The 107,871-nt window shown below is 70.3% G+C and carries 119 protein-coding genes and 2 tRNA genes (2 of these 121 only partly in view); 51 read left to right on the forward strand and 70 right to left on the reverse strand.

Annotated features, from left to right (window positions below):
• Positions 1-460, reverse strand: the 5' portion of a protein-coding gene (locus PGN23_RS02205; protein ID WP_335301214.1) for a response regulator transcription factor. It extends 251 nt beyond the left edge of the window; only the first 460 of its 711 coding nucleotides appear in the window; it begins with the start codon at positions 458-460; the stop codon falls past the left edge of the window.
• A gap of 165 nt (positions 461-625) precedes the next feature.
• On the opposite strand from PGN23_RS02205, the gene PGN23_RS02210 reads away from it, so the two are divergent.
• From PGN23_RS02210 to PGN23_RS02220, 3 genes are all read left to right on the forward strand, one after another.
• Positions 626-700, forward strand: a tRNA-Gly gene (locus tag PGN23_RS02210).
• Between the two features lie 274 nt (positions 701-974).
• Complete coding sequence (locus tag PGN23_RS02215) at positions 975-1,769, forward strand: DUF72 domain-containing protein (RefSeq protein WP_335301215.1); 795 nt, start codon at positions 975-977, stop codon at positions 1,767-1,769.
• Between the two features lie 56 nt (positions 1,770-1,825).
• Positions 1,826-2,599, forward strand: a complete 774-nt coding sequence (locus PGN23_RS02220) for a helix-turn-helix domain-containing protein (RefSeq protein WP_335302057.1) — start codon at positions 1,826-1,828, stop codon at positions 2,597-2,599.
• Positions 2,600-2,673: 74 nt separating this feature from the next.
• Here PGN23_RS02220 and ribH read toward each other — a convergent pair whose 3' ends face one another.
• The 6 genes from ribH to PGN23_RS02250 form a co-directional block, all read right to left on the reverse strand.
• Positions 2,674-3,093: a 6,7-dimethyl-8-ribityllumazine synthase gene (gene ribH / locus PGN23_RS02225; protein ID WP_335301216.1), complete on the reverse strand. Its 420-nt coding sequence runs from the start codon at positions 3,091-3,093 to the stop codon at positions 2,674-2,676.
• Complete coding sequence (gene ribB / locus PGN23_RS02230) at positions 3,093-4,226, reverse strand: 3,4-dihydroxy-2-butanone-4-phosphate synthase (RefSeq protein WP_335301217.1); 1,134 nt, start codon at positions 4,224-4,226, stop codon at positions 3,093-3,095. The genes ribH and ribB overlap by 1 nt, the downstream gene beginning before the upstream one ends.
• Positions 4,216-4,821: a riboflavin synthase gene (locus PGN23_RS02235; protein WP_335301218.1), complete on the reverse strand. Its 606-nt coding sequence runs from the start codon at positions 4,819-4,821 to the stop codon at positions 4,216-4,218. Before PGN23_RS02235 ends, ribB begins: the two co-directional genes overlap by 11 nt.
• A 10-nt stretch (positions 4,822-4,831) precedes the next feature.
• The gene (gene ribD, locus PGN23_RS02240) at positions 4,832-5,827 is read right to left on the reverse strand and encodes a bifunctional diaminohydroxyphosphoribosylaminopyrimidine deaminase/5-amino-6-(5-phosphoribosylamino)uracil reductase RibD (protein WP_335301219.1); all 996 of its coding nucleotides are present in this window, start codon (positions 5,825-5,827) and stop codon (positions 4,832-4,834) included.
• 17 nt (positions 5,828-5,844) lie between these two features.
• The gene (locus PGN23_RS02245) at positions 5,845-6,192 is read right to left on the reverse strand and encodes a hypothetical protein (RefSeq protein WP_335301220.1); all 348 of its coding nucleotides are present in this window, start codon (positions 6,190-6,192) and stop codon (positions 5,845-5,847) included.
• A 91-nt stretch (positions 6,193-6,283) separates the two neighbouring features.
• On the reverse strand, positions 6,284-7,624 hold the full coding sequence (locus PGN23_RS02250; protein ID WP_335301221.1) for a glutamate--tRNA ligase: 1,341 nt from the start codon (positions 7,622-7,624) through the stop codon (positions 6,284-6,286).
• A 75-nt stretch (positions 7,625-7,699) separates the two neighbouring features.
• Here PGN23_RS02250 and PGN23_RS02255 point away from each other — a divergent pair, with 75 nt between their 5' ends.
• Entirely contained in the window at positions 7,700-8,635 is a 936-nt protein-coding gene (locus PGN23_RS02255) for a ribose-phosphate pyrophosphokinase (protein WP_335301222.1), read from the forward strand.
• A gap of 362 nt (positions 8,636-8,997) precedes the next feature.
• Here PGN23_RS02255 and PGN23_RS02260 read toward each other — a convergent pair whose 3' ends face one another.
• On the reverse strand, positions 8,998-9,333 hold the full coding sequence (locus PGN23_RS02260; protein ID WP_335301223.1) for a PilZ domain-containing protein: 336 nt from the start codon (positions 9,331-9,333) through the stop codon (positions 8,998-9,000).
• Between the two features lie 25 nt (positions 9,334-9,358).
• Positions 9,359-9,883, reverse strand: coding sequence for a sterol desaturase family protein (locus PGN23_RS02265; RefSeq protein ID WP_335302058.1), 525 nt, complete (start codon positions 9,881-9,883; stop codon positions 9,359-9,361).
• Between the two features lie 49 nt (positions 9,884-9,932).
• On the opposite strand from PGN23_RS02265, the gene PGN23_RS02270 reads away from it, so the two are divergent.
• Positions 9,933-11,510: a lysine--tRNA ligase gene (locus PGN23_RS02270; RefSeq protein ID WP_335301224.1), complete on the forward strand. Its 1,578-nt coding sequence runs from the start codon at positions 9,933-9,935 to the stop codon at positions 11,508-11,510.
• Positions 11,511-11,627: 117 nt separating this feature from the next.
• Here the strand turns inward: PGN23_RS02270 and msrA are convergent, their stop codons facing one another.
• The 4 genes from msrA to pabB form a co-directional block, all read right to left on the reverse strand.
• Positions 11,628-12,272, reverse strand: coding sequence for a peptide-methionine (S)-S-oxide reductase MsrA (gene msrA, locus PGN23_RS02275; protein ID WP_335301225.1), 645 nt, complete (start codon positions 12,270-12,272; stop codon positions 11,628-11,630).
• 123 nt (positions 12,273-12,395) lie between these two features.
• Entirely contained in the window at positions 12,396-12,539 is a 144-nt protein-coding gene (locus tag PGN23_RS02280) for a hypothetical protein (protein ID WP_335301226.1), read from the reverse strand.
• Positions 12,540-12,739: 200 nt separating this feature from the next.
• Positions 12,740-13,939, reverse strand: a complete 1,200-nt coding sequence (locus tag PGN23_RS02285; protein ID WP_335301227.1) for a pyridoxal phosphate-dependent aminotransferase — start codon at positions 13,937-13,939, stop codon at positions 12,740-12,742.
• Positions 13,940-13,993: 54 nt separating this feature from the next.
• Positions 13,994-15,745: an aminodeoxychorismate synthase component I gene (pabB, locus tag PGN23_RS02290; RefSeq protein ID WP_335301228.1), complete on the reverse strand. Its 1,752-nt coding sequence runs from the start codon at positions 15,743-15,745 to the stop codon at positions 13,994-13,996.
• 140 nt (positions 15,746-15,885) lie between these two features.
• Between pabB and PGN23_RS02295 the strand changes: the two genes are divergently transcribed.
• A complete protein-coding gene (locus tag PGN23_RS02295; RefSeq protein ID WP_335302059.1) occupies positions 15,886-16,521 on the forward strand; it encodes an MBL fold metallo-hydrolase in 636 nt (211 codons plus the stop codon).
• Between the two features lie 111 nt (positions 16,522-16,632).
• Here the strand turns inward: PGN23_RS02295 and PGN23_RS02300 are convergent, their stop codons facing one another.
• Positions 16,633-17,070: an MAPEG family protein gene (locus tag PGN23_RS02300; protein WP_335301229.1), complete on the reverse strand. Its 438-nt coding sequence runs from the start codon at positions 17,068-17,070 to the stop codon at positions 16,633-16,635.
• A 203-nt stretch (positions 17,071-17,273) separates the two neighbouring features.
• Between PGN23_RS02300 and rpmF the strand changes: the two genes are divergently transcribed.
• The 5 genes from rpmF to PGN23_RS02325 all read left to right on the forward strand — a co-directional run bounded on the left by rpmF (position 17,274) and on the right by PGN23_RS02325 (position 20,233).
• On the forward strand, positions 17,274-17,453 hold the full coding sequence (gene rpmF / locus PGN23_RS02305; protein ID WP_335301230.1) for a 50S ribosomal protein L32: 180 nt from the start codon (positions 17,274-17,276) through the stop codon (positions 17,451-17,453).
• Positions 17,454-17,493: 40 nt separating this feature from the next.
• Complete coding sequence (gene plsX / locus PGN23_RS02310) at positions 17,494-18,531, forward strand: phosphate acyltransferase PlsX (RefSeq protein WP_335301231.1); 1,038 nt, start codon at positions 17,494-17,496, stop codon at positions 18,529-18,531.
• Positions 18,528-19,508, forward strand: a complete 981-nt coding sequence (locus tag PGN23_RS02315) for a beta-ketoacyl-ACP synthase III (protein WP_335301232.1) — start codon at positions 18,528-18,530, stop codon at positions 19,506-19,508. The genes plsX and PGN23_RS02315 overlap by 4 nt, the downstream gene beginning before the upstream one ends.
• Positions 19,509-19,595: 87 nt before the next feature.
• Positions 19,596-19,895 (forward strand): integration host factor subunit alpha, encoded by a 300-nt coding sequence (locus tag PGN23_RS02320; RefSeq protein ID WP_335301233.1) that lies wholly within the window; start codon positions 19,596-19,598, stop codon positions 19,893-19,895.
• 5 nt (positions 19,896-19,900) lie between these two features.
• Positions 19,901-20,233 (forward strand): MerR family transcriptional regulator, encoded by a 333-nt coding sequence (locus PGN23_RS02325; protein ID WP_335301234.1) that lies wholly within the window; start codon positions 19,901-19,903, stop codon positions 20,231-20,233.
• Between the two features lie 99 nt (positions 20,234-20,332).
• Here the strand turns inward: PGN23_RS02325 and PGN23_RS02330 are convergent, their stop codons facing one another.
• Positions 20,333-21,952: an alkaline phosphatase D family protein gene (locus PGN23_RS02330; protein WP_335301235.1), complete on the reverse strand. Its 1,620-nt coding sequence runs from the start codon at positions 21,950-21,952 to the stop codon at positions 20,333-20,335.
• 205 nt (positions 21,953-22,157) lie between these two features.
• Between PGN23_RS02330 and PGN23_RS02335 the strand changes: the two genes are divergently transcribed.
• Positions 22,158-22,904, forward strand: coding sequence for a polysaccharide deacetylase family protein (locus PGN23_RS02335; RefSeq protein ID WP_335301236.1), 747 nt, complete (start codon positions 22,158-22,160; stop codon positions 22,902-22,904).
• On the opposite strand, the gene PGN23_RS02340 is transcribed toward PGN23_RS02335, so the two are convergent.
• The 8 genes from PGN23_RS02340 to pyrE form a co-directional block, all read right to left on the reverse strand.
• Positions 22,856-24,043, reverse strand: a complete 1,188-nt coding sequence (locus PGN23_RS02340; RefSeq protein WP_335301237.1) for a glycosyltransferase — start codon at positions 24,041-24,043, stop codon at positions 22,856-22,858. The genes PGN23_RS02335 and PGN23_RS02340 overlap by 49 nt on opposite strands.
• Positions 24,044-24,053: 10 nt before the next feature.
• Positions 24,054-24,617, reverse strand: coding sequence for a DUF2141 domain-containing protein (locus PGN23_RS02345; RefSeq protein WP_335301238.1), 564 nt, complete (start codon positions 24,615-24,617; stop codon positions 24,054-24,056).
• Positions 24,563-25,570, reverse strand: coding sequence for a hypothetical protein (locus PGN23_RS02350; RefSeq protein ID WP_335301239.1), 1,008 nt, complete (start codon positions 25,568-25,570; stop codon positions 24,563-24,565). Before PGN23_RS02350 ends, PGN23_RS02345 begins: the two co-directional genes overlap by 55 nt.
• A gap of 89 nt (positions 25,571-25,659) precedes the next feature.
• Entirely contained in the window at positions 25,660-26,733 is a 1,074-nt protein-coding gene (locus PGN23_RS02355; protein ID WP_335302060.1) for an AI-2E family transporter, read from the reverse strand.
• Positions 26,734-26,753: 20 nt separating this feature from the next.
• Entirely contained in the window at positions 26,754-27,695 is a 942-nt protein-coding gene (gene lepB, locus PGN23_RS02360; protein ID WP_335301240.1) for a signal peptidase I, read from the reverse strand.
• 6 nt (positions 27,696-27,701) lie between these two features.
• Positions 27,702-28,121: a holo-ACP synthase gene (acpS, locus tag PGN23_RS02365; protein WP_335301241.1), complete on the reverse strand. Its 420-nt coding sequence runs from the start codon at positions 28,119-28,121 to the stop codon at positions 27,702-27,704.
• 6 nt (positions 28,122-28,127) lie between these two features.
• Entirely contained in the window at positions 28,128-28,865 is a 738-nt protein-coding gene (locus tag PGN23_RS02370) for a pyridoxine 5'-phosphate synthase (RefSeq protein WP_335301242.1), read from the reverse strand.
• Complete coding sequence (gene pyrE / locus PGN23_RS02375) at positions 28,865-29,449, reverse strand: orotate phosphoribosyltransferase (protein WP_335301243.1); 585 nt, start codon at positions 29,447-29,449, stop codon at positions 28,865-28,867. The genes PGN23_RS02370 and pyrE overlap by 1 nt, the downstream gene beginning before the upstream one ends.
• A 182-nt stretch (positions 29,450-29,631) precedes the next feature.
• Here pyrE and coxB point away from each other — a divergent pair, with 182 nt between their 5' ends.
• Both coxB and ctaD read left to right on the forward strand, forming a co-directional pair.
• Complete coding sequence (coxB, locus tag PGN23_RS02380) at positions 29,632-30,831, forward strand: cytochrome c oxidase subunit II (protein WP_335301244.1); 1,200 nt, start codon at positions 29,632-29,634, stop codon at positions 30,829-30,831.
• Between the two features lie 4 nt (positions 30,832-30,835).
• The gene (ctaD, locus tag PGN23_RS02385) at positions 30,836-32,503 is read left to right on the forward strand and encodes a cytochrome c oxidase subunit I (RefSeq protein ID WP_335301245.1); all 1,668 of its coding nucleotides are present in this window, start codon (positions 30,836-30,838) and stop codon (positions 32,501-32,503) included.
• An 899-nt stretch (positions 32,504-33,402) separates the two neighbouring features.
• Here ctaD and dnaN read toward each other — a convergent pair.
• Both dnaN and PGN23_RS02395 read right to left on the reverse strand, forming a co-directional pair.
• On the reverse strand, positions 33,403-34,506 hold the full coding sequence (gene dnaN, locus PGN23_RS02390; protein WP_335301246.1) for a DNA polymerase III subunit beta: 1,104 nt from the start codon (positions 34,504-34,506) through the stop codon (positions 33,403-33,405).
• Positions 34,507-34,642: 136 nt separating this feature from the next.
• The gene (locus tag PGN23_RS02395) at positions 34,643-35,269 is read right to left on the reverse strand and encodes an outer membrane protein (RefSeq protein WP_335301247.1); all 627 of its coding nucleotides are present in this window, start codon (positions 35,267-35,269) and stop codon (positions 34,643-34,645) included.
• Between the two features lie 134 nt (positions 35,270-35,403).
• Here PGN23_RS02395 and PGN23_RS02400 point away from each other — a divergent pair, with 134 nt between their 5' ends.
• From PGN23_RS02400 to PGN23_RS02420, 5 genes are all read left to right on the forward strand, one after another.
• Positions 35,404-36,036 (forward strand): histidine phosphatase family protein, encoded by a 633-nt coding sequence (locus PGN23_RS02400; RefSeq protein ID WP_335301248.1) that lies wholly within the window; start codon positions 35,404-35,406, stop codon positions 36,034-36,036.
• A complete protein-coding gene (locus PGN23_RS02405; RefSeq protein ID WP_335301249.1) occupies positions 36,033-36,506 on the forward strand; it encodes a hypothetical protein in 474 nt (157 codons plus the stop codon). The genes PGN23_RS02400 and PGN23_RS02405 overlap by 4 nt, the downstream gene beginning before the upstream one ends.
• A gap of 133 nt (positions 36,507-36,639) precedes the next feature.
• Positions 36,640-37,365, forward strand: coding sequence for an NYN domain-containing protein (locus PGN23_RS02410; protein WP_335301250.1), 726 nt, complete (start codon positions 36,640-36,642; stop codon positions 37,363-37,365).
• Positions 37,366-37,376: 11 nt separating this feature from the next.
• The gene (rlmN, locus tag PGN23_RS02415; protein WP_335302061.1) at positions 37,377-38,561 is read left to right on the forward strand and encodes a 23S rRNA (adenine(2503)-C(2))-methyltransferase RlmN; all 1,185 of its coding nucleotides are present in this window, start codon (positions 37,377-37,379) and stop codon (positions 38,559-38,561) included.
• Positions 38,562-38,667: 106 nt separating this feature from the next.
• On the forward strand, positions 38,668-39,426 hold the full coding sequence (locus tag PGN23_RS02420; RefSeq protein WP_335301251.1) for a sulfite exporter TauE/SafE family protein: 759 nt from the start codon (positions 38,668-38,670) through the stop codon (positions 39,424-39,426).
• A 6-nt stretch (positions 39,427-39,432) separates the two neighbouring features.
• Here PGN23_RS02420 and PGN23_RS02425 read toward each other — a convergent pair whose 3' ends face one another.
• Positions 39,433-40,050, reverse strand: a complete 618-nt coding sequence (locus PGN23_RS02425; RefSeq protein WP_335301252.1) for a flavin reductase family protein — start codon at positions 40,048-40,050, stop codon at positions 39,433-39,435.
• A 26-nt stretch (positions 40,051-40,076) separates the two neighbouring features.
• On the opposite strand from PGN23_RS02425, the gene PGN23_RS02430 reads away from it, so the two are divergent.
• Both PGN23_RS02430 and PGN23_RS02435 read left to right on the forward strand, forming a co-directional pair.
• Positions 40,077-40,769 carry a cytochrome b/b6 domain-containing protein gene (locus PGN23_RS02430; RefSeq protein WP_335301253.1) on the forward strand — a complete coding sequence of 231 codons (693 nt, stop codon included), beginning with the start codon at positions 40,077-40,079 and terminating at the stop codon, positions 40,767-40,769.
• A complete protein-coding gene (locus PGN23_RS02435; RefSeq protein ID WP_335301254.1) occupies positions 40,766-41,509 on the forward strand; it encodes a molybdopterin-dependent oxidoreductase in 744 nt (247 codons plus the stop codon). Before PGN23_RS02430 ends, PGN23_RS02435 begins: the two co-directional genes overlap by 4 nt.
• Positions 41,510-41,760: 251 nt before the next feature.
• On the opposite strand, the gene PGN23_RS02440 is transcribed toward PGN23_RS02435, so the two are convergent.
• The 11 genes from PGN23_RS02440 to PGN23_RS02490 form a co-directional block, all read right to left on the reverse strand.
• On the reverse strand, positions 41,761-42,381 hold the full coding sequence (locus tag PGN23_RS02440) for an SURF1 family cytochrome oxidase biogenesis protein (RefSeq protein ID WP_335301255.1): 621 nt from the start codon (positions 42,379-42,381) through the stop codon (positions 41,761-41,763).
• Entirely contained in the window at positions 42,378-42,755 is a 378-nt protein-coding gene (locus tag PGN23_RS02445) for a DUF983 domain-containing protein (RefSeq protein ID WP_335301256.1), read from the reverse strand. The genes PGN23_RS02440 and PGN23_RS02445 overlap by 4 nt, the downstream gene beginning before the upstream one ends.
• The gene (locus PGN23_RS02450) at positions 42,752-43,663 is read right to left on the reverse strand and encodes a cytochrome c oxidase subunit 3 (protein ID WP_335301257.1); all 912 of its coding nucleotides are present in this window, start codon (positions 43,661-43,663) and stop codon (positions 42,752-42,754) included. The genes PGN23_RS02445 and PGN23_RS02450 overlap by 4 nt, the downstream gene beginning before the upstream one ends.
• A gap of 34 nt (positions 43,664-43,697) precedes the next feature.
• A complete protein-coding gene (locus PGN23_RS02455) occupies positions 43,698-44,255 on the reverse strand; it encodes a cytochrome c oxidase assembly protein (RefSeq protein ID WP_335301258.1) in 558 nt (185 codons plus the stop codon).
• Entirely contained in the window at positions 44,255-44,407 is a 153-nt protein-coding gene (locus PGN23_RS02460; protein ID WP_335301259.1) for a hypothetical protein, read from the reverse strand. The genes PGN23_RS02455 and PGN23_RS02460 overlap by 1 nt, the downstream gene beginning before the upstream one ends.
• Complete coding sequence (locus tag PGN23_RS02465) at positions 44,404-45,303, reverse strand: heme o synthase (RefSeq protein WP_335301260.1); 900 nt, start codon at positions 45,301-45,303, stop codon at positions 44,404-44,406. Before PGN23_RS02465 ends, PGN23_RS02460 begins: the two co-directional genes overlap by 4 nt.
• Before the next feature lie 156 nt (positions 45,304-45,459).
• Positions 45,460-46,836: a DUF1501 domain-containing protein gene (locus tag PGN23_RS02470; protein ID WP_335301261.1), complete on the reverse strand. Its 1,377-nt coding sequence runs from the start codon at positions 46,834-46,836 to the stop codon at positions 45,460-45,462.
• 5 nt (positions 46,837-46,841) lie between these two features.
• Positions 46,842-48,824: a DUF1800 domain-containing protein gene (locus tag PGN23_RS02475; RefSeq protein ID WP_335301262.1), complete on the reverse strand. Its 1,983-nt coding sequence runs from the start codon at positions 48,822-48,824 to the stop codon at positions 46,842-46,844.
• Between the two features lie 92 nt (positions 48,825-48,916).
• A complete protein-coding gene (locus PGN23_RS02480; protein ID WP_335301263.1) occupies positions 48,917-49,885 on the reverse strand; it encodes an alpha/beta fold hydrolase in 969 nt (322 codons plus the stop codon).
• Positions 49,882-50,634 carry a GNAT family N-acetyltransferase gene (locus PGN23_RS02485; protein WP_335301264.1) on the reverse strand — a complete coding sequence of 251 codons (753 nt, stop codon included), beginning with the start codon at positions 50,632-50,634 and terminating at the stop codon, positions 49,882-49,884. Before PGN23_RS02485 ends, PGN23_RS02480 begins: the two co-directional genes overlap by 4 nt.
• Positions 50,635-50,674: 40 nt before the next feature.
• A complete protein-coding gene (locus tag PGN23_RS02490; protein ID WP_335301265.1) occupies positions 50,675-51,193 on the reverse strand; it encodes a L,D-transpeptidase family protein in 519 nt (172 codons plus the stop codon).
• A gap of 167 nt (positions 51,194-51,360) precedes the next feature.
• Here PGN23_RS02490 and gntA point away from each other — a divergent pair, with 167 nt between their 5' ends.
• Both gntA and PGN23_RS02500 read left to right on the forward strand, forming a co-directional pair.
• The gene (gene gntA / locus PGN23_RS02495; RefSeq protein WP_335301266.1) at positions 51,361-52,071 is read left to right on the forward strand and encodes a guanitoxin biosynthesis heme-dependent pre-guanitoxin N-hydroxylase GntA; all 711 of its coding nucleotides are present in this window, start codon (positions 51,361-51,363) and stop codon (positions 52,069-52,071) included.
• The gene (locus PGN23_RS02500) at positions 52,068-52,655 is read left to right on the forward strand and encodes an urea carboxylase-associated family protein (protein ID WP_335301267.1); all 588 of its coding nucleotides are present in this window, start codon (positions 52,068-52,070) and stop codon (positions 52,653-52,655) included. Before gntA ends, PGN23_RS02500 begins: the two co-directional genes overlap by 4 nt.
• 330 nt (positions 52,656-52,985) lie before the next feature.
• Here the strand turns inward: PGN23_RS02500 and PGN23_RS02505 are convergent, their stop codons facing one another.
• From PGN23_RS02505 to PGN23_RS02515, 3 genes are all read right to left on the reverse strand, one after another.
• Entirely contained in the window at positions 52,986-53,156 is a 171-nt protein-coding gene (locus PGN23_RS02505) for a hypothetical protein (protein WP_335301268.1), read from the reverse strand.
• Positions 53,157-53,232: 76 nt separating this feature from the next.
• Complete coding sequence (locus PGN23_RS02510; RefSeq protein ID WP_335301269.1) at positions 53,233-53,991, reverse strand: SDR family NAD(P)-dependent oxidoreductase; 759 nt, start codon at positions 53,989-53,991, stop codon at positions 53,233-53,235.
• Positions 53,988-54,794 (reverse strand): enoyl-CoA hydratase/isomerase family protein, encoded by an 807-nt coding sequence (locus PGN23_RS02515; RefSeq protein ID WP_335301270.1) that lies wholly within the window; start codon positions 54,792-54,794, stop codon positions 53,988-53,990. The genes PGN23_RS02510 and PGN23_RS02515 overlap by 4 nt, the downstream gene beginning before the upstream one ends.
• A 94-nt stretch (positions 54,795-54,888) precedes the next feature.
• On the opposite strand from PGN23_RS02515, the gene fdhD reads away from it, so the two are divergent.
• The 11 genes from fdhD to pal all read left to right on the forward strand — a co-directional run bounded on the left by fdhD (position 54,889) and on the right by pal (position 66,276).
• Complete coding sequence (gene fdhD, locus PGN23_RS02520; RefSeq protein WP_335301271.1) at positions 54,889-55,659, forward strand: formate dehydrogenase accessory sulfurtransferase FdhD; 771 nt, start codon at positions 54,889-54,891, stop codon at positions 55,657-55,659.
• Between the two features lie 7 nt (positions 55,660-55,666).
• Positions 55,667-57,931: an FdhF/YdeP family oxidoreductase gene (locus PGN23_RS02525; protein ID WP_335301272.1), complete on the forward strand. Its 2,265-nt coding sequence runs from the start codon at positions 55,667-55,669 to the stop codon at positions 57,929-57,931.
• A 482-nt stretch (positions 57,932-58,413) separates the two neighbouring features.
• Complete coding sequence (locus PGN23_RS02530; protein ID WP_335301273.1) at positions 58,414-59,202, forward strand: SDR family NAD(P)-dependent oxidoreductase; 789 nt, start codon at positions 58,414-58,416, stop codon at positions 59,200-59,202.
• A gap of 10 nt (positions 59,203-59,212) precedes the next feature.
• The gene (locus PGN23_RS02535; protein ID WP_335301274.1) at positions 59,213-60,304 is read left to right on the forward strand and encodes an acyl-CoA dehydrogenase family protein; all 1,092 of its coding nucleotides are present in this window, start codon (positions 59,213-59,215) and stop codon (positions 60,302-60,304) included.
• Positions 60,305-60,399: 95 nt separating this feature from the next.
• Positions 60,400-61,599 (forward strand): acyl-CoA dehydrogenase family protein, encoded by a 1,200-nt coding sequence (locus tag PGN23_RS02540; RefSeq protein WP_335301275.1) that lies wholly within the window; start codon positions 60,400-60,402, stop codon positions 61,597-61,599.
• Between the two features lie 171 nt (positions 61,600-61,770).
• Positions 61,771-62,238: a YbgC/FadM family acyl-CoA thioesterase gene (locus PGN23_RS02545; RefSeq protein WP_335301276.1), complete on the forward strand. Its 468-nt coding sequence runs from the start codon at positions 61,771-61,773 to the stop codon at positions 62,236-62,238.
• A complete protein-coding gene (tolQ, locus tag PGN23_RS02550; RefSeq protein ID WP_335301277.1) occupies positions 62,235-62,927 on the forward strand; it encodes a protein TolQ in 693 nt (230 codons plus the stop codon). The genes PGN23_RS02545 and tolQ overlap by 4 nt, the downstream gene beginning before the upstream one ends.
• Positions 62,927-63,358, forward strand: coding sequence for a protein TolR (gene tolR, locus PGN23_RS02555; protein ID WP_335301278.1), 432 nt, complete (start codon positions 62,927-62,929; stop codon positions 63,356-63,358). Before tolQ ends, tolR begins: the two co-directional genes overlap by 1 nt.
• Positions 63,359-63,362: 4 nt before the next feature.
• Positions 63,363-64,334 (forward strand): cell envelope biogenesis protein TolA, encoded by a 972-nt coding sequence (locus tag PGN23_RS02560; RefSeq protein ID WP_335301279.1) that lies wholly within the window; start codon positions 63,363-63,365, stop codon positions 64,332-64,334.
• The gene (gene tolB, locus PGN23_RS02565; protein WP_335301280.1) at positions 64,334-65,722 is read left to right on the forward strand and encodes a Tol-Pal system beta propeller repeat protein TolB; all 1,389 of its coding nucleotides are present in this window, start codon (positions 64,334-64,336) and stop codon (positions 65,720-65,722) included. The genes PGN23_RS02560 and tolB overlap by 1 nt, the downstream gene beginning before the upstream one ends.
• A gap of 29 nt (positions 65,723-65,751) precedes the next feature.
• Positions 65,752-66,276 carry a peptidoglycan-associated lipoprotein Pal gene (gene pal, locus PGN23_RS02570; protein WP_335301281.1) on the forward strand — a complete coding sequence of 175 codons (525 nt, stop codon included), beginning with the start codon at positions 65,752-65,754 and terminating at the stop codon, positions 66,274-66,276.
• A 39-nt stretch (positions 66,277-66,315) separates the two neighbouring features.
• Here the strand turns inward: pal and PGN23_RS02575 are convergent, their stop codons facing one another.
• Together PGN23_RS02575 and PGN23_RS02580 are read right to left on the reverse strand one after the other, a co-directional pair.
• Positions 66,316-67,152 carry an alpha/beta fold hydrolase gene (locus PGN23_RS02575; protein ID WP_335301282.1) on the reverse strand — a complete coding sequence of 279 codons (837 nt, stop codon included), beginning with the start codon at positions 67,150-67,152 and terminating at the stop codon, positions 66,316-66,318.
• Between the two features lie 143 nt (positions 67,153-67,295).
• A tRNA-Gln gene (locus PGN23_RS02580) sits at positions 67,296-67,369 on the reverse strand.
• Positions 67,370-67,552: 183 nt separating this feature from the next.
• Here PGN23_RS02580 and PGN23_RS02585 point away from each other — a divergent pair.
• From PGN23_RS02585 to PGN23_RS02600, 4 genes are all read left to right on the forward strand, one after another.
• Positions 67,553-68,590 carry a Ppx/GppA phosphatase family protein gene (locus PGN23_RS02585; protein WP_335301283.1) on the forward strand — a complete coding sequence of 346 codons (1,038 nt, stop codon included), beginning with the start codon at positions 67,553-67,555 and terminating at the stop codon, positions 68,588-68,590.
• Positions 68,587-69,279 carry an RlmE family RNA methyltransferase gene (locus tag PGN23_RS02590; RefSeq protein ID WP_335301284.1) on the forward strand — a complete coding sequence of 231 codons (693 nt, stop codon included), beginning with the start codon at positions 68,587-68,589 and terminating at the stop codon, positions 69,277-69,279. The genes PGN23_RS02585 and PGN23_RS02590 overlap by 4 nt, the downstream gene beginning before the upstream one ends.
• Positions 69,280-69,352: 73 nt before the next feature.
• Positions 69,353-70,879 (forward strand): peptide chain release factor 3, encoded by a 1,527-nt coding sequence (locus PGN23_RS02595; protein WP_335301285.1) that lies wholly within the window; start codon positions 69,353-69,355, stop codon positions 70,877-70,879.
• A 154-nt stretch (positions 70,880-71,033) separates the two neighbouring features.
• Positions 71,034-71,420 carry a hypothetical protein gene (locus PGN23_RS02600; RefSeq protein WP_335301286.1) on the forward strand — a complete coding sequence of 129 codons (387 nt, stop codon included), beginning with the start codon at positions 71,034-71,036 and terminating at the stop codon, positions 71,418-71,420.
• A 156-nt stretch (positions 71,421-71,576) separates the two neighbouring features.
• Here the strand turns inward: PGN23_RS02600 and PGN23_RS02605 are convergent, their stop codons facing one another.
• Positions 71,577-72,164 (reverse strand): TlpA family protein disulfide reductase, encoded by a 588-nt coding sequence (locus PGN23_RS02605; RefSeq protein ID WP_335301287.1) that lies wholly within the window; start codon positions 72,162-72,164, stop codon positions 71,577-71,579.
• Positions 72,165-72,180: 16 nt separating this feature from the next.
• On the opposite strand from PGN23_RS02605, the gene argH reads away from it, so the two are divergent.
• The 5 genes from argH to PGN23_RS02630 are packed head-to-tail and all read left to right on the forward strand — an operon-like array spanning position 72,181 to position 76,828.
• On the forward strand, positions 72,181-73,548 hold the full coding sequence (gene argH, locus PGN23_RS02610; protein WP_335302062.1) for an argininosuccinate lyase: 1,368 nt from the start codon (positions 72,181-72,183) through the stop codon (positions 73,546-73,548).
• Positions 73,545-73,781 (forward strand): hypothetical protein, encoded by a 237-nt coding sequence (locus PGN23_RS02615; protein ID WP_335301288.1) that lies wholly within the window; start codon positions 73,545-73,547, stop codon positions 73,779-73,781. Before argH ends, PGN23_RS02615 begins: the two co-directional genes overlap by 4 nt.
• Positions 73,782-73,798: 17 nt before the next feature.
• Positions 73,799-75,055, forward strand: a complete 1,257-nt coding sequence (gene lysA / locus PGN23_RS02620) for a diaminopimelate decarboxylase (RefSeq protein ID WP_335301289.1) — start codon at positions 73,799-73,801, stop codon at positions 75,053-75,055.
• Positions 75,056-75,107: 52 nt separating this feature from the next.
• Positions 75,108-75,875 carry a precorrin-2 dehydrogenase/sirohydrochlorin ferrochelatase family protein gene (locus tag PGN23_RS02625; RefSeq protein WP_335301290.1) on the forward strand — a complete coding sequence of 256 codons (768 nt, stop codon included), beginning with the start codon at positions 75,108-75,110 and terminating at the stop codon, positions 75,873-75,875.
• Positions 75,872-76,828 (forward strand): CorA family divalent cation transporter, encoded by a 957-nt coding sequence (locus tag PGN23_RS02630; protein WP_335301291.1) that lies wholly within the window; start codon positions 75,872-75,874, stop codon positions 76,826-76,828. Before PGN23_RS02625 ends, PGN23_RS02630 begins: the two co-directional genes overlap by 4 nt.
• A 46-nt stretch (positions 76,829-76,874) precedes the next feature.
• Here the strand turns inward: PGN23_RS02630 and PGN23_RS02635 are convergent, their stop codons facing one another.
• The 18 genes from PGN23_RS02635 to PGN23_RS02720 form a co-directional block, all read right to left on the reverse strand.
• Positions 76,875-77,273 (reverse strand): flagellar export chaperone FliS, encoded by a 399-nt coding sequence (locus PGN23_RS02635; RefSeq protein WP_335301292.1) that lies wholly within the window; start codon positions 77,271-77,273, stop codon positions 76,875-76,877.
• 16 nt (positions 77,274-77,289) lie between these two features.
• Positions 77,290-78,837: a flagellar filament capping protein FliD gene (gene fliD, locus PGN23_RS02640; protein ID WP_335301293.1), complete on the reverse strand. Its 1,548-nt coding sequence runs from the start codon at positions 78,835-78,837 to the stop codon at positions 77,290-77,292.
• Positions 78,838-78,871: 34 nt separating this feature from the next.
• On the reverse strand, positions 78,872-79,999 hold the full coding sequence (locus PGN23_RS02645; RefSeq protein WP_335301294.1) for an EscU/YscU/HrcU family type III secretion system export apparatus switch protein: 1,128 nt from the start codon (positions 79,997-79,999) through the stop codon (positions 78,872-78,874).
• Between the two features lie 12 nt (positions 80,000-80,011).
• Positions 80,012-80,785, reverse strand: a complete 774-nt coding sequence (fliR, locus tag PGN23_RS02650) for a flagellar biosynthetic protein FliR (protein ID WP_335301295.1) — start codon at positions 80,783-80,785, stop codon at positions 80,012-80,014.
• Between the two features lie 214 nt (positions 80,786-80,999).
• Positions 81,000-81,281 carry a flagellar biosynthesis protein FliQ gene (fliQ, locus tag PGN23_RS02655; RefSeq protein WP_335301296.1) on the reverse strand — a complete coding sequence of 94 codons (282 nt, stop codon included), beginning with the start codon at positions 81,279-81,281 and terminating at the stop codon, positions 81,000-81,002.
• 111 nt (positions 81,282-81,392) lie between these two features.
• Positions 81,393-82,247 (reverse strand): flagellar type III secretion system pore protein FliP, encoded by an 855-nt coding sequence (fliP, locus tag PGN23_RS02660; protein ID WP_335302063.1) that lies wholly within the window; start codon positions 82,245-82,247, stop codon positions 81,393-81,395.
• Positions 82,248-82,294: 47 nt separating this feature from the next.
• Positions 82,295-82,573, reverse strand: a complete 279-nt coding sequence (locus PGN23_RS02665) for a flagellar biosynthetic protein FliO (RefSeq protein ID WP_335301297.1) — start codon at positions 82,571-82,573, stop codon at positions 82,295-82,297.
• A gap of 19 nt (positions 82,574-82,592) precedes the next feature.
• Positions 82,593-82,883 (reverse strand): flagellar motor switch protein FliN, encoded by a 291-nt coding sequence (gene fliN / locus PGN23_RS02670; protein ID WP_335297658.1) that lies wholly within the window; start codon positions 82,881-82,883, stop codon positions 82,593-82,595.
• Positions 82,880-83,851, reverse strand: coding sequence for a flagellar motor switch protein FliM (locus PGN23_RS02675; RefSeq protein WP_335301298.1), 972 nt, complete (start codon positions 83,849-83,851; stop codon positions 82,880-82,882). The genes fliN and PGN23_RS02675 overlap by 4 nt, the downstream gene beginning before the upstream one ends.
• A 6-nt stretch (positions 83,852-83,857) precedes the next feature.
• Positions 83,858-84,526 (reverse strand): flagellar basal body-associated FliL family protein, encoded by a 669-nt coding sequence (locus PGN23_RS02680; RefSeq protein WP_335301299.1) that lies wholly within the window; start codon positions 84,524-84,526, stop codon positions 83,858-83,860.
• A 17-nt stretch (positions 84,527-84,543) separates the two neighbouring features.
• Complete coding sequence (locus PGN23_RS02685) at positions 84,544-86,997, reverse strand: flagellar hook-length control protein FliK (RefSeq protein WP_335301300.1); 2,454 nt, start codon at positions 86,995-86,997, stop codon at positions 84,544-84,546.
• A 65-nt stretch (positions 86,998-87,062) separates the two neighbouring features.
• A complete protein-coding gene (locus PGN23_RS02690) occupies positions 87,063-87,473 on the reverse strand; it encodes a hypothetical protein (RefSeq protein ID WP_335301301.1) in 411 nt (136 codons plus the stop codon).
• A gap of 26 nt (positions 87,474-87,499) precedes the next feature.
• Positions 87,500-88,831, reverse strand: a complete 1,332-nt coding sequence (locus PGN23_RS02695; RefSeq protein ID WP_335301302.1) for a FliI/YscN family ATPase — start codon at positions 88,829-88,831, stop codon at positions 87,500-87,502.
• A complete protein-coding gene (locus tag PGN23_RS02700; protein WP_335301303.1) occupies positions 88,825-89,631 on the reverse strand; it encodes a FliH/SctL family protein in 807 nt (268 codons plus the stop codon). The genes PGN23_RS02695 and PGN23_RS02700 overlap by 7 nt, the downstream gene beginning before the upstream one ends.
• On the reverse strand, positions 89,624-90,655 hold the full coding sequence (gene fliG, locus PGN23_RS02705; protein WP_443019710.1) for a flagellar motor switch protein FliG: 1,032 nt from the start codon (positions 90,653-90,655) through the stop codon (positions 89,624-89,626). Before fliG ends, PGN23_RS02700 begins: the two co-directional genes overlap by 8 nt.
• A complete protein-coding gene (gene fliF / locus PGN23_RS02710) occupies positions 90,652-92,445 on the reverse strand; it encodes a flagellar basal-body MS-ring/collar protein FliF (protein ID WP_335301304.1) in 1,794 nt (597 codons plus the stop codon). Before fliF ends, fliG begins: the two co-directional genes overlap by 4 nt.
• A 3-nt stretch (positions 92,446-92,448) precedes the next feature.
• Entirely contained in the window at positions 92,449-92,811 is a 363-nt protein-coding gene (fliE, locus tag PGN23_RS02715) for a flagellar hook-basal body complex protein FliE (RefSeq protein ID WP_335301305.1), read from the reverse strand.
• A complete protein-coding gene (locus PGN23_RS02720; protein WP_335301306.1) occupies positions 92,808-94,100 on the reverse strand; it encodes a sigma-54 interaction domain-containing protein in 1,293 nt (430 codons plus the stop codon). Before PGN23_RS02720 ends, fliE begins: the two co-directional genes overlap by 4 nt.
• A gap of 294 nt (positions 94,101-94,394) precedes the next feature.
• On the opposite strand from PGN23_RS02720, the gene PGN23_RS02725 reads away from it, so the two are divergent.
• The 3 genes from PGN23_RS02725 (at position 94,395) to PGN23_RS02735 (ending at position 97,384) form a co-directional block, all read left to right on the forward strand.
• A complete protein-coding gene (locus PGN23_RS02725; protein WP_335301307.1) occupies positions 94,395-95,243 on the forward strand; it encodes a flagellin N-terminal helical domain-containing protein in 849 nt (282 codons plus the stop codon).
• Between the two features lie 269 nt (positions 95,244-95,512).
• The gene (locus PGN23_RS02730) at positions 95,513-96,385 is read left to right on the forward strand and encodes a flagellin N-terminal helical domain-containing protein (protein WP_335301308.1); all 873 of its coding nucleotides are present in this window, start codon (positions 95,513-95,515) and stop codon (positions 96,383-96,385) included.
• Between the two features lie 147 nt (positions 96,386-96,532).
• Positions 96,533-97,384 (forward strand): flagellin N-terminal helical domain-containing protein, encoded by an 852-nt coding sequence (locus tag PGN23_RS02735; RefSeq protein ID WP_335301309.1) that lies wholly within the window; start codon positions 96,533-96,535, stop codon positions 97,382-97,384.
• Positions 97,385-97,727: 343 nt separating this feature from the next.
• Here the strand turns inward: PGN23_RS02735 and PGN23_RS02740 are convergent, their stop codons facing one another.
• The 9 genes from PGN23_RS02740 to PGN23_RS02780 form a co-directional block, all read right to left on the reverse strand.
• Positions 97,728-97,922 (reverse strand): hypothetical protein, encoded by a 195-nt coding sequence (locus PGN23_RS02740; RefSeq protein ID WP_335301310.1) that lies wholly within the window; start codon positions 97,920-97,922, stop codon positions 97,728-97,730.
• 40 nt (positions 97,923-97,962) lie between these two features.
• Positions 97,963-98,709, reverse strand: coding sequence for a sigma-70 family RNA polymerase sigma factor (locus PGN23_RS02745; protein WP_335301311.1), 747 nt, complete (start codon positions 98,707-98,709; stop codon positions 97,963-97,965).
• Positions 98,706-100,766: a flagellar biosynthesis protein FlhA gene (gene flhA, locus PGN23_RS02750; protein ID WP_335301312.1), complete on the reverse strand. Its 2,061-nt coding sequence runs from the start codon at positions 100,764-100,766 to the stop codon at positions 98,706-98,708. The genes PGN23_RS02745 and flhA overlap by 4 nt, the downstream gene beginning before the upstream one ends.
• A gap of 4 nt (positions 100,767-100,770) precedes the next feature.
• Positions 100,771-101,613: a lytic transglycosylase domain-containing protein gene (locus PGN23_RS02755; protein WP_335301313.1), complete on the reverse strand. Its 843-nt coding sequence runs from the start codon at positions 101,611-101,613 to the stop codon at positions 100,771-100,773.
• Between the two features lie 160 nt (positions 101,614-101,773).
• Positions 101,774-102,085 carry a flagellar protein FlgN gene (locus PGN23_RS02760; RefSeq protein WP_335301314.1) on the reverse strand — a complete coding sequence of 104 codons (312 nt, stop codon included), beginning with the start codon at positions 102,083-102,085 and terminating at the stop codon, positions 101,774-101,776.
• Positions 102,078-102,377: a flagellar biosynthesis anti-sigma factor FlgM gene (gene flgM / locus PGN23_RS02765; RefSeq protein WP_335301315.1), complete on the reverse strand. Its 300-nt coding sequence runs from the start codon at positions 102,375-102,377 to the stop codon at positions 102,078-102,080. Before flgM ends, PGN23_RS02760 begins: the two co-directional genes overlap by 8 nt.
• Before the next feature lie 66 nt (positions 102,378-102,443).
• Positions 102,444-102,953 (reverse strand): flagella basal body P-ring formation protein FlgA, encoded by a 510-nt coding sequence (locus tag PGN23_RS02770; protein WP_335301316.1) that lies wholly within the window; start codon positions 102,951-102,953, stop codon positions 102,444-102,446.
• A complete protein-coding gene (locus PGN23_RS02775) occupies positions 102,950-103,492 on the reverse strand; it encodes a flagellar motor protein MotB (protein WP_335301317.1) in 543 nt (180 codons plus the stop codon). The genes PGN23_RS02770 and PGN23_RS02775 overlap by 4 nt, the downstream gene beginning before the upstream one ends.
• On the reverse strand, positions 103,489-104,187 hold the full coding sequence (locus PGN23_RS02780; RefSeq protein WP_335301318.1) for a motility protein A: 699 nt from the start codon (positions 104,185-104,187) through the stop codon (positions 103,489-103,491). Before PGN23_RS02780 ends, PGN23_RS02775 begins: the two co-directional genes overlap by 4 nt.
• Positions 104,188-104,395: 208 nt before the next feature.
• On the opposite strand from PGN23_RS02780, the gene PGN23_RS02785 reads away from it, so the two are divergent.
• The 5 genes in view from PGN23_RS02785 to PGN23_RS02805 are tightly spaced (at most 36 nt apart) and all read left to right on the forward strand, a layout consistent with a single transcriptional unit that may run on beyond the window.
• Positions 104,396-104,737: a flagellar basal body rod protein FlgB gene (locus tag PGN23_RS02785; protein ID WP_335301319.1), complete on the forward strand. Its 342-nt coding sequence runs from the start codon at positions 104,396-104,398 to the stop codon at positions 104,735-104,737.
• A 4-nt stretch (positions 104,738-104,741) separates the two neighbouring features.
• On the forward strand, positions 104,742-105,155 hold the full coding sequence (gene flgC, locus PGN23_RS02790; protein ID WP_335301320.1) for a flagellar basal body rod protein FlgC: 414 nt from the start codon (positions 104,742-104,744) through the stop codon (positions 105,153-105,155).
• Positions 105,156-105,157: 2 nt separating this feature from the next.
• Positions 105,158-105,907: a flagellar hook assembly protein FlgD gene (locus tag PGN23_RS02795; RefSeq protein WP_335301321.1), complete on the forward strand. Its 750-nt coding sequence runs from the start codon at positions 105,158-105,160 to the stop codon at positions 105,905-105,907.
• 36 nt (positions 105,908-105,943) lie between these two features.
• The gene (locus tag PGN23_RS02800; protein ID WP_335301322.1) at positions 105,944-107,224 is read left to right on the forward strand and encodes a flagellar hook protein FlgE; all 1,281 of its coding nucleotides are present in this window, start codon (positions 105,944-105,946) and stop codon (positions 107,222-107,224) included.
• Between the two features lie 26 nt (positions 107,225-107,250).
• Positions 107,251-107,871 carry the 5' portion of a flagellar basal body rod protein FlgF gene (locus PGN23_RS02805; protein WP_335301323.1) on the forward strand. Its footprint extends 132 nt past the window's final position, so only the first 621 of its 753 coding nucleotides appear in the window; its start codon is at positions 107,251-107,253; its stop codon lies off the right edge, out of view.

Genomic DNA, 107,871 nt, shown 5'->3' on the forward strand with positions numbered 1-107,871 from the left:
CGGTGGGCGACGCCAGCTCGCGCCGCGGCAGGTTCACGGTCCAGCCGTCGAAGGTGAGCATCCCCTGGTCGCCCGCGCCCGCGCGGCGATCGAGCGCGGGGCGGCGCAGCACCGCGCGCACCCGCGCCACCAGCTCGCGCGTGCCGAACGGCTTGGCGATATAATCGTCCGCGCCCAGCTCCAGCCCGACGACGCGGTCGGTCTCGCTGGCGCGCGCCGACATGAAGATGATCGGCACGTCGCTCTTCTGCCGCAGCGACCGGCACAGGTCGATCCCGCTGGTGCCGGGCAGCATGATGTCGAGCAGGACGAGATCGACCGGCCCCGAATCGAGCGCCAGCCACATTTCCGGCGCGGCGGAGGCGGGGCGGACGGTGAAGCCGTTCTCCTGCAGCGCGCGCGCGGTCAACATGCGGAGCGAGGGATCGTCCTCGACGAGCAGGATCGTAGGGGCGGTCATGGCGATGGAGGTAGAGTCGCCGTTGATCCGGGTCAACGTGGGGCGGCGCGCCAGAAAAAACGTGTCACACGGGGCAAAGGGGGGTTGCGGGGGTCCGGACACGCTGCTAGTGGCCGCGCCTCACCCAGCCGGTCCCTCGAAAGAGGCACCGACTTCGGCGCCAGAGCGGGCGTAGCTCAGGGGTAGAGCACAACCTTGCCAAGGTTGGGGTCGAGGGTTCGAATCCCTTCGCCCGCTCCAGCGGTCTCGCTGAAATAGCGAGGCTATTTCAGCTTCCCGGAGACAGCACGGCCGGCGGTGCGCAAGCACCGTCCGACGACGCGGCTTTGCCGCGGCGGGCACCTGCCCGCCGAGCGCCCGCGCTTCCCGACTGAACCCGGCCTCCGCGGGACCTTTGCAAAAGGCTTCCCCGTGCTCGTGGGCTCGGTGCTGTTGCGCCCTTCGGCAAAGGTCCCGCCTCAGCCGGGGAACAAGCGCGTGACAGGCGCGGTGGGTGCGTCCACCATCCGCTCCCATGACACCCCCCATCCGAATCGGCATCGGCGGCTGGACCTACGAGCCGTGGCGCGGCACCTTCTATCCGGACAAGCTGCCCGCCAGGCGCGAGCTGGAGCATGCCAGCCGCGCCGTTACCGCGATCGAGGTGAACGGCACCTTCTACTCCTCGTTCAAGCCGGCGACCTTCGCCACCTGGCGCGACACCGCGCCGGACGGCTTCGTCTTTGCGTTGAAGGCGTCGCGCTATTGCGTGTCGCGCAAGGTGCTGGGCGAGGCGGGGGAGTCGGTGCAGCGCTTCGTCGGGCAGGGGATCGTCGAGCTGGGCGACAAGCTGGGCCCGATCCTGTGGCAGCTGCCCGCGACGAAGAAGTTCGACGCCGGGGAGATCGCGGCGTTCCTCGCCCTGTTGCCGGCGACGCAGGACGGCGTCGCGCTGCGCCACGCGATCCAGGTGCGGCACGAAACCTTTGCGGTGCCCGGGTTCGTTGCGCTGTGCCGCGCGGCGGGGGTGGCGATCGTCCATGGCGATGCGGCGGACTATCCCGCGCTGGCGGATGTGTCGGGCGACCTGGTCTATGCGCGGCTGGAGAAGGCGCGCGAGGACGTGGAGACCGGCTACGACGCGGGCGAGCTGGACCGCTGGGCCGACGTCGCGCGTGGCTGGGCGGCGGGGAAGTCGCCCGCGGGGCTGCCCTATGCCGCCGAGCCGGCGCCGGTGCGCCCGCGCGATGTGTTCGTCTTCTTCATCAACGGCGCGAAGGTGCGCGCACCGCACGGCGCGATGGCGCTGATCGAGCGGGTGGGGCGGTAGCGGCACCCAAATTTTTGAGGGTAGCTGATCGGGCGGGCGCGACGTAGCGCGTGGTGATGCGTACCGATGCGAACGATGAAGCGTGGGGCCTGTCCGACAAGGAAAAGGACACGTTGCGCCTGATCGTCCGCGGGCATGATGCCAAATCGATCGCGCGCACGCTCGACCTGTCGGTCCATACGGTCAACGAGCGGTTGCGCATGGCGCGCAGGAAGATGTCCGTCTCCAGCAGCAGGGAAGCGGCGCGACTGCTGCACGACAGCGAGGGCGGCCGGGCGCTCGTCCCCCAATCCCTTGGGGACGAGCGAATCGGGGAGGCACGCATGCCCCGGTCGACGGACGATGATGGCGCGCCGGTCGACGGCGCCGGACGGGGGGATCGCCGCCGTCCGTTCCTCATCGGAGTGACCCTCATGACGATCTTCCTCGCTGCCCTGGCGCTGGTGGCGCTGCCCCCCGCCGCACCCGACCCGGCCGTCCGGACCGCGGCCGTCGCGACCGATCCTGCGGCGGAGCAGGCGGCGCGCGCGTGGCTGGAGACGAACGATCAGGGTCGCTGGGCGGACAGCTATGCCGCGACCGGCAGCGCGTTTCGCAAGCTCAACACGGTCCGGCAATGGACCATTGTGTCGCAGCGCGTGCGACAGCCGCTGGGCGCGACGATCTCGCGTCGTCTGGTCAATGCGCAGGATTTGCCGGCGCCACCCGACGGCTATCGCGTCCTGACCTTCCGCACGCGCTTCGCGAACAAAGAGAAGGACATGGTCGAAACCGTCACGCTGGAGCGCGAGGGCGGCGCGTGGCGCCCGGTCGGCGTCACGGTCGAATGACGGTGGCGGTCGTCCGCGGGCGACGGACGCGGGGGGGGGGGGGGGGCGGGGAGCCATCGGCCCGCCGCCCCCTCTCACCCCAGCCGCTCGCGCAGGTCCAGCATCGCCAGCGCGGCGCGTGCCGCGCCGCCGCCCTTGTCGAGCTGCGCGGGGTCGGCGCGCGCGATCGCCTGCGCCTCGTTCTCGGTCGTCAGGATGCCGTTGCCGATGGCGAGGCCGTCGAGCGTCAGCGCCATGATGCCGCGCGCGCTTTCGTTCGCCACGATCTCGAAATGATAGGTTTCGCCGCGGATGACGACGCCGAGTGCCACGAAGGCGTCGTAGCGCTCGCTGTCCGCCGCCAGCGCGATCGCGCCGGGCACCTCCAGCGCGCCGGGGACGGTCAGCACCTCGCAGCTGTGGCTCGCGCCCTCGATCGCGGCCCTGGCGCCTGCGACCAGCATGTCGTTGAGGTGGTCGTAGAAGCGCGCTTCCACGATCAGGACGTTCGCCATCAGTCGATCTTCCTCTCGCCCACGATCGTCAGCCCGTATCCCTCGAGCCCGACGAGCGTGTGGTGGGTGTTGGTGAGCAGCACCATGTCGTGGACGCCCAGCTCGGCCAGGATCATCGCGCCGACGCCGTAATCGCGCAATTCCTCCATATCGACCTTCACCGGCTCGCCCGCCTTGCGGCGCACCGCGGTGGTGAAGGCATCCTCGCGCTGGCGGTTGACGACGACGATCACCCCGGCGCCTTCGCCCGCGATGATCTCCATCGAGCGCGACAGGATGTCGGAGCGCTCGCTGTCCTCGCCGAACATGTCGGCGAAGGGGGACAGCGCGTGCATCCGCACCAGCGTCGGGCGGGTGGGGTCGATGCGGCCCTTCACCAGCGCGATCTGCTCGGTCCCCGTCGCCTTGTTGCGATAGGCGCGCACGGTCCAGTCGCCGCCCCAGCGGCTGGTGAACGGCGCCTCCGACGCCAGCTCGACCAGATGGTCGTGGCGGCGGCGATAGGCGATCAGGTCGCGGATCGTGCCGATCTTGAGCGAATGGAGCTGCGCGAAGCCGACGAGGTCGTCGAGCCGCGACATCGTCCCGTCCTCGTTCATGATCTCGCAGATCACGCCCGAGGGGTTGAGCCCGGCGAGGCGCGAGACGTCGACCGCGGCCTCGGTATGGCCGGCGCGCACCAGCACGCCGCCGTCGCGCGCGACGAGCGGGAAGACGTGGCCGGGCGTGACGATGTCCGCCGCGCCCTTCGTCATGTCGATCGCGGTGGCGACGGTGCGCGCGCGATCGGCGGCGGAGATGCCGGTGGTCACCCCCTCCTTCGCCTCGATCGAGACGGTGAAGGCGGTTTCGTGCCGCGTGCCGTTGTGGCGGCTCATCAGCGGCAGCCCGAGCGCGTCGATGCGCTCCTTGGTCATCGCCAGGCAGATGAGGCCGCGGCCGTAGCGTGCCATGAAGTTGATCTTTTCGGGCGTCGCCATCTGCGCCGGGATGACGAGGTCGCCCTCGTTCTCGCGATCCTCGTCGTCGACCAGGATGAACATCCGGCCGTTGCGTGCCTCCTCGATGATCTCTTCGGGGGAAGACAGGTATCCGTGGCGCAGCCGCGCCAGTTCCGCAGGCTTAGCGACCACGATAATGCTCCATCCGTTGCAGGTAACGCGCCAGCACGTCGATCTCGATATTCACCGCGACGCCCGGCTCCAGCGCGCCCAGCGTCGTGACCGACCGGGTGTGCGGGATCAGGTTGATCGCGAAACGGGTTCCGCCATCCTCGTCGCGCACGTCGTTGACGGTCAGCGAGACGCCGTCGACCGTCACCGATCCCTTGGGCGCGAGGAACGGCGCCAGGTCCGGGGTGACGCGAAAGCCGATCCGCTTCGAATCGCCCTCCGCGCACGTGCCGATCACCTCGGCGATGCCGTCGACATGGCCGGTGACGATATGCCCGCCGAGTTCGTCGCCCAGCTTCATCGCGCGTTCGAGGTTGAGGCGGCGCCCCTCGACCCACTGGCCCTGTGCGGTGCGGCTGATGGTTTCGCCCGAGACGTCGACCGCGAACCAGTTCGGACCCTTATCCACCACCGTCAGGCAGACGCCCGAGCAGGCGATCGACGCGCCCAGGTCGACCGTCTCGGTATCATAGGCGGTGTCGACCACCACGCGCAGGTCGCCGCGCTGCTCGATCTGGCGGATGGTGCCGATGTCGGTGACGATGCCGGTGAACATGAACCCTCTCTCAGCGCGCCTCGTAGACTTCCAGGCGATCGATGCCAAGCTGGCGCTCGTCGGTCAGCGTCCAGCGCCCGTGCGCGTCGGGCAGGTCGCCCAGCGCGATGTCGCCCAGCGTGCGCCCGCCGCCGATCAGGATCGGGGCGCGGTAGAGCACAAGCCGGTCGACGAGGTTCGCGCGCAGGAAGGCGGCGGCGGCGGCGGCACCGCCCTCGATCAGGAGATGGTCGGCTGGGAGGGTGGCGATGTCGGCGGGGTTCTCGATCCAGATGGAGTTACCCTCATCCTTCCCTCTCCCGGCGGGAGAGGGAGGGAGGCGCGTAGCGCCGGAAGGGTGAGGGTGACCAGACGACAGCACCACCCGCAGCGGCGCGCGCGCCTCCAGCCCCGGCAACCGCACGTCGAGCCGCGGGCGATCCGCCTCCCATGTCCCGCGTCCGACCAGGATCGCCTCGTGTCGCGCACGTTCGAGATGCGCGTGCGCGCGCGCGGGCGCGCCGGTGATCCACTGGCTGCGCCCGTCCGCCATCGACACCGCGCCGTCGAGCGACAGCGCCAGCTTGAGCGTGACATGCGGTCGCCCCAGCCGTCGCCGCGTCAGGAACCCCGCCATCGCGCGCCGCGCCGCGTCGGCCTCGACCCCGGTGACGACCTCCACCCCGGCGCCGCGCAGCCTTGCGATCCCCTGCCCGTCGGTGCGCGGATCGGGATCGCGCAGCGCCACCACCACGCGCGCCACCCCGCTGGCCGCCAGCAGGTCCGCGCAGGCGGGGCCGCGCGGGGAGACGTGCGCGCATGGTTCCAGCGTGACATAGGCGGTGCCGCCGCGCGCCGCCTCCCCCGCCTGCGCGAGCGCCATCGCCTCGGCATGCGGGCGCCCGCCGGGCTGGGTCCAGCCGCGCCCGACGACGCGACCCTCGCCTGCGACGATCACGCATCCGACATTCGGGTTGGGCGCGGTCCGCCCGCGCGTCCGCTCGCCGATCGCGAGCGCGGCGCGCATCCAGCGCGGATCGTGGGTCAGATGCCCATCTTCGTCAGCTTGTCGTCGAGCCGCTTGAACGAGGCGCGCGTCGCGTCCTGCCTCTTCTTCAGCTCGGCCAGCTCGGCGTCCTTCTTCACCTGATCGATCTTCTGCTGCGCGACGATCTGCGCATCGGTGCGGTCCAGCCGCCATTGCTGGACGTAGACGATCTGCGGCTTGTACTCCTTTTCCATGTAGGAGTCCTTGGCGAAGGCGTAGATCAGGAACAGCGTCACCGCGATCGCGGCGACGAGGAACCACCATTCGTGACGCTCGCGCGTGGTCAGGAAATAGCGCAGGTCCGACCAGGCGCGGACGGGCGACATGCGGGACAGGAAGGTCATACGGGCGAATATAGGAACCTCGCGTCCCGACGTCATCCCGGACGTGATCCGGGATCCCGCTGCTCTCCGACCGAAAAAGCGGGACCCCGGGTCAAGCCCGGGGTGACGACATATCCAGCCGCGCCAGCGCGCGCTCCCGGCCGATCAGCGGCAGGAGCGCGGCCATGTCGGGGCCGTGGTCGCGCCCGGTCAGCGCGCGGCGCAGCGGCAGGAACAGCGGCTTGCCCTTGCGCCCCGTCGCCTCCTTCAGCGCCGCAGTCAGCACGTGCCACGGGTCGCCGGCCCAGTCGATCGTCGCGGCCAATCCCGCCGCCTGCGCCAGATAGGCGGCGTCCTCGCCCGGTGGCGGGGGGGCGATCGGACCCTCGATCACCTGCCACCAGTCGCGGGCCTCCGCGACGGTGGACAGATTGGGGCGCACCGCTTCCCACACCGCGCGGTCCATCCCCGCGGGCAGGCGATCGGCGACGGCGTCGAACGGCAGCTGGTGGACGATGCGGGCATTGACCTGCGCCAGCTCGTGCTCGTCGAAGCGCGCGGGCGCGCGGCCGAAGTGCGCGAAGTCGAACGCGGCGACCAGCGGGGCGGGATCGACCACCGCGTCGACCGGCTGGCTGGTGCCCAGCCGCGCCAGCAGCGAGCGGAGCGCGGCGGGCTCGATGCCGTCGTCGCGCAGCGCGTCCATCCCCAGGCTGCCGAGCCGCTTCGACAATTTGCCCTCCGCCCCCGTCAGCAGCGCCTCGTGCGCGAAGGCGGGCGGCGTGGCCCCCATCGCGGCGAACATCTGCAGCTGGAGCGCGGTGTTGGTGACGTGATCCTCGCCGCGCACGACATGGGTGATGCCGAGGTTCGCGTCGTCGATGACCGAGGGGAGCAGGTACAGCCACGATCCGTCGGCGCGGCGGATCACGGGGTCGCTCTGCGTCCGCGGATCGAACGACTGGGGGCCCCGGATCAGATCGTCCCATGCCATCGGTACGGCGTGATCGAGGCGGAAGCGCCAGTGCGGGCGCACGCCATCGGCCTCCAGCGCCGCGCGGTCCGCGTCGCTCAGCGCCAGCGCGGCGCGGTCGTAGATCGGCGGCAGCCCGCGCCCGCGCAGGATCTTGCGCTTGAGGTCGAGCTCCTGCGCGGTCTCGTAGGCGGGATAGACATGGCCCGCCGCGCGCAGCCGTTCGAACACCGCCTCGTAGCGGTCGAAGCGGGCCGACTGGCGCACCTCCGCGTCCGGATGCAGCCCCAGCCAGGCGAGGTCGGCGCGGATCGCCTCGACGAACCGTTCCTCGCTGCGCTCCGCATCGGTATCGTCGATCCGCAGCACGAAGCGCCCGCCGTGGCGGCGCGCCTGCATCCAGTTGTGGAGCGCGGCGCGGATGTTGCCGACGTGCAGGTGGCCGGTGGGGGAGGGGGCGAAGCGGGTCGTGACGGTCATGCCGGGGGCTTAGGCCTTGGGTCTTCCCCTATCCACCCCCTCGAATTAAGGCGGGCCGCGAAAGGGTGCTCTGCCATGAAACTGATGACCGGCAATTCCAACCTGCCGCTGGCGCGCGCGATCTCCGCCTATCTGGAGGTGCCGCTGACCGAGGCGCTGGTGCGCCGGTTCGCCGACGAGGAGATCTTCGTCGAGATCATGGAGAACGTCCGCGGCGAGGATGCGTTCGTGGTCCAGTCGACCAGCTATCCCGCCAACGACAATCTGATGGAGCTGCTCATCATGATCGACGCGCTGAAGCGCGCGTCGGCGAAGCGGATCACCGCGGTGGTGCCCTATTTCGGCTACGCGCGGCAGGACCGGAAGCCCGGGCCGCGCACGCCCATTTCTGCCAAGCTGGTCGCCAACCTCATCACTACCGCGGGGGCGGACCGGGTGCTGTCGGTCGACCTTCACGCCGGGCAGATCCAGGGCTTCTTCGACATCCCGACCGACAATCTCTTCGCCGCGCCGGTGATGAGCGCGGACATCCGCTCGCGCTTCGGCGAGAAGAACCTGATGGTCGTCTCCCCCGACGTCGGCGGCGTGGTGCGCGCGCGCGCTCTCTCCAAGCGGCTCGACAACGCGCCGCTGGCGATCGTCGACAAGCGGCGCGAGCGGGCGGGCGAGTCGGAGGTGATGAACATCATCGGCGACGTCGAGGGGCGCTTCTGCATCCTGATCGACGATATCGTCGATTCGGCGGGGACGCTGTGCAATGCCGCCGCGGCGCTGAAGGAAGCGGGCGCGGAGGATGTCGTCGCCTATGTCACCCACGGCGTGCTGTCGGGCGGCGCGGTGGCGCGGGTCGAGGGGTCGGCGCTGCACGAGCTGGTCATCACCGATTCGATCGGCAATCAGGACGCGATCAAGGGCGCGGCGAAGATTCGCCATCTGACGATCGCGCCACTGCTGGCGGAAGCGATCCGGCGGATCGCGGACGAATCGAGCGTGTCTTCGCTCTTCGATTAAGGCATCGGACGCGAGGGCGCGCGAGCGTCAAACGCAACACAAAGCGATCCGCCCGGCCGGCGCGCCGCAGGCGAGTCCGACAAGCCTGTCCTGAGTTTCCGGCGCGTCGCCCCAGCCACACCGGCATCCCCGCGCAGGCGGGGATCCAGACGCGCAGGCCTCCGCGAAGGCCGCGACGTCAGCGGTTCTGGATTCCCGCCTTCGCGGGAATGACAAGGTGTGTGGTGCAAAACCCGCCGCGGCAAAGCCGCCCTTCGACTGCCTGCCAAGGCAGGCGCTCAGGACAGGCTATGTCGGACGGGTTCGGGGATGCCGACCCGCCGGCCGGTCGATCGGTTCGCTGTGCGATCGGCGCTACGCGCCTACCGATTCGACAGCGCGACGATATGATCGAACACCGCCGGGTGCAGCGGCTTCGAGAAGGCGCAGCCGTAGCGCGTCTTGTCGCGCCATGCGACCACCGCCTCCAGCGCGGCGAGCCCCGGCAGCGTCAGCCACACGGTCGTGCCCGGCCACAGGGTGAAGCTGGTCTGCGCACGAAAGCCGGTGACCGACAGGTCGATCACGTCGATCTCGAACCGCGTCGTCCCGCGATCGCGCAGGTGCGCACGCATCGTCACCGCCCGGCGCAGCGCGTGGCGGCTTTCCTCCGATTCCGAATCGGCGGACGTGGTGGGGAACGGGATCGCCTTTTCCATGACCCCGGACCCTGCCAGCGGACGGTTAATCTTCTGCAAACGCGGGTGTGGCGGTGCCCGTCGAGCGTCTCACCCCGGCACGCCCGCGCCGCTTCAGCTCGGCCTTCAGATCCTCCGGGCGCGGCGCGACCAGGAAGCCGAAGCTGACGTTGCCCTCGCGGGTCTCGACGACATGGTGCAGCCGGTGCGCCTGGACGATCCGCTTCATGTAGCGCGACGTCGGCAGATAGCGCGTCGGCAGGCGGCGGTGGACGATCACGTCGTGGAACCCGAAATAGATCGCGCCATACGCCGCGATCCCCGCGCCGATCCAGGTGAACCCCGGCCACCAGCCCAGCTGCACGCCGCCGAGCAGCAGCACGATCGACGGCACCGCGAAGATGACCGCGTAGAGGTCGTTCAGCTCCCAGTTGCCGGTGCGCGGGCGATGGTGGCTTTCGTGCAGGAACCAGCCGGGCCCGTGCATGACCCAGCGGTGCATGACATAGGCGAAACCCTCCATCAGCGCGACGGTGAGGAGGAAAAGGAGTGTGGCGGCCCACCAGGACATGCGCGCGATATAGCCATCCTGCGGACCAATCGCTACGTCGCAGCGCATCATGACCGACGATATCCGCACCGCCGCCCTCGAATCCAAGGCCTGGCCGTATGAGGAGGCGCGCAAGCTCCTCAAGCGCTATCCCGACGGCAAGATGGATGGTGCGCCGATCCTGTTCGAGACCGGCTACGGCCCGTCGGGGCTGCCGCATATCGGCACCTTCAACGAGGTGCTGCGCACCACGATGGTGCGCAACGCCTTCCACGCCCTGTCGGACCAGCCGACGCGGCTGATCGCGTTCAGCGACGATATGGACGGGCTGCGCAAGGTGCCCGACAACGTCCCCAACGGCGACATGCTGCGCGAATTCCTGGGCAAGCCGCTGACGAAGATCCCCGATCCGTTCGGGAAGTTCGACAGCTTCGCTGCGCACAACAATGCGATGCTGCGCGATTTCCTCGACCGCTACGGCTTCGATTACGAATTCGCGTCCTCGACCGACTATTACACCTCCGGCCGGTTCGACGACGCGATCCGCGGCGTGCTGCGGCATTGGCGGGGGGTGATGGACGTCATGCTGCCGACGCTGCGCGCGGAGCGGCGCGCGACCTATTCGCCGGTGCTGCCGATCAGCCCGACGACGGGCGTCGTGCTGCAGGTGCCGGTCGAGGTGGTGGATGCCGACGCGGGCACGATCGCCTTCGTCGACGAGGACGGCGAGCGGGTCGTCCAGTCTGCGCTGGGGGGATTGAGCAAGCTCCAGTGGAAGGTCGACTGGGCGATGCGCTGGGTGGCACTCGGCGTCGATTACGAGATGGCGGGCAAGGACCTGATCGATTCGGTGGTCCAGTCGTCGAAGATCGCGCGCGTGCTGGGCGGGCGCCCGCCGGAGGGCTTCAATTACGAGATGTTCCTCGACGAAAAGGGCGAGAAGATCTCCAAGTCGAAAGGCAACGGCCTGTCGATCGAGCAATGGCTGACCTATGGCCCGGAGGAAAGCCTCGCCTTCTACATCTACCGCGAGCCCAAGAAGGCCAAGCAGCTCCACATGGGCGTGATCCCGCGTGCGGTGGACGATTACTGGCAGTTCCGCGGCAATTATGCGGGGCAGGCGGTGAAGGAGCGGCTCGGCAACCCGGTACACCACGTCCACGACGGCACGCTGCCGGCGGGCACGCTGCCGGTGACGTTCGGGCTGCTGCTCAACCTGGTCGGGGTGATGGGCGAGGGCGCGACCCGCGAACAGGTGTGGGCGTATCTGGCGAACTATGTCGCGGATGCGACGCCCGCGGCCTATCCCGAGCTGGACCGGCTGATAGGCCATGCGCTGGCCTATCACCGCGACGTGATCGCCCCGACGCTGTCGCGGCGCGCGCCCGAAGGAGTCGAGGTCGCGGCGCTGGAGCGGCTCGACGCCGATTTGGCCACTCTGGGCGAGGAGGCGAGCGCGGAGGACATCCAGAACGCGGTCTATGAGATCGGCAAGACGGGCGGGTTCGCGGAACTGCGCGACTGGTTCAAGGCGCTGTACGAGACGCTGCTGGGCTCGAGCCAGGGGCCGCGGATGGGGAGCTTCATCCGGCTGTACGGGGTCGCGAACACGAGGAAGCTGATCGCCGAGGCGCTGGGGAAGGCGTAACGCGCGCCGTCACCCCGGACTTGATCCGGGGTCCCGCTTCTTCTGCACCGTGGGCGATCAAGCGGGACCCCGGGTCAAGCCCGGGGTGACGAGAGTTTCAATGACGATGGGGGGATGTCACCGCGCCAGTTGCGGAAATCCGGCGCGAAAGCCTGCGACCTTCGGCTTGTCCCAGCGCACGATATACGGATGCGTCGGGTTCCGGCGGTAGAAGTCCTGATGGTACGCCTCCGCCGGATAGAAGGCGCCGCTCTCCAGCTTCGTCGCGATCGGCTTTGCGAAGGCGTGGGCGCGGGTCAGCTGCGCGATATAGGCGGCCGCCACCGCGCGCTGCTGCGGCGACTGCGGGAAGATCGCGGAGCGGTAGCTGGGCCCCGTGTCCGGCCCCTGGCGATTCACCTGCGTCGGGTCGTGCGCGATCGCGAAATAGACGCGCAGCAGCGTGGCGTAGCTGACGGCGCGCGGGTCGTAGGTGATGCGCACCGCCTCGGCATGGCCGGTCGTCTCGCTGCTGACCGCGTCGTAATTGGCGGTGGCGCGGGTGCCGCCGGCATAACCGGCGGTGACGTCGCTGACGCCCTTCACCTGGCTGAACACCGCCTCCATCCCCCAGAAGCAACCGCCCGCGAAGACCGCGGTGGCGCGGGTGCCCGCGGCGGGCACGTCCTGCGTCGCTGGCGGGAGGGGAAGCGCCCGCTCGGCCGCGGCGGGGGCGCAGGCGGAGAGCAGGAGCGGGACGAGGGCGAGGTGGCGGCGGTGCATGGGGAGGATATGGGAAGGCCCGACCTTCTTTCCAGCATCACCCTCACCCTTCCCACGGCGTCCGGCGGCGGGCCCCTTCGCTCTCCCGCCGGAAGGGTGAGGGCGCTCCTCAGTGCTTCGACGTTACCGCACCACCGCGGCCGTCGCCGCATAGGGGTTCGCCGGCATTTCCGGCTGTGCGGCGTGCACCGCGACCATACCCATCGCACCCAGCAGGAATCCGCCGGTGAACTGCCAGGCGAAGCGGGACTTGAACAGGCGGGTCATCGTGTCGTCTTTCTTCTTGCGGCCGTCTGTGCGGCGTGATCGATTCCGGGCGATCCGGCCGATCGGCGGGATCGCGGAACCGTCATTGCCCCATGTCGGCTGAACCGACGATGGCGGCATCGTTCATCGCAGCGATATAGAAGCGCGCGACGATCGCGGAAACGACGCTATTCGAAAGACATCGTTTCCCCGATCGTGCCTCAGCGCAGCGCCGCGCAGGCCGCCTGGATGCGCCGGCAGGCCTCGGTCAGGATCGCCTCGGAGGTCGCATAGCTGATCCGCATCGCGGGCGACAGGCCGAACGCGACGCCCTGCACCGCGGCGACCTTCGCATCGTCGAGCAGGTAGCCGACGAAGTCGCTGTCGCTCTCGATCGTCTTGCCGCCCGGGGTCGTCCTGCCGATCACGCCCGCGACGCCCGGATAGACGTAGAAGGCGCCCTCCGGCATCGGGCAGTCGATCCCCTCGGCATCGTTCAGCATCCGCACCACAAGGTCGCGGCGCTTCTGGAAGGCGGCGGCGCGCTCTTTCAGGAACGACTGGTCGCCGTTCAGCGCGGCCACCGCCGCGGCCTGCGCGATCGAGCACGGGTTGCTGGTCGATTGCGACTGGAGCTTCGCCATCGCCTTGATGAGCCACGGTGCGCCCGCGGCGAAACCGATCCGCCACCCGGTCATCGCATAGGCCTTAGAGCAGCCGTTGACCGTCAGCGTGCGCTCGTACAGCGACGGGCAGACCTCCGCGATCGTCGCGAAGCGGAAGTCGTCGTAGACGATATGCTCGTACATATCGTCGGCGAAGATCCACACATGGGGGTGCCGCTCCAGCACCTCGCCCAGCGCGCGCAGCTCGTCCACGGTATAGGCCGCACCCGTCGGGTTGGACGGCGAATTGAGGATCAGCCACTTGGTGCGCGGCGTGATCGCCGCCTCCAGCATCGCCGGGGTCAGCTTGTAGCCGAATTCCGCGCCCGCGGGCACGATCACCGGGGTGGCGCCCGCGAACTGCACCACGTCGGGGTAGCTGACCCAGTACGGCGCGGGCACGATCACCTCGTCCCCCGCGTCGAGCGAGGCGACCAGCGCGTTGAACAGCGTGTGCTTGCCACCGACGTTCACGCTGATCTGCTGCGGGGTGTAGGTCAGGTTGTTGTCGCGGGCGAACTTGGCGACGATCGCCTCCTTCAGCTCGGGCGTGCCGTCGACGTTCGTATATTTCGTCCTGCCGTCGCGGATCGCCTGGATCGCGGCGTCCTTCACGAAATCGGGCGTGTCGAAGTCGGGCTCGCCCGCGCCCAGCCCGATCACGTCGACGCCGGCGCGCTTCAGCTCCATCACGCGCGTGGTGATCGCCAGCGTGGGAGAGGGGTTGATGCGGTCGAGCGCGGCGGAGGGCTTCATGGAACGGGCGCCTTCAACGAGGAGGAAACGCGCGCGCCTATGCGACGCGCCGCCTCATTGTGCAACCGCCAGAACCGCCGGCATCAACCCCCGAAGCGCGTTTCCGAGCAAGAATCCGTCGCTCAGGTCGCGCGGTACGACCGTTCCTTCCATCGCGCGGGCGGTGGCGAGCAATTCCGCCCGCAGCACGCCCGGCAGCGCGGCGACCCCGCGCGGCGTGAGCAGCCGGGTGTCCTGCGGCACGAACACGCTGGTGAAGCTGCCTTCGGTCACGTGACCGTTGGCGTCGACGAAGACCACCTCGTCCGTGCCCGCCGCGCGCCGTGCGGCATCGTAGAAGGCGCGGTCGGTGGTCTTGTGATGCAGCCGCAGGTCGAGCGGGCCGACCGGCAGCGGCGCCAGCGCCACGCGCAGCGGCTGCGTCACCGGCGGCGGCGCGGGGCCGACCTCGATCGCGACCGCGCCCGACCGCGCCAGCACCAGCCGGATGCGCGCGGCGCTGCGCACGCGGAAGGTTGCCGCCTGCAGCTCGTTGCGCGCCGCATGGCGATCGAACGCGAAGCCGAGCGCCTGTGCGCTGCTCTTCATCCGCTCCAGATGGCGCTCGACCAGCACGATGCCCTCGATCGGATCGAACGCCATCGTCTCGATCAGGTCGAACGGCGGCGTGCCGCGGGTGACGAACGCCGCCTTGGCCAGCGCCTCGTCCCATTCCGCCTCGGCCTGCGAATCGGCGACCACGCCGCCGCCGATGCCGATCGTCGCCCGCCCGCCCGCCAGCTGGAGCGTGCGGATCGCGACGTTGAACATCGCGTCGCCGTCGCGGTCGATGCGGCCGATCGCGCCGGTATAGACGCCGCGCGGGCTACCCCGCTCGATCTCGGCGATGGCCTGCATCGCGCGGACCTTGGGCGCGCCGGTGATCGATCCGCACGGAAACAGCGCGTTCAGCACGTCGCGCACGTCCCGGCCCGCCGCCAGCGTCGCCGTGACGGTCGAGGTCATCTGGTGCACGGTCGGATAACGCTCGACCGCGAACAGCTCGGGCACCGCGACGCTGCCCGCGACCGCGACGCGCGCCAGGTCGTTGCGCATCAGGTCGACGATCATCAGATTCTCGGCGCGCTGCTTGGCGTCGGTCGCCAGGGCGCGGGCCGCGGCGTCGTCCGCGGCGGCATCGTCGCTGCGCCGCGCGGTGCCCTTCATCGGACGGCAGGTGAGGCGATCGCCCGCGATCCCGACGAACAGTTCGGGCGAGAAGGACAGCAAAGTCTGCGCCCCCGTCGCCACGATCGCGCCCCAGCCGGCGGCGGCATGCGGGCGCAGCTGCGCGTAGAGCGCCAGCGGATCGCCCGCGACCGGCGCGTGCGCGCGCAGCGTCAGGTTCAGCTGGTACAGGTCGCCCGCCGCGATCAGCGCCTGGACGCGGTCGAACATCGCGCGATATTCCTCCGGCGCGACCTCAGGCACCGGCGCACCGATCCAGGCGCCGCCCGCGTCGGGCAGCGACGCGGGGACGTCGGCGACCTCCTGCCAGCCGTCGAACAGCCCGAACCACGCCAGCGGCGTGCGCGCCGCGCCGGCGCGCTCGGGCGGCGGCGGCGCCGCGGGCTCGAACGCGGCGGCGGCATCGTAGGAAAGGTATCCCGCGGCATCGAGACCGGAGGCGCGCACGGTATCGAGCAGGCCGGCGACCTCCTCGGTCCGCCACGCGCTCAGCACCCGCAGCGGCCGGGTGTAGAGCCGCCCCGGCGCGCCCCCGGGGCGGGCATCGTCGAGCAGGACGAAGGGGGCGGCGGGCATCATGCAGCAGCGGTGATGCCGCGCGGCCGGGGCAGGGGCAAGCGACGTTGCCTACAATTTGATCCGTGCTAAGCCGATCGTTTCCCGGCGACGAGCGAGGACGACGCGTGACCGAGACCACCTCCCAGGCCCCCTTGCAGGCGATGATCGTGCCGGTGACGCCGATCGAGCAGAATTGCACGCTGATCTGGTGCACCCGGACGATGAAGGCGGCGGTGATCGATCCCGGCGGCGACCTGCCGCGGATCAGGGCGGCGATCGCGCAGGCCGGGGTGACGGTGGAGAAGGTGCTGCTGACGCACGGCCATATCGACCATGCCGGTGCCGCGAAGCCGCTGGCGGACGAGCTGGGCGTCGCGATCGAGGGCCCGCACGAGGACGACCGCTTCTGGCTGGCGCGGCTGGGCGACGACGGGAAGCAATGGGGCATCACCGGCGTACCGTTCGAGCCCGACCGCTGGCTGGACGAGGGCGATACGGTGACGGTCGGCGAGCTGACGCTCGACGTCTATCACACGCCCGGACACACCGCGGGCCATGTCATCTTCCACCATGCGCCGTCGAAGTTCGCGCAGGTCGGCGACGTGCTGTTCCAGGGCTCGGTCGGGCGCACCGACCTGCCGCAGGGCAACCACAAGCAATTGCTCGAATCGATCGTGACGAAGCTGTGGCCGCTGGGCGGCGACACCGCCTTCATCCCCGGCCACGGCAAGCCCAGCACCTTCGCGCACGAGCGACGGTGGAACATGTTCGTCAGCGACGAGGCGATGTCGGCGTAGCGCCGGCACTGCCACCCCCTCTCCGTTCGTGCCGAGCGACGTCGAGGCACAGCCACCGACGTTCGCCCGTAGCCTTCGACTTCGCTCAGGCCGACCGGCTGTTGCCGTCCTTCACCCCGCCGCGGACACCGGCGCCAGCTCGATCGTGCGCGGCGCGGCCTCCGCGCCGTAGGCGAGCGCCAGCGCCCAGCCGGCGAGCAGCGCCAGCACCGCCCATGTCAGCAGCGCGCCGCCCGCGCGCAGCGGATTGGGTGCCGGGCGCACCATTCCCAGCCCGTGCGCCACGCGCGCCAGCACGAAGGCGACGCCCGCCACCCACAGCCATGCCGGCGACGCCCCCGCCAGCTCGATCAGCGCCAGCAGGACGAGGACGAACGGCGCATATTCGGTGAAATTGGCGTGCGCGCGCTGGAGCGCCAGCAGCGCCTCGCTGCCGCCGTCGCCCAGCAGCACCTTGCCCTTCATGCGTCCGGGCACGATGCGCAGCGCCAGCCAGAGGTTGAGCGCGGCACAGGCCGCGGCGATGGTCAGCGTGATCGGCAGCAACATCGCATGTCCCTTTTTCCTGTCGCCGCCCCTCGTGCCATCGGCGTGCACGGCTTGCAACCGGCGGGGATTTCGCTATAGGCGCGTCACTTCGCGATGCGAGCCGATGCCCGGCTGCCTGCCGCGGCCGGCCGATGCGGCGGGTCGCACGGGCGCGTGCAGCGGCGCATCGTTGTTTCGAACACTAGACAGATCAAGGTGCCGCGATGGCCGTCCCCAAGCGAAAGACTTCCCCCTCCCGCCGTGGCATGCGCCGCGCGCACGACGCGCTGTCGGTCGAGGCGTTCCAGGAATGCCCGAACTGCGGCGAGCTGAAGCGCCCGCACAACCTGTGCACCGCCTGCGGCCACTATAACGGCCGCGAGGTCGTCTCGGTCGACGCCTGATTCGCAGGTAGCACCGACTTTTCAGGAACGGTCCCCAGCTATGTCCGACATGTCCCGGATCGCCATCGATGCGATGGGCGGTGACGAGGGGCTGGCGGTCATGCTGGCCGGGGTGGCGCGCGCGCGCCGCCGCGATCCGGACATGGCGTTCCTGCTGGTGGGGGACGAGGCGGCGATTCGCGCCGGCCTCGCCAACCACCCCAACCTGTCGCAGCATGCGGAAATCGTCCACGCCCCCGACGTGATCGCGGGCGATGCGAAGCCCAGCCAGGCGATTCGCCGTGCGAAGACGACTTCGATGGGCATCGCGATCGACTGCGTGAAACAGGGGCGCGCGGGCGCCGCGGTATCGGCGGGCAATACCGGCGCGCTGATGGCGATGGCGAAGCTGAGCCTGCGTACCATGCCCGGCATCGACCGCCCCGCGCTCGCGGCGCTGCTGCCGACGCTGGGCGACAACGACGTGGTGGTGCTCGACCTCGGTGCCAACACCGAATGCGATGCGCGCAACCTGGTGCAGTTCGCGGTGATGGGCGCGGCCTATGCGCGCACCACGCTCGACCTCGCCGCGCCGCCGCGCGTCGCGTTGCTGAACATCGGCAGCGAGGAGCAGAAGGGCACCGACGAGATCCGCGACGCCGCGCAGATGCTGCGCGACGCGCCGCACCTGCCGATGACCTTCACCGGCTTCGTCGAGGGCGACCGCCTGTCGCGCGGCGAGCACGACGTGATCGTGTGCGACGGCTTTTCCGGCAATATCGCGCTCAAGACGGCGGAGGGCACCGCGCGATTCGTCGCCGACCTGCTCAAGCGCGCCTTCCGCAGCTCGGTCAGGTCGAAGGTGGGGTTCCTGATTTCGCGCCCCGCGACCGAGCTGCTGCGCGACCATCTCGATCCCAACAACCACAATGGCGCGGTCTTCCTGGGGCTGAACGGGCTGGTGGTGAAGAGCCACGGCGGCGCCAACGAGCTGGGCATCGCCACCGCGATCGGCAATGCCGCCAAGATGGTGAAGGCCGATCTGGCGCGTCGCATCGCGACCGACCTGGGCAATTTCGAATCGAAGGCAGCGGCATGATCCGTTCGGTCCTGATCGGTACCGGCTCCGCGCTGCCGGCGCGGCGCGTCTCCAATGCCGAGCTGGCGGCGCTGGTCGACACCACAGACGAGTGGATCGTCGAGCGCACCGGCATCCGCTTCCGCCATATCGCGGGCGAGGGGGAGACGACCGCGACGCTGGCGCGCGACGCCGCGCTGGCCGCGCTGTCCGCCGCGGGGGTGACCGCGCAGGACATCGACCTGATCGTGCTGGCCACCGCCACGCCCGACAATACCTTCCCCGCGACCGCGACGAAGGTGCAGGCGATGCTGGGCGTCGACGACTGCGTCGCGTTCGACGTCGCCGCGGTCTGCTCGGGATTCCTCTATGCGGTGCAGGTCGCGGATTCGATGCTGCGCTCCGGGGTGCAGCGCCGCGCGCTGGTGATCGGTGCGGAGACGTTCAGCCGCATTCTCGACTGGGAGGATCGCACCACCTGCGTGCTGTTCGGCGACGGTGCGGGTGCGATCGTGCTGGAGGCGCGCGACACCCCCGACGACGCGACCGATGCGGGCGCGCGGGGAATACTGGCGACGCGGCTCCACGCCGATGGCCGCCACAACGAGCTGCTCTACGTCGACGGCGGTCCCTCCACCACCGGCACCGTGGGCAAGCTCAGGATGAAGGGGCGCGAGGTGTTCCGCCACGCCGTGGTCAATCTGGCCGCGGTGATGGAGGAGGCGCTGGCCGCGGCCGGGCTGCCGACCGATGCGGTCGACTGGGTCGTCCCGCATCAGGCGAACGCGCGCATCCTCGACGCCACCGCGCGCAAGCTGTCGCTGCCGGCCGAGAAGGTGGTGATGACCGTCGACCGGCATGCCAATACCTCCGCCGCCTCGGTGCCGCTGGCGCTCGACCAGGCGGTGCGCGACGGACGTGTCGTCGCGGGACAGATCGTGGTGCTGGAGGCGATGGGCGGCGGCTTCACCTGGGGCGCGGCGGTACTACGGATTTGACATCGATCAGTCCGTCCGCATGGTGGCGTGAACGATCGTGATGGGTGCCCGCCGTCGTCGGGCGATACTTGGGGGTTGGAAACGGACATGACCGAAGCAGGCACGCTCACCCGCGCTGATCTTTCCGAGTCGTTGCACCGCGGCGTCGGGCTGTCGCGCGCGGACTCGGCGCGGCTGGTCGAGCAGATCCTGGACAAGATGTGCCACGCGCTCTCGCAGGGCGAGAACGTCAAGATTTCCGGCTTCGGCACCTTCGTGCTGCGCGACAAGGGCGAGCGCGTCGGTCGCAATCCGAAGACCGGGGTGGAGGTGCCGATCGCACCGCGCCGCGTGCTGACCTTCCGCGCCAGCCAGATGATGCGCGACCGCATCAACAACGGCGGCTGAGCCACGTGGCGTCGGACGCCAAATCCGCCGCCGCCTTTCGCACCATCGGCGAGGTCGCGAGCGCGACCGGGGTCGCCGCGCACGTGCTGCGCTATTGGGAAAGCCGCTTCCCGCAGCTGCGCCCCGTCACGCGCGCGGGCAACCGCCGTTACTATCGCCCGGCCGATGTCGCGCTGATCGAGCGGATCGACCGGCTGCTGCGTCATGACGGCTATACGCTGAAGGGGGTGCAGCAACTGCTCGCCGCGGAGCGCCGCGGCGTGATCGCTGCCGCCGCCGCGCCGGACCTGCGCGAGGTGCGCGACATGCTCGCGCGGGCGCTCGCGGCGGACGAATAGGGTCGGTCGTCAGCCACCCGCCCTTCCGCTGCGCCACTTGCCCGCACGTCAGCGCATCTGGATCCCCGCCTCCGTGGGAATGACGGAAGGATGTTGCTCCTACCCCATCACCCGCCGGCCGCGCTTCACCTCGGCGCTGTGGCCGACGCTGGCGGTCGCGCGACGCTGCGCGATCGTGTCGACGAACAGCCAGTCGTTGCGCACCGCCTCGGGCGTGATCGTCATCGCCATATAGCCCCGCCGCGACGTGTCGCACCATTTCAGCTCCGGGTTCGCCGCGACCAGCGCGCGCGCCACCTCCGCGGGATCGCGCCGGATCGCGCTTTCGTAGCCGGGCGAGGTCACCGCATGACCCGCGAACTCGACCCCCGCGGCGCGCCCGTCGTGCGCCAGGTCGAACGCCCAGGCATTGTGGCTGTCGCCGCAGATCACGATCAGGTTCGCATCGGCGCCCTGCGCGCTCTTCAGGAAGCGGGCGCGTGCCGCGGGATAGCCGCCCCACGAATCGAAATTGGACGGCAGCCCCGCCCTGGCCGCGGCGATGCCTGCCTGGACATAGGCGACGGCGCGGGTGTTGGCCGGATCGATCCAGCCCGCGGTCTGCGGCGGGGTCGACAGGTTGCCCATGATCGTCCCGAACCCGACGACCTGCCACTTCTGCCCCTGCCGCACCGATCGCGCCATGTCGTGCGCCAGCCACGATTCCTGCTGCGACCCCATCATCGTCACCGCCGGATCGGCCCAGACGGTGTCGCGGAAGCGGCGCAGCGCGGCGTCGCGGTCGGGCTGCTTCAGGATGGCGTCGATCTCGTTCTGGTGCGAGCGGGCGAACAGCCGCGTCTCGGTGCGCCACAGCGTCGCGAGCGTGCCGATCTCATACGCCTTCCACGGTTCGTCGGAGACGGGCATCCACTCGCGATACGCCTGGACGCTGGCGGCGCGGCGCGCATTCCAGTCGCCCTCGGTCGCGGGATCGTGATTCTCCGCGCCCCCCTCCCACGAATCGTTGGCGCTCTCGTGATCGTCCCACTGCACGATCCACGGCACGCGCGCGTGGAGCGCCTGGAGATCGGGGTCGGCGCGGTAGCTGGCGAAGCGCAGGCGGTAGTCGGCGAGGTGGATCGTCTCGCCGTTCGGGAGCGGCAGGCGCCCGGCGACCTGCTGCGCCGCGGCCGGATATGTGCCGGGGCCGTATTCGTAGAAATAGTCGCCGAGGTGGATCGCCAGGTCGATGTCGTCGCGCGCCGCGGCGTGGCCATAAGCGGTGAAGAAGCCGAACCCGATGTTGGAGCAGGAGAAGACCGCCGCCCGGAAGCCGCGCGCGTCGCCCGCCGGCAGCGTCTTCGTCACGCCCACCGGGCTGCGCGTGCCGTCCGCGGCGACGAAGCGATAATGGTAGCGCGTGCCGGCGCGCAGGCCATCGAGCGTGACCTTCGCGGTCCAGTCGCGCCACGCGCCGGTGATGATCGCGCCGCTGGCGACGATGCGCGCGAAGTCCGGCGTCTCGCTGATCTCCGCCACCAGCCGCGCCGTATCGCCGCCGGCGGGGACGTAGCGCGTCCACAGCAGCATCGTGTCCTGCCCGGGCTCGCCGCTGGCGACCGAATGGGTGAAGCCGCGCGCGGTCATGACCGTCTGCGCCACGCCCAGTCCGGGGAGCGCGAAGGCCCCCACCCCCAGCGTGGCGGTGGCGAGGAGCGAGCGGCGGGTGACGATCATGGCTTTATCCCTTTGTTTGCGCTCCCTTGCGGCATGATCGGTGACGCGGTGATGACAGGCAAGGGGGTCCCGACGTGCCGTCACCCCGGGCTTGACCCGGGGTCCCGCTTCTTCGGCAACGTCGGTACGAAAGCGTTACCCCGGCTCAGGGCCGGGGTGACGGGACCGGGTTGAGTTTGCCTTCCCGTCATGCTGTCACCGCGACATGAAACGCCTCCTCGCCTCCATCCACGACGTCTCGCCCCGGTTCGAGGGCGAGGTCGACCGGCTGCTCGATCGCCTGGCACCGCACGTCGGGCAGCGGCTGGCGATGCTGGTGGTGCCCGATCACTGGAATGCGGCGCCGATCACCCCGGCGTTCGCGCGTCGCCTGCGCGGCTGGGCGGAGGCGGGGGTCGAGATGTTCGTCCACGGCTGGTCGCATCTGGACGATTCGCGGCATACGGGCGCCGCGGCGCTCAAGGCGAAGCACATGACCGCGGGGGAGGGCGAGTTCCTGGGGCTCGACCGGGCGGAGGCGCTGGCGCGGATGCGGCGCGGCAAGGCGCTGGTCGAGGATGCCACGGGGCAGGCGGCGGCGGGATTCATCGCGCCGGCGTGGCTCTACTCGGGCGAGGCCCGCGCGGCGCTGGGCGACGCCGGGTTCGCGCTGGCGGAGGATCATGCGAAGGTGTGGCGCCCCGATACCGGGCGGATCGTCGCGCGCGGGCCGGTCATCACCTGGGCCAGCCGCTCGCGCCCGCGCCAGCTGTCGTCGCTCGCCGCCGCCGCGCTGCTGCGGCGCGTGCTCCAGCCGAGCGGGACGGTGCGGATCGCGGTCCATCCCGGCGACGTGCGCGTGCCGCAGCTGCTGGACAGTATCGACCGCACCTTCGCCGCGTTCCGCCGGCATCGCGCGTCGCGCTATGCCGACCTTCTCGCCCCCGCCGCGCGCGCGTCGATCACCGACTGATAATGCGCCACCAGCCGCGTCGCATGGTCGCGGTCGCTGGTGACGGTATCCGCCGCGCGCACCGCCGCGGCGCGCACCACCGCATCGTCGCGCGACAGCAGCCGGACGATCGCGGCGGCGCAGTCATAGGCGTCGCTGCTGCGATAGGTTTCCGCGAACTCGGGCTGCGCCAGCGCCGCCGCGCCGCCGCGGTCGGGGACGATCAGCGGCAGGCCTGAGGCGAGCGCCTCCGACGCGACCATCCCGAACGTCTCGACGCAGCAGCCGTGGATGAAGGCGTCCGCGCTGGCCATCACCGCCGACAGCTGAAGCCGGTCGTAGACGGGCTGGAACAGCCGCACGTGCGGGCTCTGCGCGATATGCCGCTCCAGCGTGCGCGTATCGGGGCCCAGCCCCAGCAGCACCAGCCCGACGGGCAGCCGGTTGCCCGCGCGACGGACCGCGTCGATCACCATCGGCCACTGCTTTTCGGGATGATGCCGTCCGACCCCGATCAGCAGGTGCGCGTCCTCCGGCAGGCCGCATTGCGCCAGCATCGCGGCGCGCAGCGCGGGGCTGCGGTGGACCGGCGAGAAATGCTGGCGCTCGATCCCCAGCGTCATCGTCGCATCGACGCGCAGGCCCCGGGCGGTCAGCCGCTCGGTCAGGACGGGGCCGTTCGTCACGATCGTGTCGAACCGCGCCATCCCCCGACCCATGAAGCGGTCGTACCAGCCGAACGCGCGCTCGATCGTCCGCTCCGAGGCGAAGCGGCCGAACCAGCGCTTGGGATAGGCTTCCTTGTTGTCGTTGTGGAGGAACCACGCCTTGATCGCGGGGCCTTCCCAATCGGCGACGATCCTGGCGGGGCGCCACGGCGTGCAATTCTCGACCACGTCGGGGCGCAGTTCGTCGAGCAGGCGGTGGATCGGCGCCGCGTCCCAGAACAGGCCGTAATTCGCGTCGAACGGCATGCCCGGCGCCTTCACGAAATAGATCCGCGCACCGCCGGGGCGTTCCTCCACGCGATCCTCGCGGCCGGGCGCGATCACGAACTGCTCGTGGCCCAGCTCCGGCATGATCGCCAGCTTGCGATCGATGTACGAGCGCACGCCGCCCCCGGTGGGGGAATACAGCTCGTTGACGTCGACGATCCGCATCGCGCGCGCCCTACGATGCGGGGCTGAACCCGCCGAGCCCACGCAGATACTGCATGCGGATCGTGGTGTGGGTGACGCCCGGGCCGACGTCGATCAGCGCGTCCTCCAGCTTCGGGCGCGACCGGCCGATCTTGCGCGCGCTGGGGAAGCCCGCGCCGTCGCTCCAGAAATTGAACTTGGGCTTGCCGTCGCGGTCGTGCCCGGCGAACAGCGCCCAGCGCCCGGGCTGGGGCACGCGAATGCACATCACCGCGGTGCCGCCCGCGGGCACGCCCACGCTGATGCGGCGGAACGGCTTGCCGCGACGCGCCAGATCGTCGTCGCCGGCCAGGAAGTCCTCCTCGTTCGCCGGGTACAATTCCAGCTTCAGCGCGCCCTTCGTGTCCTTCAGCCCGGTGATCGTGGCGCGGATCGCGGGGCCCTGGCCGCCGTTGCAGGCGGCCGCGTCGCTGCCCAGCACCTGCGCGGCCGCCGGAGCCGCCGCCAGCAGCGCGCACGCCGCCGCGACCGCCGCCGCCGTCAGCCTGCCACCCGCTCGTCCGGTCGCCCGTCCGGTCGCCCCTCCGGTCGCCATGTCCGTGTCCTTTCCACCGCATATTCCGCGCCCAGCAGCGCGATCACCACCACATGCATCGCCAGGATTGACGCTGCGGTGAACGCCATCAGATCCGACAACAACTGATCCTCGCCGATGAACAGGATCGCGAAATTGGCGAAAAGCAGGTCTTTGTTGGGCAGCAGCGGCAGGCGCGAGATCAGCTGGCGTCCCGCGACCAGGAACAGCCACATCCCCACCGACACGCTGGGCACCGCATAGGACCACGCCAGCGCGATCGTGATATTGGCGAACGCGATCCGCAACATGTGCATCGCGAAGACGAACCACAACTGCCGCCGCGGCAGCGAGAACACGCGCGAGGAGAAGACGAGGAAGAAGGCGGTCAGCAGCACGACCAGACCGACCGACCACAGCATGATCCGCAGCACGTCGGGGGCGATGAGCTGATAGCCCAGCGGCAAGGCGACGATGCCCAGCAGGAACCCGGACAGGTTCCCCGCCAGCGCGGACAGGATGCTGACGTCCTTCACCGCGCCGAACGGGGCCGCCACCATCTTCAGCCGGGCGCTGGCCCAGGCGTAGAAATAGGCGTCGCCCGAATAGCCGATCAGCACGTCGTTCGCGACGCGCTTGCGGTTGAGCGCCAGGAAGGCGGAGGCGGGCACCGACCACAGGCGGCGGAAGATGCCGAACTCGAACATCGGCAGCGCGAAATAGGACAGCAGGAAGAAGAGATAGAAGGCGGACGACGACGGCACCGCGCGGCGCAGCCCCGCCAGCCCCTGCCCCAGCAACTCGCGTCCCAGCCCGACCAGCATCGCCGCGGTCAGCGCCGCGGCCAGGTAGCGCGGCCAGCGCCGCCGCAGCCGCTCGACCGGCTCCAGCGACACCATCGCGGCGAGCGCCGAGGGGAGCGGGGCGGGATCGGCCGGGGGTTTGGAGGGATCGTCGGCGTGCAAGCGGCTCATCCTGCCCGGATCGCGCTACGCAACGCCGCGACCGGGGATTGTGTCGCGCCGCTGTAACAGCGCGGATCGCGGGATTCCACCACCACGCGTCACGCCGGCGGGGCGGGCGCATTCTCGACATTCTCGGAGCGGCGCTCCATCGCGGTCTTGATGAGCGCGGTCATCGGATCGGCCAGCGCCAGCCCCATGATGCCGAACAGCGCGCTCGCCAGGATCTGCGCGCCCAGCGTCAGCGCGGGGGGCAGGTCGACGGTCCGCTTGGCCACCATCGGGATCAGGACATAGCCGTCGAACCCCTGCACGATGACATAGGTGCCGATCGCCCACAGCCCGGTGTCGTAGCCCGCGGAGAAGCCGACCGCGATCATCAGCGCGCCGGAGACGAACGCGCCGATATTGGGGATGAAGGCGAGCAACCCGGTCAGGATGCCCAGGATCAGCGCCATCGGCACCCCGCCGAGCATCAGCGCGATGCCGGTCAGCACGCCCTCCGCCGCCATGCCGAGCAGCCTTCCTGCCAGCAGCCGGCGCAGCGTGCGCCCCATGCGCTGCATCGTCACCGCGAACTCGACGCGGTTCGCCTCCGGCACCATCCATTGCAGCCCGCGGTCGTAAAGCCGCGGGTCCATCGCGACGAACAGCCCGATGACCAGGATCATGAACATCGTGGTCAGCGCGCCGAACGCGCTGCCCACCCAGGAGGTGACGCGCCCCAGCGACGACACCGCCTGCCGGGCGAGGCCGTTGAGATCGGACGCGGCGGGCATCATCCCGTGTTCCGACAAGAGCCCCGCGACGCGCATCGCCTGCGTCTCGACGGTGGAGCGCAGCTGCGTCGCCTGCGCGGCGATCTGGACGCCGGCCAGGTAGAAGGTGCCGGCCAGGAACGCGATCGTCAGCAGGCAGACGATCAGCAGCCGCCACGCCCGCCCGATCGGCAGCACCCGCCCCAGCAGCCGGACGCCGCCGTCGAGCAGCGCGGCGAAGACCAGCCCGCCGAAGATGATGAGCAGCGGCTGCACCAGCAGCACGACCAGCGCGATCGCGCTCGCCATGCCGAGCCACACCGCGGCCCGGCGGATCTCGTTGCGGGTGGCGGGATCGCGCACCTCGTGCGGGCTCGCGCCGGCGACGACATGGACCCGCTCGCCATCGGCCGCGATCGGCACGGCGACGGCGTCGGTCACTTGATCCGCGCCGGGTGGAGCGAGGTGCCCGCGCGGCCGGGGCGGAACGCGCCCGGCCAGGTCAGCGGGTTCCACGTCGCCTGCCCGTCGACCGAGAAGGTGATGAATTCGGCGCGCCCGCCCAGATTCTCATAGGGCACCGGCCCGCCCAGCCCGCGTTCGAACCCGCCCAGCGCGAAGCGGCTGTCGGCGGAGCGGTCGCGGTTGTCCCCCATCAGGAAGACGTGGTCGGCGGGGATCTTCACGGGGCCGTAATAATCGCCGGGGCTGTCGGGTTCCAGATCGACCGTGTCGTAGCGGCGGCCGTTCGGCAGCGTCTCGGTCACGATCGGCAGGCGACAGACGGTGCGCCCGCCCGGCAGGACGGTGCGCGCGCCGTAATATTGCGCCGGATCGCAGGTCGCGTTGGCGTCCACCGGCAGGTCGCGATAGTGGAGCGGCCCGCGCGCCACCGGCCTGCCGTTCAGGATCACGACGCCGCCGCGCACCGCCAGCGTATCGCCGGGCAGCCCGATCACACGCTTGATATAGTCGCTCGACTGCCCCGGGGGGGTGACGATCACCACGTCGCCGCGCTCCGGCATCCGCCCGAACAAGCGCCCGTGGATAAAGGGAAGCTGCACCGACCAGCTGTCGACCGGCCGGTGGAGCACCACGTCCTTCACGATCGCGACCGGATCGGGGATCGTCGGCGATACGAACGACCAGCCATAGGCGAATTTCGACACGACCAGCCGGTCGCCCACCATCAACCCCGGCAGCATCGATTCGCTGGGGATATAGAAGGGCTTGGCGACGAAGCTGTGGAATCCCAGCACCGCCAGGATCAGCCAGAACAGGCCCTTGGCCTCCCCCCACCAGTCGAAGCGGGCGGGGGCGGCCTTCTCGGCGCTCTCCTCGCGGGGGACTTCGGCCGGCACTGCGATCTCCTCGGCCATCGGCGGCTACTCGGCTGGTGCGGCGCCGGCGGGCACCGCCTCGATGATGACGAACGCCTGCGCCCAGGGATGGTCGTCGGTCAATGTCAGATGGATGCGCAGCGTGTGCCCGTCCGGGACCATCGCGTCCAGCCGCGCCTTCGCGCCGCCCGTCAGCGCCAGCGTCGGCGCGCCCGAGCGGGCGTTGACGACGCCGATGTCCTTCATGAACACGCCGGCCTTGAACCCGGTGCCCACCGCCTTGCTGAACGCCTCCTTGGCGGCGAAGCGCTTGGCATAGGTGCCCGCGCGCGTGAACGGCCGCCTCGCCGCCTTCGCGCGTTCGACCTCGGTGAAGACGCGGTTCTCGAACCGCTCGCCGAAGCGATCGAGCGACGCCTGGATCCGCTCGATATTGCACAGGTCGGAGCCCAGCCCGACGATCATGCGGCCTCACCCACGCGCCGCCTCCATCAGGTCCTTCATCCGGCGCACGCTCGCCTCCAGCCCGACGAAGATCGCCTCGCCGATCAGGAAGTGGCCGATGTTCAGCTCGCGTACCTGCGGGATCGCGGCGATCGGCGCGACATTGTCGAAGGTCAGGCCGTGGCCCATGTGCACCTCGATCCCGTTCTTCGCCGCCAGCGCGGCGGCGTCCGACAGCCGCCGCAGCTCGGCGACCTGCGCCGCGCCCGACAGTTCGGCGTAGCGGCCGGTGTGCAGCTCCACCACCGGCGCGCCCAGCGATACCGCCGCCGATACCTGCCGCGGGTCGGGCTCGATGAACAGCGACACGCGGATGCGCGCCGCCCCCAGTTCGCGCACCATCGGGGCGAGCCGGTTGTGCTGCCCCGCGGCGTCGATCCCGCCCTCGGTCGTGCGCTCCTCGCGCTTCTCGGGCACGATGCAGGCGGCGTGCGGGCGGTGGCGCAGCGCGATGGCGAGCATCTCCCCGGTCGCCGCCATCTCCAGGTTGAGCGGAACCGACAGCCCGGTCGCCAGCCGCTCGATATCGGCGTCGGTGATGTGGCGGCGATCCTCGCGCAGGTGCGCGGTGATGCCGTCCGCCCCCGCCTGCGCCGCGAGCAGCGCCGCGCGCACCGGATCGGGCGTGTCGCCGCCGCGCGCATTGCGCACCGTCGCGACGTGATCGATGTTGACCCCCAGGCGCAGCGGAGCGGGCGCGGCCATCAGGCGGCGGCCCGGCTGCCCGGCTTGATCGCCGGGATCGCCGCGAGCTCGGGCGGGACCGCGTCGGCTTCGTAGGTCGGCACGTCGAGCCGGATCAGCGGGTAGAAGGGCACCCCGATGTCCGCCTTCCCGAACGAGCGGTCGACCAGCGCTGCGCCAGCGATCACGCGCCCGCCCGCCGCCTCGATCGCCGCGATCGCCTCGCGGCTCGACAGCCCGGTGGTGACGACGTCCTCCATCATCAGCACCTCCTGCCCCGGTGACAGGCGGAAGCCGCGGCGCAGCTCGAACGTGCCGCCGGGGCGCTCGACGAACATCGCCTCCACGCCCAGCGCGCGCGCCATCTCGTGCCCGGCGATCACCCCGCCCATCGCGGGCGAGACGACCGCCCCGATCCGTGCGCGCAGGTCGGTCGGGAGGCGCGCCGCCAGCGCCTCGGCCAGCCGCGCGCCGCGGCGGGGGTCCATCAGCACGCGCGCGCATTGCAGGTAGCGCGGGGAGCGCAGGCCGGAGGAGAGGATGAAATGCCCTTCCAGCAGCGCATCGGCGGCACGGAATTCGGCGAGCACCTCGTCGTCGGTCATGGTCGGTCGGCCTCCTGTCCGGCGCCATACGTCCGCCTCCGCCGCCGTGCAACGCGCGAAAGACGGAGATTGCCGCGCCCCCTTGAGGCGGGGGGGTGGTTTCAATATAGGCCGATGGGGAGGGGCGCTCTGACGCCCGGCGCGCGGACGCGTGCGCGACGAGCAGGGGTGACGGAATTACGATGCTGAAAACCGGGTTCAAGGGATGGATGCTCGCAGCGGGGCTGGCGGTCGCCGGCGTCGCGGGCACCGCCATGGCGCAGGCGCCCACCACGACGTCGCCCGCCGCCACTTCGCCGGCCACCGCCGCGACCGCGGCACCGACCGGGCTGCGCCCCGCCGATTCGAAGCAGGGCACCTCGGGTGGCGCGCTGCAGAAGCCGGACGCCGCACCCGCCTCGCCACTGCTGGCGCAGGACGGCGCACCGCCGATGGCGCCGACCCCGCACCTGGGCCAGCCGACCGACGGCCGGATGAGCATCCAGGAGCAGGTCACGAAGAATGGCCTGCGCGCGCACTGGTTCCACGACAAGATCCTGTTCCCGCTCATCACGATCATCTCGGTCTTCGTGCTGCTGCTGCTGGTGTGGGTGGCGATCCGCTTCCGCGCCGCGCGCAACCCGGTTCCGTCGAAGACCAGCCACAACACCGCGATCGAGGTGGTGTGGACGCTGGCGCCGGTGCTGATCCTGGTCGCGATCGCGGTGCCCTCGATCGGCCTGCTCCAGGCGCAGTTCAAGCCGGCGCCGGCGGGTGCGGTGACGCTGAAGGCGATCGGCAATCAGTGGTTCTGGAGCTACCAGTATCCGGACCACGGCGGGATCGAGATCACCGCCAACATGCTGAAGGAAAAGGGCGAGGTTCCCGCCGGCGAGCGATTCCGCACCGATGCCGACGGTCCGCGCCTGATGGCGACCGACAGTCGCGTCGTGCTGCCGGTCGGCGTGCCGATCCGCCTTATCACCACCGCGAACGACGTGATCCACAGCTGGGCGATGCCCGCCTTCTGGATCAAGCTGGACGCGATCCCCGGCCGCCTGAACGAGACCAGCTTCACGATCGAGAAGCCCGGCGTCTATTTCGGCCAGTGTTCGGAGCTGTGCGGCGCGCGTCACGCCTATATGCCGATCGCGGTCGAGGCGGTGACGCCGGCGCAGTTCGCGGCCTGGGTCCGCGCCAAGGGCGGCTCGATGCCGGCCCCCGGCAAGCCCTCCGACTCGGTGATCCCGCAGCCGGGCGCCGACAATTCGGCGGCGGTGATGACCGAGGCGGCGGACGCCGGCAACATGACCGGCCCGACCGTCAACGGCACCGACACTCCCCCCACTTCCCCGCAAGGCGCGACCGGCAACCCCGGTGGCGTCGGCGAAGCCGGACGCTGAGACCATGACCGATACCGCGCTCCACCCGTCAGCGTTCCAGGCGCACGACGACCATCATCATGACGCGCACGCCGACCACAAGCCCGGCTTCTTCGCGCGCTGGTTCATGTCCACCAACCACAAGGACATCGGCACCCTCTATCTGATCTTCGCGATCGTCGCCGGCATCATCGGCGGCGCGATCTCGGGCCTGATGCGCGCGGAGCTGATGCACCCCGGCATCCAGTATCTGCCGAAGTGGGTGGCGATGCTGCACGGCGGGCAGGAGCAGAGCTTCGACCAGGCGCTCCACCTGTGGAACGTGCTGGTGACCGCGCACGGCCTCATCATGGTGTTCTTCATGGTGATGCCGGCGATGATCGGCGGGTTCGGCAACTGGTTCGTGCCGATCATGATCGGCGCGCCCGACATGGCCTTCCCGCGGATGAACAACATCAGCTTCTGGCTGCTGATCCCCGCCTTCACGCTGCTGCTGGCGTCGCCGTTCTTCGGCGGTGCGGGCACCGGCTGGACCGTCTATGCGCCGCTCTCCACCTATGGTGAGCCGGGGCCGTCGGTCGACATGGCGATCCTGTCGCTCCACCTGGCGGGCGTCAGCTCGATCCTGGGCGCGATCAACTTCATCACCACCATCTTCAACATGCGCGCCCCGGGCATGACGCTGCACAAGATGCCGCTGTTCGCCTGGTCGGTGCTGGTCACCGCGTTCCTGCTGCTGCTGGCGCTGCCGGTGCTGGCCGCGGCGATCACGATGCTGCTGACCGATCGCAACTTCGGCACCACCTTCTACGATCCGGCCGGCGGCGGCGATCCGGTGCTGTACCAGCATCTGTTCTGGTTCTTCGGCCACCCCGAAGTGTACATCATGATCCTGCCGGGCTTCGGCATCATCAGCCACATCGTCGCGACGTTCAGCCGCAAGCCGGTCTTCGGCTATCTCGGCATGGCCTATGCCATGGTCGCGATCGGCGTCGTCGGCTTCGTCGTGTGGGCGCACCACATGTTCACCACCGGCATGAGCGTGAACGTGAAGATGTACTTCACCGCCGCGACGATGGTGATCGCGGTGCCGACCGGCATCAAGATCTTCTCCTGGATCGCGACGATGTGGGGCGGCTCGCTTCGCTTCCCGACGCCGATGACCTGGGCGATCGGCTTCATCTTCATGTTCACCGTCGGCGGCGTGACCGGCGTCGTCCTCGCCAACGGCGGCGTCGACGACTATATGCAGGATACCTATTACGTGGTGGCGCACTTCCACTACGTGCTGTCGCTGGGTGCGGTGTTCTCGCTGTTCGCCGGCTTCTATTATTGGTTCCCGAAGATGTCGGGCCGGATGTATTCGGAGCTGCTGGGCCAGCTGCACTTCTGGGTGTTCTTCATCGGCGTGAACATCCTGTTCTTCCCGATGCACTTCCTGGGCCTGCAGGGGATGCCGCGCCGCTACCCGGATTATCCCGATGCCTTCGCGCACTGGAACACGGTCGCGACCATCGGCTACATGATCATGGCCGCGGGCATGGCGATCTTCTTCGTCAACGTGATCTGGTCGCTGCTGGCCGGCAAGAAGGCGCCCGACAATCCCTGGGGCGAGGGCGCGACCACGCTGGAATGGACGCTGTCCAGCCCGCCGCCGTTCCACCAGTTCGAGACGCTGCCGAAGATCGACTGATCCGACACGAAGCGCGACGAAACGAGGCGGGGGAGCACAGGCTCCCCCGCCTTTTTTTGTCGACCGCTGAAGTTTGATCCACGCGGCGCGCCCCGGCCACAACCGCCATTCCGGCGAAGGCCGTGGTTCAGTTGGGCAACAGTGCCGCATCTCACAAGCCAGTCGTCACGGGACCCCGGCCATTGCGGGACCTTTGCAAAGAACTTCGTTTCCCGGCGGAGGCCGGGGCCCAACTGGACCGCGGTTTTCAGCATCTTGAGAGCGTGCCGATGCTGGGTCCCGGCCTCCGCGGGACCTTTGCAAAAGGCTCCCCGTGCTCCTGCGTAGGCAGGGGCCCAGGGCTACAGGTCCGATAAGGGGTTGTTCTGCTTGGCCCTGGGCTCCTGCCTACGCAGGAGCACGGCATGGGCTCGGTGTTGTTGCGCCCGTTTTGCAAAGGTCCCGCCTCCGCCGGGGTAGAGAAAAGGGGAAGGCCGGAATCAAGGCGTGGGCCCTGTCATCATCCCGCACCCCGATTGCCATCACGCTCCGGCCTTGGCGAGACCTTCGCAAAAGGCCATGCGGTGCTCCTGCGTGCGCAGGAGCACGGCGTGAACCCGGTGCTGTTGGACCCATTTCGCCTAGGTGTCGCTTGCGCCGGAACACGGCCGGGGCGGGGGCGTCCTGCCGACGCCCCCGCGGAGACATCTCCGCTCCCGGGGGAGAGGGGTCGCGCCCACGCGAGAACGTCGGCGGCGAGCCGAGGGTGGATCGATCGTGGCAGGCTGCCGCGAGCCACCGGCGGCGCTCCGGACGCTTGCTACGAAGGCCCGCCAGCCCCGCGTCGCGCGGCGGTTAGGGAACCGCCCGCACGACCGGAAACGCGCTCGCCCCGTCTTCCGGGGTACGAGCGCCTCCGATTACACCCGCATCGGCATCAGGACGTAGAGCGCGGCGCTCTTGTCGTTTTCGCGGATCAGCGTCGGTGCGGCGGCGTCGGCCAGGTGGACCTCGACCAGGTCGGTGTCGATCTGGCCCAGGATGTCGAGCAGATAGCGGCTGTTGAAGCCGATCTCGAACGGCAGCGACGTATAGTCGCCGGGCACTTCCTCCGCGGCGGTGCCGTTCTCCGGGCTCGTGACGGACAAGGTGATCTTGTCGCGGTCCAGCGCCATCTTCACCGCGCGCGTCTTCTCGGTCGCGATGGTCGACACGCGGTCGACGCCCTGCATGAAGCTCTTGGGATCGAGCTTCAGGATCTTGTCGTTCGCGGTCGGGATGACGCGGCTGTAATCGGGGAAGGTGCCGTCGATCAGCTTCGACGTCAGCACCGCCTGCCCCAGGTCGAAGCGGATCTTCGTCCCCGACAGCGACACCCCGACCGAGCCGTCGACCTCGTCGAGCAGCTTGCGCAGCTCCGCGATGCACTTGCGCGGCACGATCACGTCGGGCATCCCGCTGGCGCCGTCGGGCTGGTCGACCGTCACGCGCGCGAGGCGGTGGCCGTCGGTCGCCGCGGCCTTCAGCACGCCCTCCGCGGTGTGGAGGAAGATGCCGTTCAGGTAATAGCGCGTCTCCTCGGTGGAGATCGCGAAGCGCGTCTTGTCGATGATCTGCTTCAGCGTCTCGACCGCCAGCTCGAACTGGTGCGGCAGCTCGCCCTCCGCGATCACCGGGAAATCGTCGCGCGGCAGCGTGCCGAGCGAGAAGCGCGCACGCCCCGCGACGATCGTCATGCGACCCTCCGCCGCGGTGATCGACACCTGCGCGCCCTCGGGCAGCTTGCGCGCGATGTCGAACAGCGTGTGCGCCGATACCGTGGTGGCGCCCGGCTGGTCGACCGCGGCGGCGACCGATTCGTTGATCTGCAGGTCGAGATCGGTCGCCATCAGCCGCAGCTGCCCCTCGGCGGTCGCCTCCAGCAGCACGTTCGACAGGATGGGGATGGTATTGCGCCGCTCCACCACCGACTGGACGTGGCTCAGCCCCTTCAGCAGCGTCGCGCGTTCGATCGTCGCCTTCATCTCACTCTTCCCCCGGCCCGCAGGTCACATCTCACCAGGGGCAATTGGCCGACTTTTCCTAACCAAAAAAGAAGGGCCGGGGCAAGCGCCCCGACCCTCCTTTCCGGTCCCGACTTTCGGCCCCAAGCCGAAAGGATCAGAAGCGGACGCCGACGCCGGCCATCAGCTGGTGCCGGTCGAGGTCGATGTCGTAATCGTCGAGCTTGCCGTAGTGCGAATAGCGATACTCGCCCTTCACGAACGCGCTCGGCGAGATGTTGTACTCCAGCCCCGCGCCCAGGCGGAAACCGTCGAGGTTGACCTTGTCGACCAGCTCGCTCGATCCGGTGGCGCCGCTGTTGTAGCGGCTCTCGACCCGCGCGTTGGTGTAGCCGGCCTTCGCATAGAGCAGCGCCAGCGGGGAGATGGCGTAGCCGACGCGGCCGCCGACATAGAGGTCGCGGCCCGCGTCGACCGACAGGCGGTCGCCCGCGACGATCTCGTTATAGCTGCGCGTGCTGGTCGTGGCGTCGGTGATCTCGCCCTCCACGCCGAAGACGGTGTTGCCGCGCTGGATGTCGTAGCCGAGCAGCCCGCCGTACGCGAAGCCGCTGCGCCCCTCCGAATCGCCGTCGCCGCCGTCCTTCACGTTGTCGTACCCGGCCAGCGCCTCGACGCGCGGCCCGTTGAAGGGGCCGTCCTGCGCCAGCGCGGGGGTTGCCAGCATCGCGCCGAACGCGGCCGCGCTGCCCAGCACCATGGGGACCATTGCAAGCTTACGCATGTCTCACTCCGAAATTGCCCGCCCCGATCGCGGGGCGTGGCGGTTCAAATAGCGGCGGGCGTCGGCGTTGCATGAACCTCATATAAACAGGAATTTCCGTTGCATCTCGGCAACAGCCGCGGGACACCGCAGCGATGAGCAGCACACGCAAGGGCCGCGATTTCATCGCGCGCCACGGGGAAACCGTCTTCAACGCCGCGCGCCGGATGCAGGGCGACGCGCCGCACACGCCGCTGACCCGCGCCGGCTTCGCGCAGGCGGACGAGATGGGGCGGGCGTTGCGCGCGGCGCTGGGGGCGAAGCCCGCGCTGACGCTGTGGGCGTCGCCGACCGGCCGCGCGCTCCAGACGCTGGCGATCGTCACCGAGCATCTGGAACTCGACTGGCACCAGGCGCGCACCGACGCGCGCCTGACCGAGATCGACATGGGATCGTGGGGCGGGCGCTATTATGCCGATCTGACCGCGGAGCACGGGCCCGTGGTCCAGCCCGGCGGGCTGCTGACCTGCGCGCCCGACGGCGAGACATACGACCGGATCGCCGCGCGGGTGTCGGGTTGGCTCGCGGAGACCGACGACGACGAGGGCGACCGGCTGGTCATCATGCACGGCATCTCCAGCCGGGTGCTGCGCGGCGTGATGACCGGCGCGCCGGTCGACGCCTGCGGTGCGCCGGTGCTGCCGGGGCATCCGCAGGGAACGGTGACGATGGTCGAGCGCGGGCGCGAGACGGTCGTCCATCTCGGCACCGGACACGCCCCCGCGTGACCCTGTCGCTGGCGCTGCCACTGCTGCTGTTGCTCGCGGGAGAGCGCACCGCGCTGGGCGTGTGGGAGCGCTGGGCCGCGCTGCGCGATTCGCAGCCGCCGCGCTGCTTCGCGATCGCGCAGCCGGTGGCCGGCGACGGCACGCCCGACCGCAGCGGCGCCTTCGCCACCGTCGCCGCGCGCTCCGGGGCGAGCGGCTCTCCCGCGGTCTTCGTTCGGCTGTCGCGCGCGCGCGGCACCGGCGCGGCGATCACGCTGGCGGTGGGGGAGCGGCGCTTCTCGCTGGTCGGCGACCGCCGCGACGCGCGCGCGCCCGATGCCGCCACCGATCGCGCGATCGTCGGCGCGATGCGGGGCGGGCGCGCGATGACCGTCACGTCGGCAGACGCGGCGGGCGGCGCGATCACCGACGTCTACGCGCTGGCGGGCGCCCCCACCGCGATCGACGCCGCGCAACTGGGGTGCCGGTAGCGCGGTTGCAATTCCGATGCTTTTTGCCTATCTGTAGAGCATCAGGCCCCCGGCGGCCGTCTTGAGGCGCTCGCAAGAGCAGATATCAGCTCAAGGCCGCTCCCGGGGGCAACCTGTTTCTGGTGCATCGTCAATGGCAACTGCCGTCGTGATCGATGGCGCGTTTTTCCTGCGCCGCTTCAACAAGGCATTCCCCGGGCTCGACGCTGCCAGTGCCGATGACGTCGCTTTCGGTGTCGTTTGCCTGGCGGCGTTTCATGTGTCGATACGGCTGCAGGCGACGCCGGGATGGTTCGGTGCGACCGGCCCGGCCCAGGCGGCTCAGGAGTCGGCCGAACTCTACCGCATCTTCTTCTATGACTGCCCCCCGCTGACGAAGCGGATTCACACCCCGGTGGGGCGGCGATCGATCAACCTGGCGACGACACCGGAGGCGCGCCTTCGTCTGGCTATCCACGACCGCCTGCACCGGACGCGCAAGGTCGCGGTGCGACTGGGTCGCCTGAACGACAAATTGTCCCCCTGGCGTCTGAAACCGCAAGCTCTCGACCGCTGGCAGAAGGACGGCTTCGCGCCGGCTGACGACGATTTCGAACTGGATGTCATCCAGAAGGGCGTCGATATGCGACTTGGGCTGGATATCGCGGCGATGGCCTACAAGCGACAGGTCAATCAGATCGTGCTGGTCGCCGCCGATGCCGACTTTGTCCCGCCCGCGAAGCTCGCCCGACGCGAAGGCGTGGATATTGTTCTCGATCCGCTCGGCGCCCACGCCGCACCGGATCTTCTTCAGCACGTCGATGGCGTGCGATCGTGTCGCTTGGACGTCACGTCGCTTGCGCAAGGAGCCGCATCTTGACCACCGCCGCCATGCCCATTCCCGGGCACATCGATCCCGTGCCCGTCCCGCGCGCCGCGGTGCCGCGCTCCGATGGTCGCCTCGACCTGATCGGGATGCCGCGCGAGCAGCTGCGGCAGGTGCTGGCCGATGCCGGGCTCGACGCGCGCCAGGCGAAGCTGCGCGCCAAGCAGATCTGGCACTGGATCTACAACCGCGGCGCGACCGACTTTGCGGCGATGACCGACATCGCCAAGGCGCAGCATCCGTGGCTGACCGAGCGGTTCGTGATCGGCCGCCCGCAGGTGATCGAGGCGCAGGTGTCGTCGGACGGGACGCGCAAGTGGCTGCTGCGCAGCGACGACGCGCAGGATTACGAGATGGTGTTCATCCCCGACGCCGATCGCGGCACCTTGTGCGTGTCGAGCCAGGTGGGATGCACGCTCAACTGCCGCTTCTGCCACACCGGGACGATGCGGCTGGTGCGCAACCTGACCGCGGGCGAGATCGTCGGGCAGGTCATGCTGGCGCGCGACGCGCTCGGCGAATGGCCCAGCCAGCCCGAGGGGCGGATGCTCACCAACATCGTCATGATGGGCATGGGCGAGCCGCTGTACAATTTCGATGCGGTGCGCGACGCGCTGAAGCTCGTCATGGACGGTGACGGCCTCGCGCTCAGCAAGCGGCGGATCACGCTCTCCACCTCGGGCGTGGTGCCGATGATGGCACGCGCCGGTGCGGAGATCGGGGTGAACCTCGCGGTGTCGCTCCATGCGGTGACGAAGGAGGTGCGCGACGAGATCGTGCCGCTCAACCGCAAATACGGCATCGAGGAACTGCTACAGGCGTGCGCGGACTATCCCGGCGCCAACAATGCGCGGCGCATCACGTTCGAATATGTGATGCTGAAGGACAAGAACGATTCGGATGCCGAGGCGCACGAGCTGGTCCGCCTGCTCAAGCAATACAGGCTGCCCGCCAAGGTGAACCTGATCCCGTTCAACCCCTGGCCCGGTGCGCCTTACGACACCTCCACCCCCGATCGCGTGCGGCGCTTCAGCGAGATCATCTTCGAAGGCGGCATTTCCGCGCCCGTCCGCACCCCGCGCGGGCGCGACATCGATGCGGCGTGCGGCCAGCTGAAGACCGCCGCCGAGAAGAAGTCCCGCGCCGAGCTGGACCGGCTGGCGGAGGAGAAGCAGGCCGCGCTCGGCTGACGAGGCCGCCGCGGCGGTCGGCGTTGACCTGTCGCCGCGGGCCTATCAAGGCGTGGGCCTTTGACTTGCGGCAGGGGGCGACGGCGATGGGCGGGGAACGCGACGGATGATCGCCGCATCGGACATGCTGCTCGCCCTCGCCGCCGGTACGCTGGGGGGCGCGATGAACGCGCTGGCGGGGGGCGGCACCTTCGCCACGCTGCCCGCGCTGATCGCGATCGGGCTCCCCGCGAACATCGCCAATGCCACCTCCAACGTGGCGCTGCTGCCGGGCGCGGGGGCGAGCGCCTGGGGCTACCGGGCGGAGCTGGGGCCGGTCGGCGGGGTCGACTGGCGGCTGCTCTGCGGCATCACGTTCGCCGCCGGGCTGGTCGGCAGCGCGCTGCTGGTGCTCACCCCGACGCGGGCGTTCGACCTCATCATCCCGTGGTTGCTGCTGTTCGCGCTGGCGGTGATGCTGGCGGGGAAGCGTGCGGCCGACTGGCTGGCACGCCGGGTGACGATCGGTCGGCGCACGCTGCTGGCGATGCAGGCGCTGCTGGGCGTCTATGGCGGCTATTTCGGCGGCGGCGTGGGGTTGATGACCACCGCGCTCTACGGCCTGCTCGCGGGGATCGGTCCGCGCGCGCTGTTCGCGCCGCGCACGCTGATGCTGGGCGTCGCCAATGCCGCCGCCGCGATCGTGTTCGTCGCGACCGGCATGGTCCGGTGGGAGGCCGCCGCTCCGATGATCGCCGGCGCGCTGCTCGGCGGCTGGGGCGGCGCGCTGGTCGGGCGACGGCTGCCCGCGGGGTTGGTCCGGATTTGGACCCTGCTGGTCACGGGCATCACGACCGCGGTGTTCTTCGTGCGCGCTTATGGATGACGGGGGTCAGTCCGGCCGCCGCATCCGGAACAGCGCATCCTCGCCGATCTCGAAATAATCCGCCGGGCCGCCACCGCGGGTGATCGGGCGGGCGCGGGCGGTCTGGTAGATGCCGTCCTCCAGCATCGCGCGGTCGATGTGGACCGCGACCGCCTCGCCGAAGACCATCCAATAGTCGATCGCCGCGCCGTCCTTTCCCTCCAGGCGCAGGACCTGCGTCACCTGGCACTCGAACTGCACCGGGCTGGCGGCGACGCGCGGCGGGGCCACCCGCGTCGAGGGCAGCGTATCGAGCCCGGCGAGCGCGAACTCGTCCCGGTCCGCGGGCACCGCGGCGGAGGTGGCGTTCATCGCTTCGGCCAGATCGCGCGTGGCGAGGTTCCAGACGAACTCGCCCGTCGCCTGCGCGTTGGCGAGCGAATCCTTGGCCCCTGCCGAGCAGAAGCCGACGATCGCCGGGCGATACGCGAACAGGTTGAAGAAGCTGTAGGGGGCGAGGTTGCGCACCCCCTGCGCGGAAACGGTGCTGATCCAGCCGATCGGGCGCGGTGCGACGATCGCGTTGAGCGGATCGTGGCGCAGGCCGTGCCCCTGCGCGGGTTCGTACGAATGCCATTCGGTCATGTCGTGCGTTCTGCTAGGCAATGACCATGCGAGCAACCGTCATTCGCCGTCACCGGCTGTCCACGCGCGTGTGGCACGCTGTCAACGCGGTCAGCATGTTCGTGCTGATCGGGTCGGGGCTCGGCATCTCCAACGCGCATCCGCGGCTCTATTGGGGCGCCTATGGGGCCAATTTCGACCACGCCTGGGCCACGCTGCCGCGCTTTCCGGCGTGGATCACGATCCCGGCGAGCTACAATCTGGCGATCTCGCGGCGCTGGCACCTGTTCTTCGCGCTGGTGCTGGCGTTTTCGCTGCTCGCCTATCTGATCGTGGCGCTGGTCAACCGCCATATCGCGCGCGATCTGCGCGTGCGGCGGCGCGACCTGTCGCCGGCCCATCTCGCCGCCGATGCGCGCGCGCATCTTGCGCTGCGGTTCCACGATCCGGAGGCGCCGGGGGCATACAACGTCCTGCAGAAGCTCAGCTATGTCGCGGTCCTGTTCGTCCTGCTGCCGCTCGTGATCGTGACCGGGCTGGCGCTCTCGCCGGGGATGAATGCGATCTGGCCGTGGCTGCTCGACCTGTTCGGCGGGCGGCAGTCGGCGCGGTCGCTCCACTTCATCGCGATGGCGGCCATCGCGGGCTTCACCGTGGTCCATCTGGCGATGGTGATCCTGGCGGGACCGTGGAACGAGCTGCGATCGATCGTCACCGGGCGCTGGAGAGTACCGGAATGATCCGTCGTCGCACGCTCATCGCGGGCGGTGCCGGGCTGGCGCTGGCGGGATGCGACCGCGTGATCCGGCAGCCCGAGGTCCGCACCATTCTGTTCAAGGGGGAGGACATGCACCGCGGGCTGCAACGCGCGCTCTCCCACCGCGACGCCCTCGCGCCGGAATTCCGCCCCGATCAGATGTCGCCGCGCTTCCGCACCAACGGGACGCGCGATCCGGGAACGCCCGAATATGCGGCACTGCGCGCAGGGCGGTTCGCCGACTGGCGGCTGACGGTGGATGGCCATGTCGCGCGCCCGTTGCGATTGTCGCTGAGCGACCTGGGCGCCTTTCCGCAGCGGGCGCAGATCACGCGGCACGACTGCGTCGAGGGGTGGAGCGCGATCGGCAAGTGGCAGGGGCCGCGGCTGGGCGAGGTGCTGAAGGCGGCGGGCGTGCGCGACGGCGCGCGCTACATCGTCTTCACCTGCGCCGATCTGTACGGCGGCGCACCCTATTACGAATCGATCGATCTCGTCGACGCCTTCCACCCGCAGACCATCCTCGCCTGGGCGATGAACGATCGCTTCCTGGACGTCGGGCACGGCGCACCGCTGCGGCTGCGGGTCGAGCGCCAGTTGGGGTACAAGCACGCCAAATATCTGATGCGCGTCACCGCGGTCGATTCGCTTGCGGGCATCGGCAAGGGGCGCGGGGGATATTGGGAGGATAACGTCGACTACGACTGGTGGGCGGGGATCTAGGTTCGCGCGAAGACGCGAAGACGCGAAGAGGGTTCGTGCCGGGCGAGCGGACCGCCCGTATCCAGCGTGTTTGGTTCACGCGGAGACGCGGAGGGGTCGCGCGCGGAACATCGGTGCCGGGAGACAACAAGCCATTCGTCGCTGCCGCGGACACGTCGCCGAGAGCGCGACCCCTCCGCGTCTCCGCGCCTCCGCGTGAACCATCGTCTTCGCGTCTTCGCGTCTTCGCGCGAACACAGACGGCTGCCCGCTCAGGGGTGCGCCGACGGCGCATCCTTCGCACGCCGCCGCAGGGCGAAGGCGTAGACGATCGCCGCGACCGCGGCGAACACGAACCATTGCACCCCGTAGGCAAGGTGATTGTTGGGGACCGAGGCGATGTCCGGCGGCGCATTGGGGTTCAGCCCCGCCGCGGGGCGATCCGCGACCAGCAGGAACTCCGGCGTCGTCTTCGAGAACAGCCCCGCGATCAGCGGGCGCGCATCGGGGGCGTGCGCGATCCAGCCGCTCACCTCGCCGCCGCCCCACGCCACCTTCGCCTCCGGGTCGCGCGTGGTGCCGATCTGGACGCGCAGGCCCGGCCCCTCCGCGCCGGTGCGGCACGTCGCGATCAGCCGGAACCCCGCCGCGCCCGCGCCGGCGCGCGCGATCCCGACCGGCTCCAGGCAAAAGGCCGACGCACGGCGGAACAGCATGGTATCGTCGGGGACGCGCGGCCATGCCATCGCCGGCCTGGCCGGATTGCCCGCCAATTGGGCGAGATACGCCTCCTTCGCCGGCAGGCGATCGGTCAGCTGCCACACGCCCAGCGCGATCATCGCCGCGATCGCGAGGCCGACGACCAGCGTCGGGACCAGCGGTATCCGCTTCATGGCGTGATGCGCCCCTCGCGCGCGGCGTTGCGATATTCGGCCGCCATCAGCCATCCCTTCGCCACGCGCAGCGACCAGACGACGCCGGCGGCCGTCAGCGGAATCCACAGCAGCGCATGGACCCACCATGGCGGGGAGAAGGACAGCTCGACGGTGATCGCGGCCGCCACGACGATCGCACCCCAGATCAGCGTCAGGAACGCCGCCGGCCCGTCACCCACGTTGAAATCGGCGAAGCGTAAGCCACACGCGCGGCAATGGTCGGAAAAGCGAACGGCGCCGGCGAACAGGGTCGCGGCGCCGCATCGCGGACACAGTCCTTTCAACCCGACCTGAAGCGGCGGCACCACCGCCGCCCGGTCGCGATCGCTCACCCGCCGTGGACCGGCGCGCCCCAGCCGCCCCAGACGTAGACGGTGACGAAGAGGAACAGCCACACCACGTCGACGAAGTGCCAGTACCAGGCCGCCGCCTCGAACCCGAAATGCTGCTTGGGCGTGAACTCGCCCTGATAGGCGCGGATCAGGTTCACGATCAGGAAGATCGTGCCGACCAGCACGTGGAAGCCGTGGAAGCCGGTCGCCATGAAGAAGGCGGCGCCATAGTTGATCCCCTTGAAGGGGAACGGCGCGTGCATGTACTCATAGGCCTGGATGCAGCTGAAGATCAGCCCCAGCACCACCGTCAGCCACAGGCCCTTCAGCACGCCGTCGCGGTCGCCCACGCCCAGCAGGCCCCACAGCCCGCGCTTCTCGCCGCCGCGCTGGTTGTGGATCAGCGCGTGGTGCGCCCAGGTGATGGTCGTGCCCGAGCACAGCAGGATCAGCGTGTTGAGCAGCGGCAGCTCGAACGCGTTGATGACCTCCAGCCCCTTGGGCGGCCATTGCGCGGCGATCGCGGCGGCCCCCTCGGCCGCGCGTTCGACCTGACCGTCGACGACCTGCATCGCGACCGGGAAGAGCGAGAAGTCGAAGAACGCCCAGAACCAGCCGACGAAGAACATCACCTCGGAGGCGATGAACAGGATCATGCCGTAACGGAAGTGCAGCTGCACCACGGGGGTGTGGTCGCCGGCATGCGCCTCGCGGATGACCTGGTGCCACCAGCCGTACATGCAGGCCAGCACGCCTGCGAGCCCCATCAGGAACACCCAGCCGCCGCCGACCGCCTCATGCATGTACATGATGCCGCCCGTCGCCAGGACCAGCGCCGCGAACGAGCTGAGCAACGGCCACGGGCTGGGTGGCAGGATGTGGTAGTCGTGATTCTTCGCGCCCGCCATGCGTGGCTCTCCCCGTTACGCTTCTTCTCCGCCCTTAGCCCGCCGTCTTCCCGGAATCCACCGGGTAAAAGGTATAGCTGAGCGTGATCGTCTCGACGTCCCGGGTGTCGGGATCGGTCAGGATCTTCGGATCGACGTAGAAGATGACCGGCATCCGCTGCGTCTCGCCCGGTTTCAACGTCTGCTGCGTGAAGCAGAAGCACTGGATCTTCGTGAAATACTTGCCCGCGATCGCCGGGGTGACGTTGTAGGTCGCGGTCCCCGTCACGGCTTGCGCGCCGCGGTTGGTCGCGGTGAAGAACGCCATGTCGCGCGCGCCGATCTCGACCGTCTCATGCTCCTGCTCGGGGGCGAAGCGCCACGGCAGCTTGGGGTTGACGTTCGCATCGAACGCGATCTCGATCTTGCGGTGGACGCTGCCCGGCGCGATCAGCCCGCGGCCGGTGGTGCCGTTCAGCCCGGTCGCCTCGCAGAACAGGCGGTAGAGCGGCACGCTGGCGAAGGCGAGCCCGGTCATGAAGCAGATGCCCAGCACCGCGAGCACCACGGTGCGGGTCGTCCGGGCGCCGTTGGGGCGGGGGGCGGCCGCCATCAGTGCGGCATGCCCTGCTGGATCTTGGCGATGGCGATGAAGAAGATCAGCACCACGAACGCGGCGAGCAGCAGCGCCATCACGGTGGCGCGCGCCTTCTGCCGGCGGCGGATCAGGTCTTGTTCGTCGTTATGGGGAGGAAGGGGTGTCATGCGAACCACCGATCGGCGACCAGCGCGCCGAAGATCACGAAGAGATACAGGATGGAGAACGCGAACAGCCGCTTCTCCCAGAACATCGGCGTGTCGCCGCGCGTCGCGCCCGCCGCGACCAGCGCGGCCAGGGCGCAGAACGCCGCGGTCATCGCCACCGCGACCACGCCATAGATCGCGCCGGTCAGTCCCAGCGGCCACGGCAGCACCGCCGCCGCGGCCATCGGGATCGTGTAGAGCCCGATCTGCCGCCGCGTCGCCGCCTCCCCCGCCACGACGGGCAGCATCGGCACCCCGGCGTTGGCGTAATCGGTCTTCACGAACAGCGCGAGCGCCCAGAAGTGCGGCGGCGTCCACAGGAAGACGAGCGCGAACAGCAGGAACGGCAGCAGCGCGACCTGCCCCGTCGCCGCGGCCCAGCCGATCAGCGGCGGAAACGCGCCCGCCGCCCCGCCGATGACGATGTTCTGCGGCGTCCGCCGCTTCAGCCAGACGGTGTAGATGAGGACGTAGAACAGGATCGACACGGTCAGGATCACCGCCGCGGCGAGGTTCACCGCCAGCCCCATCAGGATGACCGAAAAGGCACCCAGCCCGACGCCGAAGTGGAGCGCGGACTGCCGCTCCATCCGCCCTGCGGGCAGCGGGCGCTGCGCGGTCCGCTTCATCGCGGCGTCCAGGTCCGCCTCGTACCATTGGTTGAGCGCGCCCGCGGCCCCCGCGCCCAGCGCGATGCACAGGATCGCGGTGAACCCCAGCACCGGATGGATCTGCACCGGCGCCGCCAGCATCCCGCACAGCCCGGTGAAGACGACCAGCGTCATCACGCGCGGCTTCGTCAGCGCAAGGAAATCGCGCCAGTCGGCGGGCGGCAGGAGGGGGGCGGCGGTGGTCATGCGAACTCCTCGCTTCCCCTATACCGCCGAGGGGCAGGAGGAAAGGGGCGAGCACCCTCCCCGTCACCCCGGGCTTGACCCGGGGTCCCGCTTCTACCGTCGTGGGGCTGCTAGAGCGGGATCCCGCTCAAGGCCGGGGCGGCGGGCGTGAGTCCGTTACACGAAGCCCAGGTTCCACGACGAGGCATCGTAATTGCCGATGTTGGGCAACACCGTGCGCATGTCGGACGCGGACACCCCGAACCACGACGCCAGCGAGGCGGCATATTGATCGACCGAGGTGGTCGGGATCAGCCGTCCCTGCCCGACGTCGTCGTTGGTGTTGATGCCCACGGTCGGCGCGATGCCGTAGCTGCGCCCGCCCTTCACCGCGCCCCCCATCGCGAAATGCATGCTGCCCCAGCCATGGTCGGAGCCGTCGCCGTTGCTGGTCAGCGTGCGCCCGAATTCGGACGCGGTGAAGGTCGTCACCTGCTCCGACACGCCCAGCTGGACGGTGGTGTCGTGGAACGCGCGCATCGCCGCGGCCACCTTGCCCAGCAGCATCGGCTGCGTCGTCAGGATGTTGTCGTGGACGTCGAACCCGCCCATCGAGACGAAGAACACCTGCCGTCGCACGCCCAGGTCGCCCGCCACCGCGATCATCCTCGCGACCATCTTCAACTGGTCGGCCAGGCTGTTGCTGGTCGGGAACAGCGTGAAATTGGCCGCGGGTGCATTGGCCAGCGCGCCGTTGACCTGCGCGAACGTGTCCAGCGCGCGCTTCGACACGCGGGCATGTTCGTTCGCCAGCATGTTCGGATGGCCGCGCGTGATGAGGTCGCGCAGCGTCTGCGCCGCGGTGGCGGAGCCGTAGATCGTCTTGCTGCTGCTCAGCAGCGCGATCGGGCCGCCGGTGCCGACCGAATATTGCACCGCCTGGCGTCCGGTCAGGTACACCGCATTGCCGCTGGCGTTGATGCAGGTCAGCGAGGCGCCGCCGTTGCCCGACTGCACCAGGTCGCCGATCCGCCCGCCCCAGCCGCTCGGCGCGCCTTCGGGGTTGGAGGCCTGGAAATAGCTCGACTGGTCGTTGTGGCTGAACAGCTTGGGCGGCAGCAGCACCGACCTGTTGTTGTACTGCGCCTTCGTCGTCGGCTGCACCAGCGTGCCGACGTTCAGGATCGGCGCCACCTTGCCCTGGGCATAGAGTTCCGCGAGCGGCGCCAGCGCGGGCGCCATCGCATATTGCCGCCCGCCCGACAGCCCGGCGGGGTCGAGCGCCAGCAGCGTGTCGCGCCCCAGCGCGATCGATCCGCGCACCTTGGCATAGGCGTCGTAGCTCGACGGGTCGTAGGGGACGAGCGTGTTGGCATAGTCGCAGCCGCCGGCGAGATAGACGCAGACCAGCGCCTTGTACCCCGATCCGGTCGCGGCGGCGGCCTCGCCGATCGCGCCGAGCGTGCCGGCGAACGGCGCGGCGGTGCCCGCCAGGCCCAGGAGGGCGGCGCGGCGCAGGAAGGCGCGGCGCGATTCGTCGTGATGAATGGGCATCGTCGTCACCGCAGCGTGAGATAGTCGGGGGAGGCCATGGTCAGCAGCGTCGCGACGCCGACCCGGTTGATCGCGCCGTTGCCGGCACTCATCGAGATGCTGTCGACCGCCTGGCGGATCGCGGCCACCGTCTCGGCGGACAGCTGCCCGGCGGCGAGCACCGTGTTGAGCTCCCCCACCAGCTCGGCCGAATCGCCCGCCATCGCCTTGATCGCGGTATAGTCCGCCTTCATGTCGCCGGCGCCGTTCGCGATCAGCCCGTACATCAGGTTGATATAGGCGATCACGCTCTGCTCGTTGGCGATCTGCATCTCCGGCGCGACCAGCCCGGCGGCGGCCAGCGACGTCGCGGGCGGGATATAGCCGGGACGGAAGAAGTTGAAGACCGACGGCGCGTGGCCGATCGATTGACCCAGCCGCGAGGTCATCGACGACATGTCGCCCAGCGGCCAGGCGTTCGATGGCGAGGTGACGCCGAACATCCGCGCCCAGCCGGTCAGCCGCTGGACCGGATCGCGCAGCTTGCCCGCGCTCGCGGCGGTCAGCGCGGTCGCGTCGCGCGCATAGGGATCGAGCAGGATCGCGCGGATCACCGCCACCATGTTCCCGCGCACGCCCAGCCCGTCGTTGGCGAAGGCGGCGGCGACGCGCGCGACATAGGCGGGCGGGGGATTGCTGGTGACCAGCCGCTGGATCAGCGCGCGCGCCACGAACGGCGGCACGTTGGGGTGCATGAAGATCACGTCGAGCGCCCCCTCCACCGAGGCCATGCCCGCCGCGCCGTTGATCGTGCTGCCCAGCACCGTCGACGTGCCCGTCTCGTGCATGGCGGCGGTCATCGTCAGCGGCATACGAAAGCGGTCCGGCACGCTGTTGTCGGCGGCGCCGCTCAGTTGCAGCCCGGTGAAGATGCGCGCCAGCTGCGTCACGTCGCCCTGACCGTAGCTTTCGACCGGCGCGCCGTTCGCCATGACCGGGGTGCCGTCCATGTTGAGGCGGTGGGTGCCCAGCGTGAACAGCTGCATCAGCTCGCGGGCGTAATTCTCGTCCGGCATCGCGCCGGTGGCGGCGTTCGCCTTCCGGTTGTCGAGGTAGGTGAGATAGTTGGCCATCGCGGGCGACAGCGTCACCGCGCTCAGCAGCGTGCGATAGTTGCCGAAGGCATTGTCGGCGAGCAGGTCCATGTAGCCCGCCATCGCGAACGCGCGCCAGCCGAGCGTCAGCGAATCGATCCCGATGACGAAGATGTCGAGCAGCGCCGCCATGACGCGCTGGCGCAGCTGGTCCGGCGCGGTGATGATCTGGCTCCACACCATCGGGTCGAACCCGGTCGTCTGGAAGACGTTGGCGGCCGCGTCGTAGCCGCCCGCCTTCAGCCAGTCCCAATAGCTGGTGGCGCGCGGCATCGACATCTGGTCGTCGAGCCAGCCCGAGAAGCCGCGGGTGGACAGGCGGTCGATCTCCGCGCGGGTCGCGCCGAAGGTGGTCTGGGCCAGGAAGCGGCTCGCCTCGTTCGCGCCGGGCGGTGCGGCGGGCGCGACCTCCACCGGCTGCGACGGGGTCGGCGCGGGCGTGGGGGTGGGTGTCGGCGAGGGCGTGGGCGTGGGCGAGGGAGCCGGCGTCGGGGTCGATACCGGCGACGGGGTCGGGGTTGGCGTCGGCAGCGGCGACGGCGTCGGTGACGGCAGCGGCGTCGGCGACGGCATCGGCGTGGGGGTGGGCAGCGGGGTGGGCAACGGCGTGGCCGCCGGGGTCGGCGTCGCCACCACGATCGGCCCCGACGACGCCGCCGCGGTGGACGATCCGGCCTTTTCCGCCCCGCAGGCGGCCAGGAACAGCGCGGAGGCGAGCGCCCCGTTGCGCCCCGCCGCCGGGACGGACGCCGCGGCCACGTCGTGCGTCGGTGCGCCGATCCCGGTGGCGACATCCGCCCGGTCGACCTCGTCCGCCGTCGCATCCGCGACGACGCGTGAAAATGCGTCCATCATCGATCCCCGCGGGGCCGCATCGTCGGCCCGTCGCGAGAATCGGTATAGGGGTCAGATGGTTAACAATCCGGCCCCCGGTTTGGTTAAGGACGTTAACCCGGCAGCCGCCCCAGCCAGTCGAGCAGCAGGCGGTTGACCTCCGCGGGGCGCTCCTGCTGCGTCCAGTGGCCGCACCCCTCCAGCACATGCCCCTCGACATTGGGGACGTGCGGCCGCATCGCCGCGACCGGATCGGACACCGCGCCGAACAGCGTCGTCGCGGGATCCTTCGACCCGCCGATGAACAGGGCGGGCTGCTCGATGCGACGATCGCCGAACGCCTGCGCCCATTCGTAATCGCGTTCGTGGTTGCGATAGCGGTTGAGCGGCCCGCGCAGCCCCGACGCCTCGAACTCGGCGACGTAATAATCCAGGTCCGCGTCGCTCAGCCACGCCGGGAAGACCGGCGGATCGATCATCCCGTCGAGCAGCGTCGCGCCCGCGGGCTTGTCGGGCCAGGTGCCCGGCGGCGCATCGCCCGAGATCGCGTAATAGAAGGCGCGCAGGAAGCGGCGCACGTCCGCCTCCGCTTCCGCCTCGGCGCGGCCGGGTTCCTGGAACCACTCCTGATAGAAGAACTTCCCCTTCTCGGTGAAGGCGCGGCGGAACACCTCGGTGAAGGGGCGCTGCGGCACGCCGGTGAACGGCACCGACAGCGCCGCGACCGCGCGGAACCGCTCGGGGCGACTAAGCGCGGTGTTCCACACGATCGGCGCGCCCCAGTCGTGGCCCAGCAGGATCGCGGGTTCGCCCGGCTGGAGCGCGTCGGCCACCGCGGCGACATCGGCGGTGATCGCCTCCAGCGTATAGGCCTCGACCGGCTCCGGCTTGTCCGACCCGCCATAGCCGCGCACGTCGATCGCGGCGGCGGTGAACCCGGCGGCGGCGAGGGGGCCGATCTGGTGGCGCCAGGAATACCAGCTTTCGGGAAAGCCGTGGACCATGACGACCAGCGGGCCGGTGCCCTCCACCGCCACGCGCAGCGACAGGGGGCCGGTATCGATCATGCGGAAGGCGGTCATGCGGGACTCCTGCGATAATGATAGTCGTAGAGATGACGGTCGAACCCGAGCGCGCGGTACAGCGCGCGGGCGGGACCATTGTCGGCCATGACCCGGAGCGCGGCGCCGCGCGCGCCGATCGCCGCGGTGGCATGGAGCAGCGCGGCCACGGTGCGCCGCGCCAGCCCGCGTCCGCGCCAGCCTGCGTCGGTCGCCACCGCCTCGACGATCGCGAGGCCGTCGTGGACCGCGGCGAAGGCGAGGCTGCGGACCGCGCCCTCGACCTGCGTCGCGGCGAAGACCGTGGGCACGGCCAGCCGGGCGATCGGGGCGAGGTGATCCTGCGCGCCCCCGCCCGCCGCCACCGACAGCGCCCGCCGCGCCGCGATCCATGCGGCGTCGGGCGCGGCGCGCACGCGGACGCCGGCGTCGCCGCGCCGCGGCAACACGTCGCAGGCGATCGTCAGCGTCGGCCCTTCGGCAGGCAGGAAGCCGTGGCGGTCGAGGCGCGTGTCGATCCCGGGCAGCAGCGTCGGCACCCGCACGATCGCGGGCTGCGCGACCGCGGCATAGGCGTCGCGGATCGCGGCGATCGTCGCATCGTCCAGCCGCGCGCCGGGGCCGGCGGGGGAGGCGGAATTGGTGCGGCGCGTGCCCCCGCCCGAGCGGGAAACGCGCCAGCCGCCGACCGCCAGCTCCTCGCGCGCGGGCCAGGCGAGCGCGCACGCCCGCTCCACCCGCCAGCCGTCGTCGCGCGATCCCGCTCCCATCGCGGCACCGTGAACGCGCCGCGCCGCCGGCGCAACCGCGTCAGTCGTAGGCGGCGGGCAGCCAGCGGCGCGTGACGACCACCTCGTCGCCCTTTCGCGCATGGGCATAGAGGATGCGGGCGAACGCGGTCGGCACGCCGATACAGCCGTGCGTCACCCAATCCTCCTCCACCGGGCTGCCGTGGATCGCCACCCCGCCCCACGTCAGCCGCAGCATATAGGGCATCGGCGCGCCGTCGTAGGTGCTGGAATAATGATCGGCATGCTTCTGCAGGATCGGGAACCGCCCGGTCGGCGTCGGCTGCTCGGGCGGGCCGATGACGATGTAGGAGCGCCCGATCTCCACCCCCGCGCGATAGACGTAGAGCCGCCGCCTGGTCAGGTCGACGACGATCCGCGCCCGCCCGGGGGGCACGTCGTCCTCGTCCCAGACATAGTCGCCGGGCCCCAGCGCGCGCCCGACATCCAGGATCGTGTGCACCTCGGGCAGCGGCTGACGCGCGTCGGCGGTCGCCGGCAGGGCAAGGAGCGCGAGGAGCAGGAGCAGGCGGCGAATCATCCCCGGCATGTCGGTCGGGGCGGGGCCGTGCGCCAGCGCCCGTTTCGGGACGTATCGGAACGGGACGGTGCGCAGCGCGCCCGCGACGCGCAGGACCGCGCGGCTTGATCCCGATCAGCACGATTTTTCCGGAACGGTGACAGGGGTTTGTCCGTACTCCCGGCCCTATGCCAACACCCGCCACGCCGCTGTTCCCCTGGGTCCACGACGCGCAGTCGGAGCTCGAAGCGCTGCTCCAGTCGCATGTGAGCGATCGCGCCTTCCCCTGCGTCGGCGCGAAGGCGGCGCTCGCGCGCGGCACGCTCCACGTCCTCGCCTGCGACCGCATCGACAGCGCGTGGGACGACCTGCGCATCCATGACGGTCTGCTGCGCTTCGCCGCCGCCTACCGCGAGGCGCCGGGGCTGTTCCGCAGCTTCGCGGTCGTGTTCGAGGGGCCGGGCGATCTGGACGAGGCGGGGTTCGAGGCGGCGCTGTGGGCGCGACTGCAATCGCTGTCGGACAAGGATGCCTGGCGCGGCCAGCGATACGATCCGCGCGTCAGCCCCGATCCCGACGATCCGCATTTCTCGCTGAGCTTCGGGGGCGAGGGATTCTTCGTCGTCGGGCTCCACCCGCACGCCTCGCGCCCGGCGCGCCGCTTCGCGCGCCCGGCGCTGGTCTTCAACCTCCACGACCAGTTCACGCGGCTGCGCGCCGATGGCCGGTACGAAACCCTGCGCGAGGCGATCATGACGCGCGACGAGACGCTGGCGGGCTCGCGCAACCCGATGCTGGCGCGCCACGGCGAGGTGAGCGAGGCGTCGCAATATAGCGGGCGCGTGGTCGACGACGCGTGGCGCTGCCCGTTCCATTATGCCGGGGGCAAGGACGCATGAGCGATGTGGTTGAGATCGCGCCCCGCAGCGGCGCCGCCTTCCGCCTGAACGCCGGGCAGGCGCTGACCGTGATCGATCCGTGCGGGGTGCAGGTGTCCGACCTGCTCGCCTACAACGCCGCGGACGTGCGCGAGGTGATCTCCTCGGGGCGGACGTTCGATTATGCCGAGACGATCCGGCTGACCACCGGGCACATCCTCTATTCCAGCCGCTCGCGCCCGATGCTGCGGATCGAGGAGGATACCGTCGGCCGGCACGACTTCCTGCTGACGCCGTGCTCCTACGATACGTTCCACCATTTCTACCCCGACCTGCCGCCGCATCGCGGCTGCTTCGGCAATCTGGCGGAGGCGCTGGCGCCGTACGGCGTGACCGAGGACATGATCCCGACCGCGTTCAACTGCTTCATGAACGTGCCGGTCGACGGTGCGACGGGGCGGCTGGAGGTGCTTCCCCCCACCAGCGTCGCGGGCGACCGCATCGTGCTGCGCGCGATGATGGACCTGGTGATCGGGCTGACCGCCTGTTCCGCGCCGGCCTCCAACGGCGGCTCGTTCAAGCCGATCCACTACCGGGTGGAGTGAGCACTCCCGCTTCCCACCCGCCACCCCGGGTCAAGCCGAGACCTCCGCGAAAGTCGTGGATCGCTCGACAAATTTGCCGTTCCCCGGCGAAGGCGGGACCTTTGCAAAAGTCTCCACCGTGCTCCTGCGAAGGCAGGAGCACGGCCGGTACGTGGCGCCGTTGCACCCGTTTTTGCAAAGGCCCCGCGAAGGCCCCGCGAAGGCCGGGCCCCAGTTGGCGCGGCTTCTCCGTCTGTTACCACTGTACCCCAGCTGGGCCTCGGCCGTCGCCGGGGAACAAGGAACCGAGTTTCGCAGAGGTCTCGGTCAAGCCGGGGTGACGAGGCTCGCCTATGTCCGCGCCGTTCCCCGCGCCAGCACCTCGCGCACCCGGTTGGCGTAGCGCTCCGCCAGGTCGAGGTGCAGTCGCCGGATCGGCGTGCCCGCCGCGTGGCGGGCGCGGGCGCGTTCCTCCTCGGAGCGGCGGCGATAGTAAGCGGCGTCGTCGGCGTCGTGGGACATGATGGCCCTCCTTCTTTGACGCCGTGCATCATGCACCTCTGCCACAATCCCGCCACAACCTCGATCAATCAGGCGCTTAGCCCCCGCCGTGCAGGCACACCCGCTGCCCGTTGACATAGTCCGCGTCCGCCGAGACGAAGAAGGCGACCGCCGCCGCCACGTCCTCCGGCGTCGACACCCGCCCGAACGGCGATTGCGCGGCCAGGTCGTGGATGTCCGCCACGCCGCGGGTCGCCCTGGCCAGCCGCTCGCCCATGTCGGTCACGGTCAGCCCGGGGGCGACGATGTTGGTGCGGACGTTGTGCCGCCGCTCCTCCTTGGCGAGCGTCCAGGCGAGCGCGTCCATCGCCGCCTTCCCCATGTTGTACGGCGCGCCGTTGGGCGCGTGATAGAGGGTCGCCACGGACGAGATCATCACGATGTCGCCGCGCGGGCGCGTGCGCATCTTCGGCAGCACCAGCTTTGCCATGAAGTGCGGCGCCATCGCATGCGTGCGCAGCACGCGCTCCAGCTCGCCCGGATCGGTATCCGCGACCGACTGCCCGCGACTCGCGATCCCGGCGTTGTTGACCAGGATGTCGACCGCGCCGAAGTCCGCCTCGACCGCGCGCACCAGCGCCTCGCATTCCTCGAACCGATCGACCGACGCGGCATAGGCGCGCGCGCGCCGCCCCATCGCCTCGATCTGCGCCACCACCTCTGCGGCGGCGTCGGCATCGCGGCGATAGTTCACCGCCACGTCCGCGCCGTCCGCCGCGAGTCGCAGCGCGATCGCGCGCCCGATCCCGCGTCCGCCGCCCGTCACCAGCGCGATGCGCCCTTCCAGCCCGCTCATGATGCCACCTTCCTGCTGTAATCCGGTCGCCGCTTCTCGAAGAAGGCGGCGATCCCCTCGCCGAAATCGGGGCTGGTCGCCGCCAGGATCTGGTTGCGATCCTCCATCGCGATCGCGGATTCGAGGCTCGGCGCGTCCAGGCTCATCCGCAGCGCCTCCTTGGTCAGCCTGAGCCCCAGCGGCGAGGTCGTCAGCATCTGCTCGATCAGCGGCGCGGCGGCCTCCTCCATCCGGTCGTCGGGCACCACCCGGCTCACCAGCCCGCACGCCAGCGCGCGCTCGGCATGGATGAAGTCGCCCGTCAGCATCAGCTCGGCGGCCAGCGACGCGCCCACCAGCCGGGGCAGGAAATAGCTGACCCCGATGTCGCACGCCGACAGCCCCAGCCGCACGAACGCCGCGTTCATCCGCGCGCTCTCGCCCGCGATGCGGATGTCGCTCGCCAGCGCCATCGCGAACCCGCCCCCGCACGCGGGCCCGTGGACCAGGCTGACGATCGGCTGCGGCGCGTAGCGCATCCGCATCACGATCTCCGCGATCGAGCGCTGGTGGCGCAGCCGGTCGATCGTGTCCCAGTCCTGGCGGTTGCCCCCGGCCTGCAGGTCGAGCCCGGCGCAGAACGCGCGCCCCGCGCCCCGCAGCACCACGATGCGCACCCCGCGGTCGGTCGCCAGATCGCCGAAGTAGCGCGACAGCTCCTCCACCAGCACGTCGTCGAGCGCGTTGAGCCGCTCCGGGCGGTTCATCGTCACCCAGTCGACCTCGCCGCGATGCTCCACCGTCAGCGCCTGCCAGTCGCCCATCACCCTCTCCCATGTCGTTGCGCACGAGCTTACATAACTAAAGTTATCCTGCAACCGCCTTGGCCGCGCGCGTCGGGCAGGGCAGGAGGAGGCGATGGATCGCACCTTCCGCCGCGTCGCCGCCGACGGCACCGCCACGCCGCACCCGCGCGCGGTGATCGCGGAGCATCCGATCGCGATCGAGGTGAACGGTCTCGGCTATGCGGTGATGATGGCGACCCCCGCCGATGTGGAGGACTTCGTCACCGGCTTCGCGCTGTCGGAACGCATCGTCGATACGGTGGAGGAGATGGCGGCGCTCGATCTCCACCCCACCGATCGGGGCGTGATCGCGCGCCTGGCGGTCCCGCCCGCGCGCGCCGCCGCGCTCGCCGACCGCATCCGCCGCCGCACCGCCGACAGTTCGTGCGGATTGTGCGGGATGGACAATCTCGACGCGGTCCACCGCCCGCTCCCCCGCGTCCCCACCGCCGCCCCGGACGCGGCCGCGATCTTCGCCGCGCTGGCGCGGATGCGCGCGCATCAGCCGCTCAACCGCGCCACCGGCGCCGCGCATGCCGCGATGCTCTGTGCCGCGGACGGCACGATCCGCCTCGCGCGCGAGGACGTCGGCCGCCACAATGCCTTCGACAAGCTGATCGGCGCGATGGCGCGGCGGGGGCTCGCCTGGGACGGCGGCTTCGCGCTGCTGTCCTCGCGCTGCTCCTACGAGCTGGTGGAGAAGGCCGCGCTCAGCGGCTGCCCGCTGCTCGCCACCGTGTCGGCCGCCACCGACCTCGCGCTCGCCCGTGCCGCCGCCGCCGGGCTGACGCTCGTCAGCCTCGCGCGTGACGACGCGGTGCTCTTTTCCGATCCCGTTCGTTAGGACCGGCATGACCCAGCAGCACGACGATCGCCCCGATTTCACCCCCTATGACGGCCCGGCCGGCGGCTGGGGCTCGGTGAAGTCGCTCGCCGACATCATCCCGCGCGAGCAGAACGTGGCCGTCACCTCCGCGGAGCTGCTGCGCCAGAACAAGCCCGGCGGCTTCGCCTGCGTCAGCTGCGCCTGGGCCAAGCCGCACCCGCCGCACCCGGCCGAATTCTGCGAGAACGGCGCGAAGGCGACCGCGTGGGAGATCACCAGCCAGCGCGTCACCCCCGATTTCTTCCGTCGCCACACGCTCAGCGAGCTGCGCACCTGGAGCGACTATCGGCTGGAGGAGGCCGGGCGTCTCACCCATCCGATGAAATACGATTCGGCCAGCGACAAATATGTCGTTGCGCCATGGGAAGAGGCGTTCGCCGCGATCGCCGCGCGGCTGAAACCGCTGAACCCCAAGTCGGTCGTCTTCTACGCCTCGGGCCGCGCCAGCCTGGAGACGTCCTACATGTGGCAGCTGATGGCGCGCCTCTACGGCAACCAGAACCTGCCCGACAGTTCCAACATGTGCCACGAATCGACCTCGGTCGGGTTGAAGGCGGCGATCGGCGTTCCGGTCGGGACCACCCGGATCGAGGATTTCGACGCGTGCGACTGCATCCTGCATTTCGGGCAGAACGTCGCCACCAACAGCCCGCGGATGCTCCACCAGCTGCGCAGCGTCCACAAGCGCGGTGCGCAGATCATCGTCTTCAATCCCTTGCGCGAACGCGGGCTGGAGCGGTTCACCGATCCGCAGAATCCGATCGAGATGGCGACGGGCAAGGAAACCCCGATCGCCACCCAATATCATCAGGTGAAGGCCGGCGGCGACATCGCCGCGATGATGGGGATCGCCAAATATCTGCTCGACCACGACGCGGTCGACCATGATTTCGTCGCGCGCCACACGCACGATTTCGCGCCCTTCGCCGAGAAGGTCCGCGCGACCGCGTGGGACGAGATCGAGCGCGAATCCGGCCTCGCCCGCGCCGCGATCGAACGCGCGGCGGCGGCCTATGCCCGGTCGACGGCGACGATCGCGATCTACGGCATGGGGCTGACCCAGCATGTGAAGGGCGTCGACAACGTCCGCATGCTCGTCAACCTGCTGCTGATGCGCGGCAACATCGGCAAGCCGGGCGCCGGCCCGTGCCCCGTGCGCGGGCACAGCAACGTGCAGGGCCAGCGCACCGTCGGCATCACCGAGAAGACCGAGCTGGCCCCGGTCGAGAAGCTCAGGGAAGTCTATGGCTTCGACGCGCCGACCGAAAAGGGGCTCGATACGGTGGAGGCCTGCCGCGGGATCATCGACGGGACGGTGAAGGCGTTCCTGTCGCTCGGCGGCAATTTCGCGCGCGCGGTGCCGGAGACGGAGCTGGTCGAGGACGGCTGGCGGCGGCTGGACCTGTCGGTGCAGATCGCGACCAAGCTCAACCGCAGCCACCTGCTCCCCGCCGCGGGCGATACGTGGCTGCTGCCGTGCCTCGGCCGGATCGAGCAGGACATCCAGGCGACCGGCCCGCAGCGCGTCACGGTCGAGGATTCGACCAGCGTCATCCATGCCTCGCTCGGCAAGGTGGAGCCCGCCAGCCCGCACCTGCTGTCCGAGCCCGCGATCGTCGCGGGCATCGCGTCGGCGCTGCTGCCCGCCAACCCCGCGGTGCCGTGGGACGCGTGGGTCGGCGACTATGCGCTGGTCCGCGACGAGATCGCGAAGGTCTTCCCCGACTTCTTCGCGCGCTTCAACGAGCGGCTGGCGGAGGAGCCGCACGGCTTCTGGAAGGGCAACAAGGCCGCCGGGCGCGAATTCGACACCCCCTCGGGGCGCGCCGAATTCATGGTGCCGCAGGAGTTGAACGCGACCGGCTTCGCCGCGGCGGACGGTCGCTACCGCCTGCTGACGCTGCGCTCGAATGACCAGTTCAACACGACGATCTACGGCTATTCCGACCGCTTCCGCGGCATCAACGGTACGCGGCAGGTGGTGCTGATGAACCGCGACGACATCGCGGCCTCCGGGCTGGCCGCCGGGCAGAAGGTGACGCTCGCGACCGATGCGGGGGACAATCACGACCGCCGCGTGGGCGACCTGATCGTGGTCGAATACGACGTCCCCCCGGGGTGCATCGCGGCCTATTACCCCGAGTGCAATCCGCTGATCCCGCTCGACCACCACGCCGAGGAAAGCCACGTCCCCGCGGCGAAATCGGTGCCGGTGCGGATCGTGGCGTAACCCACCCCCGCGCACCGTCACCCGGGCTCGCGCGGGACCTTTGCAAAAGGCTGTACCGTGCTCCTGCGCAGGCAGGAGCCCAGGGTTGCAGGTCCCATAAGCGTTGTTCTGCCTGGCCCTGGGCTCCTGCCTGCGCAGGAGCACGGCGTGGGCTCGGTGCCGTCGCACCCGTTTTGCAACGGCCGTCCGCGCATCCAACCGGCCTGACGGTACGTGGCACCGTGGATACCGGAACGAGTCCGGCATGACGGGCAAGCGAACCACCCCGCCGACCCGTCATTCCCGCGAAGGCGGGAATCCGGACGCGCTGATCTCCCGGTTCTCGTCCGGCCGTCAGCGTCTCTGGATCCCCGCCTCCGCGGGGGTGACGGTGGCGCAATTGGCAACGCTCCACCTCCTGACCCCTTGACCCCGCCCCCTCCATAACAGATGTTACGTCGATGCGACGGGGCATAACCCCGCGGGAATCAAAGGAGAGGGACGTGAAACTAGGCCCCGACATCGCGGCGATCGTCACCGGCGGCGCTTCCGGGCTCGGCCGCGCCACCGCGGAGGCGCTGATCGCGCATGGCTGCAAGGTGGCGCTGTTCGACAAGAACGCCGACATCGGGCCGCAGGTCGCCGCGGAGATCGGCGCGACCTGGTGCGAGGTCGACGTGATGGACCAGGCCTCGGTCGACGCCGGCTTCGCCGCCGCGCGCGCCGCCAACGGGCAGGAGCGCGTCCTCGTCAACTGCGCCGGCGGCGGCTTCGGCGGCCCCAACAAGACCGTCGCCCGGTCGAGGGAGGACGGTTCGATCACGCCGTATCCGATCGAGAATTTCCAGAAGACGCTGGAGCTCAACCTCGTGGGCTCGTTCCGCTGCCTGGTCGGCGCGGCGGCGGGGATGATGACGCTGCCCCCGACCGACGACGGCGACCGCGGCGCGATCGTCAATACCGCCAGCGTCGCGGGCGAGGAGGGGCAGATCGGGCAGGTCGCCTATGCCTCCGCCAAGGCCGGCGTGATCGGCATGACGCTGGTCGTCGCGCGCGACCTGTCGGGCGAGGGCATCCGCTGCAACACGATCCTGCCCGGCATCTTCGACACGCCGCTGCTGGGCCGCGCCAAGCCGCAGGTGAAGGCGGCGCTGTCGGCGATGGTGCCGTTCCCCAAGCGGCTGGGGCTGGCGGAGGAATATGCCCGCCTCGCGCTGGAGATGATCCGCAACAGCTATTTCAACGGCGAGGACGTCCGCCTGGACGGCGCCATCCGCATGCAGCCGAAGTGAGGAGGCGCTCGTGAACTTCGACTATTCCGACGATCAGAAGATGCTGAAGGACGAGGCGCGCAAGTTCCTCGACGCCAAATGCCCGGTGACGGTCGTGCGCGGCGTGCTCGACGACGATACGCGCCATTATGACGAGGCGCTGTGGCGCGGCGTCGCGGAGCAGGGCTGGCTGGGCGCGGCGATCCCCGAGCAGTACGGCGGGCTCGGGCTCGGCCACGTCGAGCTGTGCGCGCTGGCGGAGGAGCTGGGCCGCGCGGTCGCGCCGATCCCCTTCGCCTCGACCGTCTATTTCGTCGCCGAGGCGCTGATGCTGCTGGGCAGCGAGGCGCAGAAGGCGAAATGGCTGCCGAAGATCGCGAGCGGCGAGGTGATCGGCGCCTTCGCGACGTCGGAGGGGCCGGGGCCGGTCACATCGACCAGCATCCGCACCTCCGTCGTGGGCAACCGCATCACGGGAACGAAGATCCCCGTCACCGACGGCAATATCGCCAACCTCTTGGTCGTGCTGGCGAAGGACGGCCTGTATCTGGTCGAGGGGCCGGTCGAATCGGAGGTGCTGACCACCCTCGACCCCACCCGCAGCGCCGCGCGCGTCACCTTCGCCGACAACGACTGCGAGCGGCTGGGCGACGAGGACGGCCTGTCCGCGATGAGCCAGGTGTTCGACCGGGCCGCGGTCCTGCTCGCCTTCGAACAGCTCGGCGGCGCCGATCGCGCGCTGGAGATGGCGAAGGCCTATGCGCTCGACCGGCAGGCGTTCGGCCGCCCGATCGCGGGCTATCAGGCGATCAAGCACAAGCTGGCCGACATCTATGTCAAGAACGAGATCGCGCGCTCCAACGCCTATTACGGCGCCTGGGCGCTGAACGCCGGCGCCGCCGAACTGCCGCTCGCCGCCGCCACCGCGCGCGTCGCGGCGAGCGAGGCGTACTGGTTCGCGTCGAAGGAGAATATCCAGACGCACGGCGGCATCGGCTTCACCTGGGAGGCCGACCCCCAGCTCCACTACCGCCGCTCGCGCCAGCTGTCGCTGGTCGCCGGCGCCCCGTCCACCTGGCGCGAGCGGCTGGTCACCCAGCTCGAACAGCGCAACGCCGCGTAACGAAACAACATCCGTTCGCCCCGAGCGACGTCGAAGGGCACGCGCGTACGCTTCGACTTCGCTCGGCGCGAACGGAGGTGAGAGGACGAAACATCATGGATTTCAACGACACCCCAGAGGAAGCCGCCTATCGCACCCGCGCCCGCGACTGGCTGGAGAGCAACGTCGCCGAGCACAAGGCGCAGGGCCATGCCGACGACATGGCCGCCGCACGCGCGTGGCAGGCGCGCAAGGCCGCGGCCGGCTATGCGCAGATCACCTGGCCGAAGGAATGGGGCGGCGGCGGCGGCACCCCGATCCAGTCGGTGATCTTCGGCCAGGAGGAAGCGAAGCACCCGGTCCAGTACGGCTATTTCACGATCGGGCTGGGCATGTGCGTCCCCACCGTGATGGCGTTCGCGGATCAGGCGACGAAGGAGCGCTTCGTCGGCCCGGCGCTGCGCGGCGAGGAAATCTGGTCGCAGCTCTTCTCCGAACCCGCTGGCGGTTCCGACGTGGCGGCGATCCGGACGCGTGCCGTCAGGGACGGCGACGACTGGGTGGTCAACGGCCAGAAGGTCTGGACCTCGGGCGCGCATTATTCGGATTATGGCATCCTGCTGGTCCGCACCAACCCCGACGTGCCCAAGCACAAGGGGCTGACGATGTTCTGGCTCGACCTGCGCTCGCCCGGCGTCGAGATCCGCCCGATCCACCAGATGTCGGGCGGCTCCAACTTCAACGAGGTGTATTTCACCGACGTCCGCATCCCCGACGCGCAGCGGCTGGGCGAGGTCGATGCCGGCTGGAAGGTGGCGCTGGTCACGCTGATGAACGAGCGCCTCGCGGTCGGCGGCGGCGGCGGTGCGGGGCCGAAGGAAATCCTGAAGCTGGCGCGCGAGATCGACGCGGCGGAGGGTACGCTGCTCCAGGAACCCGCCTTCCGCCAGAAGCTGGCCGACTGGTGGGTCCAGTCGGAGGGGCTGCGCAACACGCGGATGCGCACGATCACCGCGCTCAGCCGCGGGCAGACGCCGGGGCCGGAAAGCTCGATCGGCAAGATCATCGCCGCCAACCAGCTGCAGGACATCGGCAATTCCGCGGTCGAGGCGGAGGATCAGTTCGGCATCATCGCCGATCCGGCGCTCGCGCCGCTCAAGGGGCTGTTCCAGTCCGCGGTGATGAACGCGCCCGGCTTGCGCATCGCGGGCGGCACCGACGAGATCCTGAAGAACATCATCGCCGAACGCGTGCTGGGCCTGCCCGGCGAGATCCGCACCGACAAGGATGCCGCGTTCAAGGATCTGAAGGCGTAGCCCGTCCGTCACCCCGGACTTGTTCCGGGATCCAGGGTTCCGCGTACCGTCAGGCGTGGGGCGCGCGGAACCCTGGATGCCGGGACAAGCCCGGCATGACAAAGGGGAACACGCGTGCCTCCCCCTCATCCGGGGTTCCCCTGCGACTCCCCATCGGTTAACGCTTCGTCGATGATGGCGGACGGTCAGGACCAGCCCGCGCAGGGACGTTTCGAGGGCGCCGTGCACCTGTTCCCGCTGCGCGTCTATTTCGAGGACACCGACCTGTCCTCCGTGGTCTATCACGCCAACTATCTGAGATATATGGAGCGTGCGCGTTCCGACCTGCTGCGCGTCGCGGGCATCGACCAGCGCGCGCACTTCGAGGGCGGGGGCGGCGCCTATGCCATCACCGATCTGGCCATCCGCTACCGCGCGCCTGCGCGGCTCGACGATGCGTTGCTGGTGGAAAGCCGCGTGGTGCAGGTGCGCGCCGCCAGCGTCGTCATTCATCAGACAGTCAGCCGGGGCGGGGAATTGCTGACCGACGCCCGCGTCACCGCCGCGTTGGTGGGGGCCGATGGTCGTCCGCGTCGCCAGCCCGTGGCGTGGGTCGACCTGTTCCGCCGCCTCGTGACTCCAGGGGAAGATACGCCTTGAATCCGATTTTGCAGACCGACGCCGCCACGCTGTCGCCGATCGCGCTGTTCCTTCAGGCCGACTGGGTGGTGAAGGCGGTGATGCTGGGGCTGCTGGCCGCCAGCATCTGGACCTGGGCGATCATCATCGCCTCCTGGGTGAAGCTGGGGCGTACGCGCAAGGCGGCGGAGACGTTCGAGCGCGAGTTCTGGGCCGCGGACGATATCGACGCCTTCTTCCGTGCCAAGGGGCAGGCCGACCTGCCCTCCGCGCGCGTGCTGGAGGCGGGGGTGACAGAGTGGCGCCGCTCCACCCACGGCAACCGCATCGACCGCGAGGGCGTGCGCGAGCGGCTGGGCACGGTGATGGCGAGCGCGGTCGCGCGTGAGGTGGACCAGTTGTCCGACCGGCTCAACGTGCTGGCGACGGTCGGGTCGGTGGCGCCGTTCGTCGGGCTGTTCGGCACCGTCTGGGGCATCATGCGCAGCTTCACCTCGATCGCCAGCGCGCAGAACACCAGCCTGGCGGTGGTCGCGCCGGGCATCGCGGAGGCGCTGTTCGCGACCGCGATCGGGCTGTTCGCCGCCATCCCCGCGGTGATCGCCTACAATCGCTTCAGCCACGCGATCAACCGGATCGAGGCGCGGCTGATGCGCTTCGCCGATGCGTTCCACGCGACGCTCTCGCGCCAGCTCGACGGCGAGCGCTGATGGCGATGCACCTGCCCTCCGCGCGCGGGAAAGGCCGCCGCGCGCCGATGGCGGACATCAACGTGACGCCGCTGGTCGACGTCATGCTGGTGCTGCTCATCATCTTCATGGTCACAGCGCCGCTGCTGACGCAGGGCGTGCCGGTGAACCTGCCCGACAGCCGCGCCAAGCCGCTGGAGCAGGACCAGCAGCCGACCGAGATCTCGATGGACGCCGATGGGCGCATCTTCCTCGCCAAGGAGGAGGTGTCCGCCGACGCGCTGGCGCAGCGGCTGGACCAGGTCGTCGCGCGCGCCCCCGCCGGGCAGCCGCCGCAGGTGCTGCTGCGCGCCGACCGCGGGCTCGACTACGGCCGGGTGATGCGGGTGATGGGGCTGCTCAACGCCGCCGGGCTGAACCGGGTCGCGCTGGTGACGGTGGGCGAGGAATAAGAGGTTGGAGCGCGCCGAGAAGATCGGGCTGGCCGGGGCCGTCGCGGGGCATGTCGTGCTCTTCGGCCTGCTGTCGGTCGGCTTCCTCGACACGCCCGACCCGCTCAAGCCGAAGCCGGCCCCGGTCGAGGTCAGCCTGGTCAAGGACGTCGCGCTGGAGGCTGCGGCTCCGGCGACGACGGAACAGGCGTCGCAGGCGATCGCCCCCGACGTCGGCGAGCCCGAGGAGGCGCCGCCCCCGACGCCCGAGGAAGCGCCCGCGCTCGAGCCCGCGCCCAAACCGGCCCCCGCGCCCGAGCCGAAGCCCGCGCCCGCCCCGCCGAAGCCGACCCCGCCCAAACCCGCGCCGGCCAAGCCTGCGCCCAGGCCCGCTCCGGCGCCCAGGCCCGCGCCGCAGGCCAGGCCCAAGCCCGCCACCCCCGCGGCGGAAAAGGCCCCCGCCAAGCCCGCGCCCGCCAGGCAGCAGAGCGCATCCTCCGCCAGCAAACCCGCGGCCAAGCCCGCCGCATCCAAGGGCAACGGCAAGACGCAGGCCGCGACCGCCACGCGCCCGCGCGGCAGCCGGCTGGGCGACGATTTCCTGAAAGGCCTGACCGCGGAGCCCAGCAAGGCGCGCGACAGCGACGCGCCCCCCGCCGCGGCGAAGATCGATGGCAAGGCGCTCGCTTCGATCGTCCAGGCGATCGCGCGCCAGATCCAGCCCTGCGCCGACCGCCAGGTCGATCCCGGCCCCGGCGCGAACCAGATCGTCACCACGCTCAACCTGCGGCTCAACCGCGACGGGACGCTGTCCGCCACGCCGACCGTGGTGCGGCAGGCCGGCGTCGACGACGACAACCGCCGCTATGCGCGCCGCGTGGTCGATCTGGGCGTTGCGGCGTTCAAGGGGTGTTCGCCGTTGAAACTGCCCGCCGAATATTATGCCACCGCCAACGGGGGGTGGAGCAACATCAACTACAATTGGAAGCTGCGCTGATGCGATTCCGGTTCCTCCTTCTCGCTGCCGCCACCGCGGTCGCCACCCCGGCGCTGGCGCAGGACGTGCCCCCGGTGACGCTCCAGCCCCCCGCGGGCGCGGCGGTGCCCGCGGGGCAGACCCCGCCGCCGCTGGAGGTCGACGTCACCGGCGGTATCAGCGCGCCGATGCCGATCGCGATCCCGCCGATGCCGACGCAGGCGGTGGTGCAGACGCCGGCGGGCTCGACCGACCAGCTCGGCCGTCAATTGTCGGAGATCGTCGCCAACGACCTGCGCAACTCCGGGCTCTTCACCCCGCTCGCGCCCGCGCGGCTGCGCAGCATCGCCTTCCCGGAGGTGACCGCGCCCGCCTTCGACTATTGGGGCGGGTCGGGCGCGCAGGCGCTGGTGCAGGGCTATATCCGCGCCAACGGCGACGGTACGCTGACGGTCGGCTGCTACCTCTACGACGTCTCGGCACAGACCGAGCTGACGCGGCAGGGCTTCGTCGTGCCGCCGTCGGACTGGCGGCGTGCCGCGCACAAATGCGCCGACATGGTCTATACCCGGCTGACCGGCGAGGGCCCCTATTTCGACAGCCGCATCGTCTATGTCAGCGAGACCGGACCCAAGGGCAACCGCATCAAGCGCCTCGCGATCATGGACCAGGACGGCGCCAACCACCGCTTCCTGACCGCGGGCTCGTCGATCGTGCTGACGCCGCGGTTCGCGCCCAACCAGCAGTCGATCGTCTATATGAGCTATGTGGGCAAGGCGCCCGCGATCTACGTCTACGACATCGGCTCGGGGCGGCAGCGGCTGGTGGTGCAGAACGTCGCCACCACCTTCGCGCCGCGCTTCTCGCCCGATGGCCGCTGGATCCTGTTCTCGATGGCGACCGGCGGCAACACCGATCTCTACCGCGTCGCCGCCGGCGGCGGCACGCCGCAGCGGCTGACCACCGCACCCGGCATCGACACCGGCGGCAGCTATTCGCCCGATGGGTCGAAGATCGTCTTCGAAAGCGACCGTTCGGGCGGACAGCAGCTCTACGTCATGAACGCGGACGGCTCGAACCAGCAGCGCATCAGCTTCGGCGGCGGGCGCTATGCGACGCCGGTGTGGAGCCCGCGCGGCGACCTGATCGCCTTCACGAAGATCGCGGGCGCATTCCGCATCGGCATCATGAGCCCCAGCGGATCGGGCGAGAAGCTGCTCACCAACAGCTGGCAGGACGAGGGGCCCTCGTGGAGCCCGAACGGTCGCGTCCTCACCTTCTTCCGCCAGGGGCAGGGCAATGCCGGCAAGGCCGACCTGTGGATGGTCGACCTGACCGGGGTGAACGAGCGCCGCATCCCGACCCCGCTCGACGGCTCCGACCCCGCGTGGGGACCATTACGCCCCTGACACGTTTCAATCGGTAGGGAGATTGACCGATGGCAAGACTGACCACCACGATCCTGATGGCGACCGCGCTGGTCGCGACCGCGGCCTGTTCGAAGAAGCGGCCCGAGGTACTGCCGCCTGCACCGGGCCAGACGCCGCCGCCCGCACCGACCACCGGGCCGGTCGACCCGAACGGCGGCATCGCCCCCGGCTCCGCGGCGGATTTCAAGCGCACGGCGCAGAGCGACACGGTGCTCTTCGGGCTCGACATGTACGACATCGACGCGACCGCGCGCGCGATCCTCGACACGCAGGCGGAGTGGTTGCTGCGCTACCCCAACGTGACGATCACGGTGGAGGGCCATGCCGACGAACGCGGCACGCGCGAATACAATCTCGCGCTCGGCGACCGCCGCGCGAACGCCGCGAAGAACTATCTCGCCGCCCGCGGCGTCTCGCCCTCGCGGATCACGACGATCAGCTACGGCAAGGAACGCCCCGTCGCGCTCGGCTCCGACGAGGCGAGCTGGGCGCAGAACCGCCGCGCGGTGACGGTGATCGTCAACGGGGGGTGAGCGATCTCGAGCGCGGTCGCCACGGCGGCCGCGCCCGCGTCAGTACCCCGCGGCGTGTTCGACGTCGTCGGGGTCGCCCAGGAAGAGGGTGATCTCCTTCGCCACGGCGTCGGCGATCTCGATCGGCGCCATGTGCGTCTCATCCGCGAATGCGCGCAGGTCGGCACCCGGGATGGCGGCGGCGGTCTCCTCCATGCTGCCGTCGCCGAAGAACTGATCGCGCGCGCCGCCGATGACCAGCGTCGGGGTGGAAATGCGCGCGAGCTCAACGCGCGGGGCCTCCAGCATCGCGGTCAGATAGCGGACGATACTTGGCCCCGGCGCCATCCCGCGCGCGACGCGGTCGCCGCCCAGCCGGATCATGGCCGTCATCAGCCAGTTGTACGGGCGACGTCGGAACAGACGGCCGAACGCGCGGGTGAAGCCCGTCACGTCGCCGGCTTCCAGACAGGCGATCTGGCGCGCGATATGGGCCGCTCCGGCCGGCGAGAACCGTTCGCCGCTCGCCAGCAGCACCATTCGCCGGAATGCCGCCGGCCGCGCCGCGGCGAGCCGACACGCCACCATGCCGCCGTACGACACGCCGATCAGATCGAGCGGCTGGTCAGGCGCCGTCTCTGCGACAGCGAGCGACGTGGCGAAGGTCACGTCATCGATCGAGAGCCCGGCGGGCGGATCGGGTCGATAGTTGAGCAGGACGAACGATCGTCCCCTGGGCAACACCTTGGCCATGCGCCGCGCGTCACGCTCCAGCCGCTCGGGGGAGGATTGCCGCACGAACCCCTGCCCGCCGTTGAGCACGACCATGGTCGGCCGTTCGCCGACCCGCGCGAACGGAACCTGGTTCGTCGTCGTTCCGGTGACGATCGTCGTCATGACAGCCCCTTGCATCCGACACCCGACTAGCCGCGCTGCGGCCGGCCGGCAGCGGCTTGCGATCAAAATGCGACGAGGCGCTCCGCCTATCGAGCGGTCCCGACCCTTCGGCGCACTGCGAAAGAGATTAAGGATGGAGAAGGTGGATGCCCGACAAGGATTCGAACCTTGATTGACGGAGTCAGAGTCCGCTCTCTTACCATTAGAGGATCGGGCAACGAGGCGGCGTCTCTAGGCCGGTCGCCCCCGCGGGTCAACCCGATTCGTGTCGGTGCGGTGGCCTGTGGATGGCCAACTTGCCGTGTCGGCGGCGAGTGTGTAGCCTGGCGCCCAAGCACCGGCCGGCGCCCGCGACATCCGACGCGGGCGGCGGGGCGGAAGAGACAGGAAATTGACGGCAATGGTGGAATATCCCGCCCAATTGCCGCGCCGGCAGGGTCAGGGCCCTGCCCGTTCGGCACTTCCCGCGCCGCGGCATGCGCGCGGCGCCCCGCGGCATTATGCCGCGCTCGACCTCGGCACCAACAACTGCCGCCTGCTGATCGCGCGCCCGCAGGGTGACGGGTTCGCGGTGGTGGACGCCTTCTCGCGCATCGTGCGGCTGGGCGAGGGGCTGTCGGCGTCGGGCGCGCTGTCGGATGCCGCGATCGAGCGCACCATCGCCGCGCTGAAGGTGTGCGCCGACAAGCTGAAGCGCCGCAACGTCCGCCTCGCGCGCTCGGTCGCGACCGAGGCGTGCCGCCGCGCCAGCAACGGCACGCGCTTCATCGCGCGCGCGCTGGAGGAAACCGGCATCCACCTCGACATCATCTCCGCGGAGGAGGAGGCGCGGCTCGCGGTGCTCGGCTGCCACGCGCTGCTGGAGCCGGGGACGGGGCCGGCGCTGGTCTTCGACATCGGCGGGGGGTCGACCGAACTGGTGCTGGTCGACGGCGACACGCCGGTGCCGCGCGTGCGCGACTGGCATTCCGCGCCCTGGGGCGTGGTGTCGCTGACCGAAAGCGCGGGCGGCGGGCGGACCGCGGAGGAACGCGCCGCGGCGTACCGGCGGATGCGCGCGCTGGTGGCGGAAAGCTTCGCCCCCTTCGCCGCGCGGCTGCCGGCGCTGACCAGCGTGCCGCGGATGCTGGGGACCAGCGGCACGGTCACGACGCTGGCGAGCGTGCACCTGGGGCTGGAGCGCTACGACCGTTCGCAGGTCGACGGGCTGATCGCGCCCGCCGCGGCGATGCGCGCGATCAGCCAGGAACTGGCCGGCATGTCGCTGGCCGAGCGCGCGCTGCTGCCGTGCATCGGGCGCGAGCGCGCCGATCTGGTCGTCGCGGGCTGCGCGATCCTGGAGGGGATCCTCGACATCTGGCCCGCCGAGCGGCTGGGCGTGGCGGATCGCGGCATCCGCGAGGGCATCCTGCGCCGGCTGATGGAGACGGGGGCATGAGGGGGGCCGGGGTCGGCCGTCAGCGCGTCAAGACCGCGCGCAACCGGACCGCGCAATCGACCCGCTGGCTGGAGCGCCAGCTGAACGATCCCTATGTCCGCCGCGCCAGGGCGGAGGGCTATCGCAGCCGCGCCGCCTACAAGCTGATCGAGCTCGACGAGCGGTTCGGGCTGCTCAAGGGCGTCAGGCGCGTCATCGACCTGGGGATCGCGCCGGGCGGGTGGAGCCAGGTGGTGCGGCGCCTGTCGCCGGCCGCGGCGATCGTCGGCATCGACCTGTTGCCGGTCGATCCGATCGACGGCGTCACCATCTTCGAGATGGACTTCATGGCCGACGACGCGCCCGACCGGCTGATGGCGGCGCTGGGCGGCGCGCCCGACCTCGTCATGTCCGACATGGCGGCGAACACCGTCGGCCATCCGCAGACCGACGCGCTGCGCACCATGGCGCTGGTGGAGACCGCGCTCGCCTTCGCGGTCGACGTGCTGCGTCCCGGCGGCACCTTCGTCGCGAAGGTGTTCGCGGGCGGCGCCGATTCGACGCTGGTGGCGGAGATGAAGCGCAACTTCGCGACGGTGAAGCACGCCAAGCCGCCGTCGAGCCGCAAGGGCTCGGTCGAATGGTTCGTCGTCGCGCAGGGCTTCAAGGGCCGCGACGGGGGCCGCGCCGCGCCGCCCGCCGACAACTGACGCCGCTCACGGCCCGCCCCATCCCCGTTACCCGCGCGCCGCGCCGCCGCGCGCGCCTTGTCCGGACACCCGCATGACCTCCCCCCGCCGTACCTTCGCGATCATCTCCCACCCCGACGCGGGCAAGACCACGCTGACCGAGAAGCTGCTGTACTTCGGCGGCGCGATCCATCTGGCGGGCGAGGTGAAGGCGCGCGGGCAGAACCGGCGCGCGCGCTCCGACTGGATGAAGATCGAGCAGCAGCGCGGCATCTCCGTCACGTCCTCGGTGATGACGTTCGAGCACGGCGGCATCACCTTCAACCTGCTCGACACGCCGGGGCACGAGGATTTCAGCGAGGATACCTACCGCACGCTGACCGCGGTCGACAGCGCGATCATGGTCATCGACGCCGCCAAGGGGATCGAGCCGCAGACGCGCAAGCTGTTCGAGGTCTGCCGCCTGCGCAGCGTGCCCATCATCACCTTCGTCAACAAGGTCGACCGCGAAGGCCGCCCGGTGTTCGAGCTCCTGGACGAGATCGCCGACATGCTCGCGCTCGACGTCTGCCCGATGACCTGGCCGGTCGGGATGGGCGGCACGTTCGAGGGTATCCTCGACCTCGCCACCCGCCGCATCAGCCGCCCGGAGGGCGACAGCCGCCTGTTCCAGGGCAAGGTGGAGGCGGACCCGACCCTGCCGGACGACGTGGCCGAGGAGATCGAACTGGCGCAGGCCGGCTATGCCGACTTCGATGCCGAGGCCTATCGCAACGGCGACCTGACCCCGGTCTATTTCGGCTCCGCGCTCAAGGATTTCGGCCCCGACGCGCTGATCGCGGCGCTGTCCGACTTCGCGCCCCCGCCGCGCCCGCAGCCGGCCGAGCCCGCCCCGGTCACCCCGGAGACGAAGGAAGTCACCGGCTTCATCTTCAAGGTGCAGGCCAACATGGACCCGCAGCACCGCGACCGCATCGCGTTCATGCGGCTGTGCTCGGGCACGTTCCGGCGCGGCATGAAGCTGACCCCGACCGGCCACGGCAAGCCGATCGCGGTCCACTCCCCGATCCTCTTCTTCGCGCAGAACCGCGAGGTCGCGGACGAGGCGTTCCCCGGCGACATCATCGGCATCCCCAACCACGGCACGCTGCGCGTCGGCGACACGCTGTCGGAGAGGGCCGACGTGCGCTTCACCGGGCTGCCCAATTTCGCGCCCGAGATCCTGCGCCGCGTCGCGCTGAAGGACCCCACCAAGACCAAGCAGCTGCGCAAGGCGCTCGACGACATGGCGGAGGAGGGCGTGACCCAGGTCTTCTACCCCGAGATCGGCAGCAACTGGATCATCGGCGTCGTCGGCCAGCTCCAGCTCGACGTGCTGCTGTCGCGGCTGGAGGCGGAGTACAAGGTCGCCGCCGCGCTGGAGCCCGCGCCCTACGACACGGCACGCTGGGTCTCGGCGGAGGACCCCGCCGATCTCAAGGCGTTCACCGACCTCAACCGCTCGGCCATGGCCAGGGACCGCGACGGCAACCCGGTGTATCTCGCCAAGTCGGCCTGGGACGTCGGCTACGCGCAGGACCGCAACCCGAAGGTGAAGTTCTCCGCCGCGCGGGAGCGATAGGCGAAGCCTCCGTCATTGCGAGCGCAGCGAAGCAATCCAGTGTTCCGCGCGCTGCCCTGGATTGCTTCGCTGCGCTCGCAATGACGACGAGGTCGGAGGCAACGATTTGAGCCCTCGCCGATTGATCCGCATCAGTCCCCACGGAGATGATGTGATGAACCGCCGTACCCCGCTGATCCTCGCGCTCGCCGCCGCCGCGCTCGCCGCATGCAGCGACCGTGTCGAGGATCACGCCGAGCGCACCGGCAATGCGATCGCCGCCGATGTCGATGCCGCGACCGCCAACGTCGTCGGCAGCGTCGATCGCCTGACCGACCATGTCGGCAACACGCTGGATGCGGTGACGGCCCGGTCGCTCGACCGCGCCGCCGACCGCCTCGACGGCGCGGCCGACCGGCTGCGCGCCGATGTCGAGCGTCACACCGACGCCGCCACCGGCCGCGCCGGCGCCGCGCTGGAGCAGGCCGGCAACGACCTGCGCCGCGAGGGCCGCCGCGCGGAGATCGAGCGCGCGCGGGAGGCGCAGGAGGGCAACCGCTGACGCGCACCTGTCACCCCGGACTTGAGCCCGGGTGACGAAACGGCAGCCGATGTCACATCGGTTCTCCTGCGAACGCAGGAGCCCAGGGTCGTCGTGCACCACGGTCGTTTCTCTGCGTCGCCCCGGGTTCCCGCGTCCGCCGGAACGCAAGCCGGATTACCCCGCCTCCGCCAGCAACCCCGTCGCCTGCGCCCCGGTCCAGTCGAGATCCCCCGTCACGCGCCAGATCTCCCTGCCGTCCGCGCCGTACAGGATCGTCGTCGGCAGGTTCGCGGCATAGGCCGTGCTCAGCGCCAGCTTCGGATCGAGGTGGAGCGCCAGCGCGGGCAGCTTGCGCGCGGCGAAGAAGGCGGTCGCCTTCGCCGGCTCCATGTCCTGGCTCACCGCGATCACGCGCACCTTGTCGCCCAGCGCTCCCGCTGCGGTGTTCAGCGTCGGCATCTCCTTGACGCACGGCGCACACCAGGTCGCCCACAGGTTCACCAGCAGCGGCTTGCCCTCGTAGCCTGCGAGCGTCGCCGGCTTGCCGTCCGCGGTGGTGAATGCCGCGTCGGGCGCCGTCTCGCCCTTGTGGCTGCGATCCACCTTTTCCGCCTTCGGCGCGCTCGCCGTCACCTCGTCCGACGAAGCGGCCGGCGCGGCGACGTTCGCCTCCGCTTGCCCGTTGCCCGGCGACGCCCTATCGCACGCCGTGGCCGCGAGCGCGGTCGCCAGGAGACAGACGATCGCCGAGCGTGAGGTCATGAGCGGTTCCAACCAGATGTGGGGCGGTCGGTTCGCCGAAGGCCCGGCCGCGGTGATGCGTGAGATAAACGCCTCGATTCCCTTCGACAAGCGGATGTGGCAGGAGGATGTCGCCGGCAGCCGCGCGCATGTCGCGATGCTGGGCGCGCAGGGCATCGTCGCCGCCGACGACGCCGCGACGATCGCTGCCGGACTGGAGCAGGTCGCCGCCGGCTATGCCGCGGACGGCGTGCCGGTCGACCTCGCGATGGAGGACATCCACATGCTGACCGAGGCGCGGCTGGCCGACGCCATCGGTCCCGTCGCCGGGCGCCTCCACACCGCGCGCAGCCGCAACGATCAGGTCGCGACCGACTTCCGCCTGTGGGTGCGCGGCGCCACCGATCAGGTGCTCGCCGCGCTCGCCGCGCTCGACGATGCGCTGCTGGCGCGCGCGGAGGAACATGCCGACAGCGTGATGCCCGGCTTCACCCACCTGCAATCGGCGCAGCCGGTGACGCTCGGCCATCACCTGATGGCCTATCACGAGATGGTGTCGCGCGACGTGTCGCGGTTCAGCGACAATCGCGCGCGCGGCAACCTGTGCCCGCTGGGCGCGGCGGCGCTGGCGGGCACCGGCTTCCCGGTCGATCGCGCCGCGACCGCCGCGGCGCTCGGCTTCGACGGCCCGACGCGCAACAGCCTCGATTCGGTCAGCGACCGCGACTTCGCGCTCGATTACCTGATGGCGGCGGCGCAATGCTCGCTCCACCTCTCGCGCCTCGCGGAGGAATTCGTGCTCTGGGCGTCGCAGCCGTTCGGCTTCGTGTCGCTCTCCGACCAATGGTCGACCGGCAGCAGCATCATGCCGCAGAAGCGCAACCCGGACGCCGCAGAGCTGGTGCGCGGCCACGCGGGCCGCATCACCGGCTGCCTCGTCAGCCTGATGGTGACGATGAAGGGGCTGCCGCTGGCCTATTCGAAGGACATGCAGGACGACAAGCCGCCGGTCTTCGAATGCCACGACCTGCTCGCCATCTCGATCGCGGCGATGACGGGCATGGTGGAGAGCGCGACCTTCCGCACCGATCGCATGCGCGCCCTGGCGGAGAGCGGCCATGCCACCGCGACCGACCTCGCCGACTGGCTGGTGCGCGAGGCGGACGTGCCCTTCCGCGAGGCGCATCACATCACCGGGCGCGCGGTGGCGCGGGCGGAGGCGCTCGGCTGCACGCTCGATGCGGTGCCGCTCGCCGATCTCCGCGCGATCGACCCGCGGATCACGGAGGCGGTCTACGGCGTGCTGTCGGTCGATGCCTCGGTCGCCAGCCGCAGGAGCTTCGGCGGCACCGCGCCCGACAATGTCCGCGCCGCGATCCGTGCCGCGCGGGACGCACGCGCGTGAGGGGCCTGCTCCCGCTGACAGCCGCGCTCGCGCTGGCCGCGTGCGGATCGACCGGCACGCTCAAACCGGCCGCGGGTGAGCAATTGCCCGCAGCGCCGTATGGCGCCACTGCGACGCCGGGCGTGACCCAGCTGCTGACCCCGACGGTCCAGCAGCGCCCACAGCGCACCGGCGATGTCATGACCCGCTCGCGCGAACGACAGGACGATCCGTTCGACCTGCCGCCGAGCTGACGCCCGAAAGAAGACCCATGGACCATTTCCACTATCGGGACGGCGCCCTGTTCTGCGAGGGCGTGCCGCTGTCGCGCATCGCCGATGAGGTCGGCACCCCCGTCTACGTCTATTCCGCCGCCGCCTTCCGGCAGCAGGCGCGCGCGTTTCGCGACGGGCTCGCGCCGGTGCCCGACGTCCACCTCGCCTATGCCATCAAGGCCAATCCCAATATCGCCGTGCTGCGCCTGCTCGCGGCGGAGGGCTATGGCGCGGACGTCGTCTCCGGCGGGGAGATGGCGCGCGCGCTGGCGGCGGGGATGCCCGCGGAGGGGATCGTCTTCTCCGGCGTCGGCAAGACCGCGGCCGAGCTGGTGCGCGGGCTGGAGGCCGGGATCGGCCAGTTCAACCTGGAGCTGGAGGAGGAGGGCGTCGTCCTCGCCCGCCTCGCCGCCGAACGCGGGCTGACCGCGAAGGCGGTGCTGCGCGTCAACCCGGACGTGGACGCGGGCACCCATGCCAAGATCTCGACCGGGCGCAAGGAGAACAAGTTCGGCGTGCCCATCGATCAGGCGCCCGCAATGTACGCGCGCCTCGCCGCGCTGCCGGGGCTGGCGATGCAGGGCGTCGCGATCCACATCGGCAGCCAGCTGCTCGACCTCGCGCCGCTGGAGGCCGCCTATGCGCGCGTCAAGCAGCTGGTCGACGAGCTGCGCGCCGCGGGCCACACGATCGCGCGCGTCGATCTCGGCGGGGGCGTCGGCATCGCCTACAGGGCGGGCGACGTGCCCCCCGACCTCGCCGATTACGGCGCGATGGTCGCGCGCGCGACGCGCGGGTGGGACGTGCGGCTGATGTTCGAGCCCGGACGCGTGATCTCCGGCGGCGCGGGCGTGCTGCTGACCACGGTCATCTGGGTGAAGCCCGGCGTGACGCACCCTTACGTCATCGTCGATGCCGCGATGAACGACCTCGCGCGCCCGTCGCTGTACGATGCGTGGCACGATTTCGCGGCCGTTCGCCCCACCGGCGAGCACTTTACCGCCAACATCGCCGGCCCCGTGTGCGAGACCGGCGACACGTTCGCGATGGGTCGCGAGGTGGACCGGGTGGCGAGCGGCGACCTCGCGGTCTTCCACACCGCGGGCGCCTATGGCGCGACGATGGCGTCGACCTACAACAGCCGCGCGCTGGTGCCGGAGGTGCTGGTCGACGGCGACCGTTTTGCCGTCGTCGCCGATCGTATCGCAGCCGAAACGATCCTGGCGGCGGAGTGCGTGCCGGAGTGGCTGTGACGCTGCGCCCCCGTTCTGCGCCAACATCGCCAACATTGGGCCTGTCCGGCGCATGACGCTCCACAGCCTCCCCCTGTTCGTGCGGCTCCACGGCCGCCCCGTGATCCTGGTGGGGGAGGAGGAAGCCGCCGCGCCCAAGCGGCGGCTGCTGGAGCGCGCCGGCGCGATCGTGGTGGGGGAGGACGACCCCCATGCCCGGCTCGCCATCGTCGCCGATGACGCGGCGGCGGTGGCGCGGCTGAAGGCGCGCGGCGTGCTGGTCAACGCGGTCGACCGGCCCGATCTGTGCGACTTCACGCTCCCCGCGATCGTCGACCGCGCCCCCGTCATCATCGCGGTCGGCACCGGCGGCGTCTCCGCCGGGCTCGCGGCGGCGCTGCGCCAGCGGCTGGAGGCGCTGCTCCCCGCCTCGCTCGGCCGCCTCGCCGAGGCCCTCCACGCCGCCCGCACCGCGCTGCGGGCGCACTATCCCGATGGCGGCGAGCGACGGCGCGCGATCGGCGCTGCGCTGGCCGCTGGCGGGGCGCTCGACCCGCTGGAGGATCATGACGGCGCGGACGTGATCGCGGCCATCGCCGCCGGCGGCGCGGCGACGGGGCTCGAACGCCTCGTCCTCGCCTCCGCCGATCCCGACGACCTCACGCTGCGCCAGGCGCGCCTGCTCGCCGCCGCCGACCGCGTGACCCACCGCGCCGATGTTCCGCCCGCGATCCTGAACCGCGCCCGCGCCGATGCGTTGCGCCAGCTTACCGCGGCGGCGCCGGGCGACGACCACCCCGGCCTGACGGTGGACGTGTCGATGCGGGGGGATGGGGCATGAGCGGTTTTGCCTGGCGGATCGATGCGGACGGCGCCGCGCACGAGGTGGCGGTCAGGGGCGCGCTCGAATGCGGCGCGCCGTTCGTCTGGGTGCACCTGAACACCAATGCCGACCATGCGCAGGCGTGGCTGCGCGACGAGGCGAAGCTCGCCCCCTATACCGTCGACGCGCTGACCGCCGCGGAATCGCGTCCGCGCTGCGAGAAGATGGCGGACGGCGCCTTCCTCAACATGCGCGGCCGGACCGAGGAGGAACTGGACCCGTCCGACGTCCTCGCCTCGATCCGCCTGTGGGCGGCCAAGGGGCGCGTCGTGTCGGTCACGCGCAAGCATCTGATCGCGACCGATACGGTGGTCGAGCAGATGCGCCGCGGCGAGGTGCGCGATCCGGGCGACCTCATCAGCAGCTTCGCGACCGCCATCACCGAGGATCTCGACCCGGTCGTCGCGCAGCTGGGCGACTGGCTCGACGATTGCGAACAGGGGCTGCGCGCGGATCGCATCTTCGAGTTGCGCCGCGGGGTCACGCGCGTCCGCTCGGAGGCGATCAGCTACCGCCGGTTCCTCAGCCCCCAGCGCGTCGCGCTGGAGCGGCTGGCGGCGCTGCCGGGCGACTGGCTGGCGGACGACGACCGCGCCCACCTCGCCGCCGCCGCCGACCGTGCCGCGCGCATGGCCGAGGAGGTGGAGGCGATCCGCGAACGCTCCGCACTGATGCACGAGGCGCTGACCGACCTGCGCGCGGAACAGCTCGACCAGCGCAGCCTGATGATCGCGGTCGCGGCGATGGTGTTCCTGCCGCTGACCTTCATCACCGGATTGTACGGGATGAACGTGAAGGGGCTGCCCTATGCCGAGGAGCCCTGGGCGTTCGACGCCATCATGGGCGCCTGCGCCGCGATCGCGGCGGGGATCGTGATCTACTTCCTGCGGAAACACTGGTTCCGGGGGTAGGAGGCGCAAACCCGTTACCCGGATCACGTCCGGGGTGACGCCCGTCCTACGCCGCGCGCGCCTGCTTCCATGCGCCCGCGATCTCGTCCAGCTCCGCCGCCACGTTGCGCAGCGGCTGGCCATCGGTGCCCAGGCTCGCCTCGATCACCTGCTTGCGGCAGCCCGCGTAGAAGCGAGCGAGCACGCGCGACACCTCGCCGCCCTTGTCGAAGTCCAGGTTCGCCTCCAGCGCGAAGAGGATCGCGGTGGCGCGCGTCACGCGTTCGCTGCGGGTGGCGAACTGGCGGTGGTCGGTGGCCCAGGCGGCGACGCGCAGCGCCTGCGTCAGCTCCTCGTACAGCAGCTGGACCAGCGCCGGGCCATCGGCGGCCGCGGTACGGCCGGCGAGGTCGATCTCGCGATAGGTGCGCGCCGGGTCGCGCAGCAGGGCGGAAGCGTAAGCCATCTCTTCTATCCCCAGCTCAGCTCTGCTTCGTCCACATGTCGATCTTCTGCTGCATGAACGACTGCGTCGCCTTGTAGGCGGACACGCGCGCATTCATGCTCGCGAACTGCTGCGTCAGCCGCGTCGTCGCGCGATCCGACTGGTCCTTGATCGAATCCTGCTTCTTGGTCAGGTCGCTTTGCGCCTGGCGATAGCGGGTCGTCGACGCACCCAGACCGTAGACGGTGCTGGCGCTGGCGTTCTTGATCGAGGCCATCGCCTGATACAGCCCGGTGTTGCCGACCGGGCTGTAGGCGAACATCTGTTCGACCGCGTCGGGCGCGTTCTTCAGCGCGGCGGTCAGCGCGCCCTCGTCCACCTCCAGCATGCCGGTCTTGGCGACGGTGCGCACCCCGATCGCGGACAGCGAGGCGGCGGTGCCGGCGGCGGCGTTGGGCAGCAGCACCTTGCTGGTCAGCGACTGGAGCGAGCGCAGCAGCGTCTTGGCCGCCGGGTCGGCGCGCAGCTCGCCGTTGATCGGGTCGGTCTCTTCCTTCACGACCGCGAGCACCTGGTTGTAGGTCTCGACGAAATCCTTCACCGCGCTGGTCAGCGCGGTGGTCGGGCGCGCGGACGAGATCGTCGTCGTGCCCGGCGCGGTCAGCGACAGCTTCACGCCGGGAACCAGGTCGGACACCTCGTTGGTGGCGCGCTCGACGGTGGCGCCGTCGATCGTCAGCGACGCGTTGGCCGCACCGCTCGCGACGGTGGAGGGGAGGGGAGACGTTTCGCCACTGGTTCGCGGGCGGACGTCGAACTTGCCGAGGTCGCTGGCCGGGTCGCCGGCGCTCAGCGAGAACGCCTGCTCCTCGCCCAATTGCCCGCGCATCGCCAGATACGCACCGCCATCGGCGTCGGTGACGACGGTCGCCGTGACGCCGGCCTTCTGCGCATTGATCGCCGCCGCGATGCCCGCCAGCGTGTTGTTCGACGAATCGATCGTGATCGCGAACGCCTTGTCGCTGTTGTCGGCATTCTTGCCGGGGGTGAAGGCGGTCATCTCGCCGTTGGCATAGGTCGCGCTGCCCAGCTTCAGCGTCAGCGTGCCCGTGCCGAACGTGGTGGTGGCGGGCGTCGCGACCTTCGCGCTGGTCGTCGTCTGCGCGGTGGCGAGCGAATTGACCTTGATCGTGGTGTTCAGCGCCCCGACGGTCTGCCCCTGGATCGGGGCGGCGGTGACCGCGGCGTTGTTGGAGCTGACCGGCTGCGTGCCGAGCGTCCCGCCCTTGACCAGATTCTCCAGCGCCTTGGTGAAGTCGTCGATCGTGCCCTTCAGCTTGGACGCACCCGAAATCTGCGCGGTCAGCGTGTCGTAGCGCGCGGTCAGCTGCGCCCGGCGGGTCGCGAACTGCGCCTCGACCAGCTTCGACACGACCGAGGCGCTGTCGACGCCCGAACCGGCGTCGAGCGAGTCCATCAGCGACTTCGCCGCCTCGCTCGCCACCTGCGCGGCGGTCTTGGTCGTCGACGGGGTCGGCGTCGCGGTGCTCGTGGTCGAGCCGGAGGTGCTGCTGACTGTCGCCATGATGCTCTTTCAAACGACCGCCGGACGGCGATCTTTACCCCTGTTTTGCGCCATGCTCGTCGAAACGGGCGGTCGGCGGCACCTCGATGGCGGGCTGCACGCCCCCCGCCGCGGCGTTCAGGCCGAAAACGAACGCCAGCACGGTCGCGATCGCCATGTACAGGTCGTCGCGGACCTCCTGCCCCTCGCGGCTGGTGTAATAGACGGCGCGCGCCAGCGCCGGATATTCCAGCACCGGCAGCCCCTGTTCCGCCGCCAGTTCGCGGATGGCGAGCGCGGTCGCGCCGCGCCCCTTGGCGACCACCACCGGCACCTGGTCGTTGCCGCGATCGTAGCGCAGCGCGACCGCGAAGTGCGTCGGATTGGTCAGCACGACATGCGCCTCGGCCAGCGCCTTGCGCATGCCCCCGTTCAGCATCGCGCGCTGCTTCGCGCGCAGATGCCCCTTCATCTCCGGATTGCCTTCGCTCTCCTTGTGCTCATCCTTGATCTCCTGCTTGGTCATGCGCAGCTTGCGCAGCAGCTGGAAGATCTGCGTCGGCACGTCGAGCATCGCGATGCCCATCAGCCCGGCCGCCATCGCCAGCATCACGCCCGTCAGCGTCGAGCCGAGCGAGGCGAGCGCCACCGGCAGGTTGGACGAGGCCAGCCCGAAGCTGAAATGCGCGGTCTTCCACATCATCCACGCGCCGATCGCGCCCAGCAGCACGACCTTGAGCAGCGACTTCGCCAGCTCGATCCAGCCCGACAGGCCGAAGATGCGCTTCAGCCCGGAGGCCGGGTTGATCCGCGCCGCCTTGGGCGCCATCAGCGAGGCGTTGAAGGTCAGGCTCCCCAGGCCCGCCTGGCTCGCGACCGCCGCGCCGATGGTGATCGCGAACAGCGTCGCCACCGGCGGCGCCAGCTTCCACCCCGCCTGGATCAGCGGGCGCCACGGCTGGAAATCCTCCACGTCGGCGCGTCCGAAGGTGAAGCTGGCCGCCATCACCTCGCGGCAGGCCGCGACGAGCGCGGGGCCGAAGAAGATCATCCAGGCGGTGCCGGCGAGCACGACGAGCGCGGTCGCGAACTCGCGGCTCTTGAGGATGTCGCCCTTTTCGCGCGCGTCTGTCTTGCGCTTCTGGGTTGGGGCTTCTGTCTTGTCGCCCATGTCCTCTGCCATCAGCCCAGCCCCTTAACCCAGCACCAGGCTTTGCGCGGCGGCGAGGCCTTCACGCACGATGACCTGCATGTAGTCGCCCATCGCCGGGAACGCGATCGCGAGGCTGATGACCCCGACCGCCAGGCTGGCGGGCAGGCCCACCGCAAACAGGTTCAGCGCCGGCGCCGAGCGCGACAGCATGCCGACGACCAGGTTCAGGCACAACAGCAGGAACCCGACCGGCAGCGCCAGCAGCAGCCCGGCGGCAAAGGCATAGCCCCCGAACAGCGCGATGTCGCGCAGCTGCCCCGCGGTCAGCCAGGAGGCGCCCGGCGGCAGCGCGACATAGCTCTTCACCACCATGTCGACGAGCACGAGGTGCCCGTCGAGCGAGAGGAAGAGGAGGGTGAGCAGGATCGACAGGAACTGACCGATCGCGGGGCTGGAGCGGCCGGAATTGGGATCGATCATGTTGGCGAAGCCGATCCCCATCGACCCGCCGATGATCTCGCCCGCGATCAGCGGCGCGGCGAACGCGATCTGGAGGATGAAGCCGATCGCCAGCCCGACCAGCGCCTCCGCGGCGACCGCGACGAAGGTGGCGAGCGCGAAGATCGTCGGCGGCACCGCGACCGGCGTGGTGCCCAATACCAGCACGCCCACCGCCCCCGACAGCGCGACGCGCACCGGCAGCGGGACCGAGACGTTGCCGAACACCGGCGCCGCGATCAGCGCGGCACCGACGCGCACCATCACGAACAGCAGCGCCCACAATTGGGGTTCGATGGAGAGGCCGAAGCCTAGCATGGCGCAGACCGCGAGAGCGCGCACGCTGCGCGCCACGCGGGCAAGCCCGGCCGGCGGGCGCGAGGCGCCCGACCGACGACGCGGCCTTGCCGCGGCGCGACACCCGCAGCATTTCCTCCGCGCCGCGGCGAAGCCGCGCCGTCGGTCCCCGGCGATGCCGGGGCCGGCCGGGCTTGCGCAAGGCGCGCGGGCGTTGCCGCGCGTGCGCTGCGCCTCACCGCACCAAATCCGGGATGCGGCTGAAGATCTCGTTGGTGAAGTCGCTCAGCAACCCCAGGATCATCGCGCCGAACACCATGATCGACACCGCCACCACCACCAGCTTCGGCACGAAGCTGAGCGTCTGTTCGTTGATCGAGGTGGCGGCCTGCACCATCCCAAGGATCAGCCCGGACAGCAGCGCCGGGATCAGGATCGGCGCGGAGACCAGCGCCAGCACCCACATGGTCTGGTTGGCCACCGTCAGGAAGTAATCGGCATCGACAAGCGGTTGCATCGATCAGTCTCTCGTATCACCGCCGGGCCCGTCATTGCGAGCGTAGCGAAGCAATCCAGCGCGGCGCGCGAAACACTGGATGGCTTCGCTACGCTCGCAACGATGGGGCATCTATGTCGCGAACGAATTGGCCAGGCTGCCCATCGTCAGCGCCCAGCCATCGACCAGCACGAACAGCAGCAGCTTGAACGGCAGCGAGATGATCGTCGGGCTCAGCATCGCCATGCCCAGCGCCATCAGCACCGTCGCCACCACCAGGTCGATGACGATGAACGGCAGGAAGATGAGAAATCCGATCTGGAATGCGGTCTTCAGCTCCGAGGTCACGAACGCGGGCAGCAGCACCGAATAGGGGATGTCGCGCGGGGACGCGTACGGCCCCGACTTCGCCATCGCCGCGAACATCGTGATGTCCTTCACCCGGGTCTGCTTCTCCATGAAGGCATGGAGCGGCAGCGCGGCGGTGGAGATCAGCTGGGTGCCGCCGATGCGGCCCTGCGAATAGGGCTGGATCGCGGTCGTGTTGATCTGGTTGATCGCGGGCGCCATCACGAAGAAGCTGAGGAACAGCGACAGCCCGATCAGCACTTGGTTGGGCGGCGTCTGCTGCAGCCCCATCGCCTGGCGCAGGATCGACAGCACGATGATGATCCGCGTGAAGCTGGTCATCATCAGCACGATCCCGGGCAGGATCGTGAGCAGGCCCATGATGATGAGGACCTGGAGCGACAGCGACAGCGATCCCTGGCCGCCCTGGCCCCCGGCGTCGCCGTTGGACAGCTGCCCCAGCGCGCGGTCGATCGCGTCGCCGACGCCCGGCGCGGGCGCGGCCGGCGCGCCCGGCGGCGGGGCGACCTGCGCGACGGCGGGCAGCGCGACCATCAGCGCGACCGCGATCGCCGCGACGGCCAGCAGCACGCGCCACCAGCCGCCGCGCGGCGTCGTGCGCCCGCGCGCGGCGATCAGCGACGGGCCGCGCCCGGTCCGGGTGACCGAAAGGCTGGCGGGCAGGGTCACGCGTCGACCCCGGTCGGCACGCGCGTATCCGATTTCTCGATCAGGTTGACGCCCCCACGCCCGACCGAGACCAGCAGGCGCTTGCCCTCGAAATCCAGGACCGCGAGGCGCAGGCCGGGGGAGATCATCATCGTCTCACGCACCGCGATCAGCCGCGTCGACGGCTTGCCCGGCATCCGCGCCTCCAGCTTGCGCCACAGGTACAGGCAGCCGATCATCAGGCCGCAGACCAGCGGCAGCAGCACCACCAGCTTCAGGATATAGGTCCACATCATTGCGCAGGATCTCCGAGACTCAGCCGCGCTTCTCGGGCGCGACCAGCTCGACCAGCTTAACACCGAACCTGTCGCCGACCGTCACCACTTCGCCGCGCCCGATCAGCGTGCCGTTGACCAGCACGTCCAGCAGCTCGCCGGCCTGCCGGTCCAGCTCGATCACGCTCGCCTCGCCCAGCGCCAGCAGCTCGCGCAGCGACAGCGTGGTGGAGCCGATCTCCACCGTCAGCTTGACGTCCACGTCCTGCAACATCCGCAGGTTCGCGGCGACCGCGGCGTCGACGGGGAATCCGCCGGTCATGTCGTTCATTGGGTCGGTCCTTCGAGCTTCGAAATGCGGATGGCGGCACGCCCGTTCGAGGTGCCCACGGTGCCCAGCCCCAGCGGGGCGCCCCCGATCACGATCGGCACGTCGTTGCCGAAGTTGATCGGGATGATGTCGCCCGGCTTCAGATCCATCAGCTTCGCGAGCGAGATGGTGGGCTCGGCCAGGACGGAGCGGACCGGCACGCGCACCGTCATCGCGGCGCGCGTCAGCCGGGTGCGCCATTCCGAATCGACTTCGGCGGGGCGCGCCACGACCTTGCCGGTCAGCGCGACGCTATGCGGCTTCAGCGTGGCGACGGGGTAGAGGATGTCGACCAGCGCGGGCTTGCCGGCCCCGCGCGCCACGCCGAAGCGGGTGGCGATGACGACCTCGTCCGCCTCGATCGCGGAATGGAGCCCGGACGACAGCTCGACGCGCTCGGTGTCGAACCGCGCCGGGGCCAGCGGCTCCCACGCGGTGTCGAGCGCACGCACCAGCGCGCGCGCGACGCGCGTCATCAGGATGTCGGCGGCGGGCGTGAATTCCTGCGCCATGATGGCGGGCACCTCGCCCGGGCCGCCGAAGAACAGGTCGATCAGCTCGAACACGAACGCGCCGTCCAGCACGCACAGCACCGGGCGGTCGTCCATCAGCAACGGCACCCAGGCGGTCAGCCGGTCGCCGCGCGCCAGGCGATAATCGGCGAGGCGCAATACCTCGAGCGGTTCGGCCCAGGTCCGCGTCTCGGTCCGCCACAGCGCCTCGAACGTCTGCCGCACCCCCCGCGCGGCACGCGCGGAGAGGTGCTGGAGCGTGTGGAGGTCGCCGAACGGGTGCAGCTTGCCGCCGATGTCGTCCCCCGCCGGCCCCCCGACCAGCGACGCCGGGCTGACGACCGCGTCGGGACGCAGCCGTCCACGCCGCTCGGACGCGCCGGGCACTGATTCGGGGGGGGCGGGATCGTTAACCATGCCCGGTCACTGAACAACGAAATTGGTAAAGTAGACGTTACTGATGCCCCCGAAGCCCTCTTTTTCGCGCAACGTGGCGTTGATCGAATCGACCAGGCGCTTCTGCAGGTGCTGCTTGCCCGCGCTGGTGAACACCTGATCCTCGGTCGTGTCGCCCAGCGTCATCAGGATCGCGGAGCGGATCGCGATGTCGTTGGTCTTCAGGTTGTTGATGACCTTCTCGTCATAGGGCGTCGACACCGCGATCCCGACCTGGACGAAGTGGACCGAATCCTGAAGATTCGCGGTAAATTCCTTTTCCATGGCGTAATAGTTGGAGGCATATTCCTCGCCGCCGCGACCCGGCGGGGTCGGCGCGCCGGTGATCTCCTTGGCCTCGCCCTCGCCTTCGCCGCCGCCGCCATGGCCGCCGCCCTCACCCTCGCCCTCGCCGCCTTCGCCGGCGCGCTTCTGCTCGCTCTTGGGCACCAGGTGCGGCTTGTTGGGATCCTCCTCGTGCGCGGCCTCGGCGTGTCCGCCGCCGCCGACCAGGCCGGAGCCCGCGGCGTACAGGCCGGCGCCCACGCCGCCGCCCAGCAGGACGACGACGCCGACGACGCCGATCAGGATCATCTTCATCTTGCCCTTCTTCTTGGGCGCGGCGGCGGCATCGGCCGCGGCAGGTGCGTCACTCATCGTTACGGTCCTTCGGTTCAGGCGATACGCTGGTCAGCGTCATCGATCGCGGCGTCGGGACGACGCCGGGCCGATGGCGGTGCGGAGGGGAGCGGCGCGGCGTGGCGCTGCTGTTGTTGCTGTTGCTGCTGCGACGATGGCTGCTGGCGGTCGGCACCGGCACCCGCGGCTCCGGCGCCATGGCCCGAGGACGTCGGCTGCTGCTGCTGCTGCTGCTGGCTGCTGCCGTTCGACGTGCCGCCGTTCTGCGTGCTGCCCTGCGATCCCGCGGAGGGCGCGGCCGGTTGCAGCTTGATCCCGCGCGCCTCGGCCATGTCGGCCAGGCGCGGCTGCGCCTCGGCCAGGAGCGCCGCGGTCTGCGGCTTCTCGGCGGTCAGCTGTACCTGCACGGTGTCGCCGTCGCGGTGGAGGCGGATGTCGATCGCGCCCAGCGCATCGGGGACGACGCGCACGCGCATGTCGTTGGCATCCGCCATGTCGCGCAGCTGCTCGATCCGCGCGATCATCGATTCGGGCCAGCGCGGCTGCGTCATGTCGAGCGGCGCCTGCGACACGGTCGCGGGCGACGTGGCCGGCGCGATCGACGGCGTGCCGGACGCCACGGTGAGCGCTTCGGTGCCGGCTGCGGTGACGGCGGCGGCGTCGAGGGTGGCGGGCGTCGCCGGCGCCGCGGTGCGATCGTCGGCGGTGAACGCGCGGTGGATCGCATCGGCGAAGGTGCGCGCGGCCGAAGCGATGAACGGCGCCGGGGCGGTCGCGGCGCGCTCGTTCGCGCGTGCCGGCGCGGCCGCCGCCGGTTCGGTGGCGCGGATGGTGGGGGCAGGCTGAGCGCCCGCCACCGGCGCGGCCTCGATCGCGACCGTCGGCTGCGGAACGGCAGCGGTCGCGATGACCTCGGCCGGACGCGTCGCCGCCGCCGGTGCGGCGATGACCGGCGCGGGAGCCGGCGCCGCCACGTTCGCAGCTGGGACGGCGGCGGTGACGGGTGCGGCGGTAGCCGCCGGCGCCGCCGCGATGGGGGCGGCCTCGGCGACCTGCGGCGCGGTGCGCGCGATCACGTCGACGATGACCGGAGCATCGCTCGCCGTCAGCGTCACCGGCGTCGCGGCGAAGCGGCTCGGCGGGACGGCGGATGCACCCGGCAGGGGGGGCGGTGTGACCGACGCGACGGCGGATGTCGCCGTGCCGGTCGCCGGTCGCGACACCTCCGCGATCGTGCGGCGCTGCGGACCGGCCGCGCGCGTCTGCCGACCGGATGCAGCGTCGGCGACGAGGGACACGACCGGCGCCGCGGTGGCGGCGTTGCCCGGCGGTGTCGCGACGACGGGTTGGGTTACGGACGCGACCTGGACGGCCGGCACGGTCGCGGCATCGCGCGCGGCCTTCGTCGCCGGGGAAGCGGTTGTGACCGGGGCGGCCGCGGGGCTTGCCGTCGTCGTGGCCGTGCGGGACGCGCTTTCCACGGGAACGGCAGCCGGTGCGGGCAGGGGACCGGCGGCAGGTGCGACGGGCGTCGGCGTCGCGACCGGGACCACGGGCGCGCTCCGCGCCGGCGCGTCGTCCGGCCTCTGCCGGATGACCGGCGCGGCGATCCCGGGCGTCGCGACAGCGCTCGACGCACGCACCGCGCGCAGCGCGGGCGATGGGGACGAGGGCGAGGATGCGGGCGGGGGCGACGCGACCGCAGCGGTCGCCGCCGGCACCGCGGGCAGCGGCACGGCGGACGGAGACGCGACGGGGACGGGCTGATCGGCGGTCGCGACCGCCGCCTCCGCCACCGCCACCGCGGCATCGTCGGTCTTCTCGTCGCGATCCTCGGGAGTCGCGGTCGCGTCTGCGGCCTTCTCGGGCGGCGTGGCGACGGGCATGGGAACCGCGACCGCGCGCGGCGTCGCGACCTCGCCCGACGGCGGCGGCACGATGTCCACCGCGGCGGGGTTTGGCCGCGGCAGGACGGGACCGCGGGGCGAGGCGACGATGCGCAGCACCGGCTTCGTCGCGACCGGCCCGGTGAGCGTGGGCGCGGGCGTACCCGGTACGGGCGCGGGCGTGTCTACCGCCTCCTCCGGCGCGAGCCGCGCGAGCGGCGCGGCGGGCGCGGGCGGGATGGCGATGCCGGTGGCGTCGTGGAGCCAGGCAAGCGCCGCCTCCGCCTCGGACGGCACCGGGGCCGGCGGCACCTCGGTCGCCGGCAAGGTGGTGCCGCCGGCGGCAACCGATTGCCGTGCGGTGGCGGGCCGTACCTGTGCCACGATGCCGTCGGGCAGTGCGATGCCGGGCACCTCGCCGGGCAGCGGCGCGACCCCGACCGGCGTCGCGACAGCGGCGACGTCGCCGGTCATCAGGTCGAGGAAGGGCGCGGGATCGCCCGCGGGCGTCGCGCCCGGCGCCAGCGGGGAGGCGGGGGTCGGGGCCAGCGTCAGCACCGCGCCGGGGGCGGTGGAGAGCATCAGGCTTGCGATCGTGGTCAAGGCCGACTCTTCCTCGTGGGTTGAACTCGAGGAGCGTTCCGCAAGAAGCGTGCCGTTTCGCCCGGTTACCGTCGGCGGGTGGGGGCGGGCGCGTCCTCCAGCGCCTTCATCTCGGCGCGGATCACCTCTGCGCGGTGGCGGTCGATCAGCTTCTCGACCGCATTCTGGTCGCGGCGCGCGGTACGCGTGGCCTCGCTGCGGCGGTCGGCGACCATTTCCGCATGGCGGACGCGCTCGATCGCGGCGTCGGCGGAGCGGTGCAGCCGCTCGCGGAAATGCGCGGCGGCGGCGAGGTGCGCGGCGCCGGGAACCAGGCTGGGTTGCGGGGCGACGGCATCGGCCAGGCTCGCGATGCGCTGCGCCAGCAGCTGCTCGCTGGTGACCTGCGCCTGCGCGCGCGCCTCGTCGGCCCGGGCGAGGCCCAGCTGGAGAGTGCGGACCCGGTGAAGCCGCGCCAGCCGCTTGCCGTCAGGCATGACGCTGGTCTCTTGCCGCCGTCATGTCAGGCATCGCCGAAGACGCCGGTCAGCTCCATCGCGGCGTCATCCAGCGTCACGACCTGCGACGTGTCCTGCCGCACGAATTCCATGATCGCGGGGTGATAGGCGATTGCGGCGTCGATCGCGGGATCGCTGCCGCTGCGATAGGCGCCCATCAGCACCAGATCGCGATTTTCCTCGTACGTGGCGAGGTGGCGGCGCAGCGCGCGTGCGGCCTGCTGGTGATCGTGGCCGACGATGTCGTTCATCACGCGGCTGACCGATTTCGAGATGTCGATCGCCGGATAGACCGCGCGCTCCGCCATCGCGCGGCTGAGCACGATATGGCCGTCGAGGATCGATCGCGCGGAATCGACGACCGGATCGTTGCCGTCGTCGCCGTCCGCCAGCACGGTATAGATCGCGGTGATCGCGCCGCCGGTGTGGACGTCGGACCCGGCGCGCTCGATCAGATTGGGCAGCATCGCGATCGCCGAGGGCGGATAGCCGCGCGCCGAGGCCGGCTCACCCAGCGCCAGCCCGATCTCGCGACCGGCATGCGCGACGCGGGTCAGCGAATCGATGATGAGGAGGACGTTCCTGCCCTCCGCGCGGAAATTCTCGGCGATGGCGGTCGCGCGCAGCGCGCCGCGGATGCGCAGCACCGGCGAGTGATTGGCGGGCACCGCGACCACGACGGAGCGCGCGCGCGCCTCGCCCGCGACCTTGGTCTCCAGGAAGTCCGCTACCTCGCGGCTGCGCTCGCCGATCAGGCCGATGACGACGACGTCGGCCTGCGCCGCGCGCACCATCATTCCCAGCAGCACCGACTTGCCGACGCCCGATCCGGCCATGATGCCGACGCGCTGCCCCTGACCGACCGTCAGCAGGCCGTTGATCGCGCGAACCCCGACATCCATCGGCGCCAGCACGCGGCCGCGGTCGAGCGGCGACTGGATCCGGCCGGCGAGCGGCCAGCGCCCGGCACCGCGAATCGGGCCGAGCCCGTCGATCGGATGCCCCGCGCCGTCGACCACGCGGCCCAGCAGCGCGGCGCCCACCTCCGCCTCGCCCGGCGCGCCCAGCGGGCGGACGGGGGCGTTGGGCAGCAGCGCGGCGGGACCGCCCAGGTTCATCATCAGCGTGCGGCCGTTGCGAAAGCCGATGACCTCCGCCTCGACCTGATGCCCGCCCTCCGCGCCGATGCGGCACACCGTCCCGACCGGCAGCGACAGCCCGACGGCCTCCATCAGCAGTCCGTCATAGGAGGCGAGCCGCCCCGACACGCGCGCGCGCGGGCGCACGTCGGTGGTGGACAGCACGTCCAGCACGTCGCCGGCGAACCCCGTCAGCATGCCGGAAGGGCCACCCGGTCGATCGCGCTCGTCAGCTGCTCCAGCCACATGTCCGGCCCGTCCTCGACGATGGTCGAGGCGGCCTCCAGCACGAAGCTGCCGCGCGCGACGGCGGCGTCGCCCACCGCGAAGATCGTGTCGGGCAGCTTGCCCTCCAGCAGCGCCACGTCGTCGGGGTGGACGCGCAGCATCGCCGACTCGCTCGCATCGGCGAGCATCTCGGTCGCGGCGGCGATTCGCCGGCCGAGCAGCTCGGCGGAGACGCCCGTATCGCCCACCACCTGGCGGACCAGCGCCAGTACGGTGCGGCGCAGCTTCTCGGCCAGCGCGGCGCGGTCGATCGCGCCGCCCGCCTTCAGCTCCATCACCAGCGTGTCGAGCATCGCACGGTCGCGCTCCGCATCGGCGCGCGCGGCAAGCGTCGCGGCGGCGATGCCGTCCTCGTACCCCTCGGCCCGCGCCACCTCCAGCCGGTCGATGAAGGCGGTGTCGTCGGCCTGCGCGCCGAGCGGATCCCAGCCCTCGGTGGGGTTGGCGTCGCGGTCGGCCGGCGCGAAGTGGCGCGGCATGCCGGCATCGGTGTCGGCGGCGGACGGCTGCGCGGCGCCTCCGCGCCGCGCGCCGACGACGGTCGCGGTGTCGTCGCCGAACGCTTCCTCGATCCGCTGGATGAGTTCGGCCGGGCTGAACCCGGCGATCGACTGCTCGCGACGCTCGCGCACGCGCGTGCTGGCGGCGGCGTCCGAGCGCGACGGCAGGCCGATGACGAAGCCGGGATGGGGGGAAAACGCCTCAGACATAATCGTCGTCGCCGGCCCCCATCTGGATCGTGCCGTCCTTGGCCAGGTTGCGCGCGATCTGGATCATCACCTTCTGCGCGTCGAGCACCTCGCTCAGCTTCATCGGGCCGCGGGCCTCCATATCGTCGCGGATGCCGTCGGCGGCGCGCGCCGACATGCAGCCCAGGATGCGGTTGCGCGCAGCCTCGTCCACGCCCTTCAGCGCGCGGGTCAGCGTGTCGCCGTCGACGTTGCGGATCAGCGTGCCCAGGTTCTTGTCGTCCATCTCCAGCAGGTTGTCGAAGACGAACATCGCCTCCTCGATCTGCCGCGCGATGTCGCGGTCCATCTTGAACAGCTTCGGCATGACGCGCTGCTCGACCGACTTGCGCGCGCCCTGCAGCAGCTTCGCCGCCTCGCGCGCGCCGCCCAGCTGGACGCTGGCGGACGAGCCGCCCGATCCGCCGCCGCCCTGGCCGGTGCGGCTGGCGATCAGCATGCGCAGCGTCTCCACCGCCTCGGGCGTGATCGGGCCGAGCTTGGCGATGCGGTGCAGGATGTCCGGCTGCGTCGCCTCGGGCAATTGCTCCAGTACCTTGCTGCCGACCTCGGGGTCGAGGTTCGCGATCAGCACCGCGGCGATCTGCGGGTGCTCCTTGTCCAGGATGCCGGCGATCTCGCTCGCGTCCAGCCAGTCGAGCATGTCGATCTCGCACACCGCCTCGGTCGGGGTGATGCGCGCCAGTACGCTCTCCGCCTTCTCGCGGCCGAGTGCACGGGTCATGACCGATTCGACCTTGCGGCCCGGATCGAAGGTGATGCCGGTGCGATCGCGCGCGCGCCCGACGAAATCGTCGAGCACCGCCTCCACCTCTTCCTCGCTGACATCGGCGACGGAGAACATCGCCGACCCCAGATTGCGGACCTCTTCGGGGTCCAGCTTCTGGAGGATCGCGGCGGCCTCGTCGTCGCCGACGAGCATCATCAGCACCGCGGCACGCTCGGTGCCGGTGAAGGTGCGCGGGGGGGTGCCGGCGATCGTCACGGCTTGACGTCCACCGCGATCATGTCACGCACGGCGAGCGCCGCGCGGGCGGGATTGTCGCGCGTGAAGTCGCGCACCGCCAGGATCCGCTCCTCGTAACCGCGCGTGGCGTCCAGGTCGTCGAGCGCGACCGGCCCGGCGATGGTGATGCCCTCGTCGTCCTCCAGCTTCGCGGGCCGGGCGGCGTCGCCCTCTGCCTGCGGCGGCGCGGCGAGCGCCGATGCGCCCTCGCCGCCGGCCGCCGGTGCGCCTGCCGCGACGCCCGTCGCCGCCGCGGACGCCGGGGTGGCATCCTCGCGCTTCTTCATCAGCGCCTTGGCGATCGGGCGCACGCCCAGCAGCAGCACGAGCAGCGCGATCAGCACCGCGGTCGCGTTGCGCGCGATCATCGGGACCAGCGCATTGTCGTACCATTTCGGCGCGGCGTCGGGATCGGCGGTGGTGTCGGCGAACTTGCGGCTGATGACGGTGACCACGTCGTTGCGCGACTGGTCGAACCCGACCGTCCCCTTCACCAGGTCGCTGATCTGGCCGATCTCCATCGCGGTGCGGCGGCCCTTGTCGGGATCGCGCAGCAGCACCGCGACCGACAGCCGCTTGATCGATCCCGGCGCGGCGCGCGTGACGGAGACTTCCTTGTTGAGGTCATAGGCGCGCTGGAACGCGTCCGACTGCTTGGCCGGATCGGGCGCGGGGCCGCCGGCGGTCGGCTGGCCCTGCGGCGTGCCGGGCGCGCCGGTGGCGGGCTGCGGCGTCGACAGTTGCGAGGCGGGCGGCGGCGTGTTGCTCAGTGCGCCGGGGATGCCGGCCGGCGGCGTGGCGGTCGCCATGTTGCCGGTCCAGTTGCCGGTTTCGGCGCGCAGACGACCGTCCTTGTCATAGCTTTCGCGCGTCGCGCTGGTCTCGTCCAGATTGACGTCGGCCTGCACCTCGGCGGTGAAATTGCCGGCGCCGAGCAGCGGGGTGAGCAGCTGGGTCAGCTGCTGGCGGTACTTCTCCTCGACGCGGCGCTGGAATTCGATGCGCCTGTCGTTGGCGCCATCCGCGCCGTCCCCGCTTTTGGTCAGCAGGCCGCCCATCTGATCGACGATGGTGACCGCATCGGGCTTCATCCCCGGCACCGACGAGGCGACGAGGTTGACGATCGACTGCACCTGCGCATCGCTGAGCGAGCGGCCGCCCTGCAGCTTCAGCACGACCGACGCGGACGGCGCGGCATTGTCGCGCACGAAGACGCTGGCCTCGGGCATGGCGAGGTGGACGCGCGCCTCCGTCACCGCGTCGATCTCCTGGATCGAGCGGGCGAGCTCGGTCTCGCGCGCCTGGCGCAGGCGCTCGCCCTCCACCGCGCGGCTGACGCCCATCGGCAGCTGATCGAGGATGGCGTAGCCGCCGGGCGCCGCCTTCGGCAGGCCCTGTCCGGCCAGCAGCAACCGTGCCTTGGAATAATCCTCCTCGGCGACGGTCAGCGAGCCGGTCGAATCGTCGATATGGCTGGGGATGCTGGCGGCGGTCAGCGCGCTGGTGACGGCGGCCTTGTCCGTATCGGGCAGGCCGGAGAACAGCGTCTTCTGCGGCGGGGTGGCGAGCGCCGACCACGCGAGCGCGGCGCCGCCGATCAGGCTGACCATCAGCGCCATCGGGCCGGCGCGGCGCACCGCGGGCTGTGCCATCACGCCCTGGATCTGGCGCAGCGGATTGGCGAACCGCTCCGGCACCAGCGTGACGGGGATCGGCTGCTGACCGGCGAGGGCGGGGGTCTGCGGACTGGGGGTAAGAGCGTTGCTCATGGATTACACCGGCATGCTCATGATGTCCTTGTAGGCGGACAGGATCTTGTTGCGGACCTGCAGCGTCGCCTCGAAGCCGACGGAGGCCTCCTGGCGGGCGAGCATCACCTTGGCGATGTCGACGTTCTCGCCGCGTTCATAGGCTTCCGACAGCGCGGACGCCTTCTGCTGGCCGTCGTTCACCTTGGCGATCGCCGACTGCATCGTGTCGGCGAAGCTGGTGGCGTTCGCACCGCCCGACACCGGCGCGGGCGCGGTGGCGCCGGACGTGGCGCTGGCGCGGCTCAGTGCGGCGTTGCGCTCCAGGATCTGCGCGCGCAGCGCCATCACCCGGTCGACGCCGCCGACCCCTCCGACCCCGCTCATGCCGAGATCGCCCGGCCGGTGGAGGCGGCGACGAGGTCGTCACCCTGTTCGCGGGCGCGGGCGAGCCGGTAGCGCAGCGTGCGCTCCGAAATGCCCAGCCGGCGCGCGGTCTCGACCCGGCTGCCGCCGCAGGCGGCCAGCGTTTCGCGGATCGCGGCGAATTCGGACAGCTGGACGACCTGGCCCAGCGTCGCATCCTCGTTCGCCGCCGCGCCGACCGACGGCGCCGGACCTGCAGCGATCCGGGGTGCGACGGGACGATCGAAGACGATGTGGCCGGCCTCGATCGTGTCGCCGCCCGCGAACAGCAGCGCGCGCTGGATCACGTTCTCCAGCTCGCGGACGTTGCCGGGCCAGTCGTGCGCGACCAGCGTCGCGATCGCGGCATCGGACGGCCACGGCACGGTGGGGCGGTTGCCGGCGTGGCGCAGGATCATCGTCGCGGCGAGCGCCGGGATGTCCTGCGGCCGGTCGGCCAGCGCCTTGGTGGTCAGCGGGAACACCGACAGGCGGTAGTAGAGGTCGGCGCGGAACCGGCCCGCGGCGACTTCGGCCTGAAGGTCGCGGTTGGCGCAGGCGATGACGCGGACGTCGACCGGCTGCGGCATGGTCGCGCCGATCGGCACCACCTCGCGCTCCTGCAGGACGCGCAGCAGCTTGGCCTGGAGGTTGAGCGGCATCTCCGCGATCTCGTCCAGCAGCAGCGTGCCGCCATCGGCGGCGCGGAAGAAGCCTTCGCCGCCCGACGAGGCGCCGGTGAACGCGCCCTTCTGGTGGCCGAACAGCATCGCCTCCAGCATCGTCTCGGGCAGCGCGGCGCAGTTGATCGCCACGAACGGACCATCGCGGCGCGAGGAGTTCAGGTGGATGGTGCGCGCCAGCACTTCCTTGCCGGTGCCGGTGGGACCGTTGACCAGGACGGTGATGTCGGCCTGCGCGACCCGCTCGGCGAGCGCCAGCAGCGCCAGCGATTCGGGATCGGCGGCGGTGGGCAGCGCCGGCCCGCCGACCAGTGCGCGGGCGAAGGCGTTGCCGACCGCGGCATCGGCGTGGCCGTAGGCGATTCGCGCCGGCTGCCCGTCGCGGAAGGGGATGACCTCGCGTCCGGCGGAACCCAGGATCACGGTGCGGGCGGGCACGGTCATCGACTCGCCTTGCGCCACCAGGAAGGTCGTTCCCGGCTGTGCGCGGGCGCCTGCTGGCTGAACCGAAAAGCCCTGCGCGCGCAGCGAGGAAACGAGCGTCAGGTGCGCCTGCTCCACGGTGGCCGTTGGGGTGATCGATCGCATGTCCGGTACGTCCCTTCAGTGTCGAGGGCCGGAATGCGCCCGAAATGGTTAACGCGCGGTATCATTGCCGCCCGACCGGCAGATTTTTTCCGGGCGCGCGTGGCCGCGTGTCCTGCGGGCTCGCGCGCGCGCGAGCGTCCCTCTGCATGCGCGGCGATGCGGGACCGCCGCCCGCCCGGCACAATTTGTCGCTTAAGCCCGGCACGAATCGGCCGTTCATGGGGGCAACCGCACGGCCATCCGCTTCGGCGAAGAGGGACGGCGGGTCTGGGCCGTGACGATGGAGACCACGACATGACGGTGATCGCTTCGAATACCTCGGCGCTTCGCGCCACCAATGCGTCGGCTTCCGCCGGCAAGATGCTGTCGACCGCGATGGAGCGGCTGTCGACCGGCAAGCGCATCAACTCCGCGAAGGACGACGCCGCGGGCCTCGCGATCTCGGCGTCGATGACGTCGCAGATCCGCGGCATGGCGCAGGGCGTGCGCAACGCCAACGACGGCATCTCGATGGCGCAGACCGCGGAAGGCGCGCTGGACGAGGTCAACAACATGCTCCAGCGCATGCGCGAGCTGACCGTCCAGGCCGCCAACGGCACGTACGGCGCGTCGGACCTGACCAACATCAAGAGCGAGATGACCGCGCTGGCGGGCCAGATCGACGGCGTGATGGACAATACGCAGTTCAACGGCGTGGCGCTGTTCCCGTCGTCGGCCGCGACGAAGACGATCCAGGCCGGTGCCGAGGGCGCCGATGCGATCAGCATGTCGCTGGTCGCGCCGACGCTGACCGGCGTGGTGAGCGCTGCGGGTGCATCGGTCATCGACGTGACGGTCGCGGCGAGCGCCGGCCCGCCGTCGGACACCTGGGCCGACCGCATCAACGCGTTCGATACCGCGATCGGCAACGTCTCGACCGCGCGCGCGAACCTGGGCGCGGTGCAGAACCGGCTGGAATCGGCGGTCAACAACATGACCACCAACATGACCAACCTGAGCGACGCGCGCAGCCGGATCGAGGATGCGGACTTCTCGACCGAGACGACCGCGCTCGCCAAGGCGCAGATCCTGAACCAGGCGTCGACCGCGATGCTGGCGCAGGCCAACCAGTCGCAGCAGGGCGTGCTCAAGCTGCTCCAGTAACCCCGCATCCCGGACGGTTTCGTCCGCCGCGTGGCACCGGGCCCCCCGCTATCGACGGGGCCGCGCCGGACAATGGGCCCCGCCGATCCACGCGATCGGCGGGGTCTTTTCGTATCCGGTGATCCCACGGCCCGCGCCAAATCGGGTATCCGGGACGGCTCGTGCGGCATTAACCGCTTAAGTTCGTCCGAAAGCGGTCGTTTTGCAGGGCAGCGACAGACCGACGCCAAGGGGGGCGGCGGCGACGCAGCAACCCAATGGAGGTCATCATGACCGTTATCGCTTCCAATACTTCGGCGCTGCGCGCCACGAACGCGTCCACGACCGCCGGCAAGATGCTGTCGAGCGCGATGGAGCGGCTGTCGACCGGCAAGCGCATCAATTCGGCGAAGGACGATGCCGCCGGCCTCGCGATTTCGGCGTCGATGACGTCGCAGATCCGCGGCATGTCGCAGGGTATCCGCAACGCCAACGACGGCATCTCGATGGCGCAGACCGCCGAAGGCGCGCTGGACGAGGTCGCCAACATGCTCCAGCGCATGCGCGAACTGACCGTCCAGGCCGCCAACGGCACCTATGGCTCGACGGATCTGACCAACATCAAGAGCGAAATGGATCAGCTCGCGAAGCAGGTCGACGGCGTGATGACCAACACGCAGTTCAACGGCGTGGCGCTGTTCCCGACGTCGGCCGCGACGAAGACGATCCAGGCCGGTGCCGAGGGCGCGGACGCGATCAGCATGTCGCTCCAGGTGCCCGCGATCACGACCGCCGTCACCGCGGCGGTCCCGTATTCCGCCGGCCCGCCCGCGGTGCCCGCGGTCGCGGCCTTCTCGACGGTCGACGTGACCGCCGGGTCGCCGAACTGGACCAACAACATCAACGCGTTCGACACGGCGATCAGCAACGTCTCGACCGCGCGCGCGAACCTGGGCGCGGTGCAGAACCGTCTGGAATCGGCGGTCAACAACCTGACCACCAACATGACCAACCTGACCGACGCGCGCAGCCGGATCCAGGATGCCGACTTCTCGACCGAGACGACCTCGCTCGCCAAGGCGCAGATCCTGAGCCAGGCGTCGACCGCGATGCTGGCGCAGGCCAACCAGTCGCAGCAGGGCGTGCTCAAGCTGCTCCAGTAATGCCCGCACCGGCGGCGCCCGCGGGCGCCGCCGTTTTTGCGTCGGCGCTTTGAAATAGTGCTTAAAGATCGCCGCGGGCGGTCGTTTCTCCAGGCAGCGACGGACCGCACGGGCGGCAGACGCGCAGCACTCTTTGGGAGTTCACCCATGACCGTAATCGCTTCCAACACCGCGGCGCTGCGCGCCACCAACGCGTCGGCCTCCGCCGGCAAGATGCTGTCGACCGCGATGGAGCGGCTGTCGACCGGCAAGCGCATCAATTCGGCGAAGGACGACGCCGCAGGCCTCGCGATCTCGGCGTCGATGACGTCGCAGATCCGCGGCATGGCGCAGGGCGTGCGCAACGCCAACGACGGCATCTCGATGGCGCAGACCGCGGAAGGCGCGCTGGACGAGGTCAACAACATGCTCCAGCGCATGCGCGAGCTGACCGTCCAGGCGGGCAACGGCACCTATGGCTCGTCCGACCTGACCAACATCAAGAGCGAAATGGATCAGCTCGCCAAGCAGATCGACGGCGTGATGAGCAACACGCAGTTCAACGGCGTGGCGCTGTTCCCGTCGTCGGCCGCGACGAAGTCGATCCAGGCCGGTGCCGAGGGCGCCGATGCGATCTCGCTGTCGCTGGTCGCCCCGACGCTGACCTCCGCGGTCAGCCCCGCGTCCGCCGGCCCGCCCGCGCTGCCCGTCCGCTCGGCGGTCGACGTGACCACGGCCAGCGACTTCACCGTTGCCATCAATGCGTTCGATACCGCGATCGGCAACGTCTCGACCGCGCGCGCGAACCTGGGCGCGGTGCAGAACCGGCTGGAATCGGCGGTCAACAACATGACCACCAACATGACCAACCTGAGCGATGCGCGCAGCCGGATCGAGGATGCGGACTTCTCGACCGAGACGACCGCGCTCGCCAAGGCGCAGATCCTGAACCAGGCGTCGACCGCGATGCTGGCGCAGGCCAACCAGTCGCAGCAGGGCGTGCTCAAGCTGCTCGGCTAAGCGCGACACGACTTGGGGGCATGACAAACCCCGGCGGTCCATCAAGGATCGCCGGGGTTTTTCGTGTGTGGTGCGCATCCCGAACACCGTGCGCTGTGATTCCGGCCTTGAGCGGGACCGTTGCGAAAGTGCCCGCCGTCCTCCTGCGCAGGCAGGAGCCCAAGGCCAGGCAGAACAACGCCTCGTGGGACCTGCAACCCTGGGCTCCTGCCTGCGCAGGAGCACGGTGTTGCCCTTCGCGAAGGTCCGGTCTTGAGCCGGGTCCCGCTGTTATATCGCTGTTACGAATGAAGCGGGACCCCGGATCACGGCCGGGGTGACGGGGACGCAAGGACGCTTCCCATCACTCCCCGCCCTGGACGGTCAGGTCGTCGACGGTATCGGGATCGTCGGCGGTCGCCTCGGCGCCATCTTCCACCTCACCGATGGCGAGCCCGTCGGGGGTCGCCGGCAGCTCGTCCGGATGGCGCAAGGGTTCGCCGCTGGCGTCGGTGTGCTCCAGCGGCGTTTCGTCGTCGTCGGTACGGCGGTCGGTCATGATGTGTCTCCCGGCATTGGCACGGGAGAACGCGCGAGCGTCAGCTGCGCTGCATCGCCTTCTTCAGCCGGGCGTGCGCGGCGGACTTGATCTGGCATACGCGCGCGGCGCCGACGCCCAGCACCTCGCCGATCTCCTCCAGGTTCAGTTCCTCGACGTGATACAGCTGGATCACCATCTGCTCGCGCTCGGGCAGGCTGGCGATCGCGGCGATCAGGCGGTCGCGCGTCTGCGCTTCCGACAATTGCTCGAACGCATCGGGCGTGTCGCTGGCGAACCAGGGCTGGTCGTCGGCATAAACTTCGTCGATCGATTCGTACTTCACCGCGTCCGCGGCGGCATAGTCGGTACGCAGCTTCTCGGGCGTCAGCCCCATATGCTCCGCCAGCTCGCGATCGGTCGGCGCGCGGTGCAGCGCGCCCGACAGCTGGTTGACCGCGCGCGAATATTCGCGCCGCCGCCGGATCGCCCCGCGCGTCATCGCGGCGTGCCGGCGCAGCTCGTCGATCATCGCGCCGCGCAGGCGGGTGACCAGATATTGCTTCAGCGTCACCGCGCCGCGATCCTCGAACGAGGCCACCGCCTCGACCAGCGCGACCAGGCCGACCTGGACCAGGTCCTCCACCTCGATCGCGGTGGAGACCGAGCCGTGGACGTGCCACGCCAGCCGCCGGACGAGCGGCAGGTGCTCGCGCACCAGCGCATTCTCGTCGCGTGCGCGCGGGCGCGGGGAATAGGTGAGCGGGGTGGCCGCGGCGAAGGTGCCGCGCATCGGTTCCGCGCTCATGCCGCCAGCGCCTGCTGCTGGTGGCCGCCGATGATGGCGACGACCTCGACGGGCTTGTCCTCTGGGACTTCGAAGAAGCTCATGACAGGGGTATCCGGAAGAACGGTGCGGACGAGTTTGCGGATCGCGACGCGGATCGCGGGCTGGACGACCAGCGCGAACGGCTTCGCTTCCGCGATGAGCGGCTGGGCCGCATCTTGGAGCGCGTCGACGATGCGGCGGCCCAGTTCGGGTTCGATGACGTGGCGGCCGGGGTCGTTGCGCATGGCCTGCCCCAGCAGCTGCTCCAGCCCACCCTCCAGCGTCATGACGCGCAGCGGCTCGCGCACGCCGGCGAGGCGGGAGATGATGAGCGGACCCAGTTCGGGGCGGATCAGCTCGATCAGCTCGAACGGGTCGTGGGTACGCGTCGACGCGACCGAGATGGCAGCGGCGATGCGGCGGAATTCCTTGAGCGGGATGCCTTCGTTCAGCAGCCCCTTGAGCACCGCGGTCAGCGCGGTCAGCGGCAGCGGGGCCAGCGCGGCGACCAGCTGCGGCGAGCGCTCCTTCAGCCCGTCGAGCAGCGCCTGCACCTCGTCGGCGCCCAGCAGGTCGGCGGCGTTGGCGCCCAGCGCATGGTTCAGGTGCGTCGCGATGACGGTGCCCGAATCCACCACCAGATAGCCCTGGCCGGTCGCGGCATCGGCATCGCCGGTGGAGATCCAGGTCGCGTCGAGGCCGAAGGTCGGATCCTTCGCCTTCTTGCCGATCAGCTCGCCGAAGCCCTGCCCGGTGTCGAGCGCCAGCATCTCGTCGGGCGAGACCTGATCCTCTCCCACGCACACCCCGCCCAGCATCAGGCGATAGGTATAGGGGGCCAGGTTGATGTCGTCGCGCACGCGCACCTGCGGCACCACGAAGCCGAGCTCCTTCGACAGCTGTCGGCGTACGCCGGTGATGCGCCCCATCAGCGGCGCGCCGCGGCGTTCGTCGACCAGCGGGACCAGGCCATAGCCGACGTCCAGGTTGACCATCATCTGCTCGGTCACCTCGTCCCACGCGATCTTCGACGGATCGGGGGTCTCGACCTCGACGGGCGCCTCGACGATCACCGGGCGCTTCGCGGCCTTGTGCATCCGCCAGGCGGCATAGCCCGCGCCCGCCGCCATCGGCAGGATGATGACATGCGGCATGCCCGGCAGCAATCCGATCAGCGTCAGGATCGCGGCGACCGGGGTCCAGGTGCGCGCCGAGCCGAACTGGCTGCCGATCTGGCCGGCGAGGTCCTTCTCGGACTTCACGCGGGTGACGATCGCGGCGGCGGCGATGGAGAGCAGCAGCGCCGGCACCTGCGCGACGAGCGCGTCGCCGATCGCGAGCATCGTATAGGTCTGCGCCGCCTTGCCGATCGCCAGGCCGTGGCTGACCGGGCCCAGGATCAGGCCGCCGACGATGTTGGCGGCCAGGATCAGCAGGCCGGCGACCGCATCGCCCTTCACGAACTTTGACGAACCGTCCATCGAGCCGTAGAATTCGGCCTCGGTCGCGACGTCGACGCGACGCTGCTTGGCCTCGTCGGGGGTGATGAGGCCGGCGTTAAGATCGGCATCGATCGCCATCTGCTTGCCGGGCAGCGCGTCGAGGGTGAAGCGCGCCGACACCTCGGACACGCGTCCCGCGCCCTTGGTGACCACGATCAGGTTGATGATGACGATGATCGCGAAGACGAACAGGCCGACGACATAGTCGCCGCCGATCACGAACGATCCGAACGCCTCGATCACATGCCCCGCCGCGGCGGAGCCGGTGTGGCCGTGGACCAGCACGACGCGGGTGGAGGCGACGTTCAGGCCGAGCCGGAACAGCGTCGCGAACAGCAGCACGGTGGGGAAGGAGGAGAAGTCGAGCGGCTTCTCCGCGTTCAGCGCCACCATCAGCACCGCGAGGCTGATGGTGATGTTCATGATGAAGAAGATGTCGAGCAGCGCCGGCGGGATCGGCACCACCATCAGCACGACCAGCAGCAGGATCGCGGCGGGAAGTGCTGCCTGGCGCGCGGAGGAGAACAGCCTCATCGCCTCAGCCCCCCATGCTCGCGAGCATCATATAGGCGAGCTTCGCATTGTTGGGCGACGGGCGCAGCAGGTTCGCCTGGTTGCCGCGCAGCTGGCCGAGCGTCGATTGCGCCCAGCCGAGCGCGTCCTTCGCGCTCTCGCCGGAGCCGGTGACGACGGTGGCGTCGTCGCCCATCGCCAGCGCCTGTGCGGCGAATTGCATCGCGGACGATGTATTGGCGGCGGCGGTTTCGTTCGCCGTGCCCAGCTTGCCCGCGAAGCGGTTGTAGACCTCCGCGAGCGAGCGGGCGGAGCCGTCGCGCTCGAAGAAGACGTTGCGGTTGGCGCGCGCGGCGGCGGGGAAGATCGCGGCCGCGCTGCGATCCGGATCGTTCTTCATCGCGGTCAGGAAGGTGCGTGCACCGGCCAGGCCCAGGAAGTGCGCCATATACAGATCGGTGCCGGTCGCCTCGCGCCCGGTCGACGCCTCGATCGCGCCCTTGTTGTCGCTGGCATGCTCCGCCGCCATCAGCGAGGCGGCGTCGGGATCGTTGCGCAGGCCGAGCACCTGCGCGCGGTTGCCGCCGGTGACGGTGTAGCGCCCCGACGGCGTCCGCTGGATGCTGTCCGCGGCCCAGCCGAGCCCGTGCTCGCTGCCATGCTTCTTCACCACCGCCAGCCAGCTCTGCTCGACGAACTGGTACAGGCCCGAGGCGGAGGAGGTGCCGGCACGCGCATTGGCGTTCAGCCCGCTCTCCAATTTGGCCTGGCCCATCAGATAGTCGAAGTCGACGCCGGTGCGCGCCGCGGCACGCTGGATCGCGGACGTGATGCGCTGGGTGGCAGGCGTGATCGCGGAAACGGTCATACCGTCACGATCAGCAAGAGGCGTGCCATTTCTTCGTGGGCCTCACGGCCGAAAGCGGCACCGGCCCGCTCCCCCACCCCACCTCCCATGCCATGATACTGACGTGGGAGGTGGGGCGGGGGAGCGGGCCGGTGCCGCTCATGCGCGTCAGTGCATCGAATTACGCGTAGGCGGCGCTGCCGCGGCGGTAGGCGTTGCCGCCCTGACCGGAAAGAAGCTGCAGGCGGCGGCGAACATTTGCCGCCATCAGGTTCACGTAGATGCGGCAGGTGTCGTTGAGGCGGTCGGCTTCTTCCGCCAGCTCGCGCAGTTCCGGCGTGGCGGGGCCGTCGCCCAGCGCGCGCAGCGTGTCGATCGCCTTCAGCTTGTTCGCGGTGGCGCGCTCCAGCGCGTTGATGTCGTTGCTCTTGAGCGCGGCGATCTCGGCATGAAGCAGGTCGATCACGCGGACCAGCGCGTCACGCCTATTCATTCGACATCCAGTCGTACTTGAGCGCGATCAGCTGATCCGCGATCGTCGCGGGGGAGAGCGGGAAGGTGCCGTTGGCGATCGCGCTCTTGATCATCTGCACGCGCTCCACGTCGACCGGCGCCGAGGACGCCATCGAGCGCGACAGCGTTTCGGGCGCGGCGGGTGCCGGCGTCCGGACGGGTGCCGGCGGGGTCGACGCTGCGGCCACGGGCGTGGTCGCCGCGGCGCGCGGGACGCTGCCAGCGCGAAGATCGCCTGCCTTGATCGTTGACGTACTTACCGAATCTACCATGTCCGCACCTGTGGGGCTCCGCTGACATCGGCAAAAACGGCAGGTTGCGGGGAGACTTTAGCATTTTTATTCGGGCCAGCCGGGCAGGGTCGCGCGGCCCTGCGCGACGGCCACCGCCTGCACCGGGCGGGGGGCGTCGTCGACCTTCACCGTCAGGCGGGCGCCGGGGGCGGCGTCACCCATCGCGATACCCTCGCGCGTGATCGAGAAGCCGTCCGCGCCGGCCTCGATCGTCACCGGGTCGCCGCGGCGGATCACGGGCGCGGCGGCGACCGGCACCATCGGCGTGGGCGTCGCGGCCGCGGGCGCGGCGGCGCGGGGCGGGGCGATGACGGGGACGAAGATGCGCCACGACGGCCCGGCGCAGGCGATCACGACCGCGTCGTGCGCCTCGCTGCGCCACGACATCGCCACCATCGGGCAGGACGCCAGCCGCAGCCGCGGGTCGACCGGCGCCCGCGCGCCGCCCACGACGCCGATCGGCTGCGTGGTGAAGGACGCGACCGCGCGGTCGAGCGCGGCGGTATCCTGGAAGCTGCCCGCGGCGGCGGCGGCGAGAAGGAGCGAGGCGATCATTGCGATGGTCCCTGTGCGCGGGCCGTGGTGGCCGCGGTCTCGCCGGCGAAGGCGAGGGTGACGATGACATGGCGTCCGGTGGTGGCGCGCGCGGTGGCGAGGTCGAGGCGATTGTCCGGTACGCCGTTGGTGGTCAGCGCGGCGACGATCGCGCGTGCGCGCTCCGCGGCGAGCGCGGTGGCGCTGCCGCTGGCCGGGTCGACGTCGGCGGCGCTGCCGTCGGTCGCGCCGGTGACGGTCAGGCGCACGCGCGGGTCGCGCAGCTCCGCCTTCGCCCAGGCGATCAGCGGGTCGGGCGTGCCCGGCAGCGCGGCGCTGGCCACGTCGAAGCCGGTCACGCCGTGGCTGGCGACCGCGATCGCGGGTGCCTCGATGCCGAAGCCCGCGGCCAGCCCCTGCGCCAGCACGCGCGGGTCCATGTCCTTCTGCGTCTGGAGCAGGACGAAGAAGCCGACCAGCAGCAGCGACAGATCGGCGAGCGTGATGAGCCACAGCGAGCGGCCGCCATGCTCCTCGGGGAAATCGTCCTCGGCGGTCATGCGGCCTCCGCCTCGGGCGCCAGATCGTCGCCGTCCTCATAGGTGTCGAAGGCGGTCGGCCGCGCGGTGGTACGCGGCGCCTCGCGCTCGGCCAGCGCCACCAGCGGCGCCACCAGCCGCAGCCGCTCGATCGCCTCCGCCCGCGCCGCCTGGCGCAGCCGCGAGGCGATCGGCATCGCGAGCAGATGCGCGGCGAGCGCGCCGTAGAGCGTGGCGAGCAGCGCGATCGCCATCGCGCCGCCGATCGCGCGCGGATCGGCCATGCGCGTGAACATCGCGACCAGCCCGACGAGCGTGCCGACCATTCCCATCGCGGGCAACGCCTCGGCCAGGCTGGTCCAGGCGTCGGCCACGGTGCGATGCCGCTCGATCCGGGCGCGGCGCGCTTCGTCCAGCGCGCGCGAGATGTCGGCGGGGGGAGCGGCGTCGACGACCTGCGCGATCGCCTGCGCCACGTCCTTGTCCGCAATGACGGTGCGGTCGAGCGCGACGACGCCGTGGCGCCGCGCAATCCGCGACAGCGTCGCGATCTGCTCCAGCAGCGCCTCCGCGCGGAAGCGTCGTCGCGGCAGCACCGCCAGCGCGAGGAACGCGCGCAGCAGATCGCGCGCGGGCGTGCGCAGGATGGTGGCCAGCGTCGCGCCGCCGAAGACGATCGCCAGCGCGGCCGGGTCGATGAAGGTGCCGAAGGTCATGCCCCGTTATTTGCAAGGGGCGGGCCAAATGCGGGCGCGCGCTGTCAGCTCGCGTCGCCGCCGGCGGCACCGGCAACCGCTTTGCCGGCAACCGGCAAGCCTTTGCCGCTCCGCCCCGGCGATGCGATTTCACCGCATCTCCCAGCGCAATTGGCACGCCCCTTGCTGATGGTCCCGTGCACCTGTCGTGCAAAGGAGGATCGCCCCGATGGCGGACACATTGTTCGGAGTTCACGGCGCCGCGCTGGAAGTGCGCGGTCAGCGCATGGGCGTGCTGGCGTCGAACATCGCCAATGCCTCCACGCCGAACTTCAAGGCGCGCGACATCGATTTCAAGGCCGCGCTCGGCGCGGTCGAGGCGAACGGCGCGGATGCCATCGGCGCGGCGACCCGGTACCGCATCCCCACCAACCCGTCGATGGACGGCAATACGGTGGAGCTGGCGACCGAGCAGACCGCGTTCGCGGAAAATGCGGTCCAGTATCAGACGACGCTGTCGTTCCTGAACGGGCGCATCAACCAGATCACCCGCGCGCTGAAGGGGGAGTAAGCGCATGTCCACCGCCTCTCCGATGACCATCTTCCAGGTCGCCGGCCGCGCCATGTCGGCGCAGCTGACCCGGATGAACACCACCGCGTCGAACCTGGCGAATGCCGGCGGGGTCGCGGGGTCGGCCGACGCCGCCTACAAGACGATGAAGCCGGTGTTCCGCACCAGCTTCGACCAGGCGACCGGGCTGTCGACGGTCGACGTGCAGCAGATCGTCACCGCGGGTGAGGCGCCGACCAAGCGCTACGACCCCGCCAATCCGATGGCGGACAAGGACGGCAACGTCTTCGAGGCCGCGGTCGATGAATCGCGCGAGCTGGTCGACATGATGGAGACCGCCCGCACCTACCAGAACAACGTCGAGGTCATGCAGACGGCCAAGACGCTGATCCTCGACACGATCAAGATGGGTCGCTGAACATGGCCACGAGCAGCATCGCCAACACCAGCACGACGTCGCTGGACCAGCAGATCAAGGACCGCGGCATCAGCCGCACGGTCACGTCCGGCGGCGCGACGACGCAGCTGAACACCACCGGCACCAAGACGACGCTGGGGCAGAACGATTTCCTGCGGCTGATGACCGCGCAGATGCAGTATCAGGACCCGTTCAACCCGGTCGACAACACCCAGATGGTGTCGCAGATGGCGACGCTGTCGCAGGTGTCGGGCATCGCGCAGATGAACTCGTCGCTCAGCACGATCATGACGCGGCTGGGCGCCACCAGCACGTCGGACGCGATGAGCTACGTCGGCAAGACCGTGCTGACCGATGGCACCACCGCGCAGGAGCGCGTGTCGGGCGGCGTCGCGGGCGCGGTCGAGCTGGCGGGCGATGCGACCAGCGTCGACGTCGAGATCTACGACAACGACGGCACCAACGTGAAGACGGTGTCGCTCGGCGCGCAGGCGTCGGGCACCGTCGACTATCAGTGGGACGGCAAGGACGCGCAGGGCAATAAGGTGTCCAACGGTCCCTATACCATCCGCGTCACCGCGCTCGACAAGAACGCCGCCACCGCCACCACCCCCGCGGGTGCCGCGGTGAAGGCCAGTTCGCTGGTCTGGGCGCCGGTCGAAACCGTCTCGCTGCCCGCCGGCGGCGACCCCGTCCTGAACGTTACCGGCCTCGGTACCGTGAAGCCTTCCGCGATCCGCAAGGTCGCCTGATCCCCCCCTTCGCCCCCATCACCCAGGAGTACCCCCATGTCCTTCTACACTTCGCTTTCCGGTCTCCAGGCCATGCAGACCGACATGGCGACGATCAGCCACAACCTGGCGAACGTCTCCACCACCGGCTTCAAGAAGAGCCGCACCGACTTCTCCGACGTCATCGCGTCCAGCGTGTCGACCGACCCGCGCAAGATGGTCGGCTCGGGCGTGGTCGTGAAGGGTACGACGCAGCAGTTCAAGGAAGGCAACCTGTCGACCACCAGCAACGCGCTCGACCTCGCGCTGGTGGGCGAGGGCTTCTTCATCATGAAGTCGACCGGCCTGTCGGACCAGGTGAACTACAGCCGCAACGGCGCCTTCTCGGTCGACTCGGATCGTAACGTGGTCGACGCGCAGGGCAGCTTCCTGATGGTCTATCCGGTCGACAACGACGGCAACGTGACCGCCACCGGCGAGAAGGGCCTCACCAACCTGCAGATCCAGCAGACCTCGGGCACGCCGAAGGCGACCGACGGCGTCACCACCTCGGTCCAGGTGTCGTCGACCTCGACGATCAAGGATCCGGCGAAGTTCAACCGGACGGATACGACCACGTACAACAACTCGGTCGCGACGCGCATCTACGATGCCAACGGCAATGCGATGACGATGACCAACTACTATGTGCGGACCGGCGGCGTCGACACGGCGAACGGCCTGACCGGCACGTGGCAGATGTTCACGTTCATCGGCGACCAGCAGATGAAGGGCCCCGGCCAGACCACCGCGGGTCCGGTCACGCTGACCTATGACAACACCGGCGCGCTGAAGACGCCGAGCCCGGCGGAGGTACAGTTCCAGAGCTTCATCCCGACCTCGGGCGCGGCGGCGCAGACGGTCAAGCTGTCGCTCACCGGCTCGACGCAGCTGTCGTCGGCCTTTTCGGTGAATGCCAAGAGCCAGAACGGCATCGCGGTCGGCCAGCTGGCGGGTGTCACCGTCACCGACGGTGGTCTGATCCAGGCGAGCTTCTCCAACGGCGACATCGTGCCGCTGGGCAAGGTGGCGCTGGCGAAGTTCTCGACCCCCACGGGTCTGCGCCAGGTCGGCAACAGCTATTGGCAGGCGACCGGCGTGTCGGGCACCGCGTCGCTCGGCGCGGCCAGCTCGGACGGGTTCGGCGCGCTGATGTCGGGCACGATCGAGGGGTCGAACGTCGACATCACCGAGGAGCTGGTGAACCTGATCGCGGCGCAGCGCAATTTCCAGGCGAACGCCAAGGCGCTCGATACCGCGACGCAGGTGTCGCAGGCGATCCTGAACATCCGCTCGTAATCACGGCACATCGGGGAAGCTGACAGGTGGACAAGCTCGTCTATACCGCGGCGACCGGGCTGCGCGCGCACATGGCCGCGCAGGCCGCGATCGCGAACAACATGGCGAACGCGTCCACCACCGGCTTTCGCGCCGATCGCGTCGTCTTCGACCGCATCATCCTGTCCGACGGCACGTCGGCGCTGTCCGCGCGCCAGCCGACCGGCGAGGAAGTGAAGGACATCGACCGCACGCAGGGCGCGATCCAGCAGACCGGGCGCCCGCTGGACGTGGCGCTGAGCGACGTCGACAGCTGGATCGCGGTGCAGGCCGCCGACGGCAGCGAGGCGTACACCCGGCGCGGCGACCTGACGGTCAATGCGTCGGGCACGCTGGAAACCGGCGACGGCTTCCTGGTGATGGGCGAGGGCGGCGGGCCGATCACGCTGCCGCCGTACAGCCAGCTGTCGATCGGCGGCGACGGCACCATCTCCATCCAGGCACAGGGCGACACCGCGCCGCCCGCGCCGATCGACAAGATCAAGCTCGTCTCCGCCAAGGGCAGCGAGACGGTGAAGGGTCTCGACAACCTGATGCGCGTGAGGGGCGGCGGCGCGCTGCCCGCCAACCTGGACGCGAAGCTCGCGTCCGGCGCGCTGGAATCGTCG

It is taken from the genome of Sphingomonas adhaesiva (assembly GCF_036946125.1).
GTDB lineage: Bacteria > Pseudomonadota > Alphaproteobacteria > Sphingomonadales > Sphingomonadaceae > Sphingomonas > Sphingomonas adhaesiva_A.

What these genes read in the sequence shown, in the direction of transcription:
- lepB (WP_335301240.1), bottom strand. Translation starts at nt 27,695, where the DNA reads ATGGCCGAGGAGATCGCAGTGCCGGCCGAAGTCCCCCGCGAGGAGAGC.
- PGN23_RS02600 (WP_335301286.1), top strand. Translation starts at nt 71,034, where the DNA reads ATGAACCGCCGTACCCCGCTGATCCTCGCGCTCGCCGCCGCCGCGCTC.
- PGN23_RS02475 (WP_335301262.1), bottom strand. Translation starts at nt 48,824, where the DNA reads ATGATGGACGCATTTTCACGCGTCGTCGCGGATGCGACGGCGGACGAG.
- PGN23_RS02435 (WP_335301254.1), top strand. Translation starts at nt 40,766, where the DNA reads ATGATCCGTCGTCGCACGCTCATCGCGGGCGGTGCCGGGCTGGCGCTG.
- plsX (WP_335301231.1), top strand. Translation starts at nt 17,494, where the DNA reads ATGTCCGACATGTCCCGGATCGCCATCGATGCGATGGGCGGTGACGAG.
- PGN23_RS02330 (WP_335301235.1), bottom strand. Translation starts at nt 21,952, where the DNA reads ATGATCGTCACCCGCCGCTCGCTCCTCGCCACCGCCACGCTGGGGGTG.
- PGN23_RS02440 (WP_335301255.1), bottom strand. Translation starts at nt 42,381, where the DNA reads ATGAAGCGGATACCGCTGGTCCCGACGCTGGTCGTCGGCCTCGCGATC.
- fliQ (WP_335301296.1), bottom strand. Translation starts at nt 81,281, where the DNA reads ATGCAACCGCTTGTCGATGCCGATTACTTCCTGACGGTGGCCAACCAG.
- PGN23_RS02470 (WP_335301261.1), bottom strand. Translation starts at nt 46,836, where the DNA reads ATGCCCATTCATCACGACGAATCGCGCCGCGCCTTCCTGCGCCGCGCC.
- fliE (WP_335301305.1), bottom strand. Translation starts at nt 92,811, where the DNA reads ATGAGCGGGGTCGGAGGGGTCGGCGGCGTCGACCGGGTGATGGCGCTG.
- PGN23_RS02720 (WP_335301306.1), bottom strand. Translation starts at nt 94,100, where the DNA reads ATGCGATCGATCACCCCAACGGCCACCGTGGAGCAGGCGCACCTGACG.
- pabB (WP_335301228.1), bottom strand. Translation starts at nt 15,745, where the DNA reads ATGATGCCCGCCGCCCCCTTCGTCCTGCTCGACGATGCCCGCCCCGGG.
- PGN23_RS02645 (WP_335301294.1), bottom strand. Translation starts at nt 79,999, where the DNA reads ATGGCAGAGGACATGGGCGACAAGACAGAAGCCCCAACCCAGAAGCGC.
- PGN23_RS02300 (WP_335301229.1), bottom strand. Translation starts at nt 17,070, where the DNA reads ATGTTGCTGCCGATCACGCTGACCATCGCCGCGGCCTGTGCCGCGCTC.
- PGN23_RS02465 (WP_335301260.1), bottom strand. Translation starts at nt 45,303, where the DNA reads ATGACCACCGCCGCCCCCCTCCTGCCGCCCGCCGACTGGCGCGATTTC.
- PGN23_RS02605 (WP_335301287.1), bottom strand. Translation starts at nt 72,164, where the DNA reads ATGACCTCACGCTCGGCGATCGTCTGTCTCCTGGCGACCGCGCTCGCG.
- PGN23_RS02740 (WP_335301310.1), bottom strand. Translation starts at nt 97,922, where the DNA reads ATGACCGACCGCCGTACCGACGACGACGAAACGCCGCTGGAGCACACC.
- PGN23_RS02400 (WP_335301248.1), top strand. Translation starts at nt 35,404, where the DNA reads ATGAGCAGCACACGCAAGGGCCGCGATTTCATCGCGCGCCACGGGGAA.
- PGN23_RS02420 (WP_335301251.1), top strand. Translation starts at nt 38,668, where the DNA reads ATGATCGCCGCATCGGACATGCTGCTCGCCCTCGCCGCCGGTACGCTG.
- PGN23_RS02410 (WP_335301250.1), top strand. Translation starts at nt 36,640, where the DNA reads ATGGCAACTGCCGTCGTGATCGATGGCGCGTTTTTCCTGCGCCGCTTC.
- PGN23_RS02395 (WP_335301247.1), bottom strand. Translation starts at nt 35,269, where the DNA reads ATGCGTAAGCTTGCAATGGTCCCCATGGTGCTGGGCAGCGCGGCCGCG.
- ctaD (WP_335301245.1), top strand. Translation starts at nt 30,836, where the DNA reads ATGACCGATACCGCGCTCCACCCGTCAGCGTTCCAGGCGCACGACGAC.
- PGN23_RS02345 (WP_335301238.1), bottom strand. Translation starts at nt 24,617, where the DNA reads ATGGCGACCGGAGGGGCGACCGGACGGGCGACCGGACGAGCGGGTGGC.
- pal (WP_335301281.1), top strand. Translation starts at nt 65,752, where the DNA reads ATGGCAAGACTGACCACCACGATCCTGATGGCGACCGCGCTGGTCGCG.
- PGN23_RS02265 (WP_335302058.1), bottom strand. Translation starts at nt 9,883, where the DNA reads ATGTCCTGGTGGGCCGCCACACTCCTTTTCCTCCTCACCGTCGCGCTG.
- PGN23_RS02280 (WP_335301226.1), bottom strand. Translation starts at nt 12,539, where the DNA reads ATGACCCGCCTGTTCAAGTCCCGCTTCGCCTGGCAGTTCACCGGCGGA.
- PGN23_RS02430 (WP_335301253.1), top strand. Translation starts at nt 40,077, where the DNA reads ATGCGAGCAACCGTCATTCGCCGTCACCGGCTGTCCACGCGCGTGTGG.
- PGN23_RS02485 (WP_335301264.1), bottom strand. Translation starts at nt 50,634, where the DNA reads ATGGGAGCGGGATCGCGCGACGACGGCTGGCGGGTGGAGCGGGCGTGC.
- PGN23_RS02730 (WP_335301308.1), top strand. Translation starts at nt 95,513, where the DNA reads ATGACCGTTATCGCTTCCAATACTTCGGCGCTGCGCGCCACGAACGCG.
- PGN23_RS02480 (WP_335301263.1), bottom strand. Translation starts at nt 49,885, where the DNA reads ATGACCGCCTTCCGCATGATCGATACCGGCCCCCTGTCGCTGCGCGTG.
- PGN23_RS02695 (WP_335301302.1), bottom strand. Translation starts at nt 88,831, where the DNA reads ATGCTGACGGGGTTCGCCGGCGACGTGCTGGACGTGCTGTCCACCACC.
- PGN23_RS02665 (WP_335301297.1), bottom strand. Translation starts at nt 82,573, where the DNA reads ATGATGTGGACCTATATCCTGAAGCTGGTGGTGCTGCTGCCGCTGGTC.
- PGN23_RS02590 (WP_335301284.1), top strand. Translation starts at nt 68,587, where the DNA reads ATGAGGGGGGCCGGGGTCGGCCGTCAGCGCGTCAAGACCGCGCGCAAC.
- argH (WP_335302062.1), top strand. Translation starts at nt 72,181, where the DNA reads ATGTGGGGCGGTCGGTTCGCCGAAGGCCCGGCCGCGGTGATGCGTGAG.
- fliR (WP_335301295.1), bottom strand. Translation starts at nt 80,785, where the DNA reads ATGCTAGGCTTCGGCCTCTCCATCGAACCCCAATTGTGGGCGCTGCTG.
- PGN23_RS02285 (WP_335301227.1), bottom strand. Translation starts at nt 13,939, where the DNA reads ATGAAGCCCTCCGCCGCGCTCGACCGCATCAACCCCTCTCCCACGCTG.
- PGN23_RS02780 (WP_335301318.1), bottom strand. Translation starts at nt 104,187, where the DNA reads ATGACCTTCGGCACCTTCATCGACCCGGCCGCGCTGGCGATCGTCTTC.
- coxB (WP_335301244.1), top strand. Translation starts at nt 29,632, where the DNA reads ATGCTGAAAACCGGGTTCAAGGGATGGATGCTCGCAGCGGGGCTGGCG.
- PGN23_RS02370 (WP_335301242.1), bottom strand. Translation starts at nt 28,865, where the DNA reads ATGGCCGCGCCCGCTCCGCTGCGCCTGGGGGTCAACATCGATCACGTC.
- PGN23_RS02545 (WP_335301276.1), top strand. Translation starts at nt 61,771, where the DNA reads ATGATGGCGGACGGTCAGGACCAGCCCGCGCAGGGACGTTTCGAGGGC.
- PGN23_RS02795 (WP_335301321.1), top strand. Translation starts at nt 105,158, where the DNA reads ATGGCCACGAGCAGCATCGCCAACACCAGCACGACGTCGCTGGACCAG.
- dnaN (WP_335301246.1), bottom strand. Translation starts at nt 34,506, where the DNA reads ATGAAGGCGACGATCGAACGCGCGACGCTGCTGAAGGGGCTGAGCCAC.
- PGN23_RS02525 (WP_335301272.1), top strand. Translation starts at nt 55,667, where the DNA reads ATGACCCAGCAGCACGACGATCGCCCCGATTTCACCCCCTATGACGGC.
- PGN23_RS02340 (WP_335301237.1), bottom strand. Translation starts at nt 24,043, where the DNA reads ATGCGGATCGTCGACGTCAACGAGCTGTATTCCCCCACCGGGGGCGGC.
- tolR (WP_335301278.1), top strand. Translation starts at nt 62,927, where the DNA reads ATGGCGATGCACCTGCCCTCCGCGCGCGGGAAAGGCCGCCGCGCGCCG.
- PGN23_RS02755 (WP_335301313.1), bottom strand. Translation starts at nt 101,613, where the DNA reads ATGACCGTTTCCGCGATCACGCCTGCCACCCAGCGCATCACGTCCGCG.
- PGN23_RS02770 (WP_335301316.1), bottom strand. Translation starts at nt 102,953, where the DNA reads ATGATCGCCTCGCTCCTTCTCGCCGCCGCCGCCGCGGGCAGCTTCCAG.
- PGN23_RS02700 (WP_335301303.1), bottom strand. Translation starts at nt 89,631, where the DNA reads ATGTCTGAGGCGTTTTCCCCCCATCCCGGCTTCGTCATCGGCCTGCCG.
- fliD (WP_335301293.1), bottom strand. Translation starts at nt 78,837, where the DNA reads ATGGCGACAGTCAGCAGCACCTCCGGCTCGACCACGAGCACCGCGACG.
- PGN23_RS02800 (WP_335301322.1), top strand. Translation starts at nt 105,944, where the DNA reads ATGTCCTTCTACACTTCGCTTTCCGGTCTCCAGGCCATGCAGACCGAC.
- PGN23_RS02630 (WP_335301291.1), top strand. Translation starts at nt 75,872, where the DNA reads ATGAGCGGTTTTGCCTGGCGGATCGATGCGGACGGCGCCGCGCACGAG.
- PGN23_RS02675 (WP_335301298.1), bottom strand. Translation starts at nt 83,851, where the DNA reads ATGGTTAACGATCCCGCCCCCCCCGAATCAGTGCCCGGCGCGTCCGAG.
- PGN23_RS02425 (WP_335301252.1), bottom strand. Translation starts at nt 40,050, where the DNA reads ATGACCGAATGGCATTCGTACGAACCCGCGCAGGGGCACGGCCTGCGC.
- fliF (WP_335301304.1), bottom strand. Translation starts at nt 92,445, where the DNA reads ATGAGCAACGCTCTTACCCCCAGTCCGCAGACCCCCGCCCTCGCCGGT.
- PGN23_RS02625 (WP_335301290.1), top strand. Translation starts at nt 75,108, where the DNA reads ATGACGCTCCACAGCCTCCCCCTGTTCGTGCGGCTCCACGGCCGCCCC.
- PGN23_RS02220 (WP_335302057.1), top strand. Translation starts at nt 1,826, where the DNA reads ATGCGTACCGATGCGAACGATGAAGCGTGGGGCCTGTCCGACAAGGAA.
- gntA (WP_335301266.1), top strand. Translation starts at nt 51,361, where the DNA reads ATGCCAACACCCGCCACGCCGCTGTTCCCCTGGGTCCACGACGCGCAG.
- PGN23_RS02260 (WP_335301223.1), bottom strand. Translation starts at nt 9,333, where the DNA reads ATGGAAAAGGCGATCCCGTTCCCCACCACGTCCGCCGATTCGGAATCG.
- PGN23_RS02680 (WP_335301299.1), bottom strand. Translation starts at nt 84,526, where the DNA reads ATGAGTGACGCACCTGCCGCGGCCGATGCCGCCGCCGCGCCCAAGAAG.
- PGN23_RS02315 (WP_335301232.1), top strand. Translation starts at nt 18,528, where the DNA reads ATGATCCGTTCGGTCCTGATCGGTACCGGCTCCGCGCTGCCGGCGCGG.
- fliN (WP_335297658.1), bottom strand. Translation starts at nt 82,883, where the DNA reads ATGAACGACATGACCGGCGGATTCCCCGTCGACGCCGCGGTCGCCGCG.
- PGN23_RS02245 (WP_335301220.1), bottom strand. Translation starts at nt 6,192, where the DNA reads ATGACCTTCCTGTCCCGCATGTCGCCCGTCCGCGCCTGGTCGGACCTG.
- PGN23_RS02745 (WP_335301311.1), bottom strand. Translation starts at nt 98,709, where the DNA reads ATGAGCGCGGAACCGATGCGCGGCACCTTCGCCGCGGCCACCCCGCTC.
- msrA (WP_335301225.1), bottom strand. Translation starts at nt 12,272, where the DNA reads ATGCACCGCCGCCACCTCGCCCTCGTCCCGCTCCTGCTCTCCGCCTGC.
- rlmN (WP_335302061.1), top strand. Translation starts at nt 37,377, where the DNA reads ATGCCCATTCCCGGGCACATCGATCCCGTGCCCGTCCCGCGCGCCGCG.
- flhA (WP_335301312.1), bottom strand. Translation starts at nt 100,766, where the DNA reads ATGAGGCTGTTCTCCTCCGCGCGCCAGGCAGCACTTCCCGCCGCGATC.
- PGN23_RS02460 (WP_335301259.1), bottom strand. Translation starts at nt 44,407, where the DNA reads ATGACACCCCTTCCTCCCCATAACGACGAACAAGACCTGATCCGCCGC.
- flgC (WP_335301320.1), top strand. Translation starts at nt 104,742, where the DNA reads ATGTCCACCGCCTCTCCGATGACCATCTTCCAGGTCGCCGGCCGCGCC.
- fdhD (WP_335301271.1), top strand. Translation starts at nt 54,889, where the DNA reads ATGGATCGCACCTTCCGCCGCGTCGCCGCCGACGGCACCGCCACGCCG.
- PGN23_RS02775 (WP_335301317.1), bottom strand. Translation starts at nt 103,492, where the DNA reads ATGACCGCCGAGGACGATTTCCCCGAGGAGCATGGCGGCCGCTCGCTG.
- PGN23_RS02510 (WP_335301269.1), bottom strand. Translation starts at nt 53,991, where the DNA reads ATGAGCGGGCTGGAAGGGCGCATCGCGCTGGTGACGGGCGGCGGACGC.
- acpS (WP_335301241.1), bottom strand. Translation starts at nt 28,121, where the DNA reads ATGATCGTCGGGCTGGGCTCCGACCTGTGCAATATCGAGCGGATCCAG.
- flgM (WP_335301315.1), bottom strand. Translation starts at nt 102,377, where the DNA reads ATGGTAGATTCGGTAAGTACGTCAACGATCAAGGCAGGCGATCTTCGC.
- PGN23_RS02785 (WP_335301319.1), top strand. Translation starts at nt 104,396, where the DNA reads ATGGCGGACACATTGTTCGGAGTTCACGGCGCCGCGCTGGAAGTGCGC.
- PGN23_RS02320 (WP_335301233.1), top strand. Translation starts at nt 19,596, where the DNA reads ATGACCGAAGCAGGCACGCTCACCCGCGCTGATCTTTCCGAGTCGTTG.
- ribH (WP_335301216.1), bottom strand. Translation starts at nt 3,093, where the DNA reads ATGGCGAACGTCCTGATCGTGGAAGCGCGCTTCTACGACCACCTCAAC.
- PGN23_RS02635 (WP_335301292.1), bottom strand. Translation starts at nt 77,273, where the DNA reads ATGGCTTACGCTTCCGCCCTGCTGCGCGACCCGGCGCGCACCTATCGC.
- PGN23_RS02725 (WP_335301307.1), top strand. Translation starts at nt 94,395, where the DNA reads ATGACGGTGATCGCTTCGAATACCTCGGCGCTTCGCGCCACCAATGCG.
- PGN23_RS02595 (WP_335301285.1), top strand. Translation starts at nt 69,353, where the DNA reads ATGACCTCCCCCCGCCGTACCTTCGCGATCATCTCCCACCCCGACGCG.
- PGN23_RS02250 (WP_335301221.1), bottom strand. Translation starts at nt 7,624, where the DNA reads ATGACCGTCACGACCCGCTTCGCCCCCTCCCCCACCGGCCACCTGCAC.
- rpmF (WP_335301230.1), top strand. Translation starts at nt 17,274, where the DNA reads ATGGCCGTCCCCAAGCGAAAGACTTCCCCCTCCCGCCGTGGCATGCGC.
- ribD (WP_335301219.1), bottom strand. Translation starts at nt 5,827, where the DNA reads ATGCGCGCCGCGCTCGCGATCGGCGAGCGGACGCGCGGGCGGACCGCG.
- pyrE (WP_335301243.1), bottom strand. Translation starts at nt 29,449, where the DNA reads ATGACCGACGACGAGGTGCTCGCCGAATTCCGTGCCGCCGATGCGCTG.
- PGN23_RS02690 (WP_335301301.1), bottom strand. Translation starts at nt 87,473, where the DNA reads ATGCCTGACGGCAAGCGGCTGGCGCGGCTTCACCGGGTCCGCACTCTC.
- PGN23_RS02215 (WP_335301215.1), top strand. Translation starts at nt 975, where the DNA reads ATGACACCCCCCATCCGAATCGGCATCGGCGGCTGGACCTACGAGCCG.
- PGN23_RS02455 (WP_335301258.1), bottom strand. Translation starts at nt 44,255, where the DNA reads ATGGCGGCCGCCCCCCGCCCCAACGGCGCCCGGACGACCCGCACCGTG.
- PGN23_RS02735 (WP_335301309.1), top strand. Translation starts at nt 96,533, where the DNA reads ATGACCGTAATCGCTTCCAACACCGCGGCGCTGCGCGCCACCAACGCG.
- tolB (WP_335301280.1), top strand. Translation starts at nt 64,334, where the DNA reads ATGCGATTCCGGTTCCTCCTTCTCGCTGCCGCCACCGCGGTCGCCACC.
- PGN23_RS02350 (WP_335301239.1), bottom strand. Translation starts at nt 25,570, where the DNA reads ATGAGCCGCTTGCACGCCGACGATCCCTCCAAACCCCCGGCCGATCCC.
- PGN23_RS02270 (WP_335301224.1), top strand. Translation starts at nt 9,933, where the DNA reads ATGACCGACGATATCCGCACCGCCGCCCTCGAATCCAAGGCCTGGCCG.
- PGN23_RS02515 (WP_335301270.1), bottom strand. Translation starts at nt 54,794, where the DNA reads ATGGGCGACTGGCAGGCGCTGACGGTGGAGCATCGCGGCGAGGTCGAC.
- PGN23_RS02235 (WP_335301218.1), bottom strand. Translation starts at nt 4,821, where the DNA reads ATGTTCACCGGCATCGTCACCGACATCGGCACCATCCGCCAGATCGAG.
- lysA (WP_335301289.1), top strand. Translation starts at nt 73,799, where the DNA reads ATGGACCATTTCCACTATCGGGACGGCGCCCTGTTCTGCGAGGGCGTG.
- PGN23_RS02540 (WP_335301275.1), top strand. Translation starts at nt 60,400, where the DNA reads ATGGATTTCAACGACACCCCAGAGGAAGCCGCCTATCGCACCCGCGCC.
- PGN23_RS02295 (WP_335302059.1), top strand. Translation starts at nt 15,886, where the DNA reads ATGATCGTGCCGGTGACGCCGATCGAGCAGAATTGCACGCTGATCTGG.
- PGN23_RS02585 (WP_335301283.1), top strand. Translation starts at nt 67,553, where the DNA reads ATGGTGGAATATCCCGCCCAATTGCCGCGCCGGCAGGGTCAGGGCCCT.
- PGN23_RS02335 (WP_335301236.1), top strand. Translation starts at nt 22,158, where the DNA reads ATGAAACGCCTCCTCGCCTCCATCCACGACGTCTCGCCCCGGTTCGAG.
- PGN23_RS02760 (WP_335301314.1), bottom strand. Translation starts at nt 102,085, where the DNA reads ATGAATAGGCGTGACGCGCTGGTCCGCGTGATCGACCTGCTTCATGCC.
- PGN23_RS02490 (WP_335301265.1), bottom strand. Translation starts at nt 51,193, where the DNA reads ATGATTCGCCGCCTGCTCCTGCTCCTCGCGCTCCTTGCCCTGCCGGCG.
- PGN23_RS02500 (WP_335301267.1), top strand. Translation starts at nt 52,068, where the DNA reads ATGAGCGATGTGGTTGAGATCGCGCCCCGCAGCGGCGCCGCCTTCCGC.
- PGN23_RS02255 (WP_335301222.1), top strand. Translation starts at nt 7,700, where the DNA reads ATGAAACTGATGACCGGCAATTCCAACCTGCCGCTGGCGCGCGCGATC.
- PGN23_RS02450 (WP_335301257.1), bottom strand. Translation starts at nt 43,663, where the DNA reads ATGGCGGGCGCGAAGAATCACGACTACCACATCCTGCCACCCAGCCCG.
- PGN23_RS02575 (WP_335301282.1), bottom strand. Translation starts at nt 67,152, where the DNA reads ATGACGACGATCGTCACCGGAACGACGACGAACCAGGTTCCGTTCGCG.
- PGN23_RS02505 (WP_335301268.1), bottom strand. Translation starts at nt 53,156, where the DNA reads ATGTCCCACGACGCCGACGACGCCGCTTACTATCGCCGCCGCTCCGAG.